Annotated in this window: 106 protein-coding genes and 1 pseudogene (2 of these 107 cut by a window edge); 63 read left to right on the top strand and 44 right to left on the bottom strand. The window is 61.4% G+C overall.

Features of this window, described 5'->3' with window-relative positions:
* A protein-coding gene (locus tag BUS06_RS36865) for an ABC transporter permease (protein WP_074269160.1) crosses the window boundary here: on the top strand, positions 1-495 show its 3' portion. The gene continues 267 nt to the left of window position 1, outside the view; only the last 495 of its 762 coding nucleotides appear in the window; the start codon falls outside the window, past its left edge; its stop codon occupies positions 493-495.
* 177 nt (positions 496-672) lie between these two features.
* Positions 673-981 carry a hypothetical protein gene (locus BUS06_RS36860; RefSeq protein ID WP_074269159.1) on the top strand — a complete coding sequence of 103 codons (309 nt, stop codon included), beginning with the start codon at positions 673-675 and terminating at the stop codon, positions 979-981.
* A 30-nt stretch (positions 982-1,011) separates the two neighbouring features.
* Here the strand turns inward: BUS06_RS36860 and BUS06_RS36855 are convergent, their stop codons facing one another.
* Complete coding sequence (locus BUS06_RS36855) at positions 1,012-2,043, bottom strand: substrate-binding periplasmic protein (protein ID WP_143787715.1); 1,032 nt, start codon at positions 2,041-2,043, stop codon at positions 1,012-1,014.
* On the opposite strand from BUS06_RS36855, the gene BUS06_RS36850 reads away from it, so the two are divergent.
* The 4 genes from BUS06_RS36850 to BUS06_RS36830 all read left to right on the top strand — a co-directional run bounded on the left by BUS06_RS36850 (position 2,003) and on the right by BUS06_RS36830 (position 7,056).
* Positions 2,003-4,174, top strand: coding sequence for an ATP-binding protein (locus BUS06_RS36850; RefSeq protein ID WP_074269157.1), 2,172 nt, complete (start codon positions 2,003-2,005; stop codon positions 4,172-4,174). The two genes, BUS06_RS36855 and BUS06_RS36850, sit on opposite strands and share 41 nt — an antisense overlap.
* A complete protein-coding gene (locus BUS06_RS36845; RefSeq protein WP_074269156.1) occupies positions 4,171-5,799 on the top strand; it encodes a hybrid sensor histidine kinase/response regulator in 1,629 nt (542 codons plus the stop codon). Before BUS06_RS36850 ends, BUS06_RS36845 begins: the two co-directional genes overlap by 4 nt.
* Positions 5,796-6,428 carry a response regulator gene (locus BUS06_RS36840; RefSeq protein WP_074269155.1) on the top strand — a complete coding sequence of 211 codons (633 nt, stop codon included), beginning with the start codon at positions 5,796-5,798 and terminating at the stop codon, positions 6,426-6,428. Before BUS06_RS36845 ends, BUS06_RS36840 begins: the two co-directional genes overlap by 4 nt.
* A 418-nt stretch (positions 6,429-6,846) precedes the next feature.
* Positions 6,847-7,056 (top strand): hypothetical protein, encoded by a 210-nt coding sequence (locus BUS06_RS36830; RefSeq protein WP_074269153.1) that lies wholly within the window; start codon positions 6,847-6,849, stop codon positions 7,054-7,056.
* A gap of 33 nt (positions 7,057-7,089) precedes the next feature.
* Here the strand turns inward: BUS06_RS36830 and BUS06_RS36825 are convergent, their stop codons facing one another.
* Positions 7,090-8,055: a LysR family transcriptional regulator gene (locus tag BUS06_RS36825; protein ID WP_074269152.1), complete on the bottom strand. Its 966-nt coding sequence runs from the start codon at positions 8,053-8,055 to the stop codon at positions 7,090-7,092.
* A 99-nt stretch (positions 8,056-8,154) separates the two neighbouring features.
* Between BUS06_RS36825 and BUS06_RS36820 the strand changes: the two genes are divergently transcribed.
* From BUS06_RS36820 to BUS06_RS36800, 5 genes are all read left to right on the top strand, one after another.
* Positions 8,155-9,237, top strand: a complete 1,083-nt coding sequence (locus BUS06_RS36820; RefSeq protein ID WP_074269151.1) for an ABC transporter ATP-binding protein — start codon at positions 8,155-8,157, stop codon at positions 9,235-9,237.
* A gap of 64 nt (positions 9,238-9,301) precedes the next feature.
* Entirely contained in the window at positions 9,302-10,018 is a 717-nt protein-coding gene (locus BUS06_RS36815; RefSeq protein ID WP_074269150.1) for an HAD-IA family hydrolase, read from the top strand.
* A complete protein-coding gene (locus tag BUS06_RS36810; protein WP_074269149.1) occupies positions 10,015-11,328 on the top strand; it encodes an NAD(P)/FAD-dependent oxidoreductase in 1,314 nt (437 codons plus the stop codon). Before BUS06_RS36815 ends, BUS06_RS36810 begins: the two co-directional genes overlap by 4 nt.
* A gap of 53 nt (positions 11,329-11,381) precedes the next feature.
* On the top strand, positions 11,382-12,287 hold the full coding sequence (locus tag BUS06_RS36805) for an ABC transporter permease (protein ID WP_074269148.1): 906 nt from the start codon (positions 11,382-11,384) through the stop codon (positions 12,285-12,287).
* Positions 12,284-13,075 carry an ABC transporter permease gene (locus tag BUS06_RS36800; RefSeq protein ID WP_074269147.1) on the top strand — a complete coding sequence of 264 codons (792 nt, stop codon included), beginning with the start codon at positions 12,284-12,286 and terminating at the stop codon, positions 13,073-13,075. The genes BUS06_RS36805 and BUS06_RS36800 overlap by 4 nt, the downstream gene beginning before the upstream one ends.
* Here BUS06_RS36800 and BUS06_RS36795 read toward each other — a convergent pair.
* The 7 genes from BUS06_RS36795 to BUS06_RS36765 form a co-directional block, all read right to left on the bottom strand.
* Positions 12,996-14,774 carry a GMC family oxidoreductase gene (locus BUS06_RS36795; protein ID WP_074269146.1) on the bottom strand — a complete coding sequence of 593 codons (1,779 nt, stop codon included), beginning with the start codon at positions 14,772-14,774 and terminating at the stop codon, positions 12,996-12,998. The genes BUS06_RS36800 and BUS06_RS36795 overlap by 80 nt on opposite strands.
* Positions 14,775-14,788: 14 nt before the next feature.
* Positions 14,789-15,823 (bottom strand): ABC transporter substrate-binding protein, encoded by a 1,035-nt coding sequence (locus BUS06_RS36790; RefSeq protein ID WP_143787778.1) that lies wholly within the window; start codon positions 15,821-15,823, stop codon positions 14,789-14,791.
* Positions 15,824-16,075: 252 nt separating this feature from the next.
* Complete coding sequence (locus BUS06_RS36785) at positions 16,076-16,930, bottom strand: urea carboxylase-associated family protein (RefSeq protein ID WP_074269144.1); 855 nt, start codon at positions 16,928-16,930, stop codon at positions 16,076-16,078.
* Positions 16,931-17,035: 105 nt separating this feature from the next.
* Positions 17,036-17,710, bottom strand: a complete 675-nt coding sequence (locus tag BUS06_RS36780; RefSeq protein ID WP_074269143.1) for a GntR family transcriptional regulator — start codon at positions 17,708-17,710, stop codon at positions 17,036-17,038.
* A 16-nt stretch (positions 17,711-17,726) separates the two neighbouring features.
* Complete coding sequence (locus BUS06_RS36775) at positions 17,727-19,262, bottom strand: amino acid ABC transporter permease/ATP-binding protein (protein ID WP_074269142.1); 1,536 nt, start codon at positions 19,260-19,262, stop codon at positions 17,727-17,729.
* Between the two features lie 73 nt (positions 19,263-19,335).
* Positions 19,336-20,208: an ABC transporter substrate-binding protein gene (locus BUS06_RS36770; protein WP_074269141.1), complete on the bottom strand. Its 873-nt coding sequence runs from the start codon at positions 20,206-20,208 to the stop codon at positions 19,336-19,338.
* Positions 20,209-20,529: 321 nt separating this feature from the next.
* Positions 20,530-21,333 (bottom strand): IclR family transcriptional regulator, encoded by an 804-nt coding sequence (locus BUS06_RS36765; RefSeq protein ID WP_074269140.1) that lies wholly within the window; start codon positions 21,331-21,333, stop codon positions 20,530-20,532.
* Positions 21,334-21,505: 172 nt separating this feature from the next.
* Between BUS06_RS36765 and BUS06_RS36760 the strand changes: the two genes are divergently transcribed.
* The 8 genes from BUS06_RS36760 to BUS06_RS36725 all read left to right on the top strand — a co-directional run bounded on the left by BUS06_RS36760 (position 21,506) and on the right by BUS06_RS36725 (position 29,694).
* Positions 21,506-22,288 (top strand): ABC transporter substrate-binding protein, encoded by a 783-nt coding sequence (locus BUS06_RS36760; protein ID WP_074269139.1) that lies wholly within the window; start codon positions 21,506-21,508, stop codon positions 22,286-22,288.
* A 72-nt stretch (positions 22,289-22,360) separates the two neighbouring features.
* A complete protein-coding gene (locus tag BUS06_RS36755; protein WP_074269138.1) occupies positions 22,361-23,017 on the top strand; it encodes an amino acid ABC transporter permease in 657 nt (218 codons plus the stop codon).
* Entirely contained in the window at positions 23,014-23,784 is a 771-nt protein-coding gene (locus tag BUS06_RS36750; RefSeq protein WP_074269137.1) for an amino acid ABC transporter ATP-binding protein, read from the top strand. The genes BUS06_RS36755 and BUS06_RS36750 overlap by 4 nt, the downstream gene beginning before the upstream one ends.
* The gene (locus tag BUS06_RS36745; protein WP_074269136.1) at positions 23,781-25,076 is read left to right on the top strand and encodes an NAD(P)/FAD-dependent oxidoreductase; all 1,296 of its coding nucleotides are present in this window, start codon (positions 23,781-23,783) and stop codon (positions 25,074-25,076) included. The genes BUS06_RS36750 and BUS06_RS36745 overlap by 4 nt, the downstream gene beginning before the upstream one ends.
* A 108-nt stretch (positions 25,077-25,184) precedes the next feature.
* Positions 25,185-26,126 carry a bifunctional enoyl-CoA hydratase/phosphate acetyltransferase gene (locus tag BUS06_RS36740; RefSeq protein WP_074269135.1) on the top strand — a complete coding sequence of 314 codons (942 nt, stop codon included), beginning with the start codon at positions 25,185-25,187 and terminating at the stop codon, positions 26,124-26,126.
* 51 nt (positions 26,127-26,177) lie between these two features.
* Positions 26,178-27,767 (top strand): aspartate:alanine exchanger family transporter, encoded by a 1,590-nt coding sequence (locus tag BUS06_RS36735; RefSeq protein WP_074269134.1) that lies wholly within the window; start codon positions 26,178-26,180, stop codon positions 27,765-27,767.
* 144 nt (positions 27,768-27,911) lie between these two features.
* Complete coding sequence (locus tag BUS06_RS36730) at positions 27,912-28,337, top strand: DUF3830 family protein (protein ID WP_074269133.1); 426 nt, start codon at positions 27,912-27,914, stop codon at positions 28,335-28,337.
* Positions 28,338-28,476: 139 nt separating this feature from the next.
* Positions 28,477-29,694, top strand: coding sequence for a sensor histidine kinase (locus BUS06_RS36725; RefSeq protein ID WP_074269132.1), 1,218 nt, complete (start codon positions 28,477-28,479; stop codon positions 29,692-29,694).
* A gap of 90 nt (positions 29,695-29,784) precedes the next feature.
* Here the strand turns inward: BUS06_RS36725 and BUS06_RS36720 are convergent, their stop codons facing one another.
* The 3 genes from BUS06_RS36720 to shiA form a co-directional block, all read right to left on the bottom strand.
* Positions 29,785-29,913 (bottom strand): MFS transporter small subunit, encoded by a 129-nt coding sequence (locus BUS06_RS36720; RefSeq protein WP_074269131.1) that lies wholly within the window; start codon positions 29,911-29,913, stop codon positions 29,785-29,787.
* A gap of 11 nt (positions 29,914-29,924) precedes the next feature.
* Positions 29,925-31,328, bottom strand: a complete 1,404-nt coding sequence (locus BUS06_RS36715) for an L-lactate MFS transporter (protein WP_074269130.1) — start codon at positions 31,326-31,328, stop codon at positions 29,925-29,927.
* A gap of 381 nt (positions 31,329-31,709) precedes the next feature.
* Complete coding sequence (gene shiA, locus BUS06_RS36710) at positions 31,710-33,026, bottom strand: shikimate transporter (protein WP_074269129.1); 1,317 nt, start codon at positions 33,024-33,026, stop codon at positions 31,710-31,712.
* A gap of 427 nt (positions 33,027-33,453) precedes the next feature.
* Here shiA and BUS06_RS36705 point away from each other — a divergent pair, with 427 nt between their 5' ends.
* The 6 genes from BUS06_RS36705 (at position 33,454) to BUS06_RS36680 (ending at position 39,316) form a co-directional block, all read left to right on the top strand.
* The gene (locus tag BUS06_RS36705; protein WP_074269128.1) at positions 33,454-33,714 is read left to right on the top strand and encodes a hypothetical protein; all 261 of its coding nucleotides are present in this window, start codon (positions 33,454-33,456) and stop codon (positions 33,712-33,714) included.
* Positions 33,692-34,411, top strand: coding sequence for a GntR family transcriptional regulator (locus tag BUS06_RS36700; protein ID WP_074269127.1), 720 nt, complete (start codon positions 33,692-33,694; stop codon positions 34,409-34,411). The genes BUS06_RS36705 and BUS06_RS36700 overlap by 23 nt, the downstream gene beginning before the upstream one ends.
* A gap of 279 nt (positions 34,412-34,690) precedes the next feature.
* Positions 34,691-36,454 carry a thiamine pyrophosphate-binding protein gene (locus BUS06_RS36695; protein ID WP_074269126.1) on the top strand — a complete coding sequence of 588 codons (1,764 nt, stop codon included), beginning with the start codon at positions 34,691-34,693 and terminating at the stop codon, positions 36,452-36,454.
* 27 nt (positions 36,455-36,481) lie between these two features.
* Positions 36,482-37,729, top strand: coding sequence for a formyl-CoA transferase (gene frc, locus BUS06_RS36690; protein ID WP_074269125.1), 1,248 nt, complete (start codon positions 36,482-36,484; stop codon positions 37,727-37,729).
* Between the two features lie 14 nt (positions 37,730-37,743).
* Positions 37,744-38,559, top strand: a complete 816-nt coding sequence (locus BUS06_RS36685) for a fumarylacetoacetate hydrolase family protein (protein WP_074269124.1) — start codon at positions 37,744-37,746, stop codon at positions 38,557-38,559.
* A 37-nt stretch (positions 38,560-38,596) separates the two neighbouring features.
* Positions 38,597-39,316: an NAD(P)(+) transhydrogenase (Re/Si-specific) subunit beta gene (locus BUS06_RS36680; protein WP_074269123.1), complete on the top strand. Its 720-nt coding sequence runs from the start codon at positions 38,597-38,599 to the stop codon at positions 39,314-39,316.
* A 67-nt stretch (positions 39,317-39,383) separates the two neighbouring features.
* Here BUS06_RS36680 and BUS06_RS36675 read toward each other — a convergent pair whose 3' ends face one another.
* Together BUS06_RS36675 and BUS06_RS36670 are read right to left on the bottom strand one after the other, a co-directional pair.
* Positions 39,384-39,698 carry an HAD family hydrolase gene (locus tag BUS06_RS36675; RefSeq protein WP_074269122.1) on the bottom strand — a complete coding sequence of 105 codons (315 nt, stop codon included), beginning with the start codon at positions 39,696-39,698 and terminating at the stop codon, positions 39,384-39,386.
* Positions 39,699-39,794: 96 nt separating this feature from the next.
* Positions 39,795-40,736, bottom strand: coding sequence for a LysR family transcriptional regulator (locus BUS06_RS36670; protein ID WP_074269121.1), 942 nt, complete (start codon positions 40,734-40,736; stop codon positions 39,795-39,797).
* Positions 40,737-41,093: 357 nt separating this feature from the next.
* On the opposite strand from BUS06_RS36670, the gene oxlT reads away from it, so the two are divergent.
* Both oxlT and BUS06_RS36660 read left to right on the top strand, forming a co-directional pair.
* On the top strand, positions 41,094-42,422 hold the full coding sequence (gene oxlT, locus BUS06_RS36665; RefSeq protein WP_074269120.1) for an oxalate/formate MFS antiporter: 1,329 nt from the start codon (positions 41,094-41,096) through the stop codon (positions 42,420-42,422).
* Positions 42,423-42,470: 48 nt separating this feature from the next.
* Complete coding sequence (locus tag BUS06_RS36660; RefSeq protein ID WP_074269119.1) at positions 42,471-43,922, top strand: aldehyde dehydrogenase family protein; 1,452 nt, start codon at positions 42,471-42,473, stop codon at positions 43,920-43,922.
* A 96-nt stretch (positions 43,923-44,018) separates the two neighbouring features.
* On the opposite strand, the gene BUS06_RS36655 is transcribed toward BUS06_RS36660, so the two are convergent.
* The gene (locus BUS06_RS36655) at positions 44,019-44,996 is read right to left on the bottom strand and encodes a 2-dehydropantoate 2-reductase (RefSeq protein WP_074269118.1); all 978 of its coding nucleotides are present in this window, start codon (positions 44,994-44,996) and stop codon (positions 44,019-44,021) included.
* A gap of 460 nt (positions 44,997-45,456) precedes the next feature.
* Here BUS06_RS36655 and BUS06_RS36650 point away from each other — a divergent pair.
* The 9 genes and pseudogenes from BUS06_RS36650 to kdsA form a co-directional block, all read left to right on the top strand.
* A pseudogene (locus BUS06_RS36650) lies at positions 45,457-46,131 on the top strand (sugar transferase); the annotation flags it as partial.
* A gap of 19 nt (positions 46,132-46,150) precedes the next feature.
* The gene (locus BUS06_RS36645; protein WP_074269117.1) at positions 46,151-47,332 is read left to right on the top strand and encodes a polysaccharide biosynthesis/export family protein; all 1,182 of its coding nucleotides are present in this window, start codon (positions 46,151-46,153) and stop codon (positions 47,330-47,332) included.
* Positions 47,329-47,805: a low molecular weight protein-tyrosine-phosphatase gene (locus tag BUS06_RS36640; RefSeq protein ID WP_074269116.1), complete on the top strand. Its 477-nt coding sequence runs from the start codon at positions 47,329-47,331 to the stop codon at positions 47,803-47,805. Before BUS06_RS36645 ends, BUS06_RS36640 begins: the two co-directional genes overlap by 4 nt.
* Positions 47,806-47,814: 9 nt before the next feature.
* A complete protein-coding gene (locus BUS06_RS36635; protein WP_074269115.1) occupies positions 47,815-50,055 on the top strand; it encodes a polysaccharide biosynthesis tyrosine autokinase in 2,241 nt (746 codons plus the stop codon).
* A gap of 15 nt (positions 50,056-50,070) precedes the next feature.
* Positions 50,071-51,303 (top strand): lipopolysaccharide biosynthesis protein, encoded by a 1,233-nt coding sequence (locus BUS06_RS36630; protein WP_074269114.1) that lies wholly within the window; start codon positions 50,071-50,073, stop codon positions 51,301-51,303.
* A 29-nt stretch (positions 51,304-51,332) separates the two neighbouring features.
* Positions 51,333-52,532, top strand: a complete 1,200-nt coding sequence (locus BUS06_RS36625; protein WP_074269113.1) for a capsular polysaccharide export protein, LipB/KpsS family — start codon at positions 51,333-51,335, stop codon at positions 52,530-52,532.
* Between the two features lie 2 nt (positions 52,533-52,534).
* Positions 52,535-53,365 carry a glycosyltransferase gene (locus BUS06_RS36620; protein ID WP_074269112.1) on the top strand — a complete coding sequence of 277 codons (831 nt, stop codon included), beginning with the start codon at positions 52,535-52,537 and terminating at the stop codon, positions 53,363-53,365.
* Positions 53,366-53,542: 177 nt separating this feature from the next.
* The gene (locus BUS06_RS36615) at positions 53,543-54,718 is read left to right on the top strand and encodes a glycosyltransferase (RefSeq protein WP_083611758.1); all 1,176 of its coding nucleotides are present in this window, start codon (positions 53,543-53,545) and stop codon (positions 54,716-54,718) included.
* 25 nt (positions 54,719-54,743) lie between these two features.
* Positions 54,744-55,589: a 3-deoxy-8-phosphooctulonate synthase gene (gene kdsA, locus BUS06_RS36610; protein ID WP_074269111.1), complete on the top strand. Its 846-nt coding sequence runs from the start codon at positions 54,744-54,746 to the stop codon at positions 55,587-55,589.
* A 61-nt stretch (positions 55,590-55,650) separates the two neighbouring features.
* Here the strand turns inward: kdsA and BUS06_RS36605 are convergent, their stop codons facing one another.
* The 4 genes from BUS06_RS36605 to BUS06_RS36590 all read right to left on the bottom strand — a co-directional run bounded on the left by BUS06_RS36605 (position 55,651) and on the right by BUS06_RS36590 (position 59,536).
* Positions 55,651-56,817, bottom strand: a complete 1,167-nt coding sequence (locus BUS06_RS36605; protein ID WP_074269110.1) for a sialidase family protein — start codon at positions 56,815-56,817, stop codon at positions 55,651-55,653.
* A complete protein-coding gene (locus BUS06_RS36600; protein ID WP_074269109.1) occupies positions 56,814-58,031 on the bottom strand; it encodes a hypothetical protein in 1,218 nt (405 codons plus the stop codon). Before BUS06_RS36600 ends, BUS06_RS36605 begins: the two co-directional genes overlap by 4 nt.
* 44 nt (positions 58,032-58,075) lie before the next feature.
* Complete coding sequence (locus BUS06_RS36595; RefSeq protein WP_074269108.1) at positions 58,076-58,654, bottom strand: phosphatase PAP2 family protein; 579 nt, start codon at positions 58,652-58,654, stop codon at positions 58,076-58,078.
* Between the two features lie 339 nt (positions 58,655-58,993).
* The gene (locus tag BUS06_RS36590; RefSeq protein ID WP_254369062.1) at positions 58,994-59,536 is read right to left on the bottom strand and encodes an outer membrane protein; all 543 of its coding nucleotides are present in this window, start codon (positions 59,534-59,536) and stop codon (positions 58,994-58,996) included.
* Positions 59,537-60,047: 511 nt separating this feature from the next.
* Between BUS06_RS36590 and BUS06_RS36585 the strand changes: the two genes are divergently transcribed.
* Complete coding sequence (locus BUS06_RS36585) at positions 60,048-61,490, top strand: M23 family metallopeptidase (protein ID WP_083611757.1); 1,443 nt, start codon at positions 60,048-60,050, stop codon at positions 61,488-61,490.
* A gap of 416 nt (positions 61,491-61,906) precedes the next feature.
* Positions 61,907-63,316 carry a DUF2252 domain-containing protein gene (locus tag BUS06_RS36580; RefSeq protein ID WP_074269106.1) on the top strand — a complete coding sequence of 470 codons (1,410 nt, stop codon included), beginning with the start codon at positions 61,907-61,909 and terminating at the stop codon, positions 63,314-63,316.
* 34 nt (positions 63,317-63,350) lie between these two features.
* On the opposite strand, the gene BUS06_RS36575 is transcribed toward BUS06_RS36580, so the two are convergent.
* The 4 genes from BUS06_RS36575 to BUS06_RS36560 are packed head-to-tail and all read right to left on the bottom strand — an operon-like array spanning position 63,351 to position 67,530.
* Positions 63,351-64,121, bottom strand: coding sequence for an energy transducer TonB (locus BUS06_RS36575; protein ID WP_074269518.1), 771 nt, complete (start codon positions 64,119-64,121; stop codon positions 63,351-63,353).
* Positions 64,122-64,125: 4 nt separating this feature from the next.
* Positions 64,126-64,524, bottom strand: a complete 399-nt coding sequence (locus tag BUS06_RS36570) for an ExbD/TolR family protein (protein ID WP_074269105.1) — start codon at positions 64,522-64,524, stop codon at positions 64,126-64,128.
* On the bottom strand, positions 64,521-65,126 hold the full coding sequence (locus tag BUS06_RS36565; protein WP_074269104.1) for a MotA/TolQ/ExbB proton channel family protein: 606 nt from the start codon (positions 65,124-65,126) through the stop codon (positions 64,521-64,523). Before BUS06_RS36565 ends, BUS06_RS36570 begins: the two co-directional genes overlap by 4 nt.
* 52 nt (positions 65,127-65,178) lie before the next feature.
* Positions 65,179-67,530 carry a TonB-dependent receptor gene (locus BUS06_RS36560; protein WP_074269103.1) on the bottom strand — a complete coding sequence of 784 codons (2,352 nt, stop codon included), beginning with the start codon at positions 67,528-67,530 and terminating at the stop codon, positions 65,179-65,181.
* 374 nt (positions 67,531-67,904) lie between these two features.
* Here BUS06_RS36560 and BUS06_RS36555 point away from each other — a divergent pair, with 374 nt between their 5' ends.
* The 7 genes from BUS06_RS36555 (at position 67,905) to gndA (ending at position 74,989) form a co-directional block, all read left to right on the top strand.
* Complete coding sequence (locus BUS06_RS36555; RefSeq protein WP_074269102.1) at positions 67,905-69,878, top strand: APC family permease; 1,974 nt, start codon at positions 67,905-67,907, stop codon at positions 69,876-69,878.
* 96 nt (positions 69,879-69,974) lie between these two features.
* The gene (locus tag BUS06_RS36550; protein WP_074269101.1) at positions 69,975-70,733 is read left to right on the top strand and encodes an SDR family oxidoreductase; all 759 of its coding nucleotides are present in this window, start codon (positions 69,975-69,977) and stop codon (positions 70,731-70,733) included.
* A 92-nt stretch (positions 70,734-70,825) separates the two neighbouring features.
* Positions 70,826-71,059 (top strand): oxidoreductase-like domain-containing protein, encoded by a 234-nt coding sequence (locus BUS06_RS36545; RefSeq protein ID WP_254369061.1) that lies wholly within the window; start codon positions 70,826-70,828, stop codon positions 71,057-71,059.
* Positions 71,056-71,913, top strand: a complete 858-nt coding sequence (locus BUS06_RS36540) for an NAD-dependent protein deacetylase (RefSeq protein ID WP_074269100.1) — start codon at positions 71,056-71,058, stop codon at positions 71,911-71,913. Before BUS06_RS36545 ends, BUS06_RS36540 begins: the two co-directional genes overlap by 4 nt.
* A gap of 293 nt (positions 71,914-72,206) precedes the next feature.
* Positions 72,207-72,812, top strand: coding sequence for a pyridoxamine 5'-phosphate oxidase family protein (locus BUS06_RS36535; RefSeq protein ID WP_074269099.1), 606 nt, complete (start codon positions 72,207-72,209; stop codon positions 72,810-72,812).
* A gap of 13 nt (positions 72,813-72,825) precedes the next feature.
* Complete coding sequence (locus tag BUS06_RS36530) at positions 72,826-73,461, top strand: DUF938 domain-containing protein (protein WP_074269098.1); 636 nt, start codon at positions 72,826-72,828, stop codon at positions 73,459-73,461.
* Positions 73,462-73,579: 118 nt separating this feature from the next.
* Positions 73,580-74,989, top strand: coding sequence for an NADP-dependent phosphogluconate dehydrogenase (gene gndA / locus BUS06_RS36525; RefSeq protein ID WP_074269097.1), 1,410 nt, complete (start codon positions 73,580-73,582; stop codon positions 74,987-74,989).
* A 98-nt stretch (positions 74,990-75,087) separates the two neighbouring features.
* Here the strand turns inward: gndA and BUS06_RS36520 are convergent, their stop codons facing one another.
* Positions 75,088-75,825, bottom strand: a complete 738-nt coding sequence (locus tag BUS06_RS36520) for a DUF2968 domain-containing protein (protein WP_074269096.1) — start codon at positions 75,823-75,825, stop codon at positions 75,088-75,090.
* A gap of 139 nt (positions 75,826-75,964) precedes the next feature.
* Positions 75,965-76,285: a hypothetical protein gene (locus tag BUS06_RS36515; protein ID WP_074269095.1), complete on the bottom strand. Its 321-nt coding sequence runs from the start codon at positions 76,283-76,285 to the stop codon at positions 75,965-75,967.
* Positions 76,286-76,551: 266 nt separating this feature from the next.
* On the opposite strand from BUS06_RS36515, the gene BUS06_RS36510 reads away from it, so the two are divergent.
* The 3 genes from BUS06_RS36510 to ltaE all read left to right on the top strand — a co-directional run bounded on the left by BUS06_RS36510 (position 76,552) and on the right by ltaE (position 78,900).
* The gene (locus BUS06_RS36510; RefSeq protein ID WP_074269516.1) at positions 76,552-76,863 is read left to right on the top strand and encodes a cupin domain-containing protein; all 312 of its coding nucleotides are present in this window, start codon (positions 76,552-76,554) and stop codon (positions 76,861-76,863) included.
* Positions 76,864-76,933: 70 nt separating this feature from the next.
* The gene (locus BUS06_RS36505) at positions 76,934-77,659 is read left to right on the top strand and encodes a peptidoglycan DD-metalloendopeptidase family protein (protein ID WP_074269094.1); all 726 of its coding nucleotides are present in this window, start codon (positions 76,934-76,936) and stop codon (positions 77,657-77,659) included.
* Between the two features lie 233 nt (positions 77,660-77,892).
* Positions 77,893-78,900: a low-specificity L-threonine aldolase gene (gene ltaE, locus BUS06_RS36500; RefSeq protein ID WP_074269093.1), complete on the top strand. Its 1,008-nt coding sequence runs from the start codon at positions 77,893-77,895 to the stop codon at positions 78,898-78,900.
* A 93-nt stretch (positions 78,901-78,993) separates the two neighbouring features.
* On the opposite strand, the gene BUS06_RS36495 is transcribed toward ltaE, so the two are convergent.
* Complete coding sequence (locus tag BUS06_RS36495; protein ID WP_083611756.1) at positions 78,994-80,361, bottom strand: MFS transporter; 1,368 nt, start codon at positions 80,359-80,361, stop codon at positions 78,994-78,996.
* 337 nt (positions 80,362-80,698) lie between these two features.
* Positions 80,699-80,926 (bottom strand): hypothetical protein, encoded by a 228-nt coding sequence (locus BUS06_RS36490; protein ID WP_074269091.1) that lies wholly within the window; start codon positions 80,924-80,926, stop codon positions 80,699-80,701.
* Positions 80,927-81,261: 335 nt separating this feature from the next.
* Here BUS06_RS36490 and BUS06_RS36485 point away from each other — a divergent pair, with 335 nt between their 5' ends.
* A complete protein-coding gene (locus BUS06_RS36485) occupies positions 81,262-83,715 on the top strand; it encodes a glycogen/starch/alpha-glucan phosphorylase (protein WP_074269090.1) in 2,454 nt (817 codons plus the stop codon).
* A gap of 88 nt (positions 83,716-83,803) precedes the next feature.
* On the opposite strand, the gene BUS06_RS36480 is transcribed toward BUS06_RS36485, so the two are convergent.
* From BUS06_RS36480 to phnG, 15 genes are all read right to left on the bottom strand, one after another.
* Positions 83,804-84,247, bottom strand: a complete 444-nt coding sequence (locus BUS06_RS36480) for a hypothetical protein (protein WP_074269089.1) — start codon at positions 84,245-84,247, stop codon at positions 83,804-83,806.
* Positions 84,247-84,738 carry a helix-turn-helix domain-containing protein gene (locus BUS06_RS36475; RefSeq protein WP_074269088.1) on the bottom strand — a complete coding sequence of 164 codons (492 nt, stop codon included), beginning with the start codon at positions 84,736-84,738 and terminating at the stop codon, positions 84,247-84,249. The genes BUS06_RS36480 and BUS06_RS36475 overlap by 1 nt, the downstream gene beginning before the upstream one ends.
* A 115-nt stretch (positions 84,739-84,853) precedes the next feature.
* Entirely contained in the window at positions 84,854-85,939 is a 1,086-nt protein-coding gene (locus BUS06_RS36470; RefSeq protein WP_074269087.1) for a hypothetical protein, read from the bottom strand.
* A 220-nt stretch (positions 85,940-86,159) separates the two neighbouring features.
* Positions 86,160-86,516: a hypothetical protein gene (locus BUS06_RS36465; RefSeq protein WP_074269086.1), complete on the bottom strand. Its 357-nt coding sequence runs from the start codon at positions 86,514-86,516 to the stop codon at positions 86,160-86,162.
* Between the two features lie 197 nt (positions 86,517-86,713).
* Positions 86,714-87,109 carry a DUF6232 family protein gene (locus tag BUS06_RS36460; protein ID WP_074269085.1) on the bottom strand — a complete coding sequence of 132 codons (396 nt, stop codon included), beginning with the start codon at positions 87,107-87,109 and terminating at the stop codon, positions 86,714-86,716.
* 199 nt (positions 87,110-87,308) lie between these two features.
* Positions 87,309-88,460, bottom strand: coding sequence for a porin (locus BUS06_RS36455; RefSeq protein WP_074269084.1), 1,152 nt, complete (start codon positions 88,458-88,460; stop codon positions 87,309-87,311).
* Between the two features lie 383 nt (positions 88,461-88,843).
* Positions 88,844-89,959: a succinylglutamate desuccinylase/aspartoacylase family protein gene (locus BUS06_RS36450; protein WP_074269083.1), complete on the bottom strand. Its 1,116-nt coding sequence runs from the start codon at positions 89,957-89,959 to the stop codon at positions 88,844-88,846.
* Between the two features lie 270 nt (positions 89,960-90,229).
* Positions 90,230-91,012, bottom strand: coding sequence for an ABC transporter substrate-binding protein (locus BUS06_RS36445; RefSeq protein ID WP_074269082.1), 783 nt, complete (start codon positions 91,010-91,012; stop codon positions 90,230-90,232).
* 836 nt (positions 91,013-91,848) lie between these two features.
* Positions 91,849-92,982, bottom strand: a complete 1,134-nt coding sequence (locus tag BUS06_RS36440; protein ID WP_074269081.1) for an alpha-D-ribose 1-methylphosphonate 5-triphosphate diphosphatase — start codon at positions 92,980-92,982, stop codon at positions 91,849-91,851.
* A 36-nt stretch (positions 92,983-93,018) separates the two neighbouring features.
* The gene (gene phnL, locus BUS06_RS36435) at positions 93,019-93,786 is read right to left on the bottom strand and encodes a phosphonate C-P lyase system protein PhnL (protein WP_074269080.1); all 768 of its coding nucleotides are present in this window, start codon (positions 93,784-93,786) and stop codon (positions 93,019-93,021) included.
* Between the two features lie 8 nt (positions 93,787-93,794).
* Complete coding sequence (phnK, locus tag BUS06_RS36430) at positions 93,795-94,577, bottom strand: phosphonate C-P lyase system protein PhnK (protein ID WP_074269079.1); 783 nt, start codon at positions 94,575-94,577, stop codon at positions 93,795-93,797.
* On the bottom strand, positions 94,574-95,521 hold the full coding sequence (locus BUS06_RS36425) for an alpha-D-ribose 1-methylphosphonate 5-phosphate C-P-lyase PhnJ (RefSeq protein ID WP_074269078.1): 948 nt from the start codon (positions 95,519-95,521) through the stop codon (positions 94,574-94,576). The genes phnK and BUS06_RS36425 overlap by 4 nt, the downstream gene beginning before the upstream one ends.
* A complete protein-coding gene (locus BUS06_RS36420) occupies positions 95,518-96,759 on the bottom strand; it encodes a carbon-phosphorus lyase complex subunit (RefSeq protein ID WP_083611755.1) in 1,242 nt (413 codons plus the stop codon). Before BUS06_RS36420 ends, BUS06_RS36425 begins: the two co-directional genes overlap by 4 nt.
* Positions 96,759-97,385, bottom strand: a complete 627-nt coding sequence (gene phnH / locus BUS06_RS36415) for a phosphonate C-P lyase system protein PhnH (protein WP_074269515.1) — start codon at positions 97,383-97,385, stop codon at positions 96,759-96,761. The genes BUS06_RS36420 and phnH overlap by 1 nt, the downstream gene beginning before the upstream one ends.
* A gap of 23 nt (positions 97,386-97,408) precedes the next feature.
* Positions 97,409-97,891: a phosphonate C-P lyase system protein PhnG gene (gene phnG, locus BUS06_RS36410; RefSeq protein ID WP_074269077.1), complete on the bottom strand. Its 483-nt coding sequence runs from the start codon at positions 97,889-97,891 to the stop codon at positions 97,409-97,411.
* Between the two features lie 178 nt (positions 97,892-98,069).
* Here phnG and phnF point away from each other — a divergent pair, with 178 nt between their 5' ends.
* From phnF to BUS06_RS36390, 4 genes are all read left to right on the top strand, one after another.
* Positions 98,070-98,828, top strand: a complete 759-nt coding sequence (gene phnF, locus BUS06_RS36405; protein ID WP_074269076.1) for a phosphonate metabolism transcriptional regulator PhnF — start codon at positions 98,070-98,072, stop codon at positions 98,826-98,828.
* Positions 98,825-99,577, top strand: coding sequence for a DUF1045 domain-containing protein (locus BUS06_RS36400; protein ID WP_074269075.1), 753 nt, complete (start codon positions 98,825-98,827; stop codon positions 99,575-99,577). The genes phnF and BUS06_RS36400 overlap by 4 nt, the downstream gene beginning before the upstream one ends.
* Positions 99,574-100,131, top strand: a complete 558-nt coding sequence (gene phnN, locus BUS06_RS36395) for a phosphonate metabolism protein/1,5-bisphosphokinase (PRPP-forming) PhnN (protein WP_074269074.1) — start codon at positions 99,574-99,576, stop codon at positions 100,129-100,131. Before BUS06_RS36400 ends, phnN begins: the two co-directional genes overlap by 4 nt.
* Positions 100,132-100,208: 77 nt before the next feature.
* Entirely contained in the window at positions 100,209-101,411 is a 1,203-nt protein-coding gene (locus BUS06_RS36390; protein WP_074269073.1) for a M20 aminoacylase family protein, read from the top strand.
* A gap of 110 nt (positions 101,412-101,521) precedes the next feature.
* Here the strand turns inward: BUS06_RS36390 and BUS06_RS36385 are convergent, their stop codons facing one another.
* Entirely contained in the window at positions 101,522-102,355 is an 834-nt protein-coding gene (locus BUS06_RS36385) for an IclR family transcriptional regulator (protein WP_074269072.1), read from the bottom strand.
* Between the two features lie 309 nt (positions 102,356-102,664).
* Here BUS06_RS36385 and BUS06_RS36380 point away from each other — a divergent pair, with 309 nt between their 5' ends.
* The 10 genes from BUS06_RS36380 (at position 102,665) to BUS06_RS36335 (ending at position 112,843) form a co-directional block, all read left to right on the top strand.
* Complete coding sequence (locus BUS06_RS36380) at positions 102,665-103,369, top strand: FadR/GntR family transcriptional regulator (RefSeq protein ID WP_074269071.1); 705 nt, start codon at positions 102,665-102,667, stop codon at positions 103,367-103,369.
* 94 nt (positions 103,370-103,463) lie between these two features.
* Positions 103,464-104,357, top strand: a complete 894-nt coding sequence (gene ltnD, locus BUS06_RS36375; protein WP_074269070.1) for an L-threonate dehydrogenase — start codon at positions 103,464-103,466, stop codon at positions 104,355-104,357.
* Between the two features lie 13 nt (positions 104,358-104,370).
* Positions 104,371-105,696, top strand: a complete 1,326-nt coding sequence (otnK, locus tag BUS06_RS36370) for a 3-oxo-tetronate kinase (protein WP_074269069.1) — start codon at positions 104,371-104,373, stop codon at positions 105,694-105,696.
* Complete coding sequence (otnC, locus tag BUS06_RS36365; RefSeq protein ID WP_074269068.1) at positions 105,693-106,349, top strand: 3-oxo-tetronate 4-phosphate decarboxylase; 657 nt, start codon at positions 105,693-105,695, stop codon at positions 106,347-106,349. Before otnK ends, otnC begins: the two co-directional genes overlap by 4 nt.
* A gap of 109 nt (positions 106,350-106,458) precedes the next feature.
* Positions 106,459-107,250: a 2-oxo-tetronate isomerase gene (gene otnI / locus BUS06_RS36360; RefSeq protein ID WP_074269067.1), complete on the top strand. Its 792-nt coding sequence runs from the start codon at positions 106,459-106,461 to the stop codon at positions 107,248-107,250.
* Entirely contained in the window at positions 107,247-108,227 is a 981-nt protein-coding gene (denD, locus tag BUS06_RS36355; protein WP_074269066.1) for a D-erythronate dehydrogenase, read from the top strand. Before otnI ends, denD begins: the two co-directional genes overlap by 4 nt.
* A gap of 336 nt (positions 108,228-108,563) precedes the next feature.
* Positions 108,564-109,766 (top strand): 3-oxoadipyl-CoA thiolase, encoded by a 1,203-nt coding sequence (pcaF, locus tag BUS06_RS36350; protein WP_074269065.1) that lies wholly within the window; start codon positions 108,564-108,566, stop codon positions 109,764-109,766.
* A 210-nt stretch (positions 109,767-109,976) separates the two neighbouring features.
* Positions 109,977-110,684 (top strand): response regulator, encoded by a 708-nt coding sequence (locus BUS06_RS36345; protein WP_074269064.1) that lies wholly within the window; start codon positions 109,977-109,979, stop codon positions 110,682-110,684.
* A 148-nt stretch (positions 110,685-110,832) separates the two neighbouring features.
* Positions 110,833-111,630: an alpha/beta hydrolase gene (locus BUS06_RS36340; RefSeq protein WP_083611754.1), complete on the top strand. Its 798-nt coding sequence runs from the start codon at positions 110,833-110,835 to the stop codon at positions 111,628-111,630.
* 79 nt (positions 111,631-111,709) lie between these two features.
* Complete coding sequence (locus BUS06_RS36335; protein WP_074269062.1) at positions 111,710-112,843, top strand: ATP-binding protein; 1,134 nt, start codon at positions 111,710-111,712, stop codon at positions 112,841-112,843.
* A gap of 42 nt (positions 112,844-112,885) precedes the next feature.
* On the opposite strand, the gene BUS06_RS36330 is transcribed toward BUS06_RS36335, so the two are convergent.
* Positions 112,886-114,516: the 3' portion of a patatin-like phospholipase family protein gene (locus BUS06_RS36330; RefSeq protein WP_083611753.1), read on the bottom strand. 706 nt of this gene lie beyond the right edge of the window; the window shows 1,631 of its 2,337 coding nt (coding positions 707-2,337); its start codon lies off the right edge, out of view — the gene reads right to left on this strand; its stop codon occupies positions 112,886-112,888.

Here is a 114,516-nt window from a genome sequence, read left to right as displayed (position 1 = left end):
TACGAGTTGTTGTCCGCGCCGGTCTCGTATCTCGAGATCGTGGTGAGCTACGTCGGTGCGGCAGCAACCAAATCGATTCTGCTGGGACTGATCATTCTCGCTACTGCCGGGCTCTTTGTGCCGTTGCAAGTGCTGCATCCGTTCTGGATGGTGCTGTTTCTGGTGCTCACCGCGGTGACGTTCAGCCTGTTTGGTTTCATCATCGGCATCTGGGCGGACAGTTTCGAGAAGCTGCAGCTCGTGCCGCTGCTGATCATCACGCCGCTGACGTTTCTCGGCGGAAGCTTCTATGCGGTCAATATGTTGCCGCCGTTCTGGAAGATCGTGACCCTGTTCAATCCGATCGTGTACCTGGTGAGTGGTTTTCGCTGGAGTTTTTACGGCTTGGCAGATGTGGACGTCGCGGTGAGTCTCGGCATGACCGCGCTGTTCCTGGCCATTTTTCTGGTTATCGTCGCGTGGATCTTCAAGACGGGGTACCGGTTGAAGAGCTGACGGTCTGCTATGCTCCGGTCCGGCGATTCAGCCTTATCGACCCTGTCGCGTTGCATTAAGGATTTCCTGACCCGCGATTCAGCATCCATGTCGGGCATTTTCCACGCTTCCTGACTGCAACCCGCTGACCGCGCGCCTAGCATTGGATATCGAAATCGTTTATCCGGTTGGTGCGCCATGTTCCCCTATCTGTCCGAGCGCGAAAATGCAGTGGAGCAGATCAACTCGATCTGCATGCATCTGTTCGACACATGGTGTGAGCAGCGAAACGTTACCTCGCTGGCGTATCTGCTGCATTGCTGGCCATTGACCGATAGCGAGCCTGCATCGATTCGCAGGCTCGGCGAGACTTTATGGGAACTGCGCAAAACCCACAGTGAAATGCTAGGTGGCGCGGTCGAGCGGACCTTGCTGAATGTGGCAGATCTGGTGGACGAGGTCCTGTTACACGCCTCGGTACCGGATACGCTCGCCATGGCCGGCTGATCTGCATGATCTGACTGGCTGGCAAGCCGGCTAGCGCAGCGAATTGGGATCGAACCAGAGATCCTTGCGCGACAACGGAACCCATGCCGGCAAGTACGGATTCTTGAGCTCGATGACGGTACGATCCGGCAGTTTGAGATCGATGAGTTGCCGGGCGAAGTGCTGGTTGAAGAACGCGTCGAAGCTGCCGTCTTTTTTCATCTGCTCGAGCCCATCGCGGATGCGGGCGGCGAGCCGCGGCTCCGACTTGCTGACATAAAAGAACTGCGCGAACGGGTAGCGGATCAGCAGGTGCCGATCTATTACGAGGCGCGGATACTGAGGGCCATAGGCAAGTACTTCCCCCGGGGCTTCCGTGACGCCCCGTGGAAACAGGTCGAAACGTCCATGTAAAAGCATCAGAAAAAGCGATTCGTAGGTTTGTGCAGTTCTTACGGGCACATGGTTGTATTCATAGACGCGGACGTCGCCCCAGTTGCTTCCCTGGCCGACCGACAGCGTGCGGAGTTGCTCGAGCGTCTGAACGGCGTCGATCTTCGACTGGTTATCCGAGTCGATCAGCGCAACGCGGTAGCCGAGCAGTCCCTTGTCGATCGGGAACGGAACGGGAATCATGTCCTCGTCGAATTCCTTGTGCCCTGCATCGCTGATCATGATGTTGATACGGTCGCCCTTCAGGGCTTCTTCATGCGAACGCGCGACCGAAATGGTTTCGGTGTAGGGCTCTTCGACGTAAGGGCCGTAGGCTGGCGTCGTACGTTTGAGTACTTCCGTAAGGAGTTCGAATGGGTAGGCGTAGCGAACCCGGAATTCATCAGACTTTAGCGGTTTGACGGTATCCAGGGCGAACGCGGGCAGGACGGTCGCAGCGCAGACAAGCAGCCCCGCGGCGAGGCCACGCACCACCGAGAGGGCGCTTCGGCGCCGTGGCGCGCTGCTACCCGGCGCTCTATGGGTAGACCGCGGATCGGCAACGAGTGCAGAATAGGGAAAACGAGAACCAGGGCACTCGCGGGGGAATATGGCTCTCAACACGTTCGGCGCATGGTGGAGTTCACTCAATCGCTTTCGCCACAGCGTGGTTCTGCGGCTTCTCGCGACGGTATTCCTTTTCAGCTGCGTAGTCACGCTTTTGCTGACTGCGTTGCAACTCTACCGTGATTATGACCGAGGAATCGAACGGGTCCAAAATCGTCTCGCGGACATCGACAGAAGCTACAGCGGCGGCGTCGGCGAGGCGCTCTGGCGGCTCGATCAGCCGCAACTGCAAATCGAGCTGGACGGCATTCTGCGTCTCGAAGATATCTGCGCCGCCGAGGTTATCGAAGCCGGTGCGGGTGCCGCGCCGATGATCGTGACGGCAGGGCGGCGCACGGCTGGTCCGGCAATAGCCCGCGAATTTCCGCTGCTTTACCGGGTGCAGGGCAAGGATCAGCGGATCGGCACGCTCTATGTCCAGGCCACTCTGGCTAATCTGTACCACGAACTGACGCATACGGCGCTGCTCATTCTGGTGAGCCAGGCGGCCAATACGTTCCTCGTTTCGCTGTTTGCAATCTACATCCTGTCCCGGCTCGTGACGCGGCATCTTGCTGCGATCGCGAGCGGTGTCGGCGACTACGACTTTCACGAGACGCCGCAGCCGCTTGGCCTGCAACGGCGGGCACCCGACGCGCCGGATGAACTCGATCGCGTGGTGACGGCGTTCAACGCGATGGGCGCGCGGCTGCATCGTGCGTATCTCGAGGAGCGCGCGGCCGCGAGGGAGCGCGAGGCACGCCAGGCCGCCGAGGCGGCGAATCGCGCCAAGGGCGAATTCCTGGCCAACATGAGCCACGAATTGCGCACGCCGCTGAATGGCATTCTCGGCTACGCCCAGATCTTGCGGCGTGACCCCGCGCTCGGCGAGCGGCAGCTCGAAGGTGTCGCGGTGATCCAGCGCAGTGGCGAACACCTGTTGACGCTGATCGACGACACGCTCGACTTCGCAAAGATCGAAGCCGGCAAATTGCGCGTCCAGATCGGCGACGTGCCGCTGGCGGGGCTGGTTGACGTGCTGCGCGAGATCATCGGCGTGAAGGCGGAGCAGAAGGGTCTGGATTTCATCTGCGAAATCGCCGGCGATGCGCCTGCCGGCGTGCGTGCAGACGGACAGCGCCTGCGCCAGGTGCTGCTCAATCTGCTCGCGAATGCCGTCAAATTCACGGACCATGGCAGCGTGAGTCTGCATATCATGAGGGCTGGGCCGCGGGCAGTGCGCTTCGAGGTACGGGACACGGGTGTCGGCATGCTCGCTGAGCAGTTGGAGACGATTTTCGAGCCCTTTGAACAGGTCGGCCGGCCCGAGCGCCGGGTTGGCGGCACCGGGCTGGGTCTTGCGATCAGCCGCCAGTTCGTCCGCGCAATGGGTGGCGAGATTCACGTCGAGAGCCGGGTTGGAGAAGGCAGCCTGTTCTGGTTCGAGCTTGCGGCAGCGCACGCGCTGCCGGACGCCCCGGTGACTGCGCCGCCCGCTCGGGATGTGACGGGCTACGACGGTCCGCGCAGGAAGGTGCTGGTGATCGACGACGTGCCGGTCAATCGTGCGGTTGTCATTACTTTGCTCGAGCGGCTCGGGTTCGACACCGTCGAAGCGGCGACCGGCCGTGAAGGGCTTGAACAGGCCCAACACGAGCGGCCGTCGCTGGTTGTTACAGACATCGTGATGCCCGACATGGATGGCCTCGAAGTGACCCAGCGGCTGCGCCAGTCGCCGGGCATTGCGGATGTGCCGATCATCGCGGTGTCCGCGAGTCCGTCCGGCACTGACGAGAAACGGAGCCTCGACGCCGGCGTGAATGCCTTTCTCCCGAAGCCAGTCGATTTCGACCGGCTGCTTGAGAAGATCGCGGCGTTGCTCGGCCTGGAGTGGACGTATGCAACAGCACCGGCGACGGCACCCGCAACGGCGCAACAGGGCGTGTCGTTGTCCGAAGCGAGTCTTGCCGTGCCGCCGCAGGAAATGAACGAGTTGCACCGCCTCGCCCGGCATGGCGACATGAGGGAAATTTCGCTCTGGAGCGAGCGCGTCGCGGCACTCGACGCACGCTATGCCCCATTCGCGGAGCAGGTGCGTCTACTGGCGAAGGGCTACCAGTCGAAGGCGATTCTTGAGTTGGTCGAACAAAATCTTGTGCAAAGGCCGGCACCATGAGCGACACAACGGGCCAACTCAGCGAGCAGCCCACCATCCTCATCGCCGACGATACGCCCGCCAATCTGGGCGTCGTCGTCGACAGTCTGACTGAACGCGGCTTTCGCGTCCTTGTCGCGCTCGACGGCGCGGAAGCGCTCGAGCGCGCTCAGTTCTCGCAACCTGATCTGATTCTGCTCGACGTCAAGATGCCCGGCATCGACGGCTTCGAAACCTGCCGGCGCCTGAAGATGGACGATCGCACCCGCGACATTGCGGTGATCTTCATGACCTCGCGTACCGGCAGCGAGGACATGGTCGAAGGATTTTCTGCGGGCGGCGTCGATTACCTGACCAAGCCCGTACACGTAGAGGAAATGATCGCGCGCGTCAGCACACATCTCGCACTGCGAACGATGCACAAGCAACTGGTTGTGCAGAACCGGCAACTGCTCGCGGAGGTGTCGGTGCGTCAGCAGGCCGAGGCAGCATTATCGCGTGCGCGCGACCAGCTGGAGGGGCGCGTCGCGCTGCGCACCGCCGAACTGGCACGGGCGAACCAGAGTCTGCTGGCGCAGGTCGAGGAGCGCAGACGCGCCGAGGCGAAACTGCTGTCGAGCGAGGCGCGTTTTCGTGCGATTGTCGAGACGAGCCCGGTGCCGTTGTGCATTACCTCGATGCCGGGCGGGCAGCTTCTCTATACGAACGGGCCGTTCCAGGAACTGTTCGGACTCGACCTGCTCAACGACGCTGCGAATGTCGTGGACTTTTACGCCGATCCGCTGGAGCGCGACAGCCTGGTCGATCATTTGCAGCGCGAGGGGAGTTTTCACAACAGCGAGATTCAGTTCACGCGGCCAGATGGCTCGGTATTCTGGGCGATGGCGACGGCCCGCGTGGCGACCTACAACGAGGCGCCCGCCATTTACGTCGGCCTGAACGACATCACGGAGCGCAAGCGCATCGAACAGGCGCTGCTCGAATCGCGGGAACAGCTACGCGAGCTGTCGGCCTACATGGAAGCGATTCGCGAAGAAGAAAGAAAGCGCATCGCGATGGAGATTCACGACGAACTGGGGCAACTCCTCACGGCGTTGAAAATGGATGTCTCGCTGCTCAAGATGCGGCTCGCTGGCGACTCGGATGCGGCGAAAAAGGCCGACGACATGCGCGAACTGGTTGAAACGACCATCTGGATGGTGCGCAACGTGGCGAGCCATCTGCGGCCCGCTGCGCTCAATTTCGGCATCGTTTCCGCGCTCGAGTGGCTGGTTGAAGATTTCAGCCGGCGTAACAACATTCCCTGCCAGTTTCGCATCAACGGCAGCGAGCCTGTGCTTCCGGATGCTCATGCAACGGCGGTATTTCGCATCGTTCAGGCCTCGCTCACGAATGTTGCGCGCCATGCCCGCGCCACCAGGGCAGACGTTACGCTAACGCGCTCCGCGAACGGCCTCGATCTGCACGTGAGCGACGACGGCTGCGGTTTCGATCAGGATGCAGCGCGCAAAGGCGATTCTTACGGTGTGCTTGGCATGCGCGAACGCGCCCGCCTGATTGGCGCCTCGCTGCTGATCGACAGTTCACCCGGTACAGGTACCTCAGTTTCGATTCACATTCCGCTAGACGAAGAACCTCACACATGATCAAGATACTTATTGCAGACGACCACGCTATCGTGCGCGGCGGACTGAAGCAGATCATCGCGACGACCGCCGACATCGTCGTGAACGGAGAGGCGGCACAAGGCTCCGAAGTCGTCGACAAGCTGCGCACGTGCGTGATCGACCTGTTGCTGCTCGACATGACCATGCCGGGCATCAGCGGCGTCGACCTGATCCGGCGCGTGCGTGCCGAGCAGCCTTCGTTGCCGGTGCTGGTGCTGAGCATCCACAACGAGGCTCAGGTGGTGTCGCGGGCCTTGCGCGCGGGCGCGACCGGCTATGTGACGAAGGATAGCGATCCCGAGGTCCTGCTTACCGCGATTCGCAAACTGGCAAGCGGCGGCCGCTTTATCGACCCGAAGCTGGTTGACGCGATCATCTTCGAGACGCACTCGGGCGATGCACCGCCGCACGAAATTCTGTCCGACCGCGAATTTCAGGTGCTGCAGATGCTGGCGTCGGGCAAAAGCATCAACGACATCGCCGAGGCCCTCGCGCTCAGCGCGAAAACCATCAGTACTCACAAGATGCGTCTCATGCAAAAGCTGGGTCTTGCGAACAACGCCGAGCTGATCCGCTATGCGATCAGGCACGGTCTGGCCGCCGAGTAGCCAGCGCGCATTAAATGTCTAAGGATTATTAGGGAAATCCTGAGCGGAGAATCAGCCGATCCGGCGTCCAACATCCGCCACTCCCGATACAGGTGCATTTCCGTTGACCCTACGATGCTTTCATGGGCACCTCGGAGGGGCTATGAGTACTGCGGAAAGGTCGTTGCGTTTTCTGGTCGAGAAGTGGCTTGGTGCGGCCAGCGCCCAACCGCTCCGCGTATTGATGACACAACGTTCGCAATCCGGCCGCATTTGCCGGGTGTGCATCGAAGCGAACTGCCCGAGTGGTCCAGTCACCCTGTTTTTCTTCCGCCATGACGACGGCAGCTGGCATGTTTTCCCGCCAGCGAATCGCCAGCCTGCAATGAGCGTTGGCCGGTTAGCCGCCTGATGGCATGACCAAGGGGAAGGAGAGATCATGGCTTACGACGAATATATCGGACTGCCGCAGTATGTGGTCGACCTGCGCGCGTGGATCACTGCGTGGTACGAACATGCGGTCAAGGTCGGCTTTATCCGGCCGCCGTTTACGCTCGACGAAGCGGTTGCGGACCGGCTCGAAGGGTATTTCAAGGTCGGCCTCACACCGGTGGAAGGCGCGGATGTGATCTTCGGCGTGATGCATTGAGCTTACGGTTAGCGGCGCGCGTCGGCGCTGCCGCTAAAGCGCTTTACCATTGCGCAGCGTGGCTGCGAGGCACAGATCGGGGTAGGCCGCGTCGACGCGAATCATGTCGGCATGCACTTCCTCGATGATCCAGTCGCGCAGCGCAGCCACTACCGGGCGCAACGGACGGCTTGCCGGCCACACCAGACAGCAGCGCCGGTCCGTCACGATCAGTTCGTGCTCAGCTGGGATCAGCGCACCGTCGGCCAGCCAGTGCGACAGCACGTTCAACCAGCCCAGCGCGACTCCCTGGCCCAGCAAGGCGGCCTGCACCACGATTGCATAGTCGGAAAAGCTCAGCATGGTCGCGGCCCTGCGCTGATGCTCGGCGAACGCGGCGAAACGTTCCTGCCAGCCGCGTTCGCCGTCATCCATGTTTATTACGGTGTCGTCGTGCGGACTGCCGGCGTCCAGCAACAGTTGCTCGTGATAGCGGCGATTGCATACCGGTAGCAGGACTTCCGGCATCACGAGAGCCGAGTGCTCGTCGATTTCTTCGTCGGTCCTGAAGCGCATACCGAGGTCGACGTCGACGAGCGGCCCGCCAATGCGGCCTGAAATCAGCTGGAAACGCAGATCGACGCCCGGAAACGCCTGGTTCAGGCGGTTCATGCGCGGCATCAGCCAATGTGTGGTGAAAGCGGTTGAAACCGAGAGGGTCACCGTTTCGATGCCGGTTGCCCTGGCCTCGATTTCGCGGATTGCGGATTCGATCCCGCCAAACCCCTCCGAAATCTTCCGATACAGGATCTTGCCGTTCTCGGTCAGTTCGATGCCGCCGCGCACGCGCTCGAACAGTTGCACCCCAAGGTGGTCTTCCATGCGCGCCAGCATGCGGCTCACGGCCGGCTGGCTGACATATAGCTCTTCGGCGGCACGCGTGAAGTTGCCGCACCGCGCCGCGGCCTCGAACACGAACAGGGCATTGGCGCTGGGGAGTTTGCGGCGGAGATTGGGCATGACGTGATGTTATGCCTGATCCAACAATTTGGGAATTGCTGACGAAATAACAGCCACGTATATTTTTCTAACCGATGGTCCTGTGGACGGGAAACAAGCATGGACGCAAGAGCGAAAGCAGACGTGTCGATCCGTTCGGCAGCGCGGCGCTACGGTCCGGTGGTCGCGCTCGACGACGTGTCCATCGACATCGCGCCGGGCGAATTCGTTTCGCTGCTCGGGCCGTCCGGGTCGGGCAAGACCACGCTGCTCGGCATTCTGGGCGGCTTCGTGCAGCCGAGTTCGGGCTCGGTGTGGGTGGGTGGCCGTGATATTACATTTGCGCCGCCCCATAAACGCGACATCGGCATCGTGTTTCAGAACTACGCGCTGTTTCCGCATATGACGGTCGGCGAGAACGTGGCCTATCCGCTGCGCGCGCGGCGCCAGCCGAAGTCGGGCTGGGCGAAGAAAGTATCGGATGCGCTCGCGATGGTCGAGTTGAGCGGTTACGAAGGCCGGCGCATTGCGCAGCTATCCGGTGGGCAGCGTCAGCGCGTGGCGCTCGCCCGCGCCATGGTATTCGAGCCGCAACTGATCCTGATGGACGAGCCGCTCTCCGCGCTCGACAAGCAACTGCGCGAAACCATGCAGATCGAACTGCGCCGCCTGCACAGAAAGCTGGGCGCGACGATCGTCTATGTGACGCACGATCAGCGCGAGGCGCTGACGATGAGCGACCGCGTTGCCGTGTTGCGCAACGGCCGCCTCGTGCAGGTCGATACGCCTGAGCATCTGTACGACCGGCCGCGCGATGCCTTTGTGGCGAGTTTTATCGGTGAAGCGACATTGTTGAGCGTGACACGTGCCGGCGCCGATGCGGTGCTGCTGGGGGCGACGGTGCTGCGCACAGCGCATCCGCTGCCGCGTGCCGAGGCTTTGCTGCTGGCGGTGCAGACGGAGAAGCTGCGCATCCACGACAGTCGTGATGACAACGGCGCGCAGCTCAACCAGCTGCGTTGCCGCGTGACCGAGGTGCTGTATCAGGGCGAAAGCCTGCGCGTCTTCGCGACGCTGCCGGATGGTACGGCAATCAGCTTGCGCCAGCCGGGCAGTTACCACGCCCGTCTGCAGATTCCCGCGCCCGGCATGGAGATGACCGTGGTGCTCGACCCGCAGGACACCATAGTCGTGCCCGCCTGATTCATGTGCCCGGATTGCCGGGCTCTCTCATCCAGGGTTCACATAAAACTGAAGAGGAATACGAATGAAAAAACTGACCGATTTCAAGGTGCTGACGTTCGATGTCGTCGGCACGCTGATCAACTTTGAAAAAGGCGTGCTGGAATCGGTCCGGCGGCTCGGCGGCGAAGCGGCCCGCAATTTGACCGACGACCAGATCTTCGAACCGTACATCCGTGGCCGTGCGACGTATCCGGGCCGCTCCAGCCACGCGATGGCGAGCGTCTACCAGTCGTTGGCGGCTGAACTGGGCCTGCCCGCCGATCCGCAGACGGCCGCTGCTTTTCAGCGCGACGTGCTCGACTGGCCCGCGTTTGACGATTCGGTGGCGGCGTTGCAGCGCCTGCGCCGGCACTTCCGGCTGGTGGCGATGACCAATGCCGATCGCGTGGCCTTGTCGGCGTATGCGCACACGCTCGGCGATCCGTTCGACGACAGCGTTACCGCCGACGAAACCGGCGTTGCGAAGCCGGACCCACAGTTCTTCGCCTATAACCGCGGACGCCAGTCCGCCTTCGGCTATAAGTTCGGCGACATCCTGCACGTTGCGCAAAGCCAGTATCACGACATCGGCGTGGCTCGCGAGCTTGGGTATACGGTGTGCTGGATCGAGCGCCGTCAGGGGCTGCAAGGGTTCGGCGCCACGCCGATACCCGAGCGCGTGACTACACCCGACTTCAGGTTTGCGACGCTCAAGGCACTCGCTGACGCGGTCGAGGCCGAGGAGCAGGTCGCCGCATGAAGCCGCCTGCCGCCCGGCAGTCCGCTGCGTCGCTGTGGTCCGCGATGGGCGGCGCGACGGCGCCCGTTAGCACCGGTGCACCGTTGGCCCGCGATCTGGTGACCGAGGTGGCGGTGATCGGCGCCGGCTATTCGGGGCTTTGTGCTGCGTACGCATTGCAAAAACGCGGCGCGGAGACGGTGGTGCTCGATGCCAACCCGGTCGGTTGGGGCGCGAGTGGCCGTAACGGTGGCGTGGTGTCGTCGAAATTCCGCCTCTCGTTTCCGACCATCGCACGGCTGCATGGCATTGATACGGCCCGCACGATGCATCGCCTCGCGCACGAAGGCGTGCGAGTGGTTGAGTCGCTGGTCGATGAATTCAAGCTTCACGACGCGCATTTTCAGCACACTGGCAGCTTGCGCTGCGCGCATACGGAGCGCGCTTTCGCAACGATTCGTGCCGAAGCGGACTGGGTGCGACAGGCGCTCGGCGATACGTCGATGTCTGTGCAATCGCGGGCCGAGGTGGCGCGCGAGACCGGTTCGAATGCTTTCGTCGGCGGCGTATTGAGCGCCGACGCCGGCACGATCCTGCCGCTGCGCTACGTGCAGGGTATCGCAGCCGGTTTGACGACCCGCAAGGTGCCGATCTACGAGTCGAGTCCGGCGATCGACATGCAGCGCGACGGCGAAGGCGTGCTGATACGCACGCCGGGCGGTACGGTGCGGGCCAAACAGGTGATAGTCGCGACGAACGCGTATTCCAGTCTGACGCCGGCCACCGGTGCTTATCAGCGTACGCTCGTGCCGTTTCGCAGCGCGATCATTGCAACTGAGCGTTTACCCGCCGAACTCGATGCACGTCTGATGGTGGAGCAGCGCAGCTATACCGAAACGCGGCGCATGATGAAGTGGTTCCGTAAGGCAGATGGCCGGATGGTGTTCGGTGGACGCGATGCGTTTGGCAAGGAAGGACAACTCGCCGGTTTTGATGCGCTGCAGCGCGCGATGGTCGCGCTGTTTCCGGACCTCACCAGTGTAAAGGTGGAGTACCGCTGGTCGGGTTACGTCGGCATGACCTTCGATCAATTGCCGCATATCGGGCGCAGCGATGCTGTCACGACATTTTGTCTGGGGTACAACGGAGCAGGTGTGGCGATGGCCAGCCTGCTCGGTCAGCAGGCGGCGGCGCTCGCGCTCGGCGACAAGCCGGAATTGTCGCTGCTCGCAACGAACGGTTTGCAACCGGTGCCTTTTCATGCGTTGCGCTCGCCGGGTGTGCGGATGGTCGCGGCGTGGTATCAGTTTCTCGATGCAATAGGTGCGTGATGTCAGTTCAGCGCGACGCTACCGCGGGGCGAACTTCTGCAGGAGACGGGTGGATGCCTTCTTTCGCGGCCGACAAGGCCGATGCGGCCGATGCAGTCGACAGGGCCAACGCGGCAGTGCGGTATCAGCGCCGCGAGGACCGCACGATGCTGCTGCTGATCGCGCCGGCGCTGATCGTGATCGTCGTGTTGCTGGTGGTGCCGCTCGCGTGGCTTTCCTGGCAATCGATCTATGCCGACGGCTTTACGCTCGAGAATTACCGGCGCATTTTCACCGACAGCGCCTACGGAGCCACGTTCGCGCTTACTTTCAAGCTTAGCTTTATCGTCACGCTCGTTACGCTGCTGCTGGGCTACCCGGTCGCGTATGCGGCCGCCGCGTTGCCGCCGAAACTGAGCGCGCTCGTGCTGGGCCTCGTGATTCTGCCGTTCTGGACCAGCGTGCTGGTGCGCACTTACGCGTGGCTCGTGCTGCTGCAGCGTACGGGGCTCGTCAACAAGACGCTGCTGTCGATGGGTGTGATCGATCATCCGTTGCAACTGGCCTACAACCAGTTGGGCACGATCATCGCCATGGTGCATATCCTGCTGCCGTTCATGGTCTTGCCGCTGTACTCGGCAATGCAGAAGATTCCGGAGAACCTCGTGCATGCGGGAGCGAGTCTCGGCGGCTCGCCGTTGCACGTATTTCTGCGGGTGTTTTTGCCGCTGTCGTTAAGCGGCGTGCTCGCGGGTGCCACCCTTGTGTTCATTCTTTGCCTCGGCTTTTACATCACCCCGGAGCTGATGGGCGGCGGCAGATCGATGATGGTGTCGATGCTCGTCAGCCGTAATGTGGAGCTCTACGACAGGTGGGGGGCAGCGAGCGCCGTCAGCGTGGTGCTGCTCGTTTGCGTATTTGCGATCTTCTACGCTGTGAGTCGCGTGATACCGCTCGAGAAGACCTTGGGGGCGAAATGAAAAAATCCGCATCCGGCAAGCTTGTTTTAGGCGCGGTGGTCGTTCTGATCCTGCTGTTTCTGATCGTGCCGGTTCTGATCGTCGTGCCGCTGTCGTTTTCCGACACGCGCTTTATGACCTTCCCGCCGCCGGCCTACTCGCTGCGCTGGTACGAAGCATTCGTCGGCAGTCCGACATGGATGGCGGCCGCGCGCACCACGCTGACGGCTTCCGTGTCCGCGGCCTTGATCGCTACGCCGCTTGGCGTCGCGGCGGCGTATGGGATCCAGAACGGCACCCACTGGAGCATGCGCTATGTGCGTCTCGTGCTGATGCTGCCATTGATGGTGCCGGTCATCATCGTCGCGGTCGGGGTGTTCTTCGTGTATGCGCATACGGGGCTCGTCAACAGCATGACCGGGTTGATTCTCGCCGACACGATGCTCGGTCTGCCGTACGTGCTGATTTCCGTGAGCGCGGATCTGCGGACCTTCGATCAGACCCAGGAGATGGTAGCCCGCAGTCTCGGCATGAACCGCTTGCGCAGCTTTATGACGGTGACGCTGCCGCAGATTCGATCGAGCGTGATTTCCGCCGCGGTGTTCGTGTTCATTCAGGCGCTCGATGAAACCGTGGTCGCACTGTTCGTCTCCGGTGGCGACAATCAGACGCTCACGCGGCGGATGTTCGTCGCGCTGCGCGATGAAATCGACCCGACGATTGCGGCGATCAGTACCTTGCTGACTGCGCTGACCTTATGTCTGGTTGTGACGATTGTGGTGACTCGCAGGCCGGCTGCGCGAGCCTGATCATATCGGCGATGCGTTCGGCGATCATGATGGTCGGGATATTCGTGTTGGCGCAGGGGATCGACGGCATCAGCGATGCATCGCACACACGCAAGCCTTCGACGCCCCGCACGGAGCCGCTCGCGTCGGTCACCGCTTGAGGGTCGTCGGGCGAGCCCATCCGGCAAGTGCCGGATGGATGCCAGGTGCAGCCCACTGAGCGCGTGACGAAGTGGGTTAATGCTGCATCGTCGGCGAGCAGGTTTTCGATCGTGACGCCCTGGGTAATCAGCCGGCGAATCAGCCAGCCACGCAGCGGCCCCGCGACATCGAGCAGTGCGCTGAGCGCGCCACGCTGTAGTGCGTTGAACCTGCCGGGCACCGCGACTTTCGCGACACGCGGCGAATAGCTCGACGGAAAGACCGTGCCGCGCATCCCTGCCATTGAAGTCCCGGCAAGCGTGGTAGCGCCAAGGCGCATTGCGAGCTTCAGGCGCTCGAGGTCGCGCGGGTCGGACAGCATGTTGAATTCGACCGACGGTTCGTCGCGCGGATCCGCTGAGGTGAGTTTTAGCTGGCCGCGCGAGTACGATTTGTTCACCCAGAAGAATATCGTACCAAGCCGGTATCCGATCGAATGCCAGCCGGAGCGTGACAGGATCGCACCGTGCATGTCGCCGGCTACGGTGTCCGGCAAGCGGGAGGAGAAGCGCACAATGGCCTGCTCGTGATGCTCTTCCGGGTACGGCGTGCGGCCGGCGCGCGGCAGCCAGGCGGAAACGGCGATCGAAGGATGCTCCATCAGGTTGCGGCCCACCCCGGGTAAATCGGCCACGAGGGGAATGCCGAGTGCGGCAAGGTCGGCGGCTGGGCCGATGCCGCTGCGCAGCAGCAGCGCGGGACTATGAATTGCGCCTGAGCAAACGATGGTTTCCTTCGCGTAGAGATCTTCTGTCGAACCGTCTTCGTGCCGCAATCGCGCACCCGTCGCACGCACGTCTTCGAAGTGGATGCGCTCGGCGAGGAGGTGAGTGCGGATCGTCAGATTCGGCCGTTTCCGCACTGCGTCGCTCAGATAGCAGACCGAGGTCGGAATGCGCTCACCGTCCTCGCTTACCGCTATCGAGCCGACATAGGTCCCGTCCTGCCATGGGCCATTCTGATCTGCGCGCCGCGGATGGCCGAGCTGTTCCAATGCACCCAGCACGGCTCGCACGAACGGCGATACGCGAGTCCATTCGGTACGCCGGATGCGCACCGGACCTTGCTGGCCATGCAGTTCGCCGTCGAAGTCGCAATCCGTTTCGAGCTTGCGGAAATACGGCAGGCAGGCTTGCCAGTTCCAGCCATGCGCACCGAGCGCTTCCCATTCATCGTAGTCGGCGGGAGCGCCGCGATTGGCCATCAGCGCATTGATCGCCGAACCGCCGCCTAACAGGCGCGCCTGCTCGTAGCGCCGGGATGTGCCTGTGCTCGTGCCGGCCGCAGTGGTGCCAGGGGCGAACCGCGTAGACATCACCGCAGTAAGCCGTCGCCAGATATTGCTGGCGTCGAGATACGCGCGACCGGGATAGCGGCTGCGGATCGCATCCGGCATGCTCGCCTGCGAGATATCCCGGCCGGCCTCGACGAGGCACACGGTCTTCTGCGGATCTTCCGAAAGACGCGCGGCGAGCACGCAGCCCGCCGAGCCTCCACCCAGAATCAGATAGTCGATCACGTGGCGCGTTGCGTCTATTGCATGAACTTGAGCCAGCGGGCGCGAGCGGCGATACCGGCATCGGAGGCCCACCATTCTTCGGAGAGTAGGGCCTGTTTCGCGGCATTGGCGGGCGAACTCGGCAGCTCGCTGGCACGTTGCGCGGTGATCTTGCCGGTCTTGAAGGCAGCCGGATTACCCGGCCCGTAGTCGATATAAAGCGGCAGATTAGCCTGCAGATCGGGCGAGAACGCCGCGTTGAGGAATTTCACTGCGGCCGCCTGGTTCGGCGCGTTCTTCACGATGCACAGTTGCGTGTTCTGCAGCAGGCCATCGTTGAAGGTGAAGTCGACATCGGGATCGTCTTTGCGCACCGCGCTGGCGCGGCCATTCCAGATCATTTCCATGTCAACTTCGCCGTCGTGCAGCAACTGCGCCGATTGGCCGCCCGAGGTCCACCAGACCGTGATGTCCGGCTTGATCTGCTGCAGCTTCTTGAAGGCGCGATCCACGTCGAGCGGATAGAGCTTGTCGCGTGCCACGCCGTCTGCGAGTAGCGCGGCTTCGAGTGTGCCTTGCGGATCGTTGCGCAGGGCACGCGTGCCCGGGAAGTCCTTGACGTTCCAGAAGTCGGCCCAGCTTTGCGGGACTTTCTTGAGCGACTTCTTGTTATACGCAATCACCGTCGAGTAAAACTCGTAGGCCGCCGAGTAGGGCGTGCGGTATTTCTCCGGTATCGACGCGGCGTTCGGGATCTTCGAGAAGTCGAGCTTTTCGATCAGGCCTTCCTTGCCGCCGCGCAGGCAGTTCGACGCGGGAGTGTCCACGACGTCCCAGATCGGCTTGCCCGCCGCAGCTTGCGCCTTGATGGCCGGGTACGCGTCGGGCACGCTGTCCTGATTGACGGTGATGTCGAGCAGTTTGGCTGCCGGATCGAGGATGGCCTTGGTCTGCGCTTCCTGGTAGACGCCGCCTTGCGAGACGAAGGTGATCTGGCCGCTCGCAGCCAGCACAGGTGTGCTCAGCAGCGTGATGGCGAGCGACAGAACAGTGACGCGACCTGGCTTCATCATTTTCACGGCGGCTATCCCCAAGGTTGGATGGTTCGTTAGCGAGGCCCGTGTCCGGATGTCATGCCACTTAGGAGTGCAGGCCGCTATCTGCGAAGCGTATCGGCAGCGCGAGGAACCCGCGAGGCACATTGCGCCGGATACGTCGTGGTCAAAATGTAGGGGACCATTTTCCCGCTCGCAATTCCCGAATTGTTAGAGCGGGCATAACGCTACGTCATGGCTGGAAGAACGATGCGCAGAGGGCCTTGGTCAGCAACCGCATTTCCACTGCGGCGGCTGCAGCGCCATGCCATGCTGGCCCTTGTACGCAGCAACGGCGGGCGGCGTCCAGCCATCGAGCATCTGCGGCGCGAGGCGGTAGATTTCGATGCCAAGCGGGCGGCACACTTCCAGCGGATCGCGCGCGTCAGGTCCCCACATGGGCAATGACAGATCGCCGCCCGGGCAGGTCGACAGCGCGCACAGCAGGTCGATTTCCGCAAAGAACTCGAGGTAATCTCCCTTTTTGGCCGGGCACGCCTTCATGAAGTATTTGTCTTCGAGATTCAGTCCGGTGCACTGGAACACGTTGAGCACATCGTGCACGTCGTATTCGGTCAGGCCGTACGGAGCGATGGCGCGCGTCAGGTTCGAGTGGCAGTGGAAATGAAAGTCCTCACCGGTCAGCATCCGGTTCACATACGGATCGCAACGTGTGCCGAGCAGGTCGTGAACGCGCCCGCCATGTTCGTCGACGCCGTAGTCGGCGAGGCTGTCGTCGGTGATCGTCACCATGGGGCGCAGAAACGGCAGTGTCGACCACAGGCGGTCGAAGGTGCTGACGTGCGCCTGCTGCAACTGGCGCGTACGCGATGCCCACATGCGCTCGCGCGGGTTATGCAGGTTCCACATGTTCAGGTCGGCGACTTGCGGACCCTCGATCGTGACAATCCGGAACACGTGACCGGCCGGCACGCTCCAGGCCTGACCCGAACGGATCGGCACGACGATCGACTCGATCAGCGTGCGCGAGTCGTGTTCGGAGGCAATGCGTTGATAGAAGGCCTTGTCGGGGTCGAGCGCGGAACCCTTGGTGGACTGATAGGCGGCGGGGTAATTCAACATGCTGGTGACTCCTTCATGAGACAGGCGGACAGGCTGCGCTTGCTACGCGCGGCAGCCGGTTTGCGCAGTGGTCGTTGACTGAGGTGTGAATGAGAGGGAAGTGACTCAAAGGTAATCGAGCAACGCATGCTCCGACTGCTTCAGGTAGTCGGCGAGTGCGGCGCTGGCTTCGGCGGTGCGGCCGTTGGCGATCAGCTCGAGAATCTGCTGATCCTTCGCGATCCAGGGTCGCTGGAAGCGGCGCTCGTCGGGAGCGGAAGCGAACACGAGACGCAGCTGCGCCAGAATCGTCGTGAAGAACGTGTCGAACAGCGGGCTGCCGAGCAACTGCACGATGCGCCGATGAAACAGCAGGCTATAGGTGCCGACGCTACGCCAGTCGCCTTCGTCCGTCGCTGCTTGCGCGTGCATGACGGCTTCGCGCATGGAAGCGATTTCGTTGTCTTCGATAGGGTCTTCGCGCAACAGGGCTTGCAGTTCGAGCGTACGCCGTACCCGGTAGATGTCGCGCACGTCGTGACGCGTCAAGGTGCGCACGATCACGCCACGATGCCGGTAATGCACCGCGAGTCCTTCGCGGCACAAGAGGCGCAGCGCTTCACGCAGCGTGTTGCGCGAGACGTCGTGAATCTGGGTGAGGTCGTTCTCGACGAGCGCCGTGCCCGGCGGCAATTTGCCTTCAATGATTTCGTCGCGGATCGTCGACAGGATCCGATCTGTGACCGATTGCTCGGGCTCCTGGCCGGTGAGGGTGGTAACAGCTGGATGCGAGGTAGGCATACGGTGTTTGTGTTTTTCAGGCAATGTGGACGTCTTTAAGGAAGCTGGCGATCCGCGAAGTCTTGTCCAGCGCAGCCAGTTCGTGCGGTGACGCGTCGCTGACGATCGTACCCGCTTCCATGAACACGATACGGTCTGAAATGCGGAACGCGAAGTTGATTTCGTGTGTGACGATGATCATGGTCATGCCTTCCCGGGCGAGTTCCTCGATTACCTTGAGCACCTCGGTGACCAGTTCGGGATCGAGCGCCGAGGTCGGTTCGTCGAACAATACGATCGACGGCTGCATCGCCAATGCTCGCGCAATCGCGACACGTTGCTGCTGGCCGCCGGAAAGCTGATGCGGATACTTCTGCGCATGCGCGGCCATGCCCACCTTCGCCAGCAACTGCATGCCGGCCTCTTCGAGCGCGGACCCGTTGCGGCGCCCGTGATAGCGGGGCGCCAGCGTTACATTCTGCAGCGCTGTCTGGTGTGGAAACAGGTTGAAGCTCTGAAACACCATGCCGATATCGAGGATGCCGCGCACGTACTGTGCGTGCGGCACCTTGCCATGCCTGCCGCGGGGCGGCCACAGGAATGCCTCGCCGTGCAGCCGGACTTCACCGTCGTCGAGCGTCTCCAGGCCGTTCAGCGTGCGTATCAGCGAGGTCTTGCCGGAGCCCGACGGGCCGATGATCGAGACCACTTCGCCGGAGTGCACCGTCAGGTCGATCCCTCCAAGCACTTCATGATTGCCGTAACGTTTGCGGATGCCGATAGCCTCCAGCGCGCGCGCCGTACCGCCGGCTCGCGCTGCACGCGTGACCTTCGCAGCCGCCGGCGTTGACGCGGGCCGCGGCACCTCAATGGCAACGGCGGCGATGCCAGCCTGCTTGCGGCGCGTGACGTCCAGATGTTTTTCCAGCAGCTTCAACACATGGCCGAACACGGTGACGATCAGCACATAGTAGAACGATACGGCCAGCATCGTCTCGAGCACCTTGAAGTTTTGCGTGTACAGACGCTCACCCACCAGCAGGATTTCCGCCAGCGAAATGACCGACACGAGCGACGTCAGCTTGACGATCGTAATGTACTCGTTGATGAGCGCAGGCAGCGCGACGCGAAACGCCTGCGGCAGCACGATCAGCCGTTGCAGTCCGACGAAGCGGATGCCGAGCGCTTTACCCGCTTCGAGCTGGCCTTTGTGAAGCGACAGCAGGCCACCGCGATGGATCTCGGCGATATAGGCCGCTTCGCTGATCGACAGCGCCAGCAGGCCGGCCCAGAACGGATCGGACAACAGGCCTCCGGTCCAGGGCAGGACCTGCGGCAGGTTATAGACGAAGATCAGCAGCACCAGCAGCGGCAGGCTGCGAAACAGCCAGATGTAGGTGCTGCACGCTACGCGTAGCGGCGTGAAGACGGACTGTTTGCCGAGTGCAAGCGCGAAGCCTGCCACAATGCCGATCAGCCAGGTCGCGGCACTCAGTTCGACTACGAGCCAGGTGGCCTTCCAGAAAGCGGCGTCAAACAGCAATGAAGCCGTGTAGTGCCAGTCGAATACCATGAGCTTCCCCCTACGGCGTGCAGCCACGAGGACACGGGCGAGTGCCCGGCCTCAGGCTGCGCGCGGTGTGCCGTTAGTTCTGTGCCGTACCGAGCGCCAGGGCAATGTCATTGCCGGTCGGCTCCGCGACGTTGTACTGCTTGAGTAGTGCCTGGTATTCACCCGCCTGCTTCATCGACGCAAACGCACTCTTCAGCTCGGCGAGCAGCGCGTCATTGCCTTTCTTGACGCCGAGACCGATGACGACCGGATAGAGCGGGGTGGTCGAGGTAATCGCCACGCGTCCGCCAAGCTTGTTGACGGTCATCTGCGCCACGGCCGAGTCTTCGAACTGCGCGTCGACCGCGTGCGCCAGCACGGCCTGGGCCGCTTCCGGCGAAGTCTCGAACTCGCGCACGTCGATTGCGCCGCGACCGGCAGGCGCACAGACCTGTTTCGACACGTCGTTGAGTTTCGGAATCCACGACGCGCCCTTGATCGAACTTACGCGCTTGCCGCAAAGATCTTCCGGCGTCTTCGGGGCGAAGCCGGAATGGCTCAACGCGAGCAGCGAGCCGCCGGTTTTCAGGTAAGGCACGAAATCGATCTGCTTCGCGCGTTCCGGCGTCACATAGAGTGCCGATGCAATCACGTCGAAGCGGTTCGCGTTGACGCCGAGGATCAGGTTGGCGAAGCGCGTGTCGACGAATCCGGGTTTTAGTTTCAGATGCTCCGCGAGCCTGCTCATGAACGCAGGGTCGAAGCCGCTCGGGGTGGCGCCTTCGAGGTAGTCGTACGGCGGATAGGTCAAATCGGCGCCGACGGTTAAGGCGCCAGAGGTGACCGTCGGGATGCCCGTGGCCGCGAAGACATGGGTGGCTGCGCAGACCGCCCCGGTAGCGGTAGCGAATTTCGCCAGTTTCAGCAGGGCGTTCAGCAAAGAATTGAGGCAAAGATGGGCTTTCATGGGCTCTCACTCGTCGGTGTGGTGACAATATACATTGTTCAACAATAAGAAAATAATTGTTGAACAATTAAAGTGCCACCAAGCAGAATGTATGCCAATGAGGTGTGCGAAAGCGGCGAGCGGGTGTGAAACGGCGGACGGACAATGGGTTGGCCGATGGCGAGGAGGGCGGCCGGAAAGCGCCGGTATCGGTGGACGGGGAAGCCGAAGCACCATTTCCGTGCCTCGGGAGAGACACGAAGAGGCAGGCGAAGCGGTTGTGAATCGAAATCGTGCGTGCGGTGACGGTTTCGCGCGACGCTGCAGGTTGGCGCGCGCCTGTTATGAAATCAGCTCGAGTGTCCTGATCGAATTGCTGATACCGCGGGCGCAGTCGATCACCGCTGGCGCGAGCCGCTCCTGCGCCTCGGCGAGCGTCCACCGGCTGGTGGGCGCCACGACGTGCACCGCCGCTACCGGCCTTCTCTGGCTATCGATTACCGGTGCTGCGATCGTCATATCGCCGATGAACAACTCTTCGCGATTCGTCGCATAGCCGTTGCGCTGTGCGTCGGCAAGGCGCTGCCCGATCTCCCCGATATCCGTCAGCGTGTGTGGCGTGTATCCGATCAGATCCATTTTCGCGAGCCGCTCGAGCGCCTCATCGCGCGGCAACGCGCTGAGGTAGGCACGGCCCGACCCGGTGCAGTACATCGGAATCCGGCTGCCGATCGGCATGTGGATTGGTACGAACTTCGTACATACAAAACGGGCTACGTAGACCATTTCGTCGTCGTCGGGCTCGGTCAGATTGGTGGTCTCGCCGGTGACGTTCGTCAGTTCAGAGAGGAACGGGTTGGCCACGTCGATCAACGTGTCGGCCGCCAGATAGTTGAAGCCGATCTGCATCGCGCGCAGCGTCAACTGATAGCGGCGGGTGAGCGGATGTTTGCGCACGTAGCCGAGCTTCTCGAGCGTATAGATCATGCGCTGGGCCGAACTCTTTGTTATGCCGGTGGCTTCGGCTACTTCTGCGAGCGTCATGGTGCGCCGTTTCGCGCTGAAGGCGCGCAACACGGCCAAGCCCTTTTCCAGCGACTGGTTGAACAGCAGGTCGACCTCTTTGTCCTCGTTCAGCTCGCTCATGTGCGCCTTTGATCCGTCTTGTTTTGCCAGGTTGGACACAGTCTATCGTATCGAATATCGATACACATAAATTTCTTTGCGATATTTTTGATTTGATTATCATGCTTCAAACACCGCGTATCGCTGTGGAAGAGTCGCAGTAGGTTCAAACCATCCCAATCTGGAGATCCGCATGATTCCGCTCGTCAAACGCCTCGCCGGTGCTGCAACCGGCCTTGCTATCGCTTTGTCCTGTGTAATTGCGGTGGCCGCCATTGCGGTGGCCGCCGAGCAGCCGGCTTACACGGTAGGCGCCACGGCAACCGGTGTGCCGTTCACCTTCCTCGACGTGAAGACCGGTTCGATTCAGGGCATGATGGTCGACGCCATCACGGCGGCGGGCAAGGAAGGCGGTTTCCAGGTCAGTGTCCAGCAAACGACGTTCTCCGCGCTGATTCCGTCGCTTACCACCAAAAAAATCGACATCATCTCTGCGGCAATGCTGAAGACGCCGGCGCGCCAGCAGGTCGTCGATTTCTCCGACACGGTCTACTCGTACGGCGAAGGGCTGATGGTCAAGGCAGACGATACCGGGCATTACACGTCGATGGACGACCTGAAGGGCGAAGTAGTGGGCGCTCAGGTCGGCACGGCATTCGTCGATGCCTTGAACAAGCGGGGCATCTTCAAGGAAGTGCGCACATACGACTCGGTGGCCGACATCATGCGCGACGTCGCGCTTGGCCGTATCAAGGCGGGATTCGGCGACCAGCCCATCATTGCGTATCAGCTCGAACACGGTGCCAATCCGCAGGTAAAACTCGTGAAGGAGTATCAACCGGATGTGAAAGGCCAGGTGTGTTTCGTAGTCCGTAAGGGTGACTCGGCGACGCTTGAAATGCTCAATCAGGCCATCAAGAAGATGAAGGCGGACGGTTCCCTGCAGCAGGTCCTGCAGAAATGGCATATGGAGTAACGCTGCGCATCGCTTCATCCAGCCTGGCCGTGTCCGTGCCGCGCGCATCTTCGGTGTAATTCGGGGAGAACCATGTTCCTGCAGAATGCGATCGAGTTCCTGCCAATCCTGCTGAAAGGCGCCATCGTCACGATCGAGATTACCGTTTGCTCGTTCGTATTGAGCTCGGTACTCGGTCTGGTGCTGGCGTTGCTGAAGGTATCGCGCAACCGGGCCGCATCGGTGTTCGCGACCACCGTGATCAACGTGATCCGCGGGCTGCCGATTATCGTCCAGTTGTTCTACATCTACTTCGTGCTGCCGGATATCGGCATTCAGCTCTCGGCATTTCAGGCCGGTGTTGCAGGGCTCGGTTTCGCCTACTCGGCCTATCAGGCCGAGAACTTCCGGGCAGGCATCGAAGCGATCGACCATGGGCAGATCGAGGCCGCGCAGTCGATCGGCATGCGCAGTGCGCTGATCATGCGGCGCGTGGTGTTGCCGCAGGCGTTTCGTATCGCGCTGCCGCCGTACTGCAACACGCTCGTGATGATGCTCAAGGACTCGTCGCTTGCCTCGACGATTACCGTCGCCGAAATGACCCGTCAGGGCCAGTTGATCGCCTCGTCGACATTCCAGAACATGACCGTGTTTACGCTGGTCGCGCTGCTCTATCTCGCACTCAGCTTGCCGTTGGTGTTTGGCCTGCACCGGCTTGAAAAGCGGCTTGGATTGAGGAAAAGCACATGATCGAGGTCACGGCGGTCCACAAGCGGTTTCACGATCAGCATGTGCTGAAGGGCGTGTCGCTCGGCGTGAAACAGGGACAGGTAGTGTGTCTGATCGGACCGTCTGGATCCGGGAAATCGACGCTGCTTCGCTGCATCAACGGCCTCGAAACGTATGACGACGGCTTGATCGAAATTGCCGGCGCGCGCGTCGATGCGCACGCGAAGAACATCCACGAACTGCGTACCCAGGTGGGGATGGTGTTTCAGCGCTTCAACCTGTTTCCGCATCGCACCGCGCTCGAAAACGTGATGGAGGGTCCGGTGTACGTCAAGAAGGTCGCGCCTGCTGTGGCGCGAAAGGAAGCGCGGCAACTGCTCGACAAAGTGGGGCTGTCGCATCGGATCAACGCTTATCCGGGGGAACTGTCGGGCGGTCAACAGCAGCGCGTGGCGATTGCGAGGGCGCTCGCGATGAAACCGCGGGCCATCCTGTTCGACGAGCCGACTTCGGCGCTCGATCCGGAACTGGTCGGCGAAGTGCTCAATGTGATGCGCACGCTCGCGCGCGACGGTATGACGATGATCGTCGTGACCCACGAGATGGGCTTTGCGCGCGAAGTGGCAGACCGGGTCTGCTTCCTGCACGGCGGCACGATCTGTGAGGAGGGCGCAGCGAGCGAGGTGCTTGAACGTCCGCAGCATCCGCGCACCCAGGATTTTCTGCGGCGTCTGCTGTCGCCTCATGACTCCGCTTCATCTTCTCCATCTTCCAGCACTCCGAAATGATTGCAGTCAACGCTGAGATGTCTTTGCCCGACTCGCTCTGGGCGGCCACCGCGACGCCCGCGACTGCCACTCCACCGCTAACTGAATCTGCAACTTTCGACGTGGCGATCATCGGGGCCGGCTATACGGGGCTTTCCACTGCATTACATCTTGCCGAGCGCGGTGTGCGCGCGTGTGTGCTCGATGCCGTGGAACCGGGGTGGGGCGCATCGGGCCGCAACGGCGGCCAGGTGATCCCGGGCCTTAAATACGACCCCGATGAACTCGTGCGGCGCTATGGCGAAACGGCAGGCAACGCGCTCGTCGAGATCGTGGGCGGCGCGGCCGATACGGTTTTCGATCTGATCCACAGGTATGGAATCGACTGCGCTGCGTTGCGCCACGGTTGGATTCAGCCTGCGCATTCAGCTGCGATGCTCGAGACGGTGGTGCGACGCGCGCGCCAGTGGGAGGCGCGCGGCGCGTCCGTGAGCGTGCTCGATGCAAAAGCCGTGTCGCAACGCGTTGGAACGGACGCATTCGTGGGTGGCTGGGTCGATCACCGCGCCGGCAGCATCCAGCCGCTCAGTTACGCGCGCGGCCTTGCACGGGCCGCGGTCGGGCTGGGGGTGACCGTGCATGGCGGTACGCTCGCGACTTCGCTGGTTCACGAGGGGAACATGTGGCGCGTCGCAACCGCACGCGGCCCGGTTGTGACGGCGAGCCGGGTCGTGCTGGCGACCAACGGTTATACGGGCCCGCTCTGGCCGAAACTGGAGCGAACGGTGATTGCTGCGAACAGCTTCATCGTGGCGACTCGGCCGCTCGCGCCCGCGGTGACGGATAGCATTCTGAGCGGCGGCGAAGTGGCATCCGATTCGCGCCGTCTGCTGCTCTATTTTCGCCGCGATTCGCAAGGCCGTTTACTGATGGGGGGCCGCGGGCCGTTTTCCGAACCGCGCAGCGCCAGCGACTGGTCACACCTCGAACGGTCTGTGCAACTGTTGTTTCCTCAGCTCAAGGGGATCGAATACGAATACCGCTGGGCGGGACGCATTGCCATTACCGCGGACTTTCTGCCGCACGTTCACGAACCGGCTCCGGGCCTCACGATTGCACTCGGCTACAACGGACGTGGCATCGCTATGGCGACGACACTGGGCAAGCACCTTGCCGCCCGCTTGTGCGGCGACGCGAGTACGGCGTTTCCATTTCCGGCTACTCCGATCCGGCCCGTTCCGTTGCATGGCTTGCAGCGTTTCTACATTGCTGCGGGAGTCGCCTGGTACCGCATGCTCGACGCGCTGTCCTGACTGCCGGCCGCACGATGCGTCGAGCGTTCGCTCATTGAAAACATTCATCAGACCAACTACAGTTATCCAGCAGTCTCCGACCGCACGCAGTCCTGGGAGCCGTAGCCGATGGAAAACCAGCACGAGAAATACGCGCGTCTCATCGCCAGTTGCCAGGCGCTCGAACCGATGCGCTGCGGCGTGGTTCATCCATGCGACGAGAGTGCGCTGCGCGGCGCCGTGGATGCCGCCAGGCAGCATCTGTTAGTCCCCACCCTGATTGGGCCGGAGCAAAAGATCCGTGCCGTTGCTGCCGCTTGCGAACTGGATATTTCGGGCTACTCGATTGTCGACGCCGAGCATAGCCACGCCTCCGCCGACACGGCAGTGCGCCTGGCACGCGAAGGAGCGGTCGACGCGCTCATGAAAGGCAGCCTGCATACGGATGAACTGATGGGCGCGGTGGTCAAGCGCGAGACCGGGTTACGTACCGAGCGGCGCATCAGTCATTGTTTCGTCATGGACGTGCCTGCGCTTAAGCAGCCGCTGATTGTGAGCGACGCTGCTGTGAACATTGTTCCGACCTTGCAGGACAAGGTGCATATCATTCAGAACGCGATCGATCTTGCCCATGCGCTCGGCGTCGGGTTGCCGAAAGTGGCGATACTTTCGGCCGTCGAAACGGTCAACCCGACTATGCCCACAACGGTTGAAGCTGGCGCACTGTGCAAGATGGCCGATCGCGGACAGATCACCGGCGCGCTGCTCGATGGGCCGCTTGCGCTCGATAACGCCATCGATCTGAATGCGGCGAAGATCAAGCACATCGACTCGCCGGTGGCGGGCCAGGCCGATATCCTGATCGTGCCGGATCTCGAAGCGGGCAACATGCTCGCCAAGAGCCTGACCTTCCTGGCCGGCGCCGATGCCGCGGGAATCGTGCTCGGTGCGCGGCTGCCCATCGTCCTCACCAGCCGGGCCGACTCGCTGACGGCGCGTCTTGCGTCCTGTGCGGTGGCGGCATTGTTTGCAAACTGGAGGCGGGCGCAACCCACCAAGGCGATCTTATGACGTACGCCGAACCTCTGTTGCACCACGGCTGAACCGAAGTCGGAGGTCGCCATGCAGTTCGTCAAGGCGCTGCTCGAACAGCAGCCGATGTTCGCATTGTTCCTCACCATCGCGATTGGCTACGTGGTGGGGGAAATCAGCATCAAGGGATTTTCTCTCGGCGTAGGGGCGGTTTTGTTCGTCGGGTTGGCGGTCGGCTGGTTTGCGCCGAAATCGGCACCTGCGGCAATGGTCGGTACGCTCGGCCTCGCGCTGTTTCTGTATGCGGTAGGAGCGCAGTACGGCAAGCAGTTTTTCCTCGGCTTCAGCAGCGCCTATGGACGCCGGGCGAATCTCATTGCGCTCGTCGGCGTGCTGCTATCCGGCGTCGTGAGTCTGGTCTGCATGAAAATCTATCAGCTCAATCCGGGTCACGCGTTAGGCCTGTTCGCCGGCTCAGGCACCAGCACGGCAACGCTGCAGGCGGCGCTCGCGGAGCTCGGTAACGACGATGCGGCGGTGGGCTATTCGGTCGCGTATCCGTTCGGCGTGGCGGGGCCGATTTTGTTGCTGTACATCACCTTCGCGCTGGTGAAGCCGAAGATTGCGGCGCCCTCGGCTGCCGGCATGGAAATACTCGAGGTCTCGCTGGATAACCCTCATTTTGCGGGGAAAACGCTGGCTGAGTTGATGAGCGGTCTGCCTGCGGATGTGCAGATCGTGGCGCGTCGCCGGGCGCATCACAACGAACCAGCCAGGCCCGACCTGGTGCTGGCGGAACATGACTTGCTGCTGATGGTCGGTCCGAACCGCGCCACGCTCGACCTCGCGGGAGAAAGCCTTGGCGAGGCGGAGCCAGGACGGATGGTCAAGGACCGCCAGCACCTCGATTACCTGCGGGTATTTGCATCGCGCCCGGCGGTGGTGGGCAGAGCCCTGGCCGAACTCGGCTTGCCGGGTGAAAACGCCGCGGTGATTGCGCATGTGCGGCGCGGCGATGCCGATATGCTGGCGCGCCCGGATCTCGTTCTCGAGTTCGGCGACCGCGTGGGTCTGCTCGCGAATCCCGCGGATTTCGCGGGGCTATGCAGGTTCTTCGGCAATTCGATCAAGGGAACCGCCGAATTCAGCTACATCTCAATCGGCTTGGGGATGGCGTTAGGTTTTCTGCTTGGTGCGATCAGTATCCCTCTACCTGGCATCGGCAAGATCGGCCTGGGATTATCAGGCGTACTGATCGTAGCGCTGATCCTCGGAAAATTACGTCGCACCGGTGGGCTGAACTGGACGATTCCGCTCTCGGCTAACCTTGTGCTGCGTAACCTGGGGCTGACGCTGTTTCTCGCCCAGGTCGGCATGGCATCGGGCCCGCGCTTTGCCTCGACGGTATCGCAGACGGGCTTGTTGATGCTCGGCCTCGGCGCGGTAGTACTGCTGGCGCTCGCTATCCCCGTCATCGTGCTGGGGCTGTTCGTTTGCCACATGTCGTTCGATCAGGTGGCGGGCATCGTCGCTGGGGCTTGCGGCAATCCGGCTATCCTTGCCTACGCGAGCAAGCTGGCGCCGACGGATGAGCCGGACATCGGCTATGCGATGATTTTTCCCGGCATGACCATCATCAAGATACTGTTCGTGGATATCGTGCCGGCACTGCTGCGTTGACCGTGATGAAGATCCGGCTTGCGCTCCCAGCGTAACTGGCCTGACCGAAGGTGTCCGAACTGTACCTGTCGTGCTCTTTTTGGAGCCCACAAAATAACGACCGGCCGACCATCCCGTTCAACCTGATCTAGCGGACCAACAGCAATGACCCGACTTCGTCTCACCTCCTGCGGCCACGAATTTATTGCCGAAACCAATCCGGATGCACCGCAAACGGTCGCCGCCTTCCTGAAGCTCTTGCCGTATCGCCAGAAAATCATCCACGTTCGCTGGAGCGGCGAGGGCTGCTGGGTGCCGCTCGGCGATTTCAAGCTCGAAAACGACGGCAAGGCCGTGGGCTTTGAAAATCACACGAGCCATCCGTCGGTCGGCGATATTCTGTTTTATCCCGGCGGCTACAGCGAAACCGAGATCATCCTCGCCTATGGCTCGTGCTGTTTTGCCAGCAAGATGGGACAACTGGCCGGCAACCATTTTCTGACCATCGTCGAAGGCAAGGAGCGTCTGCGTGAACTCGGCACCAAGGTGCTGTGGGAAGGCGCCCAGGACGTGGTGTTCGAGCTGGTCTAGTCAATCGTCTGAGGGAAGGCCGCGAGGCTTGGCGTCAGCCGGGCGTGATACGCTGGTACGGTAGGTGATCGAGCGAGCCCCGCTGGCAGGGGCGAGCGTTCATTTTTTCCCGTTCCCACGCGGCGGCAGGCCCTGATTCATGTCCGATACGCAAGTACGTCCACTCCGTGCGTTTGCCGAAAGCCTTCGTCTGGATCAGGTCAATCTGACCGAACGCTGGATGCGGGCTGTCTTCCATGACACCGAGCTGAGCGATGCCGACCGGCTGACGTATGAGCAGCTCTCCGATCATATCCCGGCCATTCTCGAGGAAATCTGCAGCGCGCTTGAAGATCAGGATCTCGACCAGGTCGAGCCGGCCATCGAGCGCAACGCACGCAAGCATGGCAAGCTGCGCTGGAAGCAGGGCTACCGGATCGACGAACTGGTGCGCGAACTCGACCTGTTCCGGCAGATGCTGGCCGGCCAGATTGTCCAGTTCAGCGAATCCCGGCCGTATTTCACGCGGCGTCACGAAGAGCGCGCGCGGCACTTTATCGATGAAGCTGTCAGTTTCGTTACGCTGACGTCGATTCGCGAGGTGGTAACCGAGCGCGACCGCAAGATCGACGATTACACCGGCCGGCTCGAACGCGCCAATCACGAACTCACCCTGAAGCAGAAACTGGTCGGCGATCTGTACGAGTCGCGCATGCAGATCACGCGCAGCGTCGTGCACGATCTGCGCAACTTCCTGAACGTCTTTTCGATGGCGCTGCAATTGATGTCGCGCGCACCCACCAAGGTCGAAGCGGCGTTGGCGCTCGCCAATCGCCAGGCGGTCGACATGAAGGTCCTCGTGGACGAACTGGTCGAGTATTCCGTTGTGCTTGGCGATACCAATCCGCTTGTCGTCGAGGCGTTCCCGCTGCGCGAACTGTTCGACGAACTGGTGGCATCGTGCGGTCCGGCGATCGAAGCGAAGGGCTTGCGTTTAAGCCCTATCTTCGATGCCGGCTTGAGCACGGTGGTGTCGAACCGGCTCAAGCTGAAACAGGTAGCGCTCAATCTGCTGACTAACGCGTCGAAATACACCAAGGTGGGTCAGGTCGAACTCGCGATGACGACTGATGGCGACGACCGGTGGCGTTTGCGGGTATCGGACACAGGAGTCGGGATCGGGGTGTCGGACCGCGAGCGCGTGTTCGAGGAATTCGAGCGCGCGACTGGGGACGATATTCCCGGTGCTGGGCTGGGGCTTGCGATTGTGCGGGAGTTGTCGCGAGTGCTTGGCGGGCAGATCCGCTTCGACTCCTATGAGGGTGAAGGGACGAGCTTTGAAATTACGTTTCCGCTGCGGCTGGAATCGCCGGACTGAGTACTACGTGTGCATTTGACGACGGACGCCCTACGCGTCTTTGCGTAGGGCGTCCGCGTTGCAACGCCAATGTCAATGTCGATATCGCGATCAGCTAAAGAGCTTCATCGCTTGCAGCAGCGTATTCACCACGCCCCATGCAAGGGGAATCAACACATATAGCCAGAACACACCGAGCTTGAGTGCGGAAGTAGGTTGGGCAGCTTGATTGGTGCTCATATCAGGTCTCCTTATTGTCCGCTCTTGAGTTGTGCGTCGCTCATGTGGTGCTTCTCGTCCACCCGCTTGACCAGCAGGTTACACACGAAGCCGACCACCAGCAGGACTGCCATGATGTGCACCGTCATCGTATAGGCGTCGGCCTTGGCCACGCCATGTGCTACTTCATAGGCACGGATGTAATTCACCAGCACAGGGCCTGCCACCCCTGCTGCTGCCCATGCGGTCAGCAAGCGGCCGTGAATACCGCCGACGAAAGCGGTGCCGAACATATCCGCGAGGTAAGCCGGCACAGTTGCGAAGCCGCCGCCGTACATCGAGAGAATCACGCAGTAGGCCAGCACGAACAATGCGATCTGCCCCGAGGCGGCAAATCCCGGCACGAGGTAATACAGCACGGCACCCAGCGCAAAAAAGATGAAGTACGTATTCTTGCGGCCGATCCAGTCGGATGCCGAGGCCCACACAAAGCGGCCGCCCATGTTGAAGAGCGACAGCAGTCCGACGAAGCCCGCTGCGGCCGCCGCCGTGACTGTGCTCTTGAAGCTCTCCTGAATCATCACCGACGCCTGGCCGAGAATGCCGATGCCGGCCGTCACGTTCAGAAACAGCACGAGCCAGATCAGATAGAACTGCGGGGTCTTCAACGCCTGATCGATATGCACGTGATTGCGCGAGATCATCTTGTTCTGGTTAGTGACGGGCGGTGTCCAGCCTGCCGGCTTCCAGTCGGGCGCAGGTACGCGAATCGCGAGCGCACCGATCGACATCGAAATGAAGTAGGCGATGCCCAGCACTACGAAGGTTTCCCAAACACCGTTACTGGTTGCGCTGTGGAAGTGGTTCATCAGCGCGACGGAGAGCGGTGCTGCAATCATCGCGCCGCCGCCGAAGCCCATGATGGCCATGCCGGTCGCCATGCCGCGACGGTCGGGAAACCAACGGATCAACGTGGAGACTGGCGATACATACCCGAGCCCCAGACCGATGCCGCCGATCACCCCATAGCCGAGGTACAGCAACACAATCTGATGCAGCCACACGCCAAGCGCCGATACCAGGAAGCCGCCGCCGAAGCAGCATGCCGCGGTGAACATCGTACGGCGCGGGCCGACCCGCTCGAGCCACTTGCCGCCAAACGCTGCCGACAAACCAAGGCACACGATTGCCAGCGAGAAAATCCAGCCGAGCGTGGTCAACGACCAGTCGTCCGGCGCGGATTGCGTGATGCCGATCACCTTGGTGAGCGGTCCGTTGAACACGGAGAACGCGTATGCCTGGCCGATGCACAGATGCACGGCGAGCGCCGCGGGCGGCACCATCCAGCGCGAGAAGCCTGGACCTGCAACGGTGGCCTGTTTGGAAAAGAAGGGTGCAGAGCCAGGGTTGTTGCGCGGCTCGGTAATACTGCTCATATTTGGGTCTCCGATTACGATTCTTACTTGTTATCGGCGCTCGCGGGCAATGCTTGAGCTTTAAGGCGCGGCATCGCACGGGAAAATGCGCCGTGCACATATGTTGTTCAATTTCATATTGATTCAACTTCTGCACGACGCCTGGGCCGTCAAGCAACGATAGGTCTCGCGGATCGCCTTGGCAATATGAGATGAGAATGCATAAGGAATACGCCTGGCATACGGGCGCAGGCGCGTCTCGCTCGCTTCGCTGTAAGGTAAAGAAAGCAAAATGCCACCCAGGGCGGCATTTTTTCGGGTCGATCGAACCGCGAAATAGCAGGACATTGACGGCGCGCCCGAGGACGGGGCGCCACTGCGGGGTTTTACTGCATCGTCGTTTTAAACAGTACGGCCGGTTTTCATCCGCGCCGCGACCAGCAGCGAGATCAGGCAACCGACGCCGAGATACGCCGCCACCGGATGCCAGGATCCGCCCGCGAGACTCACGAGGCCCACGGCGATAAACGGCGTGAACCCGCCGCCCACGACGCTCGCCACCTGGTAACCGACGCCGGCGCCGCTGTAACGGTACTCGGTGCCGAACAGTTCGGTGAACATGGGCTGCTGCACGCTAACAATCATGTCGTGTGCAACGTTGGCGAGCATCACCGCGAAGATCACGATCCATATCGTTGCGCGCGCATCGAGTGCGAGGAAGAACGGCACGGCACTCAGCATGCCGACCAGCGCGCCGACCATATAGACGCGGCGGCGGCCGAAGCGGTCGGCGGCGATTGCGAAGCAGGGAATCGTGAAGCAACTCAGCGCGCCCACCAGCAGGCCGATATTCAGGAAGAACGTACGCGGCATGCCGAGATTTGCGGTCGAATAGTTCAGCGCGAAGGCGGTCACGATGTACATCGTGAACAGTTCGGCAAGACGCAGCGCAATGATCAGCAGAAACGCCTTCGGATGCGTGAGCAACGCTTGGACGATCGGCAGACGCGCACGCTTCGCGCCTTTTTCGACCACCTTCTCGACGAACTCCTTCGACTCTTCCATGTTCGAGCGGATCCACAGCGCGATCAACACCAGCAGCACGCTGAACAGGAACGGCAGACGCCAGCCCCAGGCGAGGAAGGTGGCGTTGTCCATCGAATGGCTGATGATCGACACGAGGCCAGTGGAGAGCACGAGGCCGACGCCATAGCCGACCTGCACGCCGCTGCTGTAGAACGCCTTCTTTTTCTCAGGCGCGCTTTCGACGGCCATCAGCGCTGCGCCGCCCCATTCGCCGCCAACCGCGAAACCCTGGATGGCACGCAGCGTCACCAACAAAACCGGCGCCCACCAGCCTATGCTGAGAAACGACGGCAGCAGGCCGATTGCGGCAGTGGAGAGGCCCATCATCATGACGGTCAGCACCAGCATGCGTTTGCGGCCGAGACGGTCGCCGTAATGGCCGAAGATAAAGCCGCCGAGCGGCCGGAACAGGAAGCCGACGCCGAAGGTGGCGAAGGCCGCGAGTGTACCCATCGCCGGGCTGACGTGCGGAAAGAACTCGGTATTGAAGACGAGCGCGGCGACGATGCCGTACAGCAGGAAGTCGTACCAATCGACCACCGCGCCGATAAAGCTGCCCAGCGCGGCCCGGCGGGCGCGGCTGACGTTAGTGGCGGCGTCGCGTGGGGCCGCTGTCGATACTGCCGTGGTCATGAAGTGTCTCCTACCTGATATCGGAAGTGCAGGGGTGATCGGGAGGTGGCCAGGCTCTGTGACCAGGTACCGTTTGGTCCGCTGCAGGATTTCCGAAGCATAGAGAGACAGCACCTCTTCGACAATCGGCGTTTGAGGCATATTGCGCGATTGGCGGCCGAGTATGCGCGCATAGCGCGCGTTTTCCGCGTTAACACCAAGAGGGCGAGGAGGGCGGCCGGCGCATCCAGCCGTGTAGTGAGTCCATGCTTACCGCGCAAGCTGCGCGCTATTTGCGCGCGAATACGCCATTCAGCGACGGCCATGGTACCTTGATGTTACAGTAGCAGCGCATAATTGATTGATATACTACATACGGAATATTGATATTTGCGGCATTGCAGCATATGATTGAGTGATCTGCTCATTCAATCGTCTGGAGTTGCAAATGGATGTGGTGTCTTTGGCCTTGCTGGCCGTTGCTGTGGTTGGTTTGGGTTCGGCTGCCACCGTGCTGCTGACTCGCTGGATTCCGCAACCGGTTGCCGTACTCGCGTCGCAACATGGCCGCTTTGCGGGACTTGGCGAACAGGACAGCCCGGCCACACCCGCGCCGCCCTCGGGTGTTCGTGCCAGGACAAATGCGGGCGCCCACGCGGCTGCTCATGTTCAACAAGAGGCGATGAATGTCGTCAGAACTTCAAACTGAAGCAGTGGCCACTCCTTTGACACTGTCATTGCAGCCGATCGGCGTGAGCGCAAGCTTGCGCGATCAGGCCTATGCGATGCTGCGCCAGGCCATTGCCGACGCTGACATCTACCAGTCGCGCGACGAGATCCGTCTTGACGAACGCGTGCTGAGCGAATCGCTAGGCGTCAGCCGCACGCCGGTACGCGAAGCGATGACGCTGCTCGAACAGGAAGGCTTTCTGCGCATGGTGCCGCGGCGCGGCATCTATATTGTGCGCAAGAGCAAGCGCGAAATCGTCGAGATGATCCAGATGTGGGCGGCCCTTGAAAGCATGGCAGCGCGGCTCGCCACGCTGCATGCCACAGACGAGGAAATCGCCACGCTGCGCCACATGTTCGACAATTTCAAGGACACGACGCCGGCGGAGCATATTGCCGAATACTCGGACGCGAACATTGCCTTCCACCAGGCAATTGTCGAGTTGTCGAAGTCGCAGATCATCCTCGATACGATCAAGAACATCTTCATCCATGTGCGGGCTATCCGTCGCATGACGATTTCGCAGAGCGACCGCGCGTCGCGTTCTATCGTCGATCATCTGCGTATCATCGAGGCGCTCGAGAAGCGCGATACCGAGTTAGCTGAGCGACTTGCGCGGCAGCACTCGCTCGATCTCGCTGCATTTGTCGAAGCGAATTGCGACTTTCTGGATTGAGCGGTTAATGGCTGGTGTTTGCCCGCGCTCGCTTCGCCGCGCTTTGCTTCGTCTCGTCTCTATCTCTCCCGTCTGACCTTCAGCCTTCCTCAGTATTTTCCCTTGCCCCGGAACGGTGAATAGCCCGCTTTTTGCGGCGAAAGCCGCTCCAGGTAAGCCTCCCGCGCTCGAATCTCACGTCAATCATCAGGTCGAAATTGGTCTTGCCTGAACGTGATATATCACATACCGTATTGAACAGGCAGCTGACGCTTACGAAGTGCCGACAAGGAGACGACCATGTCTGCAGTTGCTTCATCCCTCAGTACCGCTAAGGGCAGCACGACGGCCGATGACACGCTCAAGCAGAAGACCCGCGACGCCGGTGTCGTCTCGGGCGGCCATCTGGTCGCCAAGGCGCTGAAGAACGAAGGGGTCGACACGATCTTCACGCTATGCGGCGGCCACATCATCGATATCTACGATGGTTGTGTCGACGAGGGAATTCGCATCATCGACGTGCGTCACGAACAGGTTGCGGCGCACGCCGCCGATGGTTATGCGCGGCAGACCGGCAAGCTCGGATGCGTGGTGACGACCGCAGGGCCGGGCTGCATGAATGCGGTGACCGGCATCGCTACGGCGTTCCGTTCGGAGAGCCCGGTCCTCCATATCGGCGGCCAGGGTGCGCTCTCGCAGCACAAGATGGGTTCGCTGCAGGATCTGCCCCACGTCGACATCATGGCGCCGATTACTAAGTTTTCCGCCAGCGTGCCGAGCACGGAGCGGGTCGCGGACATGGTTTCGATGGCTGTGCGCGAATGCTTCAATGGCGCGCCGGGTCCCGCGTACCTGGAAATTCCCCGCGACGTGCTCGACCGCGAAGTCGAGCTGACGCGCGCCGTAGTGCCGCTGCCGGGCCATTACCGGGCGTCGACGAAGTCGATCGGCGACCCGCGCGACATCGAGAAACTGGCTGACATTCTCGTCAATTCCGAGCGTCCCGCGATCCTTTACGGTCAGCAGGTGTGGACCGCGCGCGGCCACAAAGAGGCGGTGGCGCTGTTGCGCGGACTCGATATTCCGGGCTACTTCAACGGCGCCAGTCGTGGCCTGCTGCCGCCGGGCGATCCGCATCACTTCGATCGAACGCGCTCGCAGGCTTTTGCAAACGCAGATGTGCTGATCGTCGTTGGGACTCCTTTTGATTTCCGCATGGGCTATGGCAAACGCATCAGCAAAGAGTTGACGCTGGTGCAGATCGATATGGACTACCGCACAGTGGGCAAGAACCGCGATATCGATCTCGGTCTCGTCGGGGATCCAGGCGCGATTCTCGCCGCAGTGTTGCAGGCGGCAAGCGGTCGTCTTAAAGACGACAAGCGCCAGGCGCGCCGTAAATGGATGGCGCAACTGCAGGACGCCGAAGTCACCGCGACGGAAAAGCTGATGCCGCTTTTCAGGTCCGCCAACACGCCCATTCATCCCTATCGCGTCGCTTACGAACTCAACGAATTTCTCGCGGATGACACGGTTTATATCGGCGACGGCGGCGATGTTGTCACCATCTCGGCGCAAGCAGTGCGCCCGCGCCGTCCGGGGCAATGGATGGATCCTGGCGCACTCGGCTCGCTCGGTGTCGGCACGGGCTTCGCACTGGCCGCGAAGCTCGCTCATCCACACAAGGAAGTGCTCTGCTACTACGGCGACGGTTCGTTTGGCATGACCGCGTTCGATATGGAAACGGCCAATCGCTTTGGCGCGCCGTACCTCGCCGTGATCGGCAATAACTCTGCGATGAACCAGATCCGTTACGGCCAGCTTGCGAAGTACGGCGAGGAGCGCGGCAACGTCGGCAATCTGCTGGGGGACGTGCCGTTCAGCAAGTTTGCCGAAATGCTGGGTGGCTACGGCGAAGAAGTGCGCGATCCGGCGGCTATCGCAGGGGCGTTGCAACGCGCGCGTGAGGCGATTCATCGCACCGGACGCTCGGCGGTGGTGAACATCTGGGTCGATCCGCGCGAGTACGCGCCGGGTACGAAGAACCAGACCATGTACAAGTAAAAACGACGGAAATATTGGAGATACGACATGGGTAAAGCACTCGACGGTGTGCGCATCCTCGATTTCACACACGTGCAATCGGGCCCGACCTGCACGCAACTGCTCGCCTGGTTCGGCGCGGATGTGATCAAGGTGGAGCGGGCCGGTGCCGGCGATATCACGCGCGAGCAGTTGCGCGATGTTCCGGAGGCGGACAGCCTCTACTTCACGATGCTCAATCACAACAAGCGCTCGGTCACGATCGATACGAAGAACCCCGAAGGCAAGTTGGTGCTCGAAGCGCTGATCCAGAAATGCGACGTGCTGGTCGAGAACTTCGCCCCGGGCGCGCTCGACCGGATGGGCTTCACCTGGGAGCGCGTCCAGGAACTCAACCCGCGCATGATCGTGGCGTCCGTGAAGGGCTTCGGCCCCGGACCCTATGAGGACTGCAAGGTCTACGAAAACGTCGCGCAGTGCGCGGGCGGCGCGGCGTCGACCACAGGGTTCGACGACGGCCCGCCGGTCGTGACCGGTGCGCAGATCGGCGATAGCGGCACGGGTCTCCATCTCGCGCTTGGCATCGTCACTGCGCTATACCAGCGCACGCAGACGGGACGTGGCCAGAAGGTGCTTGCCGCCATGCAGGACGGCGTGCTGAACCTGTGCCGCGTGAAGTTGCGCGACCAGCAGCGGCTCGATCGCACCGGTGTGATGAAGGAATACCCGCAGTATCCGAACGGCACGTTCGGCGAAGCGGTGCCGCGTGCCGGTAATGCATCGGGTGGCGGCCAGCCTGGCTGGATCCTGAAGTGCAAGGGCTGGGAGTCGGACCCGAACGCCTATATCTACTTCATCGCGCAGGCGCCCGTTTGGGCGAAGATCTGCAATGTGATCGGCAAGGAAGAGTGGACCACGGATCCCGACTACGCGACGCCTGCCGCACGCTTGCCGCGGCTGAAGGAAATCTTCGCGGAGATCGAGCGCTGGACCATGACCCGGACCAAGTTCGAGGCCATGCAGATTCTCAACGAATACGATATCCCGTGCGGCCCGATCCTCTCCATGAAGGAGCTTGCGGAAGAACCTTCGTTGCGCAAGACCGGCACGATCGTTGAAGTGGATCACCCAGTGCGTGGCAAATATCTGACGGTTGGCAATCCTATCAAACTGTCCGATAGTCCGACGGATGTAACGCGTTCGCCGTTACTGGGCGAACACACCGACGAGGTGATGGCCGAACTCGGCTATTCGCCTGAACAGATCGGCGCTTTGCGCGCGGCTGGTGCGATCTGAACGAGGAGCAGGCTGTGGATACGTGGATGCGCTTTATGTCGGGCGACGGCGAGATTGTGTTCGGCCGAGTCGAAGGTGGTTACCTGCACGAGTATCAAAGTCTGGATCGGCGTGTGCCTACCGGCGAGGTGTTGTCGACGCGGGCGTTGACGCCGCTTGCACCCTGCGCGCCAGGAAAGATCGTCGCGCTATGGAACAACTATCACGCGCTCGCGGCGAAACTCGATAAACCGGTACCCGCGCATCCGCTGTTTTTGCTGAAGTCTGCGAGTTCGGTGGTCGGCGCCGGCCATGCAATACGGCGGCCGGTGAGCTACGCGGGCAAGATCGTCTACGAGGGAGAACTCGGCATCGTGATCGGACGTCGTTGCCGTGACTCGAGTCTCGAGGAGGCCGAGGCGGCGATCCTGGGCTACACGATCGTCAATGACGTGACAGCAGCCGACCTGCTCGGCGAGAACCCGCATTTTCCGCAGTGGTGCCGCGCAAAGGGCTTCGATACGTTTTGCTGCATCGGACCGGCCATCGTCTCCGGTTTCGACTGGCGGGCGGGTAGCGTGGTAACGACGCTTGATGGTGTGGAGCGGCAGAACTATCCGTTGGCCGACATGGTGTTCTCTCCTGCTGAGCAGGTGAGTCTGATCTCGCAGGATCTCACGCTGGAACCTGGCGACGTGATCGCTTGCGGCACCTCGCTTGGCGTGGGTTCGATCAAGGACGGCGCAACCGTGGCGGTGACGATTGCGGGCATCGGCACATTGAGCAATACGTTAGTCGGGACGCAGGACGCCGCTGCCGCCATGGTAGCGGGCGCAGCGAACGCCGCCTGAAAGCGGTCGCAGCACAGCACGCATGAGGGGGAAGCGAATGCCGGATTTACTTACCCGCAGGCCGCACTTCGCTGCAGTGCTTGGCACCGCAACGGGGCTCGCGGCGATGGCAGGAGGATTCGCACGCTATCTCTGCGCGACGTCCTGCGAAAACCTCATGCGCATCGTGTTGTACATCGCTGTGTTTGCCGGAGCATTAATCTTTGCCGGATCGGCGGTTTTGTGGCTGGCCTTGCGCGGCAGGTTCGCCGCACGCATGGCGGTGCATCCGGGCGGCGGCGTGGTCAATCTGACGGCACTCCTGCTCTCGGTGTGGATGGGTTATGGCTTCGTCACCGAGCACGCGCCGACGTTCGGCGTCGCCGTGTTGCTGGCGGAGAGTCTGCTCGCGGCCGCTTTGGGCGCGCATCTGATGGTGAGCGGCGGCGTCGGATCTGGCCGTTACGGGCTTGACGGCCGTTTCGATGAGCGCTCGCCGGTGCGTTGTGGGGTCGTGCAGCGTCGCATCGCGCTCGCAGTAACGGACGGTTTCGAATGGCCCGACGAGCAGATGCCGGCTCTTCTGGACGATGATTTCGCGCGGAAGTGGTCGCTGGTGGATGGAATACGCAATGTGCCTGGCCCCAGGCGTTTCGATGCCCGCCGGCCGGGACGCCGCGCCCGTGACGTTCTCGCGTGGAGTGCTCGGGGCAAGTGTCGCCGGCGTTGTTGCTACCGGGAAGGAGATCGCGCGATCCGTGCGACATCTCGAGAGTAGTGGCATGGCCGGCCGCAAAGCCGGCCGCCAGGATGTGTGAATGCGCCGCGGGAAGGTAGTCGAAGCATTAGAAGCTGCTGTCGCCGAACGGTGCGAACTGGCAGTAGTACTGGGTCTTCTTGCGCAGAATCAGTTGGGCAAGGAACTCAGCGTCGTAAGCCTTGTGAAGATGGGCGTGGTGCCGGTTGATATAAGCGGTGATACGTGCCACTTCACTTTCGAATTCATGAAGCGCATCGAGCGTGTCGCGGTCCCAGCGGAACCTCAGGCCAAGGTCGCTGAAGGCAGCGTTGTAGGCGCTCAGATGTGCATCATCGGGACTGTCCGGGGCAACGCGGGCGGTACGCGTGCTGGCATGCGATACGAACGAAGCGTGACTCATGATCGGACTCCTATGCAAATGAGTGTGGTGATTCGACTCAAGCATAGGAGCGACGGTGGATTCGCAATAGTTAAAGTTTTATTGGAAGTCCATAGCCTATTGTTTATGCACGCTCAATTCCTTCACGCGCGTGATCGTCTCGATGAGTGCGGCGCCTTCCTCCATCAGGAAGCGTTTGAAAGCGACGGCAACGGGCGGCAGGCGCTTGTTGCGCCGATGCACGACGTACCAGTTGAGCATGACCGGAAAGGTCTCGACGTCGAGCACCACGAGGTGGCCCACCTGCAGTTCGAGGCTGATCGTGTGTGCGGACAGGAAGGCAATGCCCATGCCGGCAATCACGGCTTGCTTGATGGTCTCGGTGCTCTTGATCTCCATGGCGATCTTGAGGTTGGTGAGACGGCCGGCAAAACCTTCTTCCATGGAATTCCACGTATCCGAACCGCGCTCGCGAACGATAAACGCTTCGTTCGCCAACTGACTCAACTTGATGTTGCGCTTGTGGGCGAGCGGATGGTTCGGCGCAGCGACGATCACGTACGGGTGCGGCGCAAACGGTTCGTTGGTGGCGTCCATCTCATGCGGCGGACGCACCATGATCGCGAGGTCGGTCTGATTAGTGGACAGTTGATGCAGCAATTCCTCGCGGTTATGCACTGCCAGATTGAGCACGACGCCGGCGTAGCGGCGCGTGAATTCGGCGAGCAACCGTGGGAAGAAGTAGTCGCCCGCGCTGATGACCGCGACATTCAGCTTGCCCCCCGAGACGCCCTTCAACTGGCTCATCGCTTCATCCACTTCGTGAAACTGCTGGATGATCGCGCGGCTGTAATGGAGCATCTCAGTACCGGCAGGCGTCAGGTAGATCTTCTTGCCGAGCTGCTCGAAGAGCGGCAGCCCCGCATGCTCTTCAAGTTGACGCACCTGAGTGGAGACCGCGGGTTGAGTCAGATGCAGTTCTTCCGCCGCGCGCGAAAAGCTCAGATGACGTGCGACCGTTTCGAAGACCTTCAATTGCCGGAGTGTCGCATTTCTCATCGTCGTGGCCGATGTATAAGCGAATATGAATCGACATACTAACAAACTTTAATTATCCGTAATTCAGTGATGACCCTAGCATGAATTTATAAAGCAGAGTGGAGAAGAGTGGCTATCGGGTTAACGCTTGCAGAAAGGCGCTGCAGGGTGAGGCACGTCACCGTGTGCGCGTAATCGATCCGATTTAACCAGGGAATAATCCGGACTTCCGCGCATTGCGATTTAAATGACGGAAATGGGTGATGCAAATAAGAAAATATGCCCGATTGCAACGTTTCGGGTCGCAACTATAAGGTGGGGTGCACACAGCACGGCGAAGTGGCCGGCTGCCCTGAATAGATAGCGGAGACAAGGCGCATGGACGATCTTACTCAGCAAAAGCCGGCCCCTGCCGTTGGCGCGAACCGGTGGTGCCAGCTCGTGATTGGCATGCTGTGCATGGCCCTGGTTGCGAACCTGCAATACGCATGGACGCTCTTCGTGACGCCAATGAGCGTGCGTCACCACTGGGGGGACGCCTCCATCCAGCTCGCGTTTTCGATCTTCATTCTGACTGAAACGTGGCTCGTGCCCATCGAGGGCTGGCTGGTCGACAGGTTCGGCCCTCGACCGGTGGTCGCGGGCGGTGCGGTGTGCGCCGGGCTCGCATGGGTGATCGACTCGTATGCGACGACGCTGCCGCATCTTTATGTGGCCGCGGTAATTGGCGGAATTGGCGCGGGCTGTGTGTACGGTACGTGCGTCGGCAATGCGCTGAAGTGGTTTCCGGATCGGCGCGGCCTCGCAGCCGGGCTCACTGCAGCGGGCTTCGGTGCAGGTGCTGCCGTGACCGTGATTCCCATTGCCAACATGATTGTGCGCTCGGGCTACGAGCAGGCCTTCTTCTTTTTCGGCATTCTGCAAGGTGTCTGCATACTCGGTCTCGCGATGCTGTTGAAGAAGCCCGACACGCGCCAGGTACGCGCACCGAGCAAGAAATTCCTCGTTACCAAGGTCGACTACACACCGGGACAAATGATCAAGACACCCCTGTTCTGGGTGATCTACATTTCGTTTGTCGCCGTCGCGGCCGGTGGCTTGATGGCCACCGCGCAACTTGGTCCGATCGCGAAGGACTGGGGGCTCGCGCGCATTCCGATGAGCTTCTTCGGTATGACCTTGCCGCTGCTGACAGTGACGCTGTCGATCGACAATATTTGCAACGGCTTTACGCGGCCACTCTGCGGCTTCATCTCCGACAAGATTGGCCGCGAAAACGCCATGTTCCTGATCTTCAGCGGCGAAGGACTGGCGTTGCTCGGACTCATGCAATACGGCAGCAATCCGTATGCGTTCATCACTTTCGCAGCCCTTATCTTTTTGTTTTGGGGCGAAATCTTTTCGATCTTCCCGGCAATCTGTGCCGACACCTTCGGCAGTAAATATGCGGCGGCCAACGCAGGCACGTTGTACACAGCGAAGGGTACGGCTTCATTGCTCGTGCCGCTCGCCTCGATCCTGTCCACAACCGGTGGCTGGAATCTGGTGTTCATCGTGTCGGCCGTCGTGACGATCGCGGCAGCCATCTGCGCAAAGTTCATTCTCGCGCCGATGCGCTCGCGCTGGATCGGCTTGCACAACGCGCCTGCCGCTGCCGCCAATGGTCCGTCACGGCTCACGCACTGGCCGGAGCAGACAGGTGAATAACGGCACCGCGCAAATTAATGTAATACCCCAAAAGCAAGGAGTACCACGATGGACACCCAACTCGATCTCAAGCGATACGATCTCCTGATCGACGGTAAGCGTGTACCGCCGAGTAGCGGTGAATACTCGGTCGACATCAATCCTGCTACGGAAGAGCCCATTGCTTACGTGGCGCAAGGCAGCGTCTCCGATGTCGATACAGCGGTGCGTGCGGCGAGGGCCGCACTGAAGGTGTGGAATGCGCTTCGGTCGGCCGAACGTAGCCGGATCTTGAACCGCTTTGCGGATTTGTTGCGGGCTAACCAGGAAGAAATCGCAGCGCTTGAAAGTCTCGATGCAGGCAAGCCGATCTCGGCCGTGCAACGCCAGGATTTACCGGCCGCCATCGACACGCTCGCTTACTACGCCGGCTGGTGCGACAAGATCACCGGTCAGGTGGTACCTGTGCGGCCGGATGCACTGACCTACACGATTCGCGAGCCAGTCGGCGTGGTCGCGGCCATTGTGCCGTGGAATTTCCCGCTGATGATCGGCATGTGGAAAATCGCCCCTGCGCTAGCGTGCGGCTGCACGCTGATTGTCAAGCCGGCCGAGATTACGCCGCTCACCGCCTTGCGTGTGGGCGAACTCGCGCTCGAAGCCGGCGTGCCGCCCGGCGTGCTGAATATCGTCACGGGCAAGGGGAGTGTGGTTGGTAATGCACTGGTGGCCCATCCGGGTGTCGACAAGGTGACGTTCACCGGCTCACCCTCTGTAGGGCGTGGCATCCTGCAGGGCGCCGCCAGCAACTTCAAGCGGGTGACGCTCGAGCTGGGCGGCAAATCGGCCAACGTGATCTTCGCGGATGCGAACCTCGACAACGCGGTGCGTGCGGCGGCATCCGGGATTTTCTTTAACACCGGTCAGGTGTGTTCGGCCGGCTCGCGTATTCTGGCGCATCGCGATGTTTATGACGAAGTGGTCGAGCGGCTTGCGGCGCGCGCGAAATCGATGAAGATCGGCGACCCCACGGCGCGCGAAACTTCAATGGGGCCGCTTATCTCTGCCGCGCAAATGAAGACCGTGCTCGGGTACGTGGAGATAGGCCAGGAAGAGGGGGCAAAGCTCGTGACGGGTGGTAAGCGCGTTGGCGAGCGGGGCTTCTTTGTCGAACCCACTGTGTTTGCCAACGTCGAGCACGAGATGCGTATCTCGCAGGAGGAGATTTTTGGGCCGGTGGCGAGCGTGATCCGGTTTGACGACGAAGAAGACGCGTTACGGATTGCTAACGGTACGCTATACAGTCTCGCTGCAGGCGTGTGGAGTGCCGATATTGGCCGGGTGCATCGGGTCGCGCATGGACTCAAGGCCGGGACCGTGTGGATCAACACCTATGGGTATACCGATGTGCGCTTGCCGTGGGGTGGGGCGGGTGATTCGGGTTTCGGCCGGGAACATGGGGACGTGGCGATCGAAAACTTTACGGAACCCAAGGCTGTCTGGCTTGCGATCGATCAATAGTGTTTCAGGGCCGGTTGCGGAATCGAGCCTGCCAGACTCGATTCCGCACTCCTTAATGGCACTCCTTCTTTAAGCATCGGTGATGCGGAGTACGATTTATGCACCCTGCAACGCCATGCGTTCGCGCAACTTCACCAGCGCAAGTACCACGTCGATAGTCGGAGTGGCCTCGCCGACGAGGCGTCCCATTTCCTGCACGACGGTGAGCAGCGGATCGATTTCCATCGGCCGGCGGTTTTCCAGATCGACCAGCGTCGAGGTTTTATGTGCGCCCACTGCGCCGGCGCCATCGATCCGCTTTTCGACGTCGACGCGAAAGTGCACGCCGAACTGATCGGCGATGCGCTTTGCCTCGAGCATCATGGTGCGTGACACGGCACGCGTACCAGGGTCGCTGGTGAGCACGTCAAGTGTTGCGTGAGTGAGCGCGCTGATTGGGTTGAAGCAAAGATTGCCCCACAGCTTGAGCCAGATTTCATCGCGGATGTTATCGCGGATCGGCGCGTCGAAGCCCGCCGCCTGCATGATCTCGTGAAGCTGCTGGATGCGCGGCGTGCGCTCGCCGCTCGGCTCGCCGATGGGAAATTTCTTGCCATACACGTGCTTGATCAGCCCCGGCTCGACGATCTCAGCGGCGGGGTATAGCACGCAACCAACGGCGCGTTCGGGGCCGAGCCGCGTCCATTGCGTACCGTCCGGGTCGATGCTGGACAGGCGTGTGCCGGCGAACTTGCCGCCGTGCTGATAGAAGTACCAGTAGGGGATGCCGTTGACGCCCGTCACGATGGCCGTGTGCTTGCCGAGCAGCGGTTGCATCGATTCGACCACGCCCGGCAGCGAGTGCGCCTTGAGCGTCACGATCACGAAGTCTTGTACGCCGAGCTCACGGGGATCGGACGTGCACTTGACGGGCGCGCTGAACTCCTCGCCATCCATGAGCAAACGCGCGCCGTGTTCGCGCATCGCGGCCAGATGTGGGCCGCGCGCAATGAAGCTCACGTCCGCTCCAGCACGTGCCAACTGAACACCCATCAGCCCGCCGATCGCTCCCGCTCCGAAGATGCAGATTTTCATGTTTTCGTCCCAGTGGTAGTGAAAAGCCGCTTGCCCTCAGCACGACACGCCCGCAGAGAGTCACGGTTCAAGAATAGGGGGTGGCTACGATTAATGATAGTTAAAGTTTATGCGCTGATCCATTCGCTATGGGTTATGCGTCAAATTGACTCCGACCTCGCCCCCCGTACATCGATTAGCCAGACTCGTTGAGGACTTATCTCAATCTCATTGAGAAATGTCTTATATGCCCATCTGTCTGTGGCGGGCACAATTGCGCCCTCTCGACGAACGAAGATTGGGCGCTCGAGTTCTCGCTGACTGGCGCGGCATAGAGAGACGTAGTTCGACTCCATAAGTGCCATATTAAATTAGTCATCCTGATTTAGTGACGAGTAACGCTTTGTTGCGAGCGTACAGAAACTCTGTTTTTTAAGCGATTGTGTCTCAGGAGTGTCAAGTGCCGGAAAGTGCAGGACGAGCAACCACGAATCATGGCAGACGGTACGGCCAGACCCGGCCTGGCAGCGGTGCGGCAAGGCGGCGGGTAAGAACGCTGATCAAGCGCACCTTCGATATTGCGGCTGCGTCGTGCTTGCTCGTCGTGTTGTCTCCTGCGCTGTTGGTAGTGTCATGGCTGGTGAGGCTTGACGGTGGAAAGGCCATGTTCGGACACACTCGCGTAGGGCAGCACGGTCAGGCATTCAAATGTCTGAAGTTCCGCTCGATGGTGGTGAATGCCGATGCGGTGCTGAAGGATCTTCTGGATCGGGATCCACGGGCACGCATGGAATGGGAGCTTGAATTCAAGCTTAGGGACGATATCCGGATCACGCGCATCGGTCGTTTTCTGCGTCGCACGAGTCTGGACGAGCTGCCGCAACTATTGAACGTGGTGCGAGGCGAGATGAGCCTTGTCGGCCCGCGCCCGGTAGTGGAAGAAGAACTGGTCCGCTACGGCGACGACGTGCGCTATTACCTGATGGCCAGGCCCGGCATGACCGGTCTCTGGCAGGTCAGCGGCAGGAATGACACGGACTACGCCACGCGCGTGTCGCTCGACGTGTCGTATGTGAAGAGCTGGTCGCTTCGTCGCGACCTGGGAATCCTGATCAGGACGGTCAAGGTGGTCGTCACCGGGAGCGGTGCGTATTAAGCGCAAATTTGAGGTCGATATGGGTGTGTTGAGGGTAGTCCGCAATGGCGGTCCGCTATCGCGTGGACGTGTCTCCGGAATTCGGAAGTGGGTGGCGTTGGCACCTTTGTGCGCGACCCTGTGCGCGTGCGCGGTTGCACCCGGCATGCGCATGCAGGAACCGGCACGTATTCCGGCGGAGAGTGGCGATGCTCAGACCACGGAATCCCAATTGCCCGTTCCGGTCACGGATATCTCTATTGCACTGGTCAGGAAATTGCGGGAAGAAGCACGCAGCCTGGATTCGTCTGTCGTCGTGGACCTTCCTGTCGCGGCACACACCGCGTACGTCGTCGGGCCCGGTGACGTTCTGCAAATCATCGTTTGGGATCATCCCGAGCTGGCGGCTGCACTTGGGGCTCAACCTGCCACCGCAGCGCGTCCATCCGATGCTCCCGCAGGATTCGTTATCGATCAGGATGGGACGCTGCAGTTTCCCTACGTCGGTCGGCTGCATGTAGGCGGCTTACGGCCTGAGGAGATCCAGACACAGCTGGTGAACGCGCTTGGCAGTACGTTTCGCAATCCTCAGGTTACGGTGCGCGTCGCTTCGTTTCGATCTGGGCAGGTATACATCGAGGGCGAGATCCACACTCCCGGGTCTCAACCAGTCAACGATATTCCGATGACGCTGTATGACGCGATCAGCCGCGCGGGCGGCTTTATCGATAGTGCAGATCAGAGCCGCGTCATTCTCGTGCGCGACGGCGTCTCGAAGCAGATCAACCTGGCTGACGGTGCAGGACAGGTAGGTAATCCTGCTCAAATCGTCCTGAGGGGCGGTGACCTCGTTCATGTTTTGTCTCGCGAAGACAGCGGGGCGTTTGTGATGGGCGAAGTCAACAAACCCGTTACTGCGCTTCCGAAGAGAAACGGCAAGCTAACGCTTAGTGATGCGCTGTCGCAGGCGGGTAGTTTGAATGCGACAACTGCCGATGCCGCGCAACTCTACGTGATTCGCGGATCGCTCGAGTCGAAGCCGCAGGTGTTTCATCTCGACGCCAGCTCGCCAGTAGCGATGGTGCTGGCGAACCAGTTCGAATTGCAGCCTAAGGACATCGTCTATGTCGACGGTAACGGCCTCGTGCGCTTTAGCCGGGTGCTCAGTTTGTTGCTGCCCGCCGTCAACGCCGGTTTGACGGCCGCAGTGGTGGCGAAGTGATCGGGACGATTCTCGTCGTCTGCGAGGGCAACGTATGCCGTAGCCCGATGGCCGAAGCATTGCTCGGCGCGGCACTGCCTGACGTGAAAGTTGCGTCCTGCGGAGTCAACGCATTGACCGGCAAACCTGCAACGGCCATTGCCCAGGACGTCATGCGCGAGCGCGGCGTTGACATTGGAGGACATCGGGCTCGGCAGATCAGTAGAAGCCTGTGTGTGGAAGCCGATCTGATCCTGGTTATGGACCGGGATCAACGCAGATTTCTGGAAGAGCGCTACTCGTTTGCACGCGGCAAGGTCTTTCGCCTTGGCGAGCATGACGATTTCGACATTCACGATCCCTACCGCCAGCCACGCTTTGTTTTTGAGCGTTGCGCGCGGCTGATCGAGGCGGGCATTGCTCGCTGGCTGACGCGCCTCCAGCTTGTTCGAGCGCGCGACTCGCTGAGTGCAGCCGAACCCGCCCGTACATGATTAACGAATATGAATCAAATCAGTCAAGATCCTCAGCCTCCCATCGATACAAATGGCGATGCCGACTTCGTCGCCATGCTCGACGTTCTCGTTGGAAGCCGTTGGTTGATCGCCTCGGTGATGGCCGGCTTTATTTTCCTCGGCGCAGCATACGCGCTGCTGGCAAAGCCCGTCTACCAGGCGGACATTCTGGTTCAGGTCGAAGACAGTCCCGACACGTCGGCTGCAAAGAGCCTGCTTGGCGACGTCTCGTCGATGTTCGACGTGAAGTCGTCTGCCTCGGCTGAGACACAGATTCTTGCGTCGCGCCTCGTCGTGTCGCGGGCAGTCGACAATCTGCATCTGTTCGTGATCGCCAGGCCGCTACGCTTTCCCGTGATAGGAAACTGGATTGCGCACCGCAACGGTGGTTTGTCGAAGCCGGGTTTCATGGGCTTGGGTGGCTACACGTGGGGCGGTGAGAGTATCGACGTGCCCATCTTTAACGTGCCGGAAGCGTTAGAGGGTGATGCGTTCACGGTGACCGCTCTTGGCGGTGGTCGTTACAGGTTCTCAGGAAGCGATCTCGAGGCAAGCATTGACGGCACAGTCGGCACGCTTGAGCGCTTTACGACGAGCCGCGGCATGATCGAACTGCGCATCGATGCCATCTCGGCGATGCCGGGCGCCAATTTCAAGCTGGTGCGCAAGTCCAGGCTGCAAACGATCCTCGATCTGCAGGACAAGCTCAACGTCCAGGAAAAGATCAAGCAATCCGATGTGATGGTTGCGAGCCTGCAGGACACGGACCCACAACTGGTCAGCCGCGCGATGAACGAGATCGGCCGCCAGTACATCCGCCAGAACGTCGAAAGAAAGTCGGCGGAGGCTGCGCAATCGCTCGAGTTCCTTAGCGGTCAGTTGCCGCAACTCAAGGACCAGTTGAACGAATCGGAGGCACGTCTGACGAAATTCCGTGCGCAGCATGGAACGGTTGATCTTACCGAAGAGGCCAGGCTCTCATTGGCGCAGACGGCGGACGCCAAAACCCGTTTGCTGGAGCTGCAGCAGAAGCGGCAGGAGCTGTTATCGCACTTGATGGACCGGCATCCGGATGTCGTCGCGATTGACGAGCAGATTGCCGCGCTGGGCGCTTACCGCGATCAGGCAGAAAAGCAGATTCGTCAGCTTCCCGATCTGCAGCAGGATTCTCTACGTCTCATGCTCGACGTCAAGGTCAATACCGATCTTTACACGGCGCTCGTGAATAACATGCAGCAACTGCAACTGATTCGCGCCGGCAAGGTGGGGAACGTGCGGCTAGTCGATACGGCGGCGGTTCCGGAAACTCCGGTTAAACCGAAGAAGCTGCTGGTCATGGTGGCGTCTGCCATGCTTGGCTTGCTCGTCGGCTGCGGTACGGCGCTTGCACGCACAATGCTGTTTCGCGGTATTTCCGACGCTAACGAGATCGAGCAGTGTCTTGGGCTGAGCGTCTATGCAACAGTCCCGTTGAGCAATCGTCAGAAAGCGCTCTCTGAGCAGACAAAAACGGGCGGCCCCGATGTGCTCCTCCTGTCGTATGTGTTTCCGAATGATCCCGCCGTTGAAAGCCTGCGAAGCTTGCGTACCGCGCTCCAGTTCGCGATTGTCGAGGCAAAGAACAATGTCGTGGTGATCGCGGGACCCGCGCCGGGGGCCGGCAAATCGTTTATTTCGTCAAACCTCGCCGCCGTACTGGCAATGGCAGGAAAACGCGTCTTGCTGGTGGACGGCGACATGCGCAAAGGCCGCCTGCACGAATACCTGGGACTCGTCCGTGGACGCGGCTTATCCGAACTGATAGAGAGCAATGCGCCGTTTGACGACGTGCTGCATTCCAACGTGATCGACGGACTGGATTTTCTTTCCACAGGCGCGCTGCCGAAGAATCCCGCAGAGCTGCTCCTGAATAGTCGCCTGGCGAAACTGATTGAAGCGTTCTCGAAGAGCTACGACGTTGTCGTTATCGACTCGCCACCCGTTCTCGCGGTGGCCGATACGGGCACGCTGGCCTCGATGGCGGGTACGACCTTCCTGGTTGCGCGCGCAGAGGCAACGAGACTTGGTGAACTGACCGAGTCTGCCAAGCGTTTGGCTCAAAACGGCGTTCGTCTGAACGGCATCGTGTTTAACGGTGCGAATCCCCGCCTCGAACAGTCCCGATTCGGCTCGAAATATGGCGGCTATCGCTATGTCGCGTACGAATATGGAGCCGACCAGGATGCTTGAGATGAGCGCTCTGTCATGATCAAGGCGAAAGACTCCGTTGTGTCGCTGATTGGCGTGGTAAGTGCTCAGATCGTGCTTTTTCTGTGCATCTCGCTGATCGGGCGTTCGAGCGGACCGGAGGTGCTGGGACATTTTAACTACACGCTCGCGCTCGGCACGTTTGCCGGGACGCTGCTGGCGTGTCGTTATGAGCTCGCTTGCGTCAGCGATAGCCCGCAGCAATCCTTCAACGCGCTTGTCAATGTGATTAGCCTCAGCGCAGGCGTCATTCTCATTGCAGTGGCGATCAGCTTCGTTGCTGGGCGCTCCGACCTGTACATCGTTGAAGCCTTCGCGTTTGCCTACTTCATTCAGCAGGCCGCCGGCGCCTATCTCAACAGCATACGGCGCTATGGATGGATAGCGGTATGCCGTTTGGCGGTGAACCTCGCATTTCTGACGTGCCTGGCTGGAAGATGGGGGGTGCTCGCAACTAGAGGACTGGACGTTTTCGTTGCCTATACCGTAGTCAATGTAGTGGTCGCAGTCCTGATGCTTGTCTGGATTCTTCTGCTGGGAAAACGACGAGGATACGAGTTTCGGGTGTCGCGCGAGTTCTTTGTTGCGAACAGTCGATTCGCAAAATATATCCTGCCTTCAACCGTCTTCGGATCGGTGTTGACTTACGCATTGGCGATCGTCATCCCACATTGGTTTGGCGCCGAAAGCGCGGGGTATTTCGCCGCGGCCTACCGGCTGGGGTGTTTCCCCGTCTCGTTGATCGGTCAGAGCCTCGGTGGCGTGTTCCGGCGCGATGCGGTTGCGGCCATCGCTAAGGATGACTTACCAGATGCCTTGTCGAAGGTGTTTCTGGCTTACGCGCGATCGCTCGCGGTGCTTGCATTGCTGTACGCAGTTGGCGGCGCTCTGCTCTTCGGGCCGCTTGTAAAGATGGTGTTCGGCAATCGATGGGACGGAGCGATCGGCTTCTATTACGACCTGATTCCTCTTTTTGCGTTTCAGATGATTTATGTGCCGTTGTCCCAGGTATTTCTGGCCGTCAGACAGCAGCGAACCGACTTCCTGTTTCAGTTGTCGTGCGGCGCAACGCTCATGAGTGTGTTGTTCGCGGCCCGTCTCATGAATCTGTCGGCACAGGCGAGCATCCGGAGCTTTTCGTTGGCCGGCGCCATGTTGATGATCTGCGGCATCACGCTGACATTCAAGGTGATGAGCGGCAGCGTCTCGCGTGTTCACGCTTCGACCTGATTTCCACAAACATAGTAGAAAAACGGACCATGATTGCTTTTGTTGTTGATTCGATGGAGCGCTATTACTTCGCGAGAAGACTGGTGAAGGCTGTCGGTAAAGAACTGGATTTCCTGTTTCTAACGAGTGAGCCGGTTGCGCATGTCCGGCTCTCGTTGTCGGGTTTGCGCTCGATCTATCTGCGCAAGACAGGTTTGCTGCGCTCCAGTCCCAATGAATGCCCGACAGGGACCCAGTATGACGCCGCCATTGAGGTATTGAATGGGCACGTTTCCATGGAACGCGCACGACGCGATGCTGCTGCGATCTGCAGCAGCGTTTCCAGGGCGTTTCGGAGATTCGCGGTTTCGCAATGCGTCATATGGAACGGTCAGCAACTACTCGGTCGAACCATTGGTAAGGTTTGCGAACAGCATGGCGTGCAGCGCAGATTCCTCGAGATATCCAATCTCCCGAACAAGCTGTTCGTCGATAGCCTGGGAGTCAATGCTCTCTCGACTATCAGTGCAGATCCCGCGGTGATCGATGCGTTGCAGATGCCCAGTGAAGACGAACATCGTCGCTGGCTCGTGGATTACGAGCAATACAAATCCAGGCCGTTACCTCAGTCGCAAACGTTCGTGAGTCGCAAGGCTGTGGCCGTGCTCAACTATGCGTTGAAGTTCGCCACACGAGGTGTCGCCAGGACTTCGTTGCGTACCATCCGGATCGGAAGCAGCAAGGCAGCGCATCGGCAGGCACAGAACGTTTCGCCGAAGGACCTGTCCGCGCAGCCTTACGTGTTCTTGCCGCTGCAGGTTTCCGGCGATACGCAGATCAAACTGCACTCCGATGTGAATAATGTTGGCGCGATTGAGATTGCGTCCGGGTTGGCAGCGAAGGCCGGGGCTCGACTGCTGGTGAAGCTGCACCCCGCGGAGAACGATGCCGCGATGATCGCGGAAATTGTGCGTCTTAAGAATGCTTACTTATTCGATCTGGTCTCGGCGCCTACGACGGAACTGATCAGGCATGCGCAGATGGTCGTGACCATCAACTCGACGGTGGGCCTCGAAGCGCTGCTGTACGGGAAGAAGGTCGTATCGCTGGGGCGATGTTTCTACAAGGACTTCGATCAGGCAAGGCTCCGCAAATACATTCATTCGTTTTTGATTGACGGCATCGACTATTTTGGTTCTGGTGAGATTTCTACGCTGTCGGCGCGAAATGTTTTTGCCCGGACGGTATAGAAATGAACGATTTGTCGGCGTTGAATCGCGGCTTGCGCGGCCGCACTGAACTGAGCACGGGCCGATGTGCTGTGTTGATCCCTCACTACAACAACCCCGAGGGGCTGCTGAAATCGTTGTCCTCTATCGGGAAAGACGAAGCGGTGGATGTCTGGGTGGTGGACGACGGCAGCCAGCGAAAACCCGATGAGACTGCTGCGAAGAAAGCATTTGACGGACGCATCAGGTTTGGCTATTTGCCACGAAATCAGGGTATTCAATTCGCGCTGAATGCGGGACTGCTCGAGATTGAACAACACTATGAATATGTCGCCAGACTGGATTGCGGAGATACGTGTGCTCCCAATCGCTTCCGCTTGCAAATGGAGTTTCTTGATAATAATCGGAAAATCATGCTGTTGGGGAGTGCAGTCACCTTCGTAGACACCGAAGGCGAACCCCAATACACGCTGACACTGCCGGTGAAGGCCCGAAAAATCCGACGTGCCATGCATCTGAATTGTGCCTTCGTACACCCCGCAGTGATGTGGCGATGCACGGTCATGAGCAGACTGGGTAGCTATCCGATCGACTATCCGATGGCCGAGGACTACGCCTTCTTCTGGAAGTTTGTCAGCAGGTTTGAGACGGCCAACCTGCAGGCCGCGTTGGTAAGTTGCGAAATCAATCCGAATGGGCTCTCAATTAGCAGGCGCAAGCAGCAATTGCAGTCGAGATTGCGTTTGCAATTGCGGTATGCCCGCGCCAATGCGGCGACCGTATATGGCGTGATTAAAACGCTGGCGTTGATGGCTATTCCATATTCGATGGTGCTCTGGCTGAAGCGGCGGTAGCCCAGATAAATCCGGTCAGAACTCGAAAGTAGTCAATTGCCGCGCATTGAACGCGGCAACTTCGGTTAATCCATTAATTCATCAATAACTGACGCGTCCTCGGTAATTAGGGGCTGCGGCGGTGCAACGCCTTTGCGCCGACGGGGCATTGACGACTGCCCGTCTAAAACTGGAAATATGTTCGAAATGTTGTCTCAGCCCACGCAAGGCAAAGCCCTGAAGATTGTTCAGCTACTGGAGTCGAGCGCAACCGGAACGTTGTCGATGGTGTGCATGATCGCAAACCGGCTCGCGCAGGAGGGCCACCACGTGCATGTGATCTACTCGGTTCGGAAGGATACGCCGGCCGATCTCAGGGCGTTGTTCCACAAGGACGTCGTGTTGCGGCATATCCAGATGAAAAACGCGCGTGTGCTGTCGGTTCTCGCGGATGTGCGCGCCGCATTGAAAGAGGTTGAACCCGACATCGTGCACTTGCACTCATCCTTCGCGGGCTTCCTGGGTCGGATCGCGGCGATGTTTTCATTCCGCAAAACCGCATTCTTTTATAGCCCACACTGCATTTCCTTTATGCGCAGAGATGTTTCCATGCTCAGGAGACTGTCGTTCGCGGGCCTCGAATTGATTGCCTGTGTCAGGAGGTGCCTGTACATCGCCTGCTCCGAGAGCGAGCGCCTTGCAATACGAGCCTATCTGAGACGGCCGGTCGTGGTGATCGAAAATGCGGTTGCTAGCGTACCGGCTGCGAGTCCCGACAAAACGAGGTACGACACGATGGCTCGTGGGTGTATCGTTACTGTTGGTGGGATTCGGGCGCAAAAGAATCCGCGCCTGTTTGCCGAGATCGCCCGCCGGTTTAAGGGGCGTGGCATGCGGTTCCTCTGGATCGGCGATGGCGATCAGGCGCTCAAGGATGAGCTGCTGGCCGCAGGCGTCGACGTGAGTGGCTGGCTGGGTCGAGCTGAAGTCATGGATTGTCTCCAGCGAGCCAGCCTGTATCTGTCTACGGCGTCGTGGGAAGGCATGCCGGTGTCGGTTATCGAAGCCATGCTACTGAGGCGACCGGCGGTTGTCTTTGCCTGTGCGGGAAATGTAGACGTCGTGCGCCACCTGGATACCGGGGCGATTTTCAGAACCGCGGACGAGGCGGTCGAATTACTTGCCAGGCTTGCCGAAGATGAGATGCTTCGGGAGGCTATCGCGGCACGCGCTCATGCGGAGGCGCAGGCACGATTTTGCGAGGACAGGTTCTTCAAGGAACTGATACCGGTTTATATTGCGGGTCGAGAAGGGCGTTTGCGGAGGGGCGGTCCCACGCGTTTGCGTGCGTGGCTCGAATCGGCATTGCCGTGACTTACCCAACAATCTGGAGAAGAAAGTGAAAGTACATATTGGTTCAGGCATCGACATTGGGAACAATCTGCCGTTCGTGCTGTTCGGCGGACTGAACGTTCTCGAGAACCTCGATCTTACCCTTGACGTCTGCGGCCAGTTTGTAGAGACCACGCGGAAACTGAACATCCCGTTTGTCTTCAAGGCGTCTTTCGACAAGGCGAACCGGTCGTCGATCCGTTCTTATCGCGGCGTGGGCCTCGATGAGGGACTCACCATTCTCAGCGCCGTGAAGGAGCGCTTCGGCGTCCCTGTGATCACCGACGTTCATGAGGTCGAGCAGGCGGCAGCGGTCGGCCAGGTTGCGGATGTTTTACAGGTTCCGGCATTTCTGGCGCGCCAAACGGATCTCGTCGTGGCGATCGCAAAGACCGGTAAGCCGATCAACGTCAAAAAACCGCAGTTCATGAGCCCCACGCAGCTGAAACATGTGGTGACGAAGTGCCGCGAGGTGGGTAACGACCAAGTGATTCTTTGCGAGCGCGGCAGTTCGTTTGGCTACGACAATCTCGTGGTGGACATGCTGGGTTTTCGCCAGATGGCGGAAGCGACCGGTGGATGTCCTGTGATCTTCGACGTCACTCACAGCCTGCAGAATCGCGATCCGCTAGGCGAGGCATCGGGAGGCCGTCGGCGTCAGGTGCTGGATCTGGCGAGAGCCGGTATGGCAGTGGGTCTGGGTGGCCTGTTCCTGGAGGCGCACCCTGATCCGGACAACGCGCGTTGCGATGGGCCTAGCGCGCTGCCGCTCCATTTGCTTGAGGCGTTCCTCACGCAAATCAAGGCGATTGACGATCTGGTGAAGGGCATGCCCGTGTTGGACATCCGCTGAGCGGGCTCGAGTAGTCATTGGCAAGCGCGAAGGCTGGGCACTTATTTCGGGTGCCTTGCTTTCAGCCGGGGGCTGGTGCCGGGCGTTGCATAAGCGTTTGTCTGAAATCCGGAAATCTCATAAAGCTAATGTAATTCGAGTTGTGCTGGCTCTGTGCGCCGCCTTGAGCGTCGTCAAACGCCATACGGATTACGGCAATGATGTCGTTTCCTTCGATTTGCCAGTCGACGTACTGGAAGCCGTGCTTTTGGCGATCCGAGTGTTCCATCAGCACGCGCCGGATAGTCCAGTGGCGCAGGTCGGGTGACGATATCAACGCCAGCGTGTTGCGGACCCGTTCGAGGTTTTCGTGTCCGTTGTTTTGCAGCACGGCGTTCGTGAGCGACCAATAGAGCTTCGTTCGCGCATCGAACCGGATCGTGAATTTCTTGCCGCCGCCGGGCATGTCGACAAAATCACGGGCTGGATCGAAGGAGAGCGCGTCTGCTCCAGCGTTCAGAGAAACCAGCGCGGCTTTTTCTTGCCCCTGCCTGCTGTTCACGCGCATCACGACGGACGGTAGAGCTTGCCCCGTCGACACCATATTGCCCTCTTCCCACGAAAGGAAGTCACCATTCAGCCACCTCCTGTCCGATCGGAGATGCGTCGTACTGCTCCAGGCGGTCGTATCGAGCAGATCGGCGTCGACGGGGGCTGACATGACGACTTCCCGCAGGTCGCCGCCCTCGGCGATTTCGAAACTTCTCCAGATGCGCCCATGATCAACCAGCACCGGTACTGGCGCCGTGACGTAACGGCCCGGCATGGGGAAGCGGCCCGTCGATGTGTCGAGTGGCGTCGTCCATGTCGCCCCTCCATTGTCCGAGCGTCGAATCACGGGCGTGCCCATGGAACGGTCGGTGCCAAACAGATAGAGCGCGCCACGTGCAACGAATATCGAAGACCAGTACTGCCCCGATACCTGTCCCAGGCTCTTCCAGGTGACTCCTTTGTCACGGGAAGCAAAGAGCGAAACTTGATCTTCTTTTGAACCGGGACCGAACGTGTCGTGAGACACGATGTAGGTGCCGTCCGGGAGTACCGCGAGAGAGGGCGATCCAAGAAAGATCTGTGTCGAAGCGGCGCTGTGGGCAATGATCCGGCCAGGTGGCGATTCGGGCGCGACCTGAGCGACCGAGACGCCGACGGCCAATGCGGACAGAAGGAAAACCAGGATCCACCGTGTCATTGTCGACACCGAATCTGTGCCAACGAACCGAGCGAACCGAGGTAGAAGCGTTTGCGTCTCCCCGGATGCCTTCCCATCGGAATTTCGCGTGACACAATGAGGAACAGCAAGAGTGTGAGCCACAGCATTCCGTGGAGGAAGTGGTATTTGAATAGCAGGATCGGGAGTAAATAGAGCAGGTATCGTCTTCGTCCGTGGCCATTGAACAGGGCTAAAAGCGAGCCAAAGAACGCAGTGGCGCCCACCGCTCCTGCACTGAAGATCATGTAGACATAGAAGGAGCTATCGCGAACTTCGTAACCGCGCAAATGGGTTTTCCCGACGTTGTTGCGTTCGTCCCAGAACAGACCGTTGCCGAACATGCCCGAAACGGAATCGCGCACGGCCAGTTCGTTAAAGACGAGCGTTCGGCTGGCGACTGCGTTGTAATCTTCCGATTGATTGACACGTCTGTCGTAGACCGTGTAGAGCGGAGGGGTACATAAAACGGCGACTAGAATCGTCGCAATTTTTAATCGAACCGAGACACGCCCGAGGAATAAATGCACGATACAAAGCATCGCGCATACGATGATCGCGGCAACCGAGAAGCTCAGCAATGCAGTAAAAAAGGCGAGGCATGTGGCGAAGGTCAACTGGCGTTTCGCCAGCAACAGGACGATACCTGGCGGGACAACCGTCATGGCATAAAACGATGGCTCCGAGAACAATCCCAGCGCGCGGATGGGTATCAGGCTGTCACTTAGCGTCTTGGTTTCATAGAGCGCTTCGGCACTGCCTTCACGAACGTAACTGTCGAAGTCAATGAAATGACCGGTGAGCAGATAGTACGTAAGCTGGAAAATAAAAAACGCAGCATGAACGTAGATCAGGATTTCGCATGCGCGCGTCAGCGACCCAAGTGTGAGGATCTTGCTGCGGAACATCCAGAAGATCAATGCGATATAGGTCTGGATAAAAATGAACTTGATGAAATAGTTCGGATAGAAGTCGCCAAACGCAGACTGGATAAACGACAGGCAAAGAATGGTCGCCCAGTATGCGAGAACCGGCGCCAGGCCGATCTGCCGCGCCAGCAAGGTTGGCATCTTCAGAAACGCCAAAGCGCCTATCAAGAAGTATGCACATGCTGCTGCTCGAACACTGAACGCGCTAAGCGAAAAGAAAGCGATGCTCGCGGCAAATAGAAATGTAGACACGCTAGCGCGCCGCATAAAGATACCCTGCTTCGTTGCCCGTCCTGATGGCGGGGCGTTACCTAAAACAGCCGTTCACAAAGAACTGGCGAATAAGACTCGATGGCCGTTTGAATCGGTGCATGGTGTCCATACGCAGCCGCCGACACTAACAGCATCGAGCCGATCGCGAATGGCCGCAGGCGCGAGGGGAGTACGGGTGTGTCCTTCCAGCGTACAAAGATCACGGTCACCACCGCGCCCAGAGCCCAACCCGCGATAACTTCCGACGTCGTGTGTGCCTGATCGAAAACGCGGGCCGTGCCGATCAATGCAGCCAGCAGGAATCCCAACATCAATGCGGCGCGCGTGCCCGCGCTCGTTCCGCTGCGCGAGGCAAGCAGGAACGCCATTGGCCAGACTGCCGAGGCAAGCATGGTGTGGCCGCTTATGACGCGAAAACCTATCGCGGGAATTTGCACGCCGCACCCGGCATACAGAATCTTGGTCAATCCGACCATCAACATGCCGGCGCAAAGCGGTGCCAGCCACGCGAGCGCGGCGCGCCAGCCAGACAAGGACATGGCTAGCCATGCGCAGCAGGCAACAGCAAGGGGTAGCGTCATGGCTGCGTCGCCGAGATCGCTAATGGCAGACCACATTTCAGTTCCTCGATACTTGAGAAGGCGCATTGGCCTGCGTGTGACCGGTAACGACGCTGTACGGGAAAGAGCGAGATTTTGCGGCAGAAACAATTTGGTTGGAATGGGACGTGTCTGAAATGCCGTGATCCTCCTGCGGAAAGCAGAGGCTGCCTGCCCGGCAACCGCTGCTTTGAATGGTCGTCTACTTCTCACCTGAGCTTTAATGCTTGCTCGCCCACCTCTACAAGAGCGCTGTTTTTGCGAGTTTTGAGAAAACCGTTTTACGGAGAGATTTCTTCTTTCCCTGAAATCGAATCCATAATTTTAGCAAATTGACCTTGCGATCCTATATTCGGATTATTGAAAATGATAATTCAATCCAACAGTAAAACTGTCATTTCTGCGTTTCGTGCCGCTTGAACGGGAAGTGTCGGCGGTCCATTCGCCGGCAAGTCCGAATTGACTGGATAGCTTATATTCCACTCCCAATCCACCATGCAGTCGCGTGTCCGGCCATGAGCCCGTAAAGCCGAGCCGCGCATACGGCATCAGTTTGCCGACGGGAACACCCACTTTCGCGTCGAGACCACCATCCTTCCCGGTGGCAGAGCCATGGTGGAAATCGGTGAACACCTCGGCGCCGAGCACCAGGGGGCCGGCATCGAACGCGTAGCCTGCGACTAGCCCGGGAAACGTTGTGTCGTGCCTGGCTGTGGCTGCGACGCCCGAGGCGTTGGAGCGGTTCTCGCCAAGTTTGAAGCCGACGTACCCTCCGGAGAATTCGCTGCCTTGGGGCTGGACTGCCTCGGGGGCGGTACCGGCATGAGCCTGCGTGAGGCCGGTCAGAATAATCGCGAGCGTGGTGGTGCAAACGGTGTAAAAAATCTTCTTTGTCTTCATTAGTGAAACGGAAATGTAAATGTCAATTTACGTGAATCCCGTTTTATTTTATAAATGTAATATTTTTTAAAAATCAGGATTCACGGTTTGCCTGTGGAATTCACGGGCGTGTGAGAGGCTAATTGCATGATCCTGAGCGTCAAATAAGAGTAATCCGAAATGGAATTTGTGTTAATCAAGTGTAAATATTGATCTGCATTAAAGCGCCGTGACGAATCGCTTGAACGTGATATTTGTCGAGGCGCGTGGATGAACGGTGGGTGTCTACGATCGATGCGATCGCTCGGCGTATCGGGGCGCGGACGCCGAACAGATAGGACAAGTCGAGACTATTCCTATTTTTCTGACCTTCCTCTGTCAGTAGACTTTCGATTCCTGTTGCCGGGCTGTGTAGTCCGATGTCAGAGATGCCCTACACGGGATCTGCCATCTTTTCCGCGCGGCTACCAAGTGTCGTTACACCGTCGCCCATGCCCCGCAGCCTTCTTTTCGACTGCGAGAGTTCTCCATCATGTGGCTGTATCTACGTAACATCCTTGTCCCCGAGCCGGTTCATTCCACCAATGCGAATGCGTCGCCCGATCTCAAACGCACTTCTCCAATGGGTGTTGCGGCCAGAGTGTTCATGCTGAGCAGCGCGTTGGCTGCTACGCTGGGCGCGCCTGTCGAGTCGCGTGCGGTTTCAAAGCCACCCGGTCAGGCGTCAGTGCCGGGCCCAAACCAGCCTGCAGTGCAACGACCGCTGCCGGGCACGCAATCCCCGACTCCGGACGGCACAAACCGTCTGCCGGCCTCCGATGGGCCAGTCACATCCGTGATGCAAATGGCATTCGATGGCTTGCATAACCTGTCGTTCCTTCGCGACGATCTGCATTCGCGCCCAACGCTTGTCCTGTCGCTCGACGAGCCGGTGCTGATGAAGATGTGCCGGCTCAGCCCTTCCGTGTGCGTCCCGCTGGCTCCCTCTGCGGGTGCCCACGAATGGACCGGGCGGGTAGCCGTCGGTACTGGCAAGACGGGCAGCCTCGCCGACACCTCCGGGTCGCGTGCCGCCGATGTTGCTCATCCCACCACCCTCTCAGGCGTCGCCCCGTTGGAGATGCCGCCTGCGCAAACGAACACCTACGCGGGAGAGATCAAAGGTGGTTTGCACGCCGCGTGGACGCCGGTGGGCCTACCGGCGGATCTGGTCGTGCAACTCAGCCGTATCTTTGCGGGACGCCTCGACGCCACTCAACCGGCTCAAGCAGGCGACTACTACCGTATCGCCTATGAACCGGTCGACGGCAAGCCGGCCAGCGCGGCCGGCGTACGCATAACGGCGGTCGAGTTGCGACTCGCGGGTCAGACTCATCGCGCGGTCTGGTTTGTTGCGCCAGGAAGGGTAGCTGGCGACTACTATTCGTTCGACGGCCAGCGTCTGACCGCCGAACCGTTCGCCATGCCATTGAACTTCGTGCGCGTGAGTTCGCCATTCGGTTACCGCATTCATCCGGTGACCGGGCAGCGTCTGCTGCATACGGGCGTGGACCTCACTGCGGCGCCCGGTACGCCGGTCGTTGCTGCCTCCGCAGGCACGGTGCAGTTCGTTGGTTACGACAGCGGTTATGGCAATCATGTCGTGCTGCGTCACACGCAGGGCTATACCTCGTACTACGCGCATCTATCGGCGTTTGCCAAGGGACTGAGGGCAGGCATGCAGGTCAGCCAGGGACAGTCGTTGGGCGCAGTCGGAGAGACGGGAGTCGCGACTGGTCCGCATCTGCACTTTGAGGTTCGCCTGAACAACCAGCCTACCGATCCGCTCAAGCTGACGAGCCGTTCGAGCGCGGTGCCGCTGGCGGGTCGCCAGCGTGCCGCGTTCGATCAATTGGCGAGTGTCGCACTTGCCGGGCTTCCCGCAATGCCGGGCGATGTGCGCACGGCCGCGAATACGCCGTTTCCTGTGCGATGAGTTTCCCCAGCCACCTGAACTGAGCATCGCTGTGTTGACAGCCTTGGAGGTTTCCGGGGCGGGCGCAACTGTTTCGTTTAACGACACGGTCCGATGACACAACCATGACAGCACCGGCTTTGCCGGTCCGCTGTTTTCTCGCGGCAGAGCACCAGGCCGCGCAAGAAAGGGGCTGGCGCCTGGTCGAGGCGCCAGCCCCTTCTGCTATCCGGCGCGAATGCACTTGCGCCCGCGTTGCCCACAGGATTTAATACGGCAACGCAATGGCGCTTGCCGGCGTGGCAGTGGGGCGATCTTCGAAGAACACAATGAATAGTGCAATCCGGCGCGTTCGCAGTTAAGGCGCGTCGGCACGGCAGCCGGTGTGGACTGAGAGCCACGCCGGTTGCGGCGAGTCACCATAACCGGAGCGGAGCATGAAAGCCAGCACCATCGCGGAACGGGAGGCCAGCGGCCGGGCAGCGCGCGAACATTCGAAGCGCTCGAGTCATCGCGCGACTGGCGATGTCCACCGCAACCCGGTCGATCTTCTCAAGCAAAGCAGCGAAGGGCGGGTGCAGAAGCTGGTGCCATTGCGCTACGGTCGCATGGCCGTTTCGCCTTTCACGTTCTTTCGCGGCAGTGCGATCATCCAGGCTCACGACCTGAGCCGGACGTCCGACACGGGCATCGTGATGCCGATCTGCGGCGATGGCCATCTGATGAACTTCGGCGGTTTCGCGACACCGGAACGGCAACTCGTCTTCGATCTGAACGACTTCGATGAGGTGGCGCTCGGTCCGTTCGAATGGGATCTCAAACGCCTGACTGCCAGTCTCGTGGTGGCCGCGAGGCATATGCGCCTGAGCCGCGGCTTCTCCGCCGAACTGGTGATGACGGCGGTCAGCGAATACCGCGATCGCATGATGCAGTATGCGCAATGCGGGGCGCTCGAACTGTGGTACGAGCGCATTACGTTCGAACACATGGCCGAAACCGCGTTGACGCCGGAGCGCCGCCGCACCGTCAGGCGCGGCATGGAGAAGGCGGCTGGGCGTACTCAGGAGAGCATGCTCGACAAGATGTGCGAGCACGTGGGCGACCATCTGGTCATCCGTGACGCGCCGCCCGGGCTATTTCATGTGCACGGCGCCAATACGATGTTCGAGGCTGAAGACGACTGGTTCACTCTGGGCGACTGGCGCAAGCTCATCGGGCCCATGTACGGCGAGTACCTGAAGACGTTGACGCATGACCGGCGCGAACTGCTGAGCCACTTTACGGCCCAGGATCTGGTGTTCAAGGTGGTGGGCGTCGGCAGCGTGGGCACGCGCTGTCTGGTTCTGCTGAGCACCGATCATATGGGTAAGCCGCTCTTCCTCCAGATCAAGGAAGCGCGCCAGTCGGTGGTCGCCCAATACTTCAAGGGACAAACCTTGCAGCACGATGGCGAGCGCGTCGTGCGCGGGCAGCGCGTGCTGCAGGCAGCGAGCGACATCTTCCTCGGGTGGGCTACCGGCCCGTCGAGCCGGCATTTCTATTTCCGGCAACTGCGCGATATGAAGCTCTCGGCGAATATCGAGCTGTTCGATAACGACCTCCTGCTGGGGTACGCGAAGTTGTGCGGCTGGGTGATGGCGCGTGCTCATGCGAAGGCGAGCGGCAAGGCCATTGAAATCAGCGCCTATATCGGCCGCGGCGATCAGTTTGGAGAAGCGCTGACCGACTACGCACTCGCCTACGCAGACCAGGTCGAGAAAGACTACGACGTCTTCATGAAAGCCTGCCGCAACGGCGAGCTTGAAGCGCGCAGCGACGAGGACATGGCGGCGGATTTCCGTATGTAGTCCCTGGCAGTTCAGTTGAGCGGCGTGACGTCGCTCAACTGACCGAGAAGTGCACCCGCACGTCCTGATCGCTTTCGACGGGGTGGCCGTTTTCCATTGCCGGGAAAAAGCGCCAGCGGTGCAAGGTTTCCAGCAGAATCTGATTGAGCCGCGGATTTTGCGTAGGCTTCACCAGTTCGACTTCGAACGTGCCGTCGGCATGTACCTTGAAGTGAGCGAGCGCCGTGACCTGATAACCCTGCTCCCGCAGGTCGTCCGGCAGTACCGGCATCGGTTGGGATAGCAGGCGTGCTTGCGTGCTGCCAGATGGCGGCGCGGGCGTGGCGGCTGCTGTGCTGTTCGACGGCGCGGCAGCGTTGCTTGCCGTGGCCGCTGCGGGTGCTGCCCGCGCGGATGTGGTTGACGTTGCGGATTGCTCGGGTGTTGCCGGCTCAATCGGGGAGTGCGCCTCTTCGTGCGGCTGCGGTGGTTGCCTTGGTTGTGTTGGACTACTACGCGGCGGCTGGATCGCGTGCGTTATCGGCGCCGGGGTGGTCTGGGTGCGCTTCGCGACGGGCGGAGAGGGCGCCGCCTGTGCAGGTGCGGCTCGTTGCACGGACGTGAGCGGCGCAGGCACCGGAGGTGGCGCAAGTTCGACAAGACGCATGTCGATCGTCGTCGGCGCATGCGTGTGCGGTGGAGATTCATGGGTGGTCAGCCAGCCCACGGAGCGCGCCAGTAGCGTCAGACACAGCATCCCAGCCAGCACAAACGCGACCGCAAAACGCGTGTCCTCGCGATCAGCAAGCGCCAATAGCCGTTGCAAGCCGCTATTCACGATGCACGGCGACCAGAAAGTGCTCGGCTCCAGCCTGGCGTGCGGCCAGCATGGCCTGCACGACGACACCATGCGACGCGTGATCGTCGGCGGCGACCACCACGTTGGCGTCGGGACGCAACAGGCGCGCGATCGTCGGCGTGACCTGATCGAGCCGCACGGCCTGCTGATTGATAAATACCTGATTGGCCTCGTTCACCGACAGCGTCAGCGGCTTGTCCTGGGTCATCTGTTGCGCGCGTCCTTGCGGCAGGTTGATCCGCACGGCGTCCAGACGCTGCATGGCCAGCGAGGTCAGCATGAAGGTCGCCAGCAGAAAGAACATCACATCGATCATCGGAATGATTTCGATGCGGCCGCGCTTCGAGCGGCGTGAGCGCCGCAGTTTCATGACGGAAGGCCCGCGCTTTCGCTAGCGAGGCGCAGGTCGCTGAGCGACTCGTTGGCGAACGATTCGAGTTCGTCCATCAGACGATCGATACGGCGCGAAAAGAAGTTAAACGCAAACAGCGCGACGAGAGCGATGACAAGGCCAATCGCGGTGGCGATCAGCGCCTGCGCGACGCCGCCGGTGACGCCCGACGGATTCACCAGGCCATCGCCGCCGATCAGTTTGAACGAATGCATCATGCCGACGATCGTGCCGAGCAGTCCGAGCAGCGGCGCCGCCGTCACGATGGTCTCCAGCAGCCACAAGCCGCGGCTCATATCACGCTCGATCTGCGCGGCGGCAGCCTCGACCCGCGTTTCGATGCGCCACAACGGAGTCCGCGGGTCGCGCAGCAACTGGCCAATCCGGCTGAATGCGTGCTGTTTTGGCAGGCTACCGGGAAGCTGCGTGAGGTCCACCAATCCGGGCATGCTTGCAAACCGCCAGAACGCATATGCCCGGTCGAGCGTGATGGCGAGCGCGACGATCGCCAGCACCGTCAGCGGATAGATTACCCAGCCACCGAGGCGTGCCGCGTCGGCGAGATTGGTCCAGTCGTTCATGGTCAGGCTCCTTCGTGTTTCTTTACTGGCGTCAGCGCTATCGGCACCGCTCTCAGAACAGCTTGGTGATGCCGGCGTAAATCGCGCGCTGCGGACCGAATTGCGGAGCTTCGACACCGATGCCCGAGCCGTCGCGCAGTTCATACACGCTGTTGATTGCATTGATCACCACGAGGCGGACATCGAACTTGCCGACGATCGGTTCGTTGAAATGCTGGATCACGGCCAGATTGAGCTGTCCGTACCACGGCAGCTTGTCGGTGTTCGCAAAGCCGCTGCGCAAGCCGCTGCCCACGATCGCGTCGGCAGTGAACGTGGTCCTCCCCAGTTCATAGGCACCACCGAGCGACACGGTCACGCGCTGATCGTGGTCGAGGAACACCCAGTTATTGGCGATATACGCGAGTTCGGCCGCGGAGAAGTTGAACTGCGCCGAATCGACGTCCTTGCCCTGGGCCTTGCTATACGCGAGATTCAGATACGCGGAGACGTTGCCCTGCTTGTAGTTGGTGGTGAATTCGAGCCCATACACGCGGCCGTACTGGTAGTTGAACGGCGTATTGATTAGCGCGGTGCCGAACTGTCCTTCGTCGAGCAGGTTTCTTGCGATCTTGTAGTAAGCGTCGAGGCCGATGGTCAACGCGGGCGTGATGCGCTGCGTCACGCCGATGTCGAAATAGTCGCTGCGCTCGGGCTGCACCGGGCTGTCCGCGGACACCTCGCTCTGATTGGTCGTGCCGACGAAACGGGAGACCGTGGTAGCAGAGACCAGTTCGAAATCAGGTGGTGTGAAGTAGCGCGAATAACCGGCATGCAGCGTGGTGGCGTTGGTCGGCTCGAATACGAGGCCGATACGCGGACTCAACTGGCTGGCGTGCACAAACTCGTCCATGCCGTCGTAACGCAGACCGTAGTTCAACGTCAGCTTGCTATTGAGCTTCCATTCGTCCTGCAGGTACGCGCTATACAGATAGCCCGTGTTGGCACCCGCGTCGTTGATGTTGAACGGGACGTCCGAGCTCTGATTGCCGTTGGCGTCGGTGGGGAACACGGAAACATTGTCGCTGAAGACGGCGTGCTCCTGCTCGACCCACACGCCGCCACGTAACGTGTGTGCGTCGTTGAGCCGGAACGTCGTATCGGCCTGCACGCCCTCGGCCTGGTTGCTGCGGAAGTCGGTCGAGGCCACCCCGTTGAACATCAGATCGCCGATGGGGTCCGGATTGAACTGGGTCCGCGTATAGCGCGTGAACAGCGACACCTGATAGTCGAGTGCGCCGCCATTGGTGCCCTGCAACGCTAGTACTCCGAAGTTGTTCAGCTCCGACTGCGTTTCGTTCAGATCGGCGGAGTTGAAGGTCGCGTGGCCGGCGAGCGCGAAATTGGTCGGCAGGCCTGGCGTGTTCGGCAGCTGGAACTGATTGGCGGCCGTGCCCGCCATCAACGTCACGCGAGTGAGCGGATTGATGATGTACGACAGATAGCCGAAGCCGTTACCTTGGCGCGTGTGATCGTGTATCGGACTACCGTCCGCAGTCGGCGCCTCGATGCCGAGGTTGTTTTCGCCGAGCGAGCCGGTGAAGAAATAGCTGAGCGCACCTTCCGATCCGTAGACGTCGGCGCTGCTCTGCAGTGTCTGATGGCTGCCGCCATAGACATCGACGGAGCCGCCGTTGCCGAGATCTCCCGACTTCGTCGTAATGTCGACGATGCCGGCCGTCTTGTAGCCGTACTGCGCCGGCAGCGCACCGGTGATGAGGTTGACCTGATCGACGATGTGCGTATCGAGCGACTGCCCAAAGCCGCTGATCGGTTCGGGGATGATGATGCCGTTGATCCGGTATTGCAGGTCCGCGTGATCGCCGCGTACGTGGAGCTGGCCATACGAATCGTTGGCGACGCCCGGCGCCTGCAGCAACACCTGGTTGATAGGCGTGTTGTCCCCTTGCGGCAGCGCCTGGATGTCCGCTTGCGTGAAGCGGTAGACGCTCGCGCCGACGTCCGGTTGCAGGCCGTTGCGGGCCTCGTTGAGGCGCTGCGCCTGAACATTGACGTCGATTGCGCTGCCTTTTTCGAGCGCGACTTTCAGCGCGGGAGGCGTGTTGCCGTCGACGGTGGCGATGCTGGTATTCGACCCGAAGCCTTTCGCGTTGACGGTGACCGCGTAGGTGCCGGGCTGGACGTCGGACAGCGCGAAACGGCCGTCGTGGCCGGTGTGCGTTTGCGCGAGCGTGTGGCCGTCGGCATCCTGAATCGACACCGCGGCGTTGTCGACCGCGTGTCCCTGCGTATCGGTGACGGTACCGGTCAACGGGGCGCCTGCGGAGGCGGCAAGCGCGTGCAGCGAAACCGTCTGCGCAAACAGCAGCAACACGGCACGCGAGATGAGTATGTGATGTTTCATGTTCTTGTTGTGCGAGTGGATGATCCTCTTGTCGCGCCGGACTGGCCGTACTTAGCGGTAAGCGCCGTGTTTCAGGCGTGGGTCCGGTCTGCGAATTTCGTGATGTTATAACATAACAAATTGTTTGTGCAATCGCGGATTCGAATCTGTGGCGGGGAAGAACGCACACATCGAAATACCTGCTGCGCGATCCGACAGCAAATCGAAGCCAGGTTGAAAGGAAGGGCCATCTCGTGCAACGACGAGACTTGACCCGATCAGCGAGAGCGGCTCACGCGTTGTCGCATCACGGGTAAGGCCGTCTGGCAGATAACCCGTAACTGCTCTACATTTCCATGCAACGCAGGTCGACGACACTCTCGCCGGGAGACGCCATGACAGCAGTCAACAGGATCTGGCAACTGCTCTTCGGCAAACCGCTCGATCCCCTGGATCCCCGCACCCGTCATGCGATCGCCGTTACGCCGATCCTGGCCTGGGTTGGGCTAGGTGCCGACGGTTTGTCTTCGTCGTGTTACGGGCCGGAAGAGGCGTTTCTCGCACTTGGCCAGCATACCCAGCTTGCGTTGTTGCTGGCCTTCGCCACTGCGGCGACGGTGTTCATCATCGCGCTCGGCTATAACCAGGTCATCGAACTGTTCCCGACCGGCGGAGGCGGCTACAGGGTCGCCACGGCGCTGCTGGGACCGCGCCCAGGACTCGTGTCAGGCGCCGCGCTGCTGGTCGATTACGTGCTGACGGTAGCGACCTCGCTGGCAAGCGGTGTGGATGCTTTTTTCAGTCTGCTGCCGGTCAGTGCACAGGAGTTCAAGCTCGCTACCGAACTGATCCTGATCGTGCTAATGACAGGTCTCAACTTTCGCGGTATGCGGGAATCCATCATGGTCCTGCTGCCGATCTTCATGGGCTTTGTAGTGTTGCACCTGGGGTTGATCGTCTACGGCGTCGCCGTACACGGCAATCATCTGGCCGCGGTCGTGCCGGACGCGGTGGCCGAAGCGCATAGCATGTCGCATGGGCTCGGACCGCTGGTGGTCGTGGCGTTGCTGATGCGTGCGTTCTCGTTGGGCGGCGGCACCTACACCGGTCTTGAAGCTGTATCCAACAACGTCAACATGCTGGCCGAACCGCGCGTGCCGGCGGGCAAGGTCACGATGTTCTACATGGCCACCTCGTTGGCATTTACGGCGGGCGGCATCATCCTGCTATACATGCTGTGGCATGCAACGCCAGTGGAAGGGCAAACGCTTAACGCCGTGGTGTTCGGCAGCGTGATCGATCACCTCGGCCTGGGCTCGGCGTTCGCTCGTCATGCCTTGCTGGCCGCCGTGCTCGCTTTCGAAGCGGGTCTGTTGCTCGTGGGCGCGCAAACCGGCTTTCTCGATGGTCCCGCGGTGCTGTCGAACATGGCTGCGGATTCATGGGTGCCGCGCCACTTTCGCGATCTGTCGACGCGCCTCGTGCGGCAGAACGGCATTGTCGTAATGGGCGTTGCGAGTCTGGCGATCCTGATGTGGACGCACGGCAACGTGGACATCCTCGTGGTGCTGTACAGCATCAATGTGTTCCTGACTTTCAGCTTGTCGCTGCTGGGCCTGTGCACTTACTGGTGGAAGCATCGTCGCGAAAGCCGGAGTTGGGTGCGGCACTTCGCTCTCTCGGCGCTTGGACTGGCTGTGACGAGCACGGTGCTGGTGATCACGCTGATCGAGAAATTCACCGCAGGAGGTTGGCTGACCGTGCTGGTGACAAGCGCCGTGGTGGCGCTGTGCTTCCTCATCAGACGCCACTACAGCGATACGCGCGCGCAACTCGCCAAGGAGGATGCGTTGTTCTCCGGCGCGCCGCCGGCGCTCTCCGACGCCGCCGCGCCACTCGAGCCCGATCCCTCGCTGCCTACCGCTATCCTGCTGGTCGGCAAGCATCGCGGCGCGAGTATGCATGCGCTGCTGTGGGTCAACCGCCTGTTTCCTGGCCACTTCAAAAACATCGTGTTTCTCGCGGTGGGCGAGGTGGACGCGAAGAGCTACGAAGGCGAAGAAAACCTGCAGCGCTTGCAGCAAACCATCACCGCATCGCTGGCGTACTACGTCGGGTTTTGTCGTCAGCATGGCATCGCCGCCGATTATCGCGTCGCCTTCGGCACGCATCCGGTGATCGAATTCATGAAGCTGGCCGATAGCACCATGGACGAGTTTCCGAACAGCGTGTGCTTCGCCAGCAAGCTGATCTTCAAGCGGGTCAACTTCCTGACCGCATGGCTGCATAACCAGACCCCCGTCGAAATCCAGACGCGCCTGCATCAGCAAGGCAGACAGATGGTGCTATTGCCGATGAATGTCGGGTGAGCGTCAGGTGAGCGTAAGCGGACAGGTGCGTCTCGCCGCCGCCGAAAGCGCAGACGTGGTACGTTGGCGGACAGCTTATTTCCAGGGAGACGGGGGGTGACGGCTACAAACAAGATCGCGCTGGTCACGGGCGCGGGCAGCGGCATTGGCCTCGCGACGGCACGCAGGCTTCTTCAGAACGGTTACAGCGTGGTGCTGGCAGGACGCCGGCAGGCGCCACTCGATGCGCTAGCCGACGAGGCGCGGCAACGCGGCGAGGATGCGCTCGCTGTCCCGTGCGACGTGAGCGACCCCACGAGTGTCGCCGCGCTGTTCGACGCCATCCGCGAGCGCTATGGACGCCTCGACGTGCTGTTCAACAACGCGGGACGCGGTGGACCACCGGTTGAGATTGACGAGCTCAGCGTCGAAGACTGGCGCGCGGTGGTCGACATCAATCTGAACGGCGTGTTTTTTTGTACGCGCGCGGCTTTCGGCATGATGAAAGCGCAGAGCCCGCGTGGCGGACGCATTATCAACAACGGTTCGATCTCGGCGCATGCTCCGCGTCCGAACAGCATCGCCTATACGTCGACCAAGCACGCCATCACCGGTCTGACGAAATCCGTTTCGCTCGACGGCCGCAAGTACGACATCTGCTGTGGGCAGATCGACATCGGCAATGCCGCCACGGAGATGGCCGCGCGGATGGCGACAGGCGTGCCGCAGGCCAACGGCGAGATCGTGATCGAGCCGCTGATGGATGTCGAACTGGTTGCCGATGCCGTATTGCATATGGCGAACCTGCCGTTGTCGGCGAACGTGCAGTTCATGACGATCATGGCGAGCAAGATGCCGTTCGTCGGGCGCGGGTGAGGGAGCGTGGAGCATGACTGACGCGCGGCCCGCGGCACGCCACGCACCGGATCAACTTATACTGTTTGATCCCATGTCACCCGGATTCAGCCGTGCCTCAAGCTTCGCCGAAGGACAAACTGCGCGACAGGCCGCAGAACGACCCGCTCGACGATCCGCCCCCGGTCCCGCCTGTGCGTCCCGACCTCGACGATTGCTGTCATAGCGGCTGCAGCCCCTGTGTCTTCGATCTGTACGACGACGCCTTTGACCGGTATCAGGCGGCGCTTGCCGAATGGCAGGCTCGGCAGCCGCTCAAACCTTGCCAGCCGAAAAGCCGCTCATGACCGATCTCCAGCCCGCCCTCATCGAAACGCCCGCGCTCGACGATCTGCATGACTTCGTGCAGCGTCATCCGCGTCTGTTCGTGCTGTCGGGCGCGGGCATCAGTACCGATTCCGGGATTCCCGGCTATCGCGACGAAAACGGCGAATGGAAGCGCTCGCCGCCGATCACCTTGCAGGAATTTCTCGGCTCGCTGGCGTCGCGGCAGCGTTACTGGGCCCGCAGCATGATCGGCTGGCCGGTGGTGGCGCAGGCCAAGCCGAACGACGCGCATCGTGCGCTTGCAAGGCTAGAAGCCGCCGGACACGTGCCGACGCTCGTGACGCAGAACGTCGACGGGCTGCATCAGCGTGCGGGCAGCAGTGACGTGATCGAACTGCACGGCAGCATCGGCGCGGTGACGTGTCTCGATTGCGGCACGCGGCATGCGCGCTCGGCGATCCAGCAGACGCTCGAAGCCGACAACCCGGCGCTGCTCGATGTGGTCGCCGAACCCGCCGCCGACGGCGACGCTCACCTCGAATGGCACGACCTCGGTGGCTTCCGCATTCCGGCATGTCCGAATTGCGGGGGCCAACTGAAGCCTTCGGTGGTGTTCTTCGGCGAGAACGTGCCGCGCGCGACCGTCGACGACGCCACACGCGCACTCGAAGCGGCGGACGCGATGCTGGTGGTGGGTTCTTCGCTGATGGTCTATTCGGGTTACCGCTTCTGTGTCTGGGCGCAAAAGATGGGCAAGCCGATTGCCGCGATCAATCTGGGCCGCACGCGCGCCGATCCGTTGCTGGCGCTGAAAGTCGCAGCGCCGTGCGCGGAGACCCTGACCGCGCTGGCTGCGCGTCTCGCGCTCGACTGAGGCGCCTACCGGCGGTCCTTTGTCCGGATGGAGCCCGGATATGGCCCAGATTGCGCCTCGATTGGACCTCGATTGCACCTCGATCAGGCCCAAAGCATGCCCGAATCGCCCCCGGATCGTCGATAATGGAAAGCCGTTTGCCGCGCCGCAGGTGTCTCGCTGTGCGAACGTCCGCGACGAACCCGCTTTGCACGAAACCAGAGGAAGAGCTTCGCATGGGCCAGAGTAGCGCGCTAAAGCGCGAATTCTGGCCGACAGCCAAAGCACTAACTCTGTTCGACACAGGAACGCCCATGCTGACGACCATCGAACAACTCGAGACGATCTACGGCCAGCCGCACGAGCGCGCGGTGCGCAAAGAGATTCCCTACGTCAACGAGGACTACCGCGCATTTATCGAGTTCGCGCCGTTTGTCGTGCTGGCCACCGCCGGGCCGGAGGGGCTCGACTGCTCGCCGCGCGGCGACGCGGCCGGTTTCGTACGCATCATCGACGAACGGACACTGGCGATTCCCGATCGTCCCGGCAACAACCGTATCGACAGTCTGCGTAACATCATCGTCGAGCCGCGTCTCGCGCTGCTGTTCGTCGTGCCGGGCGTCGGCGAGACCTTGCGGGTCAACGGCCGCGGGCGTATTTCCGATGACGCGGCGCTGCTCGAAAGCTTCGCAGTCGAAGGGAAGCTTCCGCGCACCGTGCTGCTGGTCGACGTCGACGCCGTGTATTTCCATTGTTCGAAGGCGCTCGTTCGCTCCAGACTGTGGGATCCGGAGCGCCATGTGGAGCGCTCGCGCCTGCCGAGCGCCGGCGCGATTCACCGGCGTATCAACGGCCAAACTTTCGACGCACTCGCCTACGATCTCGAACTGGCCGAAAGAGTGCGTACGACCCTGTACTAAGATCCTGCACCCAATGAGCAACCCATCCACTTCCGACGCACGTCAGCACGCCCCCGCTGCCGAACGCAATCGCGATCCGATCCTCGCCGTCCTGCGGCAGGTGTTGCCGGCGAGCGGCCTCGTGCTTGAGATCGCCAGCGGCAGCGGCCAGCACGTAACGCATTTCGCGGCGGCGCTTCCCGACCTCGTCTGGCAACCGAGCGATCCCGACGCCGGCTCGCGCGCGTCGATTGCTGCGTGGACCGCTCATACCGGTCTGACGAATATCCGGGCGCCGCTCGCATTGGACGTCGAGCACGGCCCGTGGGGTATCGATTCGGCGCAAGCGTTGATCTGCATCAACATGATTCATATTTCGCCATGGACTGCCACCCAGGCGTTATTCGACGGAGCGGCCCGCTTGCTGGGCAGCGGCGGTGTAATGTATCTATACGGGCCGTACCGGCGTCACGGGGCGCACACCGCGCCCAGCAACGAAACTTTCGATCAGCAGTTGCGCAACCGCAATCCCGCGTTCGGCGTGCGCAACATGGAGGCGGTGGTGGCGCTCGGCGAAGCGCAGGGGTTCGTCTGTAGCGAGCCTATTGCGATGCCTGCCAACAATTTCAGTCTGGTGTTCACGAAACGCCAGGGCGCGACTCGAATCTGAACCGGGAAGCGCACTAACGAGCGGCAATCGGCCATTTCTTTTATGCTTTCATCCTCGACGCCCCGTCGGCGGCATTTTGGGCGCGGCGTCTCGACAATTCGGAATCTGGAGAATTCAAATGGGCAAACAGGCAATCGGCGTAGTGGGGCTAGCGGTCATGGGCCGCAATCTGGCACTCAACATCGAAAGCCGCGGTCATGCGGTGTCCGTCTTTAACCGCAGCCGTGAGAAAACCGATGAACTGATCGCAGAATATCCCGATCGCAAGCTGGTGCCGACTTACACGCTCGAAGAGTTCGTCGAGTCGCTGGAAAAGCCGCGCCGCATTCTGATGATGGTCAAGGCGGGCGCAGGCACCGACGACACGATCGCCTCGCTCAAACCGCTGCTGGACAAGGGCGACATTCTGATCGATGGCGGCAACACGCATTTCACCGACACGATTCGCCGCAATCAGGAACTGGCCAAGGCCGGCCTGCATTTCATCGGCACGGGCGTCTCGGGCGGTGAAGAAGGCGCGCTGAAAGGTCCGTCGATCATGCCGGGTGGCCAGCGCGACGCGTACGACCTGGTTGCACCGATCCTCACGGAAATCGCCGCCAAGGCGCCGGATGGCGAGCCGTGCGTGGCGTACATGGGCCCGGACGGCGCGGGTCACTTCGTGAAAATGGTGCACAACGGCATCGAATACGGCGACATGCAACTGATCGCCGAAAGCTATTCGGTGCTGAAGCAGGTGGTGGGTCTGTCGAACAAGGAACTGGGCGAGGTCTACACCGAGTGGAACAAGGGCGAGCTCGACAGCTACCTGATGGAAATCACCTCGAAGATCTTCAACAAGAAGGACGACGAGACCGGTAAGGATCTGGTGGACGTGATCCTCGACCGCGCCGCGCAAAAGGGCACCGGCAAGTGGACGAGCCAGAACGCGCTGGATCTCGGCGTGCCGCTGCCGCTGATCACCGAGTCGGTGTTTGCGCGCGTGCTGTCGTCGCTTAAGACCGAGCGTGTCGCCGCGAGCAAGGTCATCAAGGGACCGGAACCCAAGGCGTTCGACGGCGATCGTGCCGCTTTCATCGAATCGGTGCGCCGCGCGCTCTACTTCAGCAAGGTGATCTCGTACGCGCAGGGCTTCGCGCAATTGCGGGCGGCTTCGGAAGAGTACAAATGGGATCTGGACTTCGGCACGATCGCGAAGATCTTCCGCGCGGGCTGTATCATCCGCGCCCGCTTCCTGCAGAAGATCACGGACGCGTATTCGAAGGACAAGGCGATCGCCAACCTGCTGCTCGACCCGTACTTCAACGACATCGCTTCGAACTATCAGGGTGCGTTGCGTGACGTGGTGATCGCTGCGGTGAAGGCAGGCGTGCCGGTGCCGACGTTTGCATCGGCGGTGGCGTACTTCGATGCCTATCGCTCCGAGCGTCTGCCGGCCAACCTCGTGCAGGCTCAACGCGACTTCTTCGGCGCGCATACCTTCGAGCGCGTCGACAAGCCGGGCAGCTTCCACGCCAACTGGTCCTGATCGTTACGATGTAGGACTCCGGCGCCGCCGGACCTGGACATCTGCTGCGCCCAACAGCCCGGGCGCCCTGTTAAGGGGCGGCCCGGGCTGTTTGCCAGTCAACGGCCCGGCAGATGCGGCACGCCTTCATTGCTGGTCAGATTGAGTTGATGAATCTGCCGGTGTGCCTTGTTCAATTGCGCCTGCGCGGCGACGCGCTGCGCCTCCAGTTGCGCGACCTCCTTGCGCACCTGATGCATCCGCCCCGACACTGCCTGCTCCTGCACGCTATTGCGCTGCAAATCGCAGCGCAGGCGTTCAGCCTGGGCTTCAGATTCCGCGATCATCCGTGCGAGCTGTTCGTTCTGCGCAGCCAGTTGCGCACGACGTGTCTCGCCCTCCGAGAGACGCGTGGCCTGTTCTTCGAAATGATGGAAAGCGGCCTCGGCGGCATCCAGGTCCGCGGCTTTCAGCGCACGCCAGAGGGTGCCGTTCTGATACAGCGCCACGTAATAGGCCAGCTCGCGCGCATGGAACAACAGGCTCACCGAGTAGTCGAAACTTCGGAACACCCGGAACGGCGTTAAGGCTTCTTCCTCGGCTAGCCATTCGATTTCCGCGCTGTCGGCCATTTGTACTGGCCGGCCGCTTGTCTGGGAGGGTACGACCGGAACGGGCCTTAAGGTCGTGACAGGCCGCGGTGGCTCGGCAGGTGTCGAAGCGTACGGGCTGGACGAACTGCTGACGCTTGCCGCTGGCTCGTCGCCTGACGAGGTGGTGTTGTCGTGGGCCACCTGGACAAGGTGGGATGGGCCAGTGGCGAGCAGTGCACTGCGTCGGTTCAGGAGACTTTTCACGGCAGTTCCTCAAAGTGACTCGCCCGAAACCGCGAGGCGGCGCCGACAGTGCAGCATGCCGGGCTACCAGGCGGTGCGTGCGGTGAACGAAAACGGAGGGGCGCAGCGGCCAGAAGCCGCCAGCCCGCAGCAGTGCGACTCAGTGCAGCGTGCGCTGCCGGCGCGCGAGATCGCCGAACAGCTCGCTGCTGGGTTCGAGCGCGAGAAGCCACGACTCGTCGTAGCCGCTCAGGTTGTCGAGCGCTTCGCGCAGTCGCTCCAGCGCGACGGCAGGAAGCTCGACGCTGGCCTCGACGCCGCTCGACAGACGCGCGATGCTGGCCAGTTGCACCAGGGCATCCGCCGCTTCGGCGACGTCCGCTGCGAACACAAGGTGAGTATTGAGCAGCTCGACCAGACCCGGGGATGTCGCAACATCTTCGACGTTTAACTGCACGGCCAGAAACGTGGCTTTGTTCATCCCCGAGCTCCTCACGGACTGTACATGGCGGCGAGCGGTTCGCCTGCTGTGCGTTGCGTCAGCAAGACCCAGTATAGGCGAGGCGGGGAGGGATTCAATGCTCACACGAATTCTCGCCCGCTCTGGACAACGTTCTGCAGCGTGGCCGGCAGGCTGCGCACCCTATAATGGTGCGTGCGGATTCTCCCCTGAGGACCGTTTTATGTGCAGTGCAGCATGCCGTGTGGCACACGGTCTGCGTGGGCTATCCGGTTGGCATATCCATCATGAAGATTATCCGCAGCAGGACATTTACGGCTGAGCGCCCATGGGGCGCACTCGATATCGCCAACATGCGTGGCATCACCACGCGGTTGCACTGGACGGATCAGCCGTACAAATGGCACGTCAACGACGGCGAGGAGGTCTTCGCCGTTCTGGACGGCCGGGTTGAGATGCGTTACCGCGAAGCGGGCGAGGAGCGCTCGGCGATGCTGGAGACAGGCGATGTCTTCTACGCATCGGTCGGGACCGAACACGTTGCGCATCCGGTGGGCGAGGCGCGCATTCTCGTGGTCGAGTCCGAGGGTAGCGTTTGACGTTGGCGGGCCTCATGTTTGTCACGCCGACGCTTGAAGATTGATTGACTCACGTGCCGAGGATTATCAGATGACAGAAAAGTCGCAACGTGCAGCTACACAGGTTCTGATTGCTGTTTCCATCGCGGCCGCGCTCAGTGGTTGCACGACGATGCCGTGGGGCGGAACATCCTACGACAATACTTCGGGGGGGTACCAGACCAACGGCGCGCCAACCGGGGCGGTGGCCGCCGGCTACTATCGCGTGAATCCTGGCGACACGCTGCCGGGCATTGCTGCCGCTTATGGACAACGTCCACAGGATCTGGCGCGCTGGAACGGCCTTCAGCCCAACGCCAGCGTGACGGTGGGTCAGGTGCTGCGCGTGTCGCCGCCGCCGCCGGTGCCGGGGAACCCGGCGCCAGGCTCGGGTGCAGTGGCGCAGCAGGGGCAACTGGTGTGGCCGCTGCGTGGACCCGTGCTCAGACCGTTCATGCCGGGTAGCACCAAGGGTATCGTGATTGGCGGCAGGATCGGCGATCCGGTCAAGGCGGCCGCCGCGGGACGGGTCGTGTACGCGGGCACCGGCATCGAAGCATATGGGCCGTTGATCATCATCAAGCACAGCGACTCGCTGATTACGGCGTATGGCCAGAACAGCACGTTGCTGGTCAAGGAAGGCGATGCTGTCACGCAAGGGCAGACCATCGGCGAGGTGGGGGCGGATAGCCGGGGCATCGGCTCGATCCAGTTCGAGGTGCGTCAGGACGGACATCCAGTCGATCCGCTGAACTGGTTGCCGAAGACGGGCGGTTAGTGCGCGGTCGTTAGTGGCGTAGGAAGCGGGCGTCAACCATAGCGCGCGTGGCTCGTCCGCTTGCCATCGCGCCTTAAACGCCGCTTGCAATTTGTCTGTGAGCCATGCGCTGTTTTCGACCGGTTTTCAGCGCCTCCATAATTGAATACACTGGTCGATTATCACGTCGTCGCCCAGGCCGGGCGCGAGCCGAAATTGGCGCGGGCCATGGCGCCCTCACACAGGAATTCCACATGATCGATTTGCGCAGCGATACCGTCACCCGTCCGAGTCAGGCGATGCTGGCGGCCATGATGTCCGCCGAAGTTGGAGACGACGTATGGGGCGACGACCCGACCGTGTTGCGTCTGCAAGCCGCTGTGGCCGAGCGCACCGGCAAGGAAGCGGGCCTGTTCTTTCCGAGCGGCACACAGAGCAACCTGGCCGCGTTGATGGCGCATTGCGGACGTGGCGATGAATACATCGTCGGTCAGGCGGCCCACACCTACAAATACGAAGGCGGCGGCGCAGCGGTGCTCGGCAGCATCCAGCCGCAGCCGATCGAAAATGCCGCAGACGGCTCGCTGCCGCTCGACAAGATCGTGGCCGCCATCAAACCTATCGACGATCACTTTGCGCGCACGCGGTTGCTGGCGCTGGAGAACACGATCGGCGGCAAGGTGCTGCTGGCGGGTTATGTGGCCGAAGCGGTGCAACTCGCGCGTGAGCACAAGCTGGCGACCCATCTCGACGGCGCGCGTGTCTTCAACGCGGCGGTTGCGTCGGGCAAGCCGCTGACAGCGCTGTGCGCGCCGTTCGATTCGGTTTCGATCTGCTTCTCAAAAGGACTGGGGACGCCGGTGGGGTCGGTGCTGGTCGGCAGCAAGGCGCTGCTGGAGAGCGCTCACCGTTGGCGCAAGGTGCTCGGTGGCGGCATGCGCCAGGCGGGCATTCTGGCGGCGGCCTGCCTGTACGCGCTCGATCACAACGTCGAGCGCCTCGCCGAGGATCACGCGAACGCCGCGCATCTGGCCGCGGGTCTCGCGCAGATCGATCAGATCAAGGTGCAGTCGCAGGCCACCAACATGGTGTTCGTGCAGTTTCCAAAGCAACATTGTGCGCCGCTCGAAGCGTGGCTGAAGGAGCGCGGCATCCTGACCCAGATGCTGTACGCGTCGCGTTTCGTCACGCATATGGACGTGTCGCGTGCGGATATCGACACCTTCCTCGCCGCAGTGAAGGGATATTTCGCGGCGCATTGAAAGGCCGAACGGCGACCGCCGCTCGTTCCACGGCGACCGCCGCTCGCTCCACGGCGACCGCTTATCCAATACTTCGCACGGCTATCGCCACCGTTACTTCGCCGACGTCTGCGCACGCCCCGACGCACGATGCGACGGTGCGAACAGCCGCAAGCCACTGGCGATACTCGCCGCGCCGGCAAACACCGCACCCGCCGACAATGCCAGCGTCGGCCCATGGCGCCCGGCGATCCCAAAGCTCAGCGCCACCAGCGCGGCACCCGTCGTCTGACCCAGCAGGCGCGCGGTGGCGATGATGCCGCTCGCGCCGCCGCTGCGCTCGGGCGGGGCGCTCGCCATCAATGCCTTCAGGTTCGGCGACTGGAAAAAGCCGAAGCCCGCTCCGCACACCGCCATCCGGATGCCGATATCGAGCACCTGCGGATGCGCCGGCAAAAGCGCAAGCGAGGCCATGCCCGCAGACAGCACCGCCAGCCCGATCGCGCCCAGCAGACCGGGGGGATAACGATCCGACAGGCGTCCGGCGAACGGCGCAGCGAGCGCAACGACCACAGGCCAGGGCGTCATCAGGAAGCCGGTCTCGACCTGGGTGCGATGCAGCACGTCTTCGAAATAGAACGGTAGAGAGACGAACGCCAGCCCTTGAGCGGCGAATGAACAGATCGCGGTCACCGCCGATAGCGCGAACACCGGCAGCTTGAACAGATCGACGGGCAGCATCGGCGCCGGGTGGCCGGCTTCACGCTTCATCAACAGCAAACCGAACACGACGGCAACCGCCGCAGCAATCAGCACATATTGCAGCGGCTCACGCTGCGCGGCTTCGCCAAGAGCGAAGATCAACGCGGCAAACGTGATCACGTTCAGGACGGCGGCGACCCTGTCGAAATTGTGAGTGCCGCGCGTGGTATGGGGCAGGGCCGGCATCGCGAACACCAGCGCGCCGATCCCAAGCGGAATGTTGACGGCGAACAGCCACGGCCACGTGCCGAGCGAGAGGATCAGCGAGGCCACCGTCGGCCCCACCGCGAACGACACGCCGACCACTAGCGCGTTCAATCCGAGCCCGCGCCCGAGCCGGTGGGGCGGGTATAGATCGCGAATCAGCGCGGCGTTGACGCTCATGATCGCGCTAGCGCCCAGGCCCTGCAACACCCGCGCCGCAGCGAGCAGCGGCAGCGTGCCCGACAGCGAGCAGGCGAGCGACGCAACGGTGAACACGGCGATCCCACTGAGATAGATCCGCCGATGGCCAATGATGTCGCCGAGCGCCGCAAGTGGCAGCAGGGTCGCGACTACCGCGAGCTGATAGGCATTGATGATCCAGACCGATGCCGCGGGCGCCGCGTGCAGGTCGGCGGCGATAGCCGGCAGCGCGGTATTGGCGATCGCCGTATCGAGCGTGGCGAGCGCGACGGCCAACATGAGCGCCGCCATCGCGCGGCGGTTGCTGGCGGACATCGGCGCGTCGCCAGGCGGGGCGTAGTCGGGGGAAAGCGGTGTGTTCACGGACGAGGGACAGGCTGTTCGGGTGGCGAGCGGGCAGGCGCGAGGCGATGAAGCGCTCGCCTTCCGGGACCGATGCAACCGCGCAGATCAAAGGGGCGCGCGGGCGCTTGACTGATGCGATGCGCCGACACGCTGCGGATGAGCAGATTGTTACAGAGCCGGCAAAATCCTGCTGGCAGATACGCAGGGTGACGCTCTTTACGGAATGGCAAACTTGGCAGTGAAACGCAACTAACGGTCAAGCCAGCACAGCGACTACAAGCACTGGCGCTTATGACTTCCGTAAGCCTTAAGCGAAAGAAGCCAGCAAAATCGACAGCTTGCGAATATGCGCCTTGAATGCCTCAGTCGTATCTCGCTCATGCCCCGAGCTCAAATGCGGCGCTTCGGCCAGTTCAACCTGCTGCTGGAATTCGTCGGCGATCTGGCGCCGTGTCTCCGGAGGAAGTGCCCGAATCAGCGAGACCAGCAGCAGTTCCTGGGCGTGGAACATTCCGAGCATGGATTGTGCGTTCATCTCGACCTCCGTTGTAGCAGGATGAAGAGAGCGGGCGCGGTGCATGCCTGCGCTGGCCATGCCGTCGTGGACCTGCCTTCTTCTTCCTCCATACTAGTGCAGGCAGGCCAGTCGATTGAGGCGCGCTTGCACCGTATGTGTGCTTAACTTGCTCTTGCGCGGCTTCAGCAGTCGCAGCAGGCATGTTGCGTGCAACACCGGTGGCCCGGTGTCCCGGTGACGGGATGACGGAAATGTCCTACTCTGCATATTTACCCGCCTGACCGGCACGCGCCTCCCGTCCGTCATCTGTGCGGTTTGCGTGTGCTGTGTCGCAGCACTTACCGGAGGCCTCAATGACAGCCGTGGATCTGGAGTTCGACCAGCTCAACAGCACTGTCGATGCGCTACGGCGCTCAATTTCAAACCGCATGATGTACGGCGTCGGTAAGGACGCCGTCACTGCGCGTCCTCATGACTGGCTGCACGCCGCTGCGCTTGCGGTGCGCGACCGGCTGGTCGCCCGCTGGATGAAGACCACGCGCCTGCAGTACGAGCAGGATGTGAAGCGCGTGTATTACCTGTCGATGGAATTCCTGATCGGCCGCACGTTCACCAATGCGCTGCTCGCGCTCGGCATCTACGAGCCGATGCGCGAAGCGCTCGCGGGCCTCGGCGTCGACATGGAAGCGTTGATCGAGATGGAGCCGGACGCGGCGCTCGGCAACGGCGGCCTTGGCCGTCTGGCAGCCTGCTTCCTTGATTCGATGGCGACGCTCGGCATCCCCGGCTTCGGCTACGGCATTCGCTACGAGTACGGCATGTTCCGTCAGCAGATCGTCAACGGCGAGCAGGTGGAAGCGCCGGACTACTGGCTGCGCGCGGGTAACCCGTGGGAATTTCCGCGCTCCGAGATCCAGTATCTGGTTCACTTCGGCGGCCGCACGGTACAGCGCGGCGACTACGTCGAATGGATCGATACCCAGCATGTCAACGCGATGGCGTATGACACGGTCATCCCTGGCTACGCAACGAGTGCGACGAACACGCTACGCTTGTGGTCCGCGCGGGCGTCGGAAGAGCTCGATCTGTCAGCGTTCAACCGTGGCGATTACCGCAGCGCCGTCGACGCGAAGACGATGTCGGAGAACGTTTCGCGCCTGCTTTACCCGGACGACTCCACACCAGCGGGCCGCGAACTGCGCTTGCGGCAGGAGTATTTCTTCGTCTCGGCGACGATGCAGGATCTGATTCGCCGCTATCAGCGCACGCATAGCACCTTTGGCCGCTTCGCCGAAAAGGTCGCGGTGCATCTGAACGACACCCACCCGGTGCTGGCGATTCCCGAGCTGATGCGCCTGCTGATCGACGTGCATCACGTGCCCTGGGACAAGGCGTGGGGGCAAATCCAGCAGATGTTCTCGTACACCAACCACACGCTGATGCCCGAAGCGCTGGAGACGTGGGATGTCGAGACGCTGGCGCGTCTGTTGCCGCGCCATCTCGAAATTATCTTCGAGATCAATGCGCAGTTCCTCAAGCATGTGAGCGAACAGTCCGGCCACGATGCCGAAATGATCCGGCGCATTTCACTGGTGGACGAATACGGCCAGCGGCGCGTGCGGATGGCTTATCTCGCAATTGTGGCGAGCCAGAAGGTCAACGGCGTCTCGAAGCTGCACTCGCAACTGATGACGCGCGATATCTTCGCCGACTTCGCGCGCATCTACCCGGAACGCTTTACCAACGTGACCAACGGCATCACGCCGCGGCGCTGGCTGGCGCAGGCGAGCCCGTCGTTGTCGTCGCTGATCGACGAGCAGATTGGTACCCACTGGCGCCGTGATCTGTTCGAGCTCGAGAGGCTGCGCGATTTGCGCAACGACAGCGCGTTTGTCGACGCGTTTCGCGAAGCGAAGCGGCAGAACAAGCTGCGCCTTGCGCATCACCTGGCCCACCATACGAAAATCTCGTTCGATCCGAATGCATTGTTCGATCTGCAGGTGAAGCGTATCCATGAATACAAGCGGCAGCTTCTGAACGTGCTGCATGTGATCGTGCGTTACAACCAGATTCGCGCGAATCCTGAGCTTGACTGGGTGCCGCGCGTCGTGATGTTTGCGGGCAAGGCGGCCTCGGCCTACCGGATGGCGAAGACCATCATCAAGCTGATCGGCGATGTCAGCGAGAAGGTCAACCATGATCCTTTGATCGGCGATCGCCTGAAGGTGGTGTTCGTGCCGAACTATGGCGTGAGCGTCGCGGAACTGATCATTCCGGCTGCGGATCTGTCTGAGCAGATTTCGATGGCGGGTACGGAGGCATCGGGTACCGGCAACATGAAGCTGGCGCTCAACGGCGCGCTGACGATCGGCACGATGGATGGCGCCAACATCGAGATTTGCGATGCGGTTGGGCGGGGGAATATCTTCATCTTCGGTCATACGGCCGACGAGGTGGACAACCTGCGCGCAGCGGGTTACAGACCGCGTCAGCTATATGAGGAAAACCCCGAACTGCGCATGGCGCTCGACCAGATTCGCACGGGCTTTTTCTCGCCCGACGATCCGCTGCGCTTCTCGGACATCTTCCATACGCTAGTGGATTGGGGCGATCACTACATGGTCCTGGCGGACTTCGCGGCGTTTGCCGAGGCCCAGAAGGAAGTGGATGAACGCTTCCGCAACCCGCGCGCATGGACCGAAAGCGCGATCGAGAACGTGGCCGGCATGGGGCAGTTCTCGTCTGACCGTACGATCGGCGAGTATGCACGGGAGATCTGGCATGTGAAGCCGCTAGATATGTCGTAATGAGTCAGCGCTGTGCCGCGAGGATGTGTGCGGCACAGCGTGAACTGAACTGTTGTTAAAAGACGCGCCGCGCGTCTCTAAGGGCAGATCAACGTGTGCGCGTAGCAGACGCGAACTTAACGTGCAGGCGTCCAGCAACCATCTCTTCGCCGTCCGCGATGACCATCGTTTTGATGGTCATGTTTCTGTCGACCGCAAACGGGCTGATGAACAAATTCGTCCCGATCGAAATTCGCGACGTCGTGTCTTCCGCGTCAGTTCGTGCCTGGATGTCGCGCTGAATTCCTGCAAGCGTTTCGGACGGAATCGGGTTGTCGATCAAGACACGGTCGCCCTCGCTGATCTGGACGGTCAGAGAGTGGAAGGGATGATCGGTATCCGTGATCGCAAAGGCTACGATGCAAAGCTTGGGCAGGACCGTCGGATTGGCGGGCACTAAAAGATCCCCACCGTAGAGCCCCATGATTGAAGTCTTGAAGCCTATTTCAACTCGTACGTCGTCGCAGAAATGACAAAAGGCATAGCGGGTCATTACTTCTCCGCGAATGATTCAGCGACTGCCTGCTCGATCAAAGGCCGAAGCTCATCCAGTGTGATGCCCAACGCGTCGGCCAACTGCACGGCGGTGGCGAACTGTATTTTTACCTTGCCTGCTTCAATTTTTGCGATGTGGGGTTGGCTCGTGCCGAGTTTCTCGGCGAGTGCCACCTGAGAAAGTCCCTTGCTGAGGCGCATCTGCGAAAGCGATGTTGGTGTTCCATAAAACTCGTTGGCCAGTCGCTTCCGTGCCGCGGACAAGCGAGAGGCGTACTCGGGATTGGCTTTTTCGCGGGCTGACAGGATGTTCGCGGCAGAGACTGCGCCGGGTCGCCGCGGACGTGCTGCTGCCTCACGGGCGTCGATCCAAAGTGCCAATGCCGAGGCGGACGACTGACACGTTTGAGCATCGCTAGTGACGAATAACGAGTCCCATGAACTCGTACTCGTCGCAAATTCGGCGGGTGATGTGGTGATCTGGCTCATAGTTGTAGGCGCTTCTGCGCAACTCTTCGTGAAATTTGTGGAATTGGTCGTCGCCGACTCATTCGCTACAGAATCCAGACAGAAAACGCTTGCGACACTGTCGATTCACGTTTCCTCACGGCGCCAACGTCTCCGAAGTCTTCACCGCATGCAACCCCAACTGCCCGTGCTGGAAATCAAGCAGCACGTCAATGTTCTGCATTGCCGTCAGCCCCACCACGATCCGGTTCGCACCCGGCTTCGTCTTGGCGATCGTGATCTGCGCGCTCTCATAGCGATGTCCCCACGAACCGACGCCAAGCCCCACGTCGTAGTTACCTTGCGCGAGCACGTCATTCTCCTCGCCGTCGCCGGTCCAGTTGGGCGCCTTGTCGGTCTCTACGCGAATCATCTCGGTACTGCCGGTCGAGAACACCACCGGCGCGCAGAAGCGCATCTTGTCGGCAATCTGCACGCAACCGACCGGCCACTGCAGCGCACCGGCTTGCGACACCGTCATCGGAACCATCGTGAAATTGTGCGTGAGGCCCGGTGACGGGCTCAGGATCACAAAAGGTTTGTCGAAATTCGCATGCACCAGATAGCGCTGACCGAGATTGCCCGGCAATGCCCGCAGCGGATTCGTACAGCAACCGTCGAACGGTTGTGCGGCGCCGGCGCCGAATACACCTGAGAACGCAAAGCCGAACTCGCCGGTATATCCATCCATGGCGAGGCAGTGTTTGTTGTTGCGCTGACAGCGCACGTCGTTGACAGTTTGTGCGCTCACTTCAACCGGTTTGGTGCCAATCACGCTAACAGGCAGCCTGACAGACGGTCCGGAAACCTGGGCGCCATTCGCGAACGTCATGGACGTCGTGGCGCCCGTGACCGGATAGTTCGTTCCCGGCAACACCTTGGAGAGCACGCGCACGCCTTCGGTGCCGCTGTCGAAGGCCATGTAGACGGCTTTGCCGTCGAGTTGAACCGGCATGCCGAGCCGCGCGTGACCTTCATCGGCCCGTTCGACATGCAGCGGGATAAGCACGCCGTCATTGCCGCCGTTAATTAGCGTGGCTGCGGGGGCGGGAGGCGTCGGAACCGGAAAGGTGACGCTGCAACCACTCAGCGAAACGACGCCGCCAGCAAGCGCCGCGACTGTGAAAGCACTCAGGAGATGGCTGCGAATGAAGCTCAGGGAATTTCGGGACAGCAGGGACATGGGGCACACTTTGCAAAAGAGCGTGTCCCAGACGGAGGCGGTGCATCGTAAACGGTGAGGCGAGCCGCAGTGACGAACTGTCGCGAAGGCCCGTCGCCTTGTGGGCGGTGGAATTGGGCGCGTGCGGAGCCTGCGGGAGGGAACGCGGGATCAACAGAACCGCAGACTCTACCCGCCTCCCTATACCGAAATGAAGAAAAATGTAACAGCTTGATCCGGATCAACGACCCAGCGAAAAATCACGTGGTTGGCGGATCACGCTCTCCACCGCGCGGCCGAGGATGGCCCGGTCCAGCGCGCGGGCTAATGCGCCGATTACTTCATCGAGGGTGCGTGAGATGACTTCTACGCGAAAGGTGATGCGCTCGTTGCGCTTGTCGATGGTCACGACATAGAGCCGCAGATTCTTGCCGAGCGCGGCTTGCAACGCCCGCCTGCCGGTTGTCGAAGAGGTGCCGGGTACCGTCACATCGAGGGTGACGAGAGGTACACGGACTGGTGCGGAGGGTGCGGAAGAAGCAGGTGAGCGCAAACCTCGCGGGGCGACCGTAGCAGGCGTGGCGGTGGACTGTAACATCGTGGGGCGCCGCCACGGAGGTCGGCGGCGTGTTGTGGAGACGAGTCCACTTTAGCCGCGCGAGTCTCAAGCGAGTGCAAAAGCTCGCCGTGTTCAGGTTAATTTTGTGTTAACGGGGGAGGGTCGGTGCAAACGGCGAGCGTTGTCGCTTTTTGCCGCTGCTTCTACCGCCGCGTTTATCACCTGATGCCGCCAGGTCAATCTTTCGGAGCCTGAGCCGGCGCTGCCGCCATCGTTTCCCGAACGGTCTGCGCCACCCGTTCGACGAACTCGAGATCGACGCTCGAAAGCGCCTCGCGCTCACCGCTGCTGGTCTGGACCATCAGACGATGCGTGACGTCCTGGGTGATCCACGTGAGCCAGCCCACCACCACCAGCATGATCCCGCAGACAATGCCGACAGATGAGCGGAACACGCCGCCGGCAATCGCGCCGATCAGGCCGATCACCGAGATCGCCACGGGCAGGATCTTGTTCTTTTGCACGGTAACGACGCGCACGCTCTGGATCTCGCGCAGCGGGAAAACCTGCCCGGCGGAGGAGAGTGCATTGCGCGTGACCGAGACGCCACGGTCGTTGAAGGGGATTTCCATCAGGTTGAATGCAAGCGGTAGCAAAGGGCGCAGGGTACCAGAAGCGGGGCGCGAGCAGGAAGGGGCGGGGTGACGCAGACGGTTACTTAAACGTACAAACGCCCGAACGAAGTGCCCATGACAGGCGCCTTCGTTCAGGCGTTTTCTGTTCTCACGGCACGTCCCGGGGGCGTGCTGCCGCCCGGGACGCAGATTCCGCTTAGAACTTGACGCGGATGCCCGCGCGAACTGCCAGCTGCGAGTCCGTACCGGAAACCGGCAGGTAGCTGCTCGTGCTCACGCCGATCTGCGATTGCAGGGCGGCGCCGTTTGCGGCCTTGCCCTTGGCGTCCTGATACACGCCGAGCAGGTACACGTCGGTGCGCTTGCTCAGTGCATAGTCGACGCTGGCGTCGACCTGGTTCCAGTGACCGTTGGTCAGATCTTTCGCCTGCATGTACGTGTAGCCCAATGCGCCCGTCAGTGCCGGCGTGATCGCGTACTTGGCGCCTGCTTCATACGCATTGAACGTCGTCATGTGGCCGACGATCTGCTCGATGTTCGTGTGCGTCCACAATGCCCACAGCGTAGCCGGTCCGATCGAGTACTTGGCGCCGACGCCAGCCGTAGCCAGGTCCTTCGCAACGCCTGCCGCACCCGTAACCGACGATGCATTGGCGAGCGTCGTCGAGAACGACGGTGCTGCCGAACCCGGGAAGCGGATATCGGTGTACGCGGCGCCGATACCGAACGGGCCGTTGTTGTAGTTCAGGCCGAAGCTGTAGGCCGACGACGAACCGCTCGAACCCGGCGAGCCTTCAAACGCGCCAGCCTGGTTCGAGAAGCCGTACATCGCACCGAACGTCAGGCCGTAGAAGTTCGCGCTGGTGAACTTGACCGAGTTGTTGATACGGCTCGACGTGAGCTGATCGATATCGTTGATGTGGTAGCCGTAGTTGCCTGCGACGGTCTCGCCGCCGTTGGCATACGCGCCGCCCAGATAGTCGGTGGAGAACGAGTACTGACGGCCGAACGTGAGCGAGCCGATGGTGTCCTTCGTCAGGCCGACGTAGGCCTGACGGCCGAACAGGGCGCCGCCTTGACCCAGCGCGCCCGTGCCCGAGTTAAAGCCGTTTTCCAACAGGAAGATGGCCTTCAGACCACCGCCCAGATCTTCGGAGCCGCGCAGGCCCCAACGGCTGCCTTGCGAGACGCCGTCACCATATTGATACAGACTTTTGCCGCCAGTGCCTGCATGGTTCACGTAGGTGACACCTGCGTCGATCAAACCGTACAGGGTCACGCTGCTTTGTGCGTGAGCGGCGCCAGCGAACGCTGCGAGGATCGCGGTGGCTAAGACTTTCTTGTTCAAGAGATTCTCCGGTTTAAATGATGCAATCGCGCGAGAAGCGAACGCGCGCCTGACTCTTTTGGCCGGTCACGCGATGGCGTGAAATGTAAGGGAAGGGGGTGAAGGCTCTGTGACAGACATGTAATAATTGAAATCGTCGTACAAATGCAACAATTCAATTTCAAAACTTGAAATAGTCCGGCGCTTGGGCGTCGTTTGTGCGTATACCCGGAGTACCTTCGCGGAGGGCGGTGGGGATGGCTTGTGAGCCACGCGACTCCATTATCGGTCTGCGCGATTGGTAATAGTTAGGGTGACTAAGTTATACAGAGCGGCTGACTTAGCCAATGAAGCAGCGGTGGCATCGCTAACGCCACCGCTCTCTCGCCGGTCAGTTCACACGGTCAGTTTGACAACAACGATCCCGAACGAAACGCCTTCGCCCCTGCAATACGGGCAAATTCCAGCCCGGCGGTCGCAAAGCGCGACAGGTGCCGCGCGTACATCACACCGGCCACGCTGCTCCTGAGCGTCACGACGCGATCCGTCAGCGGGTCGACAATATCGGCGATCTCATGGCCGGCGTCGACCCAGGTGCCGACTTCAGTGCGGTACACCAGTACGCCGCTGATCGGCGCGACGATCGGTTCAGCGCCGGCGAGCGGCGTGGCGGCGAACTCGAGCGCGGGCATCGGCGCCGCCGTACCGTCGATCACGCCGCGGTGCGTCAGATACTCGATGATCGCCTGCGCGTCGTGCTCGGCGAACTCATACGAAACGTTGCGCTGGCCGCGCAGTTCGATTGTCACCGACACCGAGCCGTTCGGAATCGGGAACCGGTCGCCGTAACGGCCGCGCAGATCGGACCAGCAGAAGCTGTGGATCTCGTCGAACGGATTGCCTACCGAATTTAGCGCCAGCAACGACGCCTTAGCTTCCAGATAGCGCGCGAGCGGCTCGACCTCCGTCCACAGGTCCGGATTGGTGTAGATGTGCATGGCCGCTTCCCAGTCGCAGTGCAGGTCGAGCACGACGTCGGCGTCGTACGACAGCTTCTGCAGCGCGAGGCGATGCGATTGCAGTTCTGTTTCCGGCTTGATTGCGTCGAGCGCCTCGCCCGTCGCGGCGCGGATCGCCTGGCGGTTGTGCTCGACGTCGTCGGTCAGGCGCGCTTCGATCACCGGCAGGACGAGGGCCGCCAGATCATGGAAGTTGCGGTTGAAGTTCTGCGCGGTGGTGGCTTCGAAGCGGCCCATGTGATGGCCGAGAAAGTGCTGGTTCAGGCCGATCGGGTTTGCCACCGGCACGATAACCACCTCGCCTTTGATCTTGCCGGCGGCCTCGAGCGCTTCGAGCTTGCGGCGCAGGGCCCAGGACACCAGCATGCCGGGCAGTTCGTCGGCGTGCAGCGAAGACTGGATATAGATTTTTTGCCCGCCGCCGGGACCGTAGTGAAAACTCGTCAGGTTGCGTGCGGTGCCGAGTGTCGGGGAAATCAGCGGATGGGTTAGCGTTTGCATGGTCTCTGAAGCGCGGCGACCTCGCGGGGAGTCGCGCTATGTCGTTGATTTCAGTTTGGAAAATCGAATTTTTCAGCGGCTTGCAGTGCGTCGGGCATGGCCGGCGCCGCGAAGCGTAATCGCTCGATCTTAGCCGATAAGCGAACGCAATGTGGAGTAGCCCACCAGCGCGAGCGGTGATTGCACGCTGCCCAAACGAAACGGGCCCCGCCTGGAGCGGAGCCCGTTGGAGCCATTTCGCGGTGGCGCGGCAAGCCGCGCCAGCTGCGATCAGCTGCCGTACACGTCGAACGTGAAGTACTTGTTCTCGAGCTTCTTGTACGTGCCGTCCTTGATGATGTCGGCAATCGCCTTGTCGACCTTGGCCTTCAGGTCGGTGTCTTCCTTGCGCATGCCGATGCCTGCACCATTGCCGAGGACCTTCTCGTCGATGATGTCTTTACCGGCAAACTCATAGCCTGCGCCACGCGGGGTCTTCAGGAAGCCGATGTCCGCTTCAACCGCGTCTTGCAGCGATGCGTCCAGACGGCCCGACAGCAGGTCGGTGTAGACCTGATCCTGGTTCTGGTACGAGATCACCTTGGCGCCCTTCGGCTCCCAGTAGGTCTTCGCATACGTTTCCTGGATCGTGCCTTGTTCGACGCCAACCGACTTGCCCGCCAGCGATGCCGGCGTCGGCTGCAGACCCGAACCCTTCTTGGTCACGAGGCGCGTCGGCGTGTTGAACAGCTTCGACGAGAAAGCGATCTGTTCCGCACGTTGCGGCGTCATCGACATGGACGACAGCACGCCGTCGAACTTCTTCGCCTTCAGTGCCGGGATCATGCCGTCGAAGTCGTTTTCAACCCATACGCATTTTGCATTCAGACGCTTGCAGATTTCATTGCCGAGGTCGATGTCGAAACCGACGAGCTTGCCGTCCGAACCCTTCGATTCAAACGGGGGATAGCTGGCGTCGACACCGAAACGGATGGTGGTCCAGTCTTTCGCATGTGCGCCAATCGAGACGGTGGCAAGCAGAGCAACCGTCAAAGCCGCTAGCAGTTTTTTCACTGTTTTACTCCTCGGTGGTAGTTCGTGTTACTCCCGCGGACGGTTGTGCCGCCGCGAGATAGTGCCCGGCGCGACTCACGACCGGGCAGGTTGACCGGCTGCGGACCCAGGCGGCCAGCAGCGCGGGCAAAGCTTATCAGGTCAAAAAGTTTACGTACTCAGTAAAACACCGGATGGCGTCTTGACAGAGCGAGAAGAGTTTGCGTGCGGACTGCGGTTAAATCAAGTGGGCTAATTGACGTACGTTCAACTAGCCGCCGGTCATACCCGAACGAGGAGCGTCTCATGCGCGATGCATGAAGTGCGTGAAGCGCGGACGACGAATTCCAGGAATTTGCTAATTGAATCAAGGACATTCGGGCCGTGAACAGGCTGCGTGAGCGGATGTCTGCCAAGCGTTGATGCCGCTCATGCGGGCTTTCTCGCCACGGCTCGCGTGGCAGCGACGCTTCGAGTGAATCGGGCGTGTGCGTGTGACCTACGTGGCTAAAAAACGCAAATACGTGACGCAAATGAGCAAGTTTGCGTGCGCGCGCCCATCGGGCCGCACGCGTGACGATCGCGCCAACAGATTTGTCCACCCTTCTCGCCGGCGGATTGAATACGGCATGTTCAACGTTTAAGCCACTGGGCGATCCGCCTCTTCAGACTTCGCCGTGCCGCGACGGGTGCCGGAGCCTGTGCGTAGCCTGGTTGCCACATGGCGGTTCCAAACCGCACTCCACGGCGGTAACAGGTCGACACGTTCAACGTCGCAAAACGTGTCGGAGTCCGGAGCATCTCGTTCATCCAGTCTGGATCGTTCATCGCGGGGGTAGCCGGATTGGCCACAGTCCTTACACGATCCGCGCCCCCTCGCGATAGGTGGCGCGGGGCACCGGCAATGTATCGAGCATCGTCACGCGTACGAAGTCCGCCCGTAGACCCGGCGCGATCGCACCGCGGTCGTGCAGCCCCGCGGTGCGCGCAGGCTCGGCCGACACGGTCGCCATGGCGCGCGGCAGCGTCCAGCCGGCCTTGTCCACCAGGTCGAAGACGGCAGTGAGCAGGCTCGACGGCACGTAATCGGACGACAGGATGTCGAGCAGATCCGCCTTGGCGAGTTCGAGTGCGGACACGTTGCCCGAATGCGAACCGCCACGCACGATGTTCGGCGCGCCCATGATGGTGGAGATACGGTACTCCCGTGCGGTTTCGGCGGCGATGCGGGTGGTCGGGAATTCCGCCAGCACGATGCCTTCGGCTGCGGCCTGTGCGACGTGCTCGACGAGCGTGTCGTCATGGCTCGCTACCGGCACACCGAGGGTTTTGCAGCGCGCGACGATCTCGCGGCGGTGCGCATCCGCATAACGCTCCTGCTCGTCAGCCAGTTCGGCCAACGCGGTTGTCACATGCTCGTCGGTGAGCTTGCCATTGCGTTCCTGGAAGCGGCGCCATTGCTCGCGGTCGTGCCACTGCCGCTGGCCCGGCGTGTGATCCATCACGGAAGCAAGGCGCAGCAATGGATGCTTGCACAACGAATCGAACACTTCGACCACGTCGGCGGTGGCAATCTCGCAACGCAGATGCAAAAAGTGCTCGGCGCGCAGCAGATTCTTTTCATGGAAGCGCGTGAGAGCCTGCGCGCATTTCGTTTGCAGATCGCGGCCACGGATGCCGGCATTCGCGCGTGTGCCGATGGCGAGCGCGTCGAATACGGTGGTGATGCCCGCAGCGGCTACTTGTGCATCGTGGATCACGAAGGCCGCATCTGTATTCCATTCCACGCCCGGACGCGGCACGAGATGTTTCTCGAGATTGTCCGTATGCAGTTCGATCAGACCCGGCAGCAGGAAATCGCCGTCCCAGTCTTCTGCTTCGCGTGCCGAGGTGGTGCCGCGTTCGACGTCGTGGATCTTGCCGTCTTCGATGCGCACCACACCGGTGAATACTTCGTCTCGCGTCACGATGCGAGCGTTCCTGATCAACATCGACATGCTCCGTAGTCAGTCTGCTGGTTTCACTGCTCAGTGTAGCGCCGCTTGATGACGCAGCGGTGGCTGAAGTTCGAGGCGGCGTGTCGCCACCTTCGCGCGCGTGTCTTCATCGTGAAAGATACCGACAATGGCCGCGCCGCGCTCGCGCGCTTCGATGACCAGATCGGCAACCACGTCGCGATTCCCGGCATCGAGCGAAGCTGTGGGCTCGTCGAGCAGCAGCAACGGATGACCGGCGATCAGGCCGCGCGCAATGTTCACGCGTTGCTGCTCGCCGCCGGAAAACGTGGCGGGCGCGAGCGACCACAGCCGTTCGGGCACGTTCAGACGCGTCAGCAGCGCGGCGGCTCGCCCGAGCGCTTCTTCTTCCGCCACGCCTCGCGACACCAGCGGTTCGGCGACGAGCGTGAGCGTGGTGACGCGCGGAATGACCCGCAGAAACTGGCTCACATAGCCGACCACGTTGCGCCGCAAACGCAACACGTCATGCGGTTCGGCGCCGGTAAGGGCGACGTGCTGCGCCTCGTCTGCATCCGAGCGGATCGCAATGGAGCCTGAACTCGCCAGATAGTTGCCATACAGGCAGCGCAGCAGCGTGCTCTTGCCGATGCCAGACGGCCCGACCAGCACGACGCATTCGCCCTGCTCGACGTCCAGCGAGACGCCCGCGAGCGCATCGATCTGCACACCGCCCTGGGCATGCAGCGTGAAGGTCTTGCGGATATCGACGGCGCGCAACATCAGCGCTGCGTTGTCGATGAAAGCGCGTTCAGACGCGCGTGATTCGATGGATGACATCGTGAACCTCAAACCGGCAGGACGGAAGAAACCAGCGTTTGCGTGTATGGGTGTTGCGGATCGTCGAGCACCTGATCGGTCAAACCCGATTCGACCACTTCACCACCTTGCATGACCATCAAACGATGCGCGAGCAGACGCGCCACGCCGATATCGTGCGTGACGATCAGCACCGACAGATGCAGCGTGCTGGTGAGCGTGCGCAACAGGTCGAGCAGACGCGCCTGCACGGAGACGTCGAGACCGGCGGTGGGTTCGTCCATGAACACGAGGCGCGGCCCGGTGACGAGATTGCGCGCGATCTGCAGACGCTGCTGCATGCCGCCGGAAAACGCGGCGGGAAATTCGTCGATGCGCGTTGCGTCGAGTTCCACGCGCTCCATCCATTGCGTCGCGGTAGCGCGAATCTGCCCGTAGTGGCGCGCGCCGACCGCCATCAGCGGCTCGCCTATATTGGCGCCCGCGGATACGCCGCTGCGCAGGCCATCGCGCGGATTCTGCTGGACGAAGCCCCATTCGGTGCGCATCAGCAAACGCCGGCGCGGCTCGGACATGGCCAGCAAGTCGAGCTTTTCGCCGTGCGTGGCGTGATAGTGCAGCGTGCCGCTATCGGCCTCGGTTCGCAGCGCCAGCGTGTTCAGCAAGGTCGTTTTGCCCGAACCCGATTCGCCGACAATACACAGCACCTCGCCCGGATACAGATCGAAGCTCACGTTCCTGCAGCCGTTACGGCCGCCGTATTGCCTGGTGATGGCGCGGGCGCTCATCAGCGGTGTGAGGCGTGCGGTCATGCGGATTCTCCTTCAGCGTGCTTGACGAGCGCGTCTGGCGCGTCGCTTTCGCCCGCGTCGCCAGTCTGCTGTTCGCGCCGGTCGTGGCAGTAGTCGCTATCCGAGCACACGAACATGCGGGTGCCCTGATCGTCCACGATCATCTCGTCGAGAAAGCTTTCTCTCGATCCGCACAGCGCGCACGCATGTTCCCAGTGCTGGATTTCGAACGGATGGTCATCGAAGTCGAGACTGCGCACTCGCGTGTACGGCGGAATGGCATGGATGCGCCGCTCGCGGCCCGCGCCGAACAGTTGCAGCGCGGCGTTCATATGCATCTTCGGATTGTCGAACTTCGGGATCGGCGAGGGCGACGTCAGATAGCGCTCGTTGACGATCACCGGATAGTCGTAGGTCGTAGCGATTCCACCGTGATGCACGATGTCTTCGTACAGCTTCACGCTGATCAGACCGTAGTCGGCCAGCGCATGCAGCTTCTTGGTTTCGGCGGTGCGCGGCTCAAGCCGGTACAACGGCTCGGGCATCGGCACCTGATAGACGAGAATCTGCTTGTCGGTCAGCGGCGTTTCGGGAATGCGGTGACGGGTCTGCACAATCGTCGCTTCCGACGTGCGGCGCGTGGTCTTGACACCGGTAGTGCGCGCAAAAAAGCGGCGGATATTGACCGCGTTGGTGGTCTCGTCCGAACCTTGATCGATCACCTTGAGCGTGTCGTCGCGGCCAATGATCGCAGCGGTCACCTGGATCCCGCCCGTGCCCCAACCAAAAGGCAACGGCATTTCGCGCGAAGCGAACGGTACCTGATAGCCAGGTACTGCGACGGCCTTCAGGAGCGAACGGCGGATCATCCGCTTGGTCTGCTCGTCGAGATAGGCGAAGTTGTAGCCTTCGGCCGCGCGGTCGTATGGCGCGCCGCCGGCAAGTTGTGGATCGGGCGCGTTCATGCGGCTTGCTCCTGATGATCGTGGCCGTTGGCGGGTTGCAGCGTCTGCGGCGTTTCTGCAGGTTCTGCTGCCGATTTCGCCTGCGTCGCTTCTGTAGCCGGTTCCGCTTCCGCAACTTGTGCCGCATGTTGCGCACGCAAACGGCGCACGAGTTCGAGTTCGGCCTGGAAGTCGACGTAGTGAGGCAGCTTCAGATGCTGGACGAAGCCGGAGGCTTCGACGTTATCGCTATGCGACAGCATGAATTCGATATCCTGGGTCGGCGATGCGAGCGTTTCGCCCAGCTCTTCAGCACGCAGCGCGCGGTCCACTAACGCCATGGCCATCGCCTTGCGCTCCGAGTGACCGAAGGCGAGACCGTAGCCTTGCGTGAAGGTGGGCGGAACCTCGCGGCTGCCGGCGAACTGGTTGATCATCTGACATTCGGTAATGTCGATCTCGCCAATCTCGACGGCTTCGCCCAGTTCATCGAGTTCCATCTCGACGCTGACCGAGCCGAAACGGATTTCGCCCGCGAAAGGATGCGAGTTTGCGTAGCCGCGCTGCGTCGCATAACCCATAGCCAGCAGGAAGCCTTCGTCGCCGCGCGCGAGATTCTGCAAACGTGTTGCACGGTCTGCCGGAAACGAGAGCGGCTCACGTGTCAGATCGCCGGGCTCCGCTGAGCCGGGCGCGGGTTTTTCCTGTTCGATCAGGCCTTCCTTGTTGAGCAGGGAGACGACCCGGGGCATCGATTCGGGCCTGGTGTCGCCGAGCGCTGCACGCTGAGCGGCGGCCGTGGCAGCAGCGCTGTGTAAAGCGTCATCAGTACTCCCACCGTTTGCCTGTTCGTCAGCCATCAACGAGAAATCGAGCAGACGCTGCGTGTAATCGTAAGTAGCGCCGAGCAACTGCCCACCCGGCAGATCCTTGAAGGTCGCCGAAATGCGACGCTCGACCACCATCGCTTCGCTGTCGAGCGGCTGCGTATATCCGAAGCGCGGCAACGTCGTGCGATACGCTCGCAGCAGAAAGATCGCTTCCACGAGATCGCCGGCGGCCTGCTTGATGGCGAGTGCCGCGAGATCTTCGTCGTACACCGAACCTTCGGTCATCACACGGGCCACCGAGAGCCGCAACTGTTCGCGGATCTGCCCGACGCCCAATTCGGCGAGCCGCGTATCGCCGCGGCGCGACTTGTCGAGCAGACGCCACGATGCTTCGATCGCGCGTTCTCCACCTTTGACGGCAACGTACATCAGTTCACCTTTGCATGAGTTGTGCGCGGCAGACCGATCAGCGTGTTGCCGCAGACGAGGTAGCAATCGATGCCGCACGGAAACAGCGGCGCGAGGCTGGCGCGCTCGCGCCAGAAATGTTCGGGCAGCCCGAGCGGCGCGATGGTGGCCGTGCGTTCGATGCCAGGGCCGCTCAGCACGACGCTGGGTCCACCGGTCAGCGCATCGACGCGGATCAGCAAGGTCACCGATTGCTCTGGCGTTTCCGCCGCACCGAGCGAGAAGTGTTCGAGTTCCGGCAACAGCGCGGCGTCATGGATATACGCAAACGCGGCGTCGTGCACATCGTCGACGAGCGGTGCGCCAGTATGAAAGCGCAATGCCGAGGCCAGCGCGGCGTCCGGTTGCGCGAGCCATACGGGTGTCGAGTAATCGCACAGTGTCAGAAGCGCCGCTAAAGCAGCCAGTTCGGCGCGCGAGCGGTGTGTGCCGGATGCCTGCGATGCGGGCAGCACGTTCTCTACGACACCCACCGTGCCCGGCCGCGATAGCGCATCGAGCAGCGTGCGGAACACCGCCTGGGTGTCGTGCACCGGATCCACAAAACCAGGGGCAAGCGTGGAGAGGGCAATCTGTGAGGAGTTCATCGCGTTTTTTGTCAGGTTGTCCATCAGTCGCCCCGCACCATGGTGAAGAATTCGACGCGTGTCGACGCGGCTTCGTCTCGCCGTGCCGCGCGCTTTTCGGCGAGTTGCGCGGCGAGCGGTTCGATCAGTTGGCCATGCAGCCGCGCGTGCTGCTCAGGCAATTGCAGTAGCGCATCGGCCAGCGCAGCGAGTTCGGCGCGACGCCGGTCGCGGCCCAGATGACAGGCTACGCCCACCGGCGCCTGCTCGGCCGGGCTGCGCAAGCGCAGCGTGGCGCGGGTGACGGTGGCTTCGCCGAGATTGAAGGCGTTGCCGCTGCCGCCGACGCGGCCGCGCACCATGGCGAGACCGGTTTCGGGCGGCCGTAGCCAGTCGAATTCCGGCGGACTCGCGCCGTCCAGCGCGTGGCTCAGTGCGGCTTCAAGTTCGGCGCGCGGCGTATGGGCAAGCACGGCCATCCATGCGCGCCGCATGGCGGAGGAGGGCGTGGCGGAAGAGGCGCTCATCGAGGTTCCTGTTGGTCCGGCGAGTAGACATTTGACCATCTATTCGTCTAAACGTCTAGACGTTTAGAGGTAAGATAGTTGTGCTTGCAGGACGCTCGTGTTTTCATATTTCCATCACGGCTTGCGCACTACAATGCACGTCACAATGAATATTTGAACTGAAGGGAATGACAGCACCATGACATCGAACGACACCGCTACGCCGGGCAAACAGCTCGAACGGGGCGCGGGCGTTGCCGTGTGGCGGCAGATCGAGCAGATCCTCGCGGCCGAGATCGCGGCCAGTGGTTTCGGCGCGGAAGGGCGCCTGCCGAGCGAAGGCGAGCTTGCCAAACGCTTTGACGTCAACCGTCACACGGTGCGCCGCGCCATGCTTGGGCTGGCGGCGCTCGGCCTCGTGAGCGTGGAGCAGGGGCGCGGCACCTTTGTGCAGCCCGGCGCGATCGACTATACGATCGGCCGCCGTACACGCTTCACCGAGAACCTGCGCCAGCAACATCACGCGGCGGCCGGCGCCATGTTGTCGGCGGCCCGGGCGAAGGCCGAACCGAACGTCGCCAAGGCGCTCGGCTTGCGCGCCGGCGCGGCGGTCTACCGGATCGAGTCGATGCACGAGTCGGACGGCGTGCCGCTGACCTTCGCGCGCAGCTGGTATCCGGCTGCGCGTTTCGCGGATCTGCCCGACGTGCTTGAACGCACCGGAGGTATCACGAAGGCGCTGGCCGAGTTCGGCGTAACCGACTATTTGCGTAAGTGGAGCCGCATCGGCAGCGTGCTGCCCGAGCCGGAAGTCGCGCGGCGGCTGAATATCAACCGGCAGCAGCCGGTGTTGTGGGTCGAGAACGTCGACGTCGACGTGGAAGGTACGCCGATCAAATATGGCGTGACGCATTTCGCGGCGGACCGCGTGCAACTGCTGGTGGAAAACGACGTATGAGCGACGCGGCGTGGAAGGCGAACGAAGCGTTCGAATGGTCTGGGCAGGCGCGTTTTGCGGTGTATTACGCGCCGTCGCGCGATTCCGCGTGGTGGTTGGCTGGTTCCGAATGGCTCGGCGGCGATGTGGAGAGCGGTGTTTCTTATACGCCGCCGCAACCGGCGGCGCTCACGCGCAGCGTCAGCGAGCTGACGAAAGCACCGCGCCGCTACGGCTGGCACGGCACGCTGGTCGCTCCCTTTCGGCTTGCTGACGGTGTCACGCCGCGTGGGGTACTCGACGATGCGCGTCGCTGGGCGCAACAGCAAAAGCGCTTTGTCTTGCCGGCGGAAGCCGCCACGCTTGGCGATTTTGTCGCGCTGCGGCCGGCTGAGCCCATCGGCGAAGCCAGCATGCGCGAGTTGGCCTCGAGCGCTCTGCGTACGCTCGACGGTTTGCGCGCCAAGCCTTCCGCTGCGGATCTGGCGCGCCGTCTCGCTACGCCGCTGACCGGTCGCCAGCGCGATCTGCTCGTCGAATGGGGCTATCCATACGTGTTCGACGAGTTCCGTTTTCACATGACGTTGTCCAGTTCGCTCGAAGCCGCGCACGAACGCGCGGCGCTCGTCGCGTGGTGGCATGACAGGATTGCTGCGCTAGGTCCGCTGATGGTCGACAGTGCGGCGCTGTTCGTCGAACCGGCGCCGGGCGAACCCTTCGTGCTATGGCAGCGTCTGCCGTTTCAGACTGAGGGAGTGGAGCAACAGTGAATGGCCGTCTGATCTATGTGATGGGCCCGTCCGGCGCGGGCAAGGATTCGCTGCTGGGCTTCGCCCGTAAGCGTGTCGTAGGGGAGCCCATCCTGTTTGCGCATCGATACATTACGCGGGCCAGCGGCAATGGCGAGGATCACGTCGAGCTGACCCTGGAGGAGTTCGAAGTACGCTCCGCCCTTGGCCTTTTTGCGCTCGAATGGTCGAGCCATGGGCTGCGTTACGGCATCGGCATCGAGCTCGACGCGTGGCTCGAGCAGGGTTGCACCGTGGTCATCAACGGCTCGCGCCAGCATCTGCAGCAAACGCTCGAGCGTTATCCATCGGTCTACGTGGTTCATATCGACGCTGCGCCTCACGTGCTTGAAGCACGTCTCGGCGCACGGGCACGCGAAAGCGCGCAACAGGTCGCGGCACGTCTCGCGCGGCGGGCGCCGTTTTCCTTGCCGGATGGTGTGCACATGACCACGATCGACAACTCCGGCGCGCTCGAAGACGCCGGCCACGCCTTTGTCGAAGTAGTACGCGGCGCTGTCGCCTTCGGACTTTGATTTCCCAGCAAGGGCATACTATCGTCGTCGTCAGTTCGCCGTATTGATTGCGGCGCTAAAACCATTTGGAGTCCACGATGAGCGAAGCATCCCATCCCGCCGGCCAGTTCACTGAAGTCGAACATCTCGCGCCTGTTGCCGAGAGCCTGCGGGAAATCCGCCACCACATTCATCATCATCCGGAGCTGGCCTACGAAGAGGTCGCGACGGCTGAGCTGGTGGCCGGCAAGCTCGAACAATGGGGCTGGCAGGTGACGCGTGGGGTGGGGCGCACGGGTGTGGTCGGCACGCTCAAGGCGGGCGACGGCAAGCGCAGCATCGGCATTCGCGCTGATATGGACGCGCTGCCGATCGTCGAAGAGACCGGCCTGCCGTACGCGAGCGGTAACCACGGCAAGATGCATGCGTGCGGCCATGACGGTCACACCACCATGCTGCTCGGCGCCGCGGAACATCTCGCGAAGACGCGGCGGTTCTCGGGCACGGTACACGTATATTTCCAGCCGGCTGAAGAAAGCGGGATCGACAGCGGTGCGAAGAAGATGATCGAAGCCGGTCTGTTCGAACGCTTTCCCTGCGATGCGGTGTTTGGCATGCACAACCATCCGGGCGCGGAACCGGGTGTATTGCTGTTTCGCAAGGGGCCGTTCATGTCGGCGGGCGACAAGCCCATCATCACCATTGAAGGCGTTGGCGGGCATGCCGCGCGTCCACACATGACGGTGGATCCAGTGGTCGTAGCGGCCAGCATCGTGATGGCCTTGCAGACCATCGTGGCGCGCAACGTCGACCCGTCACAGGCCGCCGTTGTAACGGTTGGCTCGATGCATGCGGGCACCGCAAACAACGTGATCTCAAGTACAGCCAGGCTGGAATTGAGCGTGCGTTCGTTTAATCCGGAAGTGCGCGCGCTGTTGAAAAAGCGCATCACTGAGCTGGCCGAGAGCCAGGCGGAAAGTTATGGCGCGAAGGCGGTGGTGGAGTACATCGAAGGCTATCCGGTGGTAGTAAATTCGGATACCGAAACGGATTTCGCCATTGAAGTGGCGCGCGAACTGGTGGGCGACGACAAGGTGGTCGCACAGACGGACATGCTGATGGGCAGCGAAGACTTTGCGTTCATGCTGCAAAAGCGGCCGGGCACGTTTCTGCGCATTGGCAACGGCGTGGGCGAGGACGGCTGTATGGTGCACAACCCGCACTACGATTTCAACGACCGCAACCTGACAGTGGGTGCGGCGTACTGGACGCGGCTCGTCGAGCGCTATCTGGGCCAGTGAGCGAGTCGTTGGATACCCTGACTTTAACGCTGCGGGACGCGGCAGATAGAGCGGTGGATAGGGTAGTGGACTGAGGCGAGCGCGGGTGAGAACACAGCGGGTGCGACCACCTACCCGCGCCGCGCCACTAGGTCCGACACGTTTTGCGCCGCCTGCTGCAGCGGCTCCAGAAAAGCCTTCACCATCTGCTTGGCGGAATTACGCTGTGCATTGCCGCTGATGTTCATCGCCGCGATCACGCGCCCTTGCCGGTTGCGGATCGGTGCGGACAACGAAATCAAGCCGCCTTCCAGTTCCTGATCGACGATCGCCCACCCCTGACGGCGCACCTGGGCGATGATCTTTTTCAACTCTTCCTTGTCGGTGACCGTGCGCGCCGTGTGAGCGTACAAAGGCGTGGAGCCGAGCGTGGCGTCGAGCGCTTGGTCGTCGAGCGCAGCCAGCAGCACGCGGCCCATGGACGTGCAATACGCCGGCAGGCGGCTGCCGATCGACAGGTTGATCGTCATGATCTTATGGGTGGGCACGCGCAGCACATAGACGATCTCGGTGCGATCGAGCACCGCCGCCGAACAGCTTTCGTGGACCTGCGCCGAAAGCTCTTCCATCACCGGCTCGGCCAGATTCCAGAACGGCATCGACGTCAGATAGGCGAAGCCGAGATCGAGAATCTTCGGCGTCAGGCGGAACAGGCGCCCCTCGGTTTCGACATAGCCGAGCGTCTGCAGTGTCAGCAGAATGCGTCGTGCCCCGGCTCGGGTGAGACCGGCAGCGGCAGCAACGTCGGTCAGCGTCTGCTCCGGCCGTTCCGCGTTGAACGCGCGAATCACTGCGAGACCGCGTGCGAACGACTGCACGTAGGAATCGCCCGGTCTGTCCGGAGCGTCCGCCGCGTCGGGGGCGCTGGACGGATCGGCAGGAGACGCTTGGGGGGCTTTGCTCATGGGCCTCTTCAGGAATGCATGGGGTAACGGATGGGCACGCCGCTGGCCTGCGCAGCGAAGTTGGGCCAACGGTGCGTTGCCCGGCCGCGCGCAGGAGCAGAAAGCCGTGAAGATAGCTTATGCCCTGCGTTTCGCCAACCTCGCCGATTTTGTTTCCTGGCGGAGCTGAGCCGAATGCGGCGTATCGACGGGCGATTTGCACAAGGCGGATTATCGGGCGGGGCTGGTGATCCGCCCAGGGTTTTCGCGGATGCAGCCGATGGCATAAATTTGTATGATGACCCGATAACATGATCAATCGGGACTCGCATGTTCGAGAAGATTCCCGCCCGTGCCCTCAGCGACACGGTCGCGCAGCAACTGCTCAAGCAGATCGATAAAGGCACCTTCGCGCGCGGCGGCAAGCTTCCAACGGAAGCCGTTCTGGCCGGGCAGTTCGGTGTGAGCCGCACGGTGATTCGCGAAGCGATCTCGCGCCTGAAGAACGAAGGTGTGGTCGAGCCGCGTCAGGGCAGCGGGGTCTTCATCGCGGCACACGGCGCGATCCGGCCGTTGCGCATTGACTACGCAGAAGCGGTCGAGACCGGCTCGGTGTTGCAGATTCTCGCGTTGCGCCGGGCGATCGAAGCCGAGGTCGCCTCCGAAGCCGCGATGCGACGCAGCGACGCCGACATGATGTCGATTGACGCCGCGCTGGCGAAGATCGATGAGGCGGCGGCCGAGGGCCAGGACGGCGTTGCCGAGGACGTGGCCTTTCATCGCGCAATCGCCGTGGCCACCGGAAATCCCTATTTCCTCAAGACGCTCGCGTTTCTGAATCAATACCTGGAAGCTGGGACCGTCGTCACGCGCCGCAACGAGTCGTTGCGCGAAGACTTTTCGCGCCAGGTGCGCGATGAACACGCGGCGATTGTCGCCGCGATTCGCGCAGGCGATCCGATGGAAGCGCGCAACGCTGCCCGCACGCATATGTACAACGCAGCCCGCCGTCTGGCAGAGGCTGGCATTTGCTGAGCCTTGAGCATTGATGCTCGAGACGCGAGCGCGCAGCGGTACATGCCGTTGGCGCGGCCACGTCGAACCATACGAATTTCACTCGGAGTAGAGCATGTCCAGAAACGTTGGAGTTATCGGCCTCGGTGCAATGGGATTGGGCGTCGCCCGCTCGTTGCTGCGGGCAGGTTTTCGGGTGCACGCGTGCGATCTGCGCAGTGCCGTGCTGGAGAGTTTCGCTGCGGATGGCGGCGTCGCCTGTGCAAACCCTGCTGAACTGGCGGCGCAGTGCGAGGTGGTGATCACGCTGGTGGTGAACGCGGCGCAAACCGACGCGGTGTTGTTCGGTGAGCGCGGCGCGGTGGCCAGCATGAAGCCTGGCAGCGTAGTGATTGCGAGCGCAACGGTTTCCCCTGACTTCGCCCTTGACCTCGGCAAGCGCGTCGAGGCCGCCGGTCTGCAGATGCTCGACGCGCCCGTCTCGGGCGGCGCAGCGCGAGCCGCGTCCGGTGAGATGACGATGATGACTTCGGGACCTGCTGCGGCCTACGCCGCCTGCGAAGACGTGCTAACGGGGATGGCCGGCAAGGTTTACCGGCTGGGTTCCGTGCATGGGCTTGGCTCGAAAGTGAAGATCATCAACCAGTTGCTCGCGGGGGTGCATATTGCTGCCGCCGCGGAAGCGATGGCGCTTGGCTTGCGCGAAGGCGTCGACGCCGACTCGCTGTACGACGTGATTACGCATAGCGCCGGCAATTCATGGATGTTCGAAAACCGCGTGCCGCACATCCTCAAGGGCGATTACACGCCGCTCTCCGCAGTCGATATTTTCGTCAAGGATCTCGGTCTCGTGCTGGATACCGCGCGCCGTTCGAAATTTCCGCTGCCGCTCTCGGCTGCGGCACATCAGATGTTCATGATGGCTTCGTCGGCGGGGCACGGCGGCGAGGACGACTCGGCGGTGATCAAGATTTTCCCCGGCATCGAGGTGCCGGCGGCGAAGTCGTAGCAGGAGCGCTGTCATGACGACTTCATCTTCGCAGCCGCTACTCGGCTGCATCGCCGACGATTTCACCGGCGCCACAGATCTCGCCAACATGCTGGTGCGCGGCGGCATGCGCACGGTTCAGAGCATCGGCGTGCCGAATTCCGATGAACCGGTGGAAGCCGATGCATTGGTGGTGGCGCTAAAGTCCCGCACGATCCCAGCCGCAGACGCGGTCGCGCAATCGCTTGCCGCGCTCGAGTGGTTGCGCGCGCAAGGTTGCCGGCAATTTTTCTTCAAGTACTGCTCGACATTCGATTCGACCGATGCGGGCAATATCGGTCCGGTTGCCGATGCGTTACTTGATGCCTTATCCGGCCCTGCCGGGCAATCGCACGGCGGCGCTGACGCTTTCACGATCGCCTGTCCGGCGTTTCCGGAGAACGGCCGCACGATTTTCCGCGGTCATCTCTTCGTCGGCGACGTGTTGCTCAACGAATCCGGCATGGAGAACCACCCGCTCACGCCCATGACCGATGCGAATCTGGTGCGCGTCCTGCAGCGGCAGACGGAGTCGAAAGTTGGCCTCGTTCGCTACGACAGTGTGGCGCAGGGTGTTGCGGCGGTACGCGAATCGTTTAACGCATTAAAGCGGGACGGCGTGCGCATGGCGATTACCGATGCGCTCTCCGATGCAGATCTGCATACACTCGGCGAAGCGTGCGCCGATCTCAAGCTGATCACGGGCGGTTCTGGCATTGCAATCGGGTTGCCGGCAAATTTCCGCCGCGCTGGTTTGCTTTCAAAGACCGCAGACGCAGGACAGCTGCCCTCGATCGAAGGTCTCTCGGTGGTGCTGGCGGGTAGCGCTTCGAAGGCGACCAACGCGCAAGTAGCGGCCTGGCGCGAAAGCCGTCCGGCCTTTCGGATCGATCCGCTGGCGGCTGCGCGCGGCGAGCCGGTGGTCGAACAGGCGCTTGCGTTTGCGCGCGAACACTTCGCTGACAGGCAACCGGTACTGATCTACGCGACTGCGACGCCCGATGAAGTGAAGGCTGTGCAGCGCGAACTCGGTGTCGAGCAGGCCGGACACCTGGTTGAAAGTACCTTGGCGTCGATCGCGCGCGGTTTGCATGAACTAGGCGTGCGCAAGTTTGTGGTGGCGGGGGGCGAAACTTCGGGGGCCGTGGTTCAGGCACTCGACGTGCACACGCTGCGCATCGGCGCGCAAATCGATCCGGGCGTACCGGCCACCGCGACCACGGGCGATGTGCCGCTTGCACTCGCACTCAAGTCCGGTAACTTCGGCGCTACCGATTTCTTTGCCAAGGCCTTACGTCATCTCGACGGGGCGGCGTCATGACGTTAGGAATCCATAGCGGTGAAGAATCGAAGGTCCGCGAGGAAATCTGCGCCACAGGCGCAAGCCTGTATCAGCGCGGCTATACCGTGGGCACCGCAGGCAATATCAGCGCGCGTCTCGACGATGGCTGGCTGATCACGCCGACCGATGCCTGCCTCGGCCGGCTCGATCCTGCGGAGATTGCCAAGGTCGACCTGGCGGGCAATACGGTTTCCGGCGGCAGACCTTCGAAGACGCTGGCCTTGCACCGCGGCATCTATGCCCGCAACGCGGAAACTCGCGGCGTCATCCATACACATTCGACGCACCTGGTCGCCTTGACGCTGGCAGGGGTGTGGAGCGAAGCCGACGTCCTGCCGCCGATCACGCCGTACTACGTCATGAAAGTCGGCCACATCCCGTTGATCCGCTACCGCCGTCCGGGCGACCCGCAGGTGGCCGAGCGGATTGCAGCGCTCGCCGGCACGGTGCGCGGTGTGCTGCTGGAGCGGCTCGGGCCGGTAGTGTGGGAGCGCTCGGTGGCGCAGGCGTCCTATGCGCTGGAAGAGTTCGAGGAGACGGCGCGCCTGTGGCTGATGACTAACCCGCGTCCGTCACCGCTCGACGACGCAGCGCTTGAAGAGTTGCGTAGCGTATTCGGCGCGCGCTGGTAGCGCTCAGCGCGCGTCGTGCACGCCGGGTTCGGTGCGCCACCCAAAATATTTACCTATCAGCGAAGCGCGCGGAGCGCTTCGCTGTTCCCCAGAAAAAGGAGTTGCTGCAATGCCTCGCTTCGCTGCCAACCTGACCATGATGTACACCGAGCACGGTTTTCTCGACCGTTTTGCCGCCGCGGCGCAAGACGGCTTCAAGGCCGTGGAGTTTCTGTTTCCCTACGATTTTCCGGCCGAGGAGCTCAAGCAACGCCTCGCCGATCACGGCCTGACCCAGGCGCTCTTCAACGCGCCGCCGGGCGACTGGGCGGGCGGCGAGCGTGGAATTGCATCGCTGCCGGGCCGCGAAGAAGAGTTTCGCCGCAGCTTCGATACCGCGCTCGACTACACCCGCCAGCTCGGCAACCGCTCGCTGCATGTGATGGCCGGCCTGATTGGGGCGGACCAATCGCGCGACCGGCATCGCGAGGTGTATCTGCAGAACCTGGCGTATGCCGCGCAGACTGCACAGGCCGATGGGATCACGATCGTGATCGAGCCGATCAATACGCGCGATATCCCTGGCTTCTTTCTCAATCGTCAGGACGACGCACAATCGGTCTGCGCGGAAGTGGGCGCGCCCAACCTGAAGGTGCAATTCGACTGCTATCACTGCCAGATCGTCGAGGGCGACCTTGCATTCAAGCTGAAACGCGATATGGCCGGCATCGGGCATATCCAGATTGCCGGTGTGCCTGAGCGGCACGAGCCGGATATCGGCGAACTGAACTACCCCTATCTGTTCGATCTGATCGACAAGCTCGGCTACGACGGCTGGGTCGGATGCGAATATCGGCCGCGGGCAGGGACGTCGGAAGGCTTGGGCTGGCTCAGGAACTATCAGGGACGGCAGACATCATGAAAGTACTGATCACTGGCGGCGCGGGGTTTCTCGGTCAACGTCTCGCACGCGAACTGTTGGCACGCGGCGAACTGAAGGGACCGGACGGCCAGCCGCAACCGATTACCGAACTCGTGCTGCTCGACGTCGTCGCCGCTAGCGGATTCAGCGACAGCCGGGTGCGCGCCGAAGTGGGCGATATCGCCGAGTCCGACGTGCTTGAGCGCGTGATCGACGAGCAGACTTCAGCCATCTTCCATCTGGCCGCGATTGTCAGTGGGCAGGCCGAGGCGGATTTCGATCTCGGCATGCGCATCAATCTCGATGCCTCGCGTCTGCTGCTGGAAACTTGCCGGTTGCGCGGGCATCGGCCGCGCGTCGTGTTCACGAGTTCGGTCGCCGTGTACGGTGGCGATATGCCGGACGTCGTGCGCAACGATACGGCGTTGAATCCGCAGTCCTCGTATGGCGCGCAGAAAGCGATTGCCGAATTGCTGCTGAACGATTACACGCGGCGTGGCTTCGTCGACGGTCGGGTGTTGCGCCTGCCGACCATCAGCGTGCGCCCCGGCAAGCCGAATGCTGCGGCGTCGTCGTTTGCGAGCGGCATCATTCGCGAGCCGCTGAACGGCGAGGCGGCGATCTGCCCGGTGGCCGGCGGCACGCGCCTGTGGTTGCTTTCGCCGCGCAAGGCGATTGCCTGTCTGATCGCGGGGCTCGAAATCGACGCCGCCGCGCTCGGCAACCTTCGTACGGTGAATTTGCCGGGTATTTCGGTCAGTGTCGATGAGATGGTCGCCGCGCTGCGCGAAGTCGCAGGTGATGAGGTGGTCAAGCGCATCGAATGGCAGACAGATCCACGCATCGAGAAGATTGTCGGCAGTTGGCCCGGCCGGTGGGACACCGCGCGTGCGGAGCAGCTCGGCCTGAAAGGCGAGTCGAGCTTTGCAGATGTGATCCGCAGCTACATCGAGGATGAGCACATTCAGCCTCGGTGACAGGCGGCAAAGCCTGATTCTTCCGATGTTTGTCTCCCGTTGGCAAACCAGCCGCACTTGACACGGTTTCCGCGCCACGCCTATCATCAGGGCTGAATGTTCGATATACGATCTGTTGTTCGTATATCGAACAATTCGGAGTCGGCCGAAGCGGTTCGCTGCTATCCTGATTGGGCTAGTGAAGGGTTTGCGGCACGTCGCGTCGCGGCATAAGCTCCGAATGACCCTTCCGCTCGCTGCGACGGGTGGCCGCGAACGCGGTTCCACCCGCGCGACGCGCCAGCCGCGCCTGTTACGGCGAAGCAAGCGGTGCAAGTATTCAACTGGAGACATCACATGACTGAAGCTTTCCTGTGCGACGCGATTCGCACGCCGATCGGCCGCTATGCGGGTTCGTTGTCGTCGGTGCGTGCCGACGACCTGGGCGCTATGCCGCTCAAGGCGCTGATGGAGCGCAACAAGGAAGTCGACTGGAACGCCATCGACGACGTGATCTACGGCTGCGCCAACCAGGCCGGCGAAGATAACCGCAATGTCGCGCGCATGTCACTGCTGCTCGCGGGTCTGCCGCAAGACGTACCGGGTTCCACCGTCAACCGGTTGTGCGGCTCGGGCATGGACGCCGTCGGCATCGCGGCGCGCGCGATCAAATCGGGCGAGGCGGCATTGATGGTGGCGGGCGGCGTCGAAAGCATGAGCCGTGCGCCGTTCGTGATGGGCAAGGCAACCAGCGCATTCTCGCGCCAGGCCGATATCTTCGACACGACAATTGGCTGGCGTTTCGTCAATCCGCTAATGAAGCAGCTTTACGGTGTCGATTCGATGCCGGAGACCGGCGAAAACGTCGCGACCGACTACAAGGTGAGCCGTGCGGATCAGGACGCGTTTGCACTGCGCAGCCAGCAGAAAGCCGCGCGTGCACAACGCGACGGTACGCTTGCGCAGGAAATCGTCTCGGTAACGATTGCGCAGAAGAAGGGCGATCCACTGGTGGTGTCGCAGGATGAACATCCGCGGGAAACCAGTCTCGAAGCGCTTGCCAAATTGAAAGGGGTGGTACGTCCGGACGGCACCGTCACAGCGGGCAACGCCTCAGGCGTGAACGACGGCGCCGCGGCGCTGCTGCTCGCGAATGAAGCGACGGCCAGGCGGTTCGGCCTGACACCGCGGGCACGTGTGCTTGGTATCGCGACCGCCGGCGTTGCACCGCGCGTGATGGGCATCGGCCCGGCGCCGGCCACGCAAAAACTGCTGGCACGCCTGGGCATGACGATCGATCAGTTCGACGTGATCGAATTGAACGAGGCGTTCGCATCGCAGGGAATCGCGGTATTGCGCACGCTGGGTGTCGCGGACGATGACGCTCGCGTGAATCCGAACGGCGGCGCGATTGCGCTTGGTCATCCGCTTGGCATGAGCGGCGCGCGGCTCGTGACCACGGCGATGTATCAACTGCAACGCACGCAGGGCCGTTTCGCTCTCTGCACGATGTGTATCGGCGTCGGTCAGGGCATTGCGATCGCGATCGAACGGGTCTGATTCTTTTAGTACGTTGTAGAAGCCCCATTCGTCGGCGAATGGGGCTTTTGTTATTGCGGCCCGCGTTCGTCCTGTCTTCGTGTCGAGTTGCATGGATAATTGTTGAGTTTTGTCGCGTGGTTCGAATTGCGCAAAAACTATCGGCTATGCTGAGAGGTTAGCAACAGCCTCGCAGCGGCTGAAATCCCGTCAGCGCCAGACAATTTACTCATGCCTTTCCGCATCCTGCTCGTTGAAGACGATATCCGCCTGTCCGCGTTAGTGGCGGGCTATCTGCGCAAGCACGACTATGAAGTGGAGGTCGTGCTGCACGGCAACGAAGCGGTGCCCGCCATTCTCAAACGGCAGCCGGACCTGGTGATCCTCGACGTCAACCTGCCGGGCAAGGACGGTTTCCAGATCTGCCGCGAGGCGCGCGAGCAGTTCAACGGCGTGATTATCATGGTGACCGCTCGCGACGAACAGTTCGACGAAGTATTGGGCCTCGAATTCGGCGCAGACGATTATGTCCACAAGCCGGTCGAACCGCGCGTCCTGCTCGCTCGCATCAAGGCGCAGTTGCGCCGCGTTTCGGGGCGCGCCACGGAAATCTCCGGCCAGCCGGAGCGCTTTACGTTCGGCAAGTTCGAGATCAACCGGGCTGCCCGGATGGTGACGCTGCCCGACGGCACGCGCCCCGATCTGACCTCCGCGGAATTCGACCTGCTGTGGGCGCTAGTAAGTTGTGCAGGCGAAGTGGTGAGCCGCGACGACCTGATGCGGCAATTGAGAGGCATCGAGTTCGACGGCCTCGATCGCTCCATCGACGGCGGCATTTCCAAGCTGCGCCGCAAGCTGCATGACGATTCCGGCACGCCGCAGCGTATCAAGACGGTGCGCGGCAAGGGCTATCAGTTCAGCAAGGTGGCATGGGAGTAACTTGCCAACCGGTTGCAAATAGCCTCGGAAGGGCCCCGGAGTCGCCTTTGAATAGCCGACAAAACTCCACATAGACCTGTTTCAAATCGACAGTCGCGCGCGCGTTGCGTAGCTAGTATCGCAAGCTTGTTCATTTACGAGCTGCGTCATGTCCGCCCGCGTCTTACCTCTTTCCAGACACGCTGTATTGATGATCCATGGCCTGGGCGGGACGCGGCACGACTTCGGCTCACTCGATCGCAAGTTCGAGCAGATCGGCTGCGATGTGTATCTGCCGTCGTTGCCGGGACACGGTTCGCGTCCCGATCAGTTGAGCAGCGTCAGCCTGCGCGACTACATGCAGTTGCTTAGCCGCACGTATCGCGATCTGATCACGCGCTATGAACGTGTCGACGTGGCGGGCATCTCGATGGGCGCCTTGCTCGCGGTGATGCTGAGCGCCCGTGAGCGGATGACGCATGGCCGCCTGATCCTGCTGTCGCCGCCGCTCTTCCTCGACGGTTGGGGCGGTTCGCGCCTGCGTCCGCTGCGTTACCTGATGTATTGCGTGCCGGGACTGCGTCATCTGATTCGCGTGCCGGAGGGTGAGCCGTTCGGCATCAAGAACGATCGTATCCGCAACCTGATTCGTCGCGCGCTGAAAAAAGGCAGTGGCGTGCACTATCCGTACGTGCCGCTCGCAGCGATTGCTCAGGTGGACTGGATGCGTTTTGCAGTCAGACGCGCGCTCCCGCAGGTGGCCTGTGAAACGCTGGTGATGCACTCGGAGGAGGACGAAGTGACGAGCATCCGTTCTGCGGAATTCGTCTGCGAACACCTCGGTAGCCGCGATGTCACGCTCGTGCGCCTGACCGACAGCTATCACATGATCACACTCGACAACGAGCGCGATACCGTTGCCGACCGCACGCTTGCCTTCCTGCAGCGTCCCGCTATGCTAACGTGAGCCGCGCGCACGCCAGAGGAACGGATGGACTGGACGGCCTCCTGCGGCCGGCGCACCTTCTTTCCCGACGTTCGTGATCATGAATCCTGCCGCACCTAAACTCTCTGCTTTCCGCTATTGCAAATGGCGCTGGCTGAATTTTCGCCGCTCGTGGACGGATACGCGTGCCGACCGCATGCCGAGCTGGTCGCGGCTTTATCTGCGTGCCTATCTTCGTTTGCTGGGGCTCTCGCTGGTGGTGGCTGCGATTCCGTTGCTCGGCCTGTCGTTCGAGCTGACCGCCGCGGTCGTATGGCGCGGCTTCGTGGCGTTGCCGGGTGGCGTCGTGCCGGTCCTGGTCGTGGTGTTCGGGGTGCCGGCCGTGGTGGCGTATCGCTGGATGCGTCCGGTGTGGGTCGATCTGGTGATGGTCCGCGAACGTGCGATCGATTTCACCGGCGGTCGCTTCAACACCCGGGCACGGGAGTCCTTTAGCACGATCATCGGCCCGCTGGCGCGCACACTCAACGCGCTTGCCGAACGGATGGAACGGCTGATCGCCGCGCAGCGCGAACTGACCAATGGCATCTCGCACGAACTGCGCACGCCGCTTGCACGGGTGCGTTTTGCACTGGAGGTGTTGCGCGAACCGGGCTCCGCCACCGAGTACGAAAGCGCGCTGGCAAGCATCGATCAGGACGTCACTGAACTGGACGAACTGATCGACATGAGCCTCACCTACGCGAGGCTCGAATACAGCTCGCTGCAGTCGAATCTCGAACCAACCGTGCTCGCCTTATGGTTCGACAGTCAGATCAACGACGCGGCCTTGCTCTACACCGACAAGGAAATCGTCCCGCGCGTCGAGATCGACGCGGCGCTGCGTGTAGTGATGGACAAACGCCTGATGTCGTACGCGATGCGCAATCTGCTGCGCAACGCCAGCAAATATGCGCGCAGCCAGATTCTGGTCGGACTGGCTGTGCGGCACGGCAATGTAGAGATCTTTGTCGAAGACGACGGCGCTGGTGTGCCGGAAAGCGAGCGCGAGCGCATCTTCGACGCCTTCGTGCGGCTCGATCGCCACACCGGCGGATACGGTCTGGGGCTTGCGATCACGCAACAGGTCTTGCGCGCGCACAAAGGCCGCATTGCGGTGACGGACCCATTGACGCTGCCAGGCGCGCGTTTCGAAATCAGTTGGCCGGTGGGTACGGCGCAAGCTGCCGCTTAACGGCCACCTGACTATTACCGTTCGCTTTCTTCTTTGTACCCATCAATACGTGTGGCCGAGCTGGATGTAGAAGTTGTTCCGCCCACCCGGTGCGAATGCCACACCCAGATAGATCGGTCCAAACGCCGTAGTCGCGCTGGTGAAGAACGTGACGCTGCGTTTTAGCGGTCCTCCGCCGTATTGAATCTCGCCGTCCCACACGTTGCCCGCTTCGAGGCTCATGCCTGCGAACAACGCGTGGAATGGCGATGCGGTGAACGTCGTAAGCTCGTTCATGTACGTGACCTGGCCGTACAGCATCGAGTTGCCAGCCAGTTGATCGGCGGCATACGCGGACAGATGCTGGAAGCCGCCGAGCGTGAACCCGAACGGATTGACCGGGTTGACGTTCTGGAAGTCCTTGCCGGCCTCGATGCTGGCGTTGAGGCTGTTGCGCCCATAGCTCGCGGCCACCAACGCTTTGCCGTAGGCCTCGGTAAAGCTGTTCTGCGATTGCGCGAAAAGCGAACGTTCGCCGCGCAGTTCCAGGTAATAGCCCTTGCGCGCGAAGAGCGGGTCGTCGAGCTGGTCGATCACGAGACGCGCGCGCGCCGTAAACTCGCGGCCGTAGATGTCGGGATACGCCAGCGTGAGATTATTATTCTCATCGTAGTACTGCAGATTGTATTGCGGCGACGCGAAGCCGTGCGCGTACGCAACGCCCAGCCGGAAGTCACCGAGGTTCGCAAGCGGCAGGCCGAAGTCGAGACCCGCGCGCTCAGTCTGCTGCTGGTATTGAGTGAGCTTGATGTAAGGGTCGTCCTGATAGATATTCGCGTAGCTGCGCTGAAACTCCACATACGGCGCGACGTAATAGCCAAACGAATCCGAGAGCGGTTGCCGCAGCTCGGCATGCAACGCGAGCATATCGCTGCCCACCGTGCCGTCGATCAATCCCTCCAGTCCCGACGATGTCAGCCACGGCCGACGGTATCCCATATGCAGGCGGAAGCCACCGACGTCCGAAGAACTCGCCGACAGGCCGAGGCCGAACAGCAGGAAGTTGGGTCCCCACGATTTGTCGTGGGCGTCGATCACGAGCGTATTTTCGTCACCGTCGCTGACCAGTTGCTGTGTCACGCTTTCGAAATCGCCCGCCGTAGTGAGGGCCAGCAGATCCTGGTTGAGCGCCTTGGGATCGTAGACGTCGCCGGCATGGACGTGCAGCGCTTCGACGATGCGCCGCTCGGGGATCGGGCCATGCGACTTGACGACGATGCGCGTGATCCGCACCGGCTTCACGACAGGCGTCATATGCGCGGCACGCCACGCCGCGTAATCTTGCGGCGACAGGGCGAGATGCTGCAGCTTCGGTAGTGCTGCGCGAGCAGCGGCTTCGCCGGCTGCGATTGCTTGCGGGGCGTTGGCGAAGTCAGTGAAGCTAAGCGATCCGAGGGATGGCGTGATCAGTACGTCATCCGCATCGAGCTGTTTGCGTTGTTGCGCGACGTTCTGATGAATCAGGATGCCTATCATCTGCTGCATGACGTCGGCGGGCGAGGCGAGCGCGTCGAGCGAACGCAGCGGCGACCCGATATCGACCGCGATCACCACTTGCGCGCCCATGTCGCGTGCGGTTTCGATGGGCAGGTTGCTGACAATGCCACCGTCGACCAGCGTGCGGCCGTCCACTA

Source organism: Paraburkholderia phenazinium (assembly GCF_900141745.1).
Lineage (GTDB): Bacteria > Pseudomonadota > Gammaproteobacteria > Burkholderiales > Burkholderiaceae > Paraburkholderia > Paraburkholderia phenazinium_B.
This window is presented reverse-complemented; position numbering and strand designations above follow the sequence as displayed.

What these genes read in the sequence shown, in the direction of transcription:
- BUS06_RS36860 (WP_074269159.1), top strand. Translation starts at nt 673, where the DNA reads ATGTTCCCCTATCTGTCCGAGCGCGAAAATGCAGTGGAGCAGATCAAC.
- BUS06_RS36850 (WP_074269157.1), top strand. Translation starts at nt 2,003, where the DNA reads ATGGCTCTCAACACGTTCGGCGCATGGTGGAGTTCACTCAATCGCTTT.
- BUS06_RS36845 (WP_074269156.1), top strand. Translation starts at nt 4,171, where the DNA reads ATGAGCGACACAACGGGCCAACTCAGCGAGCAGCCCACCATCCTCATC.
- BUS06_RS36840 (WP_074269155.1), top strand. Translation starts at nt 5,796, where the DNA reads ATGATCAAGATACTTATTGCAGACGACCACGCTATCGTGCGCGGCGGA.
- BUS06_RS36830 (WP_074269153.1), top strand. Translation starts at nt 6,847, where the DNA reads ATGGCTTACGACGAATATATCGGACTGCCGCAGTATGTGGTCGACCTG.
- BUS06_RS36825 (WP_074269152.1), bottom strand. Translation starts at nt 8,055, where the DNA reads ATGCCCAATCTCCGCCGCAAACTCCCCAGCGCCAATGCCCTGTTCGTG.
- BUS06_RS36820 (WP_074269151.1), top strand. Translation starts at nt 8,155, where the DNA reads ATGGACGCAAGAGCGAAAGCAGACGTGTCGATCCGTTCGGCAGCGCGG.
- BUS06_RS36815 (WP_074269150.1), top strand. Translation starts at nt 9,302, where the DNA reads ATGAAAAAACTGACCGATTTCAAGGTGCTGACGTTCGATGTCGTCGGC.
- BUS06_RS36810 (WP_074269149.1), top strand. Translation starts at nt 10,015, where the DNA reads ATGAAGCCGCCTGCCGCCCGGCAGTCCGCTGCGTCGCTGTGGTCCGCG.
- BUS06_RS36805 (WP_074269148.1), top strand. Translation starts at nt 11,382, where the DNA reads ATGCCTTCTTTCGCGGCCGACAAGGCCGATGCGGCCGATGCAGTCGAC.
- BUS06_RS36800 (WP_074269147.1), top strand. Translation starts at nt 12,284, where the DNA reads ATGAAAAAATCCGCATCCGGCAAGCTTGTTTTAGGCGCGGTGGTCGTT.
- BUS06_RS36790 (WP_143787778.1), bottom strand. Translation starts at nt 15,823, where the DNA reads ATGAAGCCAGGTCGCGTCACTGTTCTGTCGCTCGCCATCACGCTGCTG.
- BUS06_RS36785 (WP_074269144.1), bottom strand. Translation starts at nt 16,930, where the DNA reads ATGTTGAATTACCCCGCCGCCTATCAGTCCACCAAGGGTTCCGCGCTC.
- BUS06_RS36780 (WP_074269143.1), bottom strand. Translation starts at nt 17,710, where the DNA reads ATGCCTACCTCGCATCCAGCTGTTACCACCCTCACCGGCCAGGAGCCC.
- BUS06_RS36775 (WP_074269142.1), bottom strand. Translation starts at nt 19,262, where the DNA reads ATGGTATTCGACTGGCACTACACGGCTTCATTGCTGTTTGACGCCGCT.
- BUS06_RS36770 (WP_074269141.1), bottom strand. Translation starts at nt 20,208, where the DNA reads ATGAAAGCCCATCTTTGCCTCAATTCTTTGCTGAACGCCCTGCTGAAA.
- BUS06_RS36765 (WP_074269140.1), bottom strand. Translation starts at nt 21,333, where the DNA reads ATGAGCGAGCTGAACGAGGACAAAGAGGTCGACCTGCTGTTCAACCAG.
- BUS06_RS36760 (WP_074269139.1), top strand. Translation starts at nt 21,506, where the DNA reads ATGATTCCGCTCGTCAAACGCCTCGCCGGTGCTGCAACCGGCCTTGCT.
- BUS06_RS36755 (WP_074269138.1), top strand. Translation starts at nt 22,361, where the DNA reads ATGTTCCTGCAGAATGCGATCGAGTTCCTGCCAATCCTGCTGAAAGGC.
- BUS06_RS36750 (WP_074269137.1), top strand. Translation starts at nt 23,014, where the DNA reads ATGATCGAGGTCACGGCGGTCCACAAGCGGTTTCACGATCAGCATGTG.
- BUS06_RS36745 (WP_074269136.1), top strand. Translation starts at nt 23,781, where the DNA reads ATGATTGCAGTCAACGCTGAGATGTCTTTGCCCGACTCGCTCTGGGCG.
- BUS06_RS36740 (WP_074269135.1), top strand. Translation starts at nt 25,185, where the DNA reads ATGGAAAACCAGCACGAGAAATACGCGCGTCTCATCGCCAGTTGCCAG.
- BUS06_RS36735 (WP_074269134.1), top strand. Translation starts at nt 26,178, where the DNA reads ATGCAGTTCGTCAAGGCGCTGCTCGAACAGCAGCCGATGTTCGCATTG.
- BUS06_RS36730 (WP_074269133.1), top strand. Translation starts at nt 27,912, where the DNA reads ATGACCCGACTTCGTCTCACCTCCTGCGGCCACGAATTTATTGCCGAA.
- BUS06_RS36725 (WP_074269132.1), top strand. Translation starts at nt 28,477, where the DNA reads ATGTCCGATACGCAAGTACGTCCACTCCGTGCGTTTGCCGAAAGCCTT.
- BUS06_RS36720 (WP_074269131.1), bottom strand. Translation starts at nt 29,913, where the DNA reads ATGAGCACCAATCAAGCTGCCCAACCTACTTCCGCACTCAAGCTCGGT.
- BUS06_RS36715 (WP_074269130.1), bottom strand. Translation starts at nt 31,328, where the DNA reads ATGAGCAGTATTACCGAGCCGCGCAACAACCCTGGCTCTGCACCCTTC.
- shiA (WP_074269129.1), bottom strand. Translation starts at nt 33,026, where the DNA reads ATGACCACGGCAGTATCGACAGCGGCCCCACGCGACGCCGCCACTAAC.
- BUS06_RS36705 (WP_074269128.1), top strand. Translation starts at nt 33,454, where the DNA reads ATGGATGTGGTGTCTTTGGCCTTGCTGGCCGTTGCTGTGGTTGGTTTG.
- BUS06_RS36700 (WP_074269127.1), top strand. Translation starts at nt 33,692, where the DNA reads ATGTCGTCAGAACTTCAAACTGAAGCAGTGGCCACTCCTTTGACACTG.
- BUS06_RS36695 (WP_074269126.1), top strand. Translation starts at nt 34,691, where the DNA reads ATGTCTGCAGTTGCTTCATCCCTCAGTACCGCTAAGGGCAGCACGACG.
- frc (WP_074269125.1), top strand. Translation starts at nt 36,482, where the DNA reads ATGGGTAAAGCACTCGACGGTGTGCGCATCCTCGATTTCACACACGTG.
- BUS06_RS36680 (WP_074269123.1), top strand. Translation starts at nt 38,597, where the DNA reads ATGCCGGATTTACTTACCCGCAGGCCGCACTTCGCTGCAGTGCTTGGC.
- BUS06_RS36675 (WP_074269122.1), bottom strand. Translation starts at nt 39,698, where the DNA reads ATGAGTCACGCTTCGTTCGTATCGCATGCCAGCACGCGTACCGCCCGC.
- BUS06_RS36670 (WP_074269121.1), bottom strand. Translation starts at nt 40,736, where the DNA reads ATGAGAAATGCGACACTCCGGCAATTGAAGGTCTTCGAAACGGTCGCA.
- oxlT (WP_074269120.1), top strand. Translation starts at nt 41,094, where the DNA reads ATGGACGATCTTACTCAGCAAAAGCCGGCCCCTGCCGTTGGCGCGAAC.
- BUS06_RS36660 (WP_074269119.1), top strand. Translation starts at nt 42,471, where the DNA reads ATGGACACCCAACTCGATCTCAAGCGATACGATCTCCTGATCGACGGT.
- BUS06_RS36655 (WP_074269118.1), bottom strand. Translation starts at nt 44,996, where the DNA reads ATGAAAATCTGCATCTTCGGAGCGGGAGCGATCGGCGGGCTGATGGGT.
- BUS06_RS36645 (WP_074269117.1), top strand. Translation starts at nt 46,151, where the DNA reads ATGGGTGTGTTGAGGGTAGTCCGCAATGGCGGTCCGCTATCGCGTGGA.
- BUS06_RS36635 (WP_074269115.1), top strand. Translation starts at nt 47,815, where the DNA reads ATGAATCAAATCAGTCAAGATCCTCAGCCTCCCATCGATACAAATGGC.
- BUS06_RS36630 (WP_074269114.1), top strand. Translation starts at nt 50,071, where the DNA reads ATGATCAAGGCGAAAGACTCCGTTGTGTCGCTGATTGGCGTGGTAAGT.
- BUS06_RS36625 (WP_074269113.1), top strand. Translation starts at nt 51,333, where the DNA reads ATGATTGCTTTTGTTGTTGATTCGATGGAGCGCTATTACTTCGCGAGA.
- BUS06_RS36620 (WP_074269112.1), top strand. Translation starts at nt 52,535, where the DNA reads ATGAACGATTTGTCGGCGTTGAATCGCGGCTTGCGCGGCCGCACTGAA.
- BUS06_RS36615 (WP_083611758.1), top strand. Translation starts at nt 53,543, where the DNA reads ATGTTCGAAATGTTGTCTCAGCCCACGCAAGGCAAAGCCCTGAAGATT.
- BUS06_RS36605 (WP_074269110.1), bottom strand. Translation starts at nt 56,817, where the DNA reads ATGACACGGTGGATCCTGGTTTTCCTTCTGTCCGCATTGGCCGTCGGC.
- BUS06_RS36600 (WP_074269109.1), bottom strand. Translation starts at nt 58,031, where the DNA reads ATGCGGCGCGCTAGCGTGTCTACATTTCTATTTGCCGCGAGCATCGCT.
- BUS06_RS36595 (WP_074269108.1), bottom strand. Translation starts at nt 58,654, where the DNA reads ATGTGGTCTGCCATTAGCGATCTCGGCGACGCAGCCATGACGCTACCC.
- BUS06_RS36590 (WP_254369062.1), bottom strand. Translation starts at nt 59,536, where the DNA reads ATGAAGACAAAGAAGATTTTTTACACCGTTTGCACCACCACGCTCGCG.
- BUS06_RS36585 (WP_083611757.1), top strand. Translation starts at nt 60,048, where the DNA reads ATGTGGCTGTATCTACGTAACATCCTTGTCCCCGAGCCGGTTCATTCC.
- BUS06_RS36580 (WP_074269106.1), top strand. Translation starts at nt 61,907, where the DNA reads ATGAAAGCCAGCACCATCGCGGAACGGGAGGCCAGCGGCCGGGCAGCG.
- BUS06_RS36570 (WP_074269105.1), bottom strand. Translation starts at nt 64,524, where the DNA reads ATGAAACTGCGGCGCTCACGCCGCTCGAAGCGCGGCCGCATCGAAATC.
- BUS06_RS36565 (WP_074269104.1), bottom strand. Translation starts at nt 65,126, where the DNA reads ATGAACGACTGGACCAATCTCGCCGACGCGGCACGCCTCGGTGGCTGG.
- BUS06_RS36560 (WP_074269103.1), bottom strand. Translation starts at nt 67,530, where the DNA reads ATGAAACATCACATACTCATCTCGCGTGCCGTGTTGCTGCTGTTTGCG.
- BUS06_RS36555 (WP_074269102.1), top strand. Translation starts at nt 67,905, where the DNA reads ATGACAGCAGTCAACAGGATCTGGCAACTGCTCTTCGGCAAACCGCTC.
- BUS06_RS36540 (WP_074269100.1), top strand. Translation starts at nt 71,056, where the DNA reads ATGACCGATCTCCAGCCCGCCCTCATCGAAACGCCCGCGCTCGACGAT.
- BUS06_RS36535 (WP_074269099.1), top strand. Translation starts at nt 72,207, where the DNA reads ATGCTGACGACCATCGAACAACTCGAGACGATCTACGGCCAGCCGCAC.
- BUS06_RS36530 (WP_074269098.1), top strand. Translation starts at nt 72,826, where the DNA reads ATGAGCAACCCATCCACTTCCGACGCACGTCAGCACGCCCCCGCTGCC.
- gndA (WP_074269097.1), top strand. Translation starts at nt 73,580, where the DNA reads ATGGGCAAACAGGCAATCGGCGTAGTGGGGCTAGCGGTCATGGGCCGC.
- BUS06_RS36515 (WP_074269095.1), bottom strand. Translation starts at nt 76,285, where the DNA reads ATGAACAAAGCCACGTTTCTGGCCGTGCAGTTAAACGTCGAAGATGTT.
- BUS06_RS36510 (WP_074269516.1), top strand. Translation starts at nt 76,552, where the DNA reads ATGAAGATTATCCGCAGCAGGACATTTACGGCTGAGCGCCCATGGGGC.
- BUS06_RS36505 (WP_074269094.1), top strand. Translation starts at nt 76,934, where the DNA reads ATGACAGAAAAGTCGCAACGTGCAGCTACACAGGTTCTGATTGCTGTT.
- ltaE (WP_074269093.1), top strand. Translation starts at nt 77,893, where the DNA reads ATGATCGATTTGCGCAGCGATACCGTCACCCGTCCGAGTCAGGCGATG.
- BUS06_RS36495 (WP_083611756.1), bottom strand. Translation starts at nt 80,361, where the DNA reads ATGTCCGCCAGCAACCGCCGCGCGATGGCGGCGCTCATGTTGGCCGTC.
- BUS06_RS36490 (WP_074269091.1), bottom strand. Translation starts at nt 80,926, where the DNA reads ATGAACGCACAATCCATGCTCGGAATGTTCCACGCCCAGGAACTGCTG.
- BUS06_RS36485 (WP_074269090.1), top strand. Translation starts at nt 81,262, where the DNA reads ATGACAGCCGTGGATCTGGAGTTCGACCAGCTCAACAGCACTGTCGAT.
- BUS06_RS36480 (WP_074269089.1), bottom strand. Translation starts at nt 84,247, where the DNA reads ATGACCCGCTATGCCTTTTGTCATTTCTGCGACGACGTACGAGTTGAA.
- BUS06_RS36475 (WP_074269088.1), bottom strand. Translation starts at nt 84,738, where the DNA reads ATGAGCCAGATCACCACATCACCCGCCGAATTTGCGACGAGTACGAGT.
- BUS06_RS36470 (WP_074269087.1), bottom strand. Translation starts at nt 85,939, where the DNA reads ATGTCCCTGCTGTCCCGAAATTCCCTGAGCTTCATTCGCAGCCATCTC.
- BUS06_RS36465 (WP_074269086.1), bottom strand. Translation starts at nt 86,516, where the DNA reads ATGTTACAGTCCACCGCCACGCCTGCTACGGTCGCCCCGCGAGGTTTG.
- BUS06_RS36460 (WP_074269085.1), bottom strand. Translation starts at nt 87,109, where the DNA reads ATGGAAATCCCCTTCAACGACCGTGGCGTCTCGGTCACGCGCAATGCA.
- BUS06_RS36450 (WP_074269083.1), bottom strand. Translation starts at nt 89,959, where the DNA reads ATGCAAACGCTAACCCATCCGCTGATTTCCCCGACACTCGGCACCGCA.
- BUS06_RS36440 (WP_074269081.1), bottom strand. Translation starts at nt 92,982, where the DNA reads ATGTTGATCAGGAACGCTCGCATCGTGACGCGAGACGAAGTATTCACC.
- phnL (WP_074269080.1), bottom strand. Translation starts at nt 93,786, where the DNA reads ATGTCATCCATCGAATCACGCGCGTCTGAACGCGCTTTCATCGACAAC.
- phnK (WP_074269079.1), bottom strand. Translation starts at nt 94,577, where the DNA reads ATGACCGCACGCCTCACACCGCTGATGAGCGCCCGCGCCATCACCAGG.
- BUS06_RS36425 (WP_074269078.1), bottom strand. Translation starts at nt 95,521, where the DNA reads ATGAACGCGCCCGATCCACAACTTGCCGGCGGCGCGCCATACGACCGC.
- BUS06_RS36420 (WP_083611755.1), bottom strand. Translation starts at nt 96,759, where the DNA reads ATGTACGTTGCCGTCAAAGGTGGAGAACGCGCGATCGAAGCATCGTGG.
- phnH (WP_074269515.1), bottom strand. Translation starts at nt 97,385, where the DNA reads ATGAACTCCTCACAGATTGCCCTCTCCACGCTTGCCCCTGGTTTTGTG.
- phnG (WP_074269077.1), bottom strand. Translation starts at nt 97,891, where the DNA reads ATGAGCGCCTCTTCCGCCACGCCCTCCTCCGCCATGCGGCGCGCATGG.
- phnF (WP_074269076.1), top strand. Translation starts at nt 98,070, where the DNA reads ATGACATCGAACGACACCGCTACGCCGGGCAAACAGCTCGAACGGGGC.
- BUS06_RS36400 (WP_074269075.1), top strand. Translation starts at nt 98,825, where the DNA reads ATGAGCGACGCGGCGTGGAAGGCGAACGAAGCGTTCGAATGGTCTGGG.
- BUS06_RS36390 (WP_074269073.1), top strand. Translation starts at nt 100,209, where the DNA reads ATGAGCGAAGCATCCCATCCCGCCGGCCAGTTCACTGAAGTCGAACAT.
- BUS06_RS36385 (WP_074269072.1), bottom strand. Translation starts at nt 102,355, where the DNA reads ATGAGCAAAGCCCCCCAAGCGTCTCCTGCCGATCCGTCCAGCGCCCCC.
- BUS06_RS36380 (WP_074269071.1), top strand. Translation starts at nt 102,665, where the DNA reads ATGTTCGAGAAGATTCCCGCCCGTGCCCTCAGCGACACGGTCGCGCAG.
- ltnD (WP_074269070.1), top strand. Translation starts at nt 103,464, where the DNA reads ATGTCCAGAAACGTTGGAGTTATCGGCCTCGGTGCAATGGGATTGGGC.
- otnK (WP_074269069.1), top strand. Translation starts at nt 104,371, where the DNA reads ATGACGACTTCATCTTCGCAGCCGCTACTCGGCTGCATCGCCGACGAT.
- otnC (WP_074269068.1), top strand. Translation starts at nt 105,693, where the DNA reads ATGACGTTAGGAATCCATAGCGGTGAAGAATCGAAGGTCCGCGAGGAA.
- otnI (WP_074269067.1), top strand. Translation starts at nt 106,459, where the DNA reads ATGCCTCGCTTCGCTGCCAACCTGACCATGATGTACACCGAGCACGGT.
- denD (WP_074269066.1), top strand. Translation starts at nt 107,247, where the DNA reads ATGAAAGTACTGATCACTGGCGGCGCGGGGTTTCTCGGTCAACGTCTC.
- pcaF (WP_074269065.1), top strand. Translation starts at nt 108,564, where the DNA reads ATGACTGAAGCTTTCCTGTGCGACGCGATTCGCACGCCGATCGGCCGC.
- BUS06_RS36345 (WP_074269064.1), top strand. Translation starts at nt 109,977, where the DNA reads ATGCCTTTCCGCATCCTGCTCGTTGAAGACGATATCCGCCTGTCCGCG.
- BUS06_RS36340 (WP_083611754.1), top strand. Translation starts at nt 110,833, where the DNA reads ATGTCCGCCCGCGTCTTACCTCTTTCCAGACACGCTGTATTGATGATC.
- BUS06_RS36335 (WP_074269062.1), top strand. Translation starts at nt 111,710, where the DNA reads ATGAATCCTGCCGCACCTAAACTCTCTGCTTTCCGCTATTGCAAATGG.